The sequence below is a fragment of the Pseudomonas sp. McL0111 genome (assembly GCF_052567255.1).
In genome coordinates, this window is sequence record NZ_CP199585.1 from 4,806,083 (window position 1) to 4,921,425 (window position 115,343).

87 protein-coding genes, 1 tRNA gene and 2 pseudogenes (2 of these 90 running past the window's edge) are annotated in these 115,343 nt (G+C 57.8%); 45 read left to right on the forward strand and 45 right to left on the reverse strand.

The annotated features are described in order from the left end of the window. The 5 genes from ACTWLJ_RS21890 to ACTWLJ_RS21910 form a co-directional block, all read left to right on the forward strand. A protein-coding gene (locus ACTWLJ_RS21890) for a TonB-dependent siderophore receptor (protein ID WP_445178409.1) crosses the window boundary here: on the forward strand, positions 1-1,545 show its 3' portion. It extends 870 nt beyond the left edge of the window; 1,545 of the gene's 2,415 nt are visible here — the last part of the coding sequence; the start codon falls outside the window, past its left edge; it ends in the stop codon at positions 1,543-1,545. Positions 1,546-1,608: 63 nt separating this feature from the next. Beyond that, on the forward strand, positions 1,609-2,793 hold the full coding sequence (locus tag ACTWLJ_RS21895; RefSeq protein WP_445178410.1) for an ABC transporter substrate-binding protein: 1,185 nt from the start codon (positions 1,609-1,611) through the stop codon (positions 2,791-2,793). Continuing rightward, positions 2,790-3,851 carry a FecCD family ABC transporter permease gene (locus tag ACTWLJ_RS21900; RefSeq protein ID WP_401208362.1) on the forward strand — a complete coding sequence of 354 codons (1,062 nt, stop codon included), beginning with the start codon at positions 2,790-2,792 and terminating at the stop codon, positions 3,849-3,851. Before ACTWLJ_RS21895 ends, ACTWLJ_RS21900 begins: the two co-directional genes overlap by 4 nt. After that, positions 3,845-4,600, forward strand: coding sequence for an ABC transporter ATP-binding protein (locus tag ACTWLJ_RS21905; protein WP_445178411.1), 756 nt, complete (start codon positions 3,845-3,847; stop codon positions 4,598-4,600). The genes ACTWLJ_RS21900 and ACTWLJ_RS21905 overlap by 7 nt, the downstream gene beginning before the upstream one ends. 435 nt (positions 4,601-5,035) lie before the next feature. After that, entirely contained in the window at positions 5,036-5,629 is a 594-nt protein-coding gene (locus tag ACTWLJ_RS21910; RefSeq protein ID WP_445178412.1) for a hypothetical protein, read from the forward strand. Between the two features lie 7 nt (positions 5,630-5,636). On the opposite strand, the gene ACTWLJ_RS21915 is transcribed toward ACTWLJ_RS21910, so the two are convergent. Both ACTWLJ_RS21915 and ACTWLJ_RS21920 read right to left on the reverse strand, forming a co-directional pair. Then, positions 5,637-7,262 carry a mechanosensitive ion channel family protein gene (locus ACTWLJ_RS21915; protein WP_445178413.1) on the reverse strand — a complete coding sequence of 542 codons (1,626 nt, stop codon included), beginning with the start codon at positions 7,260-7,262 and terminating at the stop codon, positions 5,637-5,639. Positions 7,263-7,330: 68 nt separating this feature from the next. Further along, the gene (locus ACTWLJ_RS21920; protein ID WP_445178414.1) at positions 7,331-7,942 is read right to left on the reverse strand and encodes a TetR/AcrR family transcriptional regulator; all 612 of its coding nucleotides are present in this window, start codon (positions 7,940-7,942) and stop codon (positions 7,331-7,333) included. A gap of 158 nt (positions 7,943-8,100) precedes the next feature. Here ACTWLJ_RS21920 and ACTWLJ_RS21925 point away from each other — a divergent pair, with 158 nt between their 5' ends. Further along, entirely contained in the window at positions 8,101-9,483 is a 1,383-nt protein-coding gene (locus tag ACTWLJ_RS21925) for an aspartate aminotransferase family protein (RefSeq protein WP_445178415.1), read from the forward strand. 1,057 nt (positions 9,484-10,540) lie between these two features. After that, a pseudogene (locus tag ACTWLJ_RS21930) lies at positions 10,541-11,134 on the forward strand (OprD family outer membrane porin); the annotation flags it as partial. A gap of 71 nt (positions 11,135-11,205) precedes the next feature. On the opposite strand, the gene ACTWLJ_RS21935 reads toward ACTWLJ_RS21930, so the two are convergent. The 7 genes from ACTWLJ_RS21935 to fdnG all read right to left on the reverse strand — a co-directional run bounded on the left by ACTWLJ_RS21935 (position 11,206) and on the right by fdnG (position 20,275). Next, positions 11,206-11,301 (reverse strand) — tRNA-Sec (locus ACTWLJ_RS21935). Positions 11,302-11,307: 6 nt separating this feature from the next. Then, on the reverse strand, positions 11,308-13,227 hold the full coding sequence (gene selB / locus ACTWLJ_RS21940) for a selenocysteine-specific translation elongation factor (RefSeq protein WP_445181397.1): 1,920 nt from the start codon (positions 13,225-13,227) through the stop codon (positions 11,308-11,310). Further along, positions 13,224-14,630 (reverse strand): L-seryl-tRNA(Sec) selenium transferase, encoded by a 1,407-nt coding sequence (gene selA, locus ACTWLJ_RS21945; RefSeq protein ID WP_445178416.1) that lies wholly within the window; start codon positions 14,628-14,630, stop codon positions 13,224-13,226. Before selA ends, selB begins: the two co-directional genes overlap by 4 nt. A gap of 51 nt (positions 14,631-14,681) precedes the next feature. Continuing rightward, positions 14,682-15,608: a formate dehydrogenase accessory protein FdhE gene (fdhE, locus tag ACTWLJ_RS21950; protein WP_445178417.1), complete on the reverse strand. Its 927-nt coding sequence runs from the start codon at positions 15,606-15,608 to the stop codon at positions 14,682-14,684. A 3-nt stretch (positions 15,609-15,611) separates the two neighbouring features. Next, positions 15,612-16,277 (reverse strand): formate dehydrogenase subunit gamma, encoded by a 666-nt coding sequence (locus ACTWLJ_RS21955; protein ID WP_445178418.1) that lies wholly within the window; start codon positions 16,275-16,277, stop codon positions 15,612-15,614. After that, a complete protein-coding gene (fdxH, locus tag ACTWLJ_RS21960) occupies positions 16,274-17,209 on the reverse strand; it encodes a formate dehydrogenase subunit beta (RefSeq protein ID WP_401208401.1) in 936 nt (311 codons plus the stop codon). The genes ACTWLJ_RS21955 and fdxH overlap by 4 nt, the downstream gene beginning before the upstream one ends. Beyond that, entirely contained in the window at positions 17,210-20,275 is a 3,066-nt protein-coding gene (gene fdnG / locus ACTWLJ_RS21965) for a formate dehydrogenase-N subunit alpha (protein ID WP_445178419.1), read from the reverse strand. It lies immediately after the preceding gene. 309 nt (positions 20,276-20,584) lie between these two features. On the opposite strand from fdnG, the gene ACTWLJ_RS21970 reads away from it, so the two are divergent. Continuing rightward, positions 20,585-21,739, forward strand: a complete 1,155-nt coding sequence (locus ACTWLJ_RS21970) for a MalY/PatB family protein (RefSeq protein WP_445178420.1) — start codon at positions 20,585-20,587, stop codon at positions 21,737-21,739. Between the two features lie 207 nt (positions 21,740-21,946). Beyond that, on the forward strand, positions 21,947-22,804 hold the full coding sequence (locus ACTWLJ_RS21975; protein ID WP_445178421.1) for a glucose 1-dehydrogenase: 858 nt from the start codon (positions 21,947-21,949) through the stop codon (positions 22,802-22,804). A gap of 34 nt (positions 22,805-22,838) precedes the next feature. Here ACTWLJ_RS21975 and ACTWLJ_RS21980 read toward each other — a convergent pair whose 3' ends face one another. Beyond that, the gene (locus ACTWLJ_RS21980; protein ID WP_445178422.1) at positions 22,839-23,834 is read right to left on the reverse strand and encodes an IS110 family transposase; all 996 of its coding nucleotides are present in this window, start codon (positions 23,832-23,834) and stop codon (positions 22,839-22,841) included. Between the two features lie 477 nt (positions 23,835-24,311). Between ACTWLJ_RS21980 and ACTWLJ_RS21985 the strand changes: the two genes are divergently transcribed. After that, on the forward strand, positions 24,312-25,655 hold the full coding sequence (locus ACTWLJ_RS21985) for a cation:proton antiporter (protein WP_445178423.1): 1,344 nt from the start codon (positions 24,312-24,314) through the stop codon (positions 25,653-25,655). A 185-nt stretch (positions 25,656-25,840) separates the two neighbouring features. Then, positions 25,841-26,137 carry a hypothetical protein gene (locus ACTWLJ_RS21990; protein ID WP_445178424.1) on the forward strand — a complete coding sequence of 99 codons (297 nt, stop codon included), beginning with the start codon at positions 25,841-25,843 and terminating at the stop codon, positions 26,135-26,137. A gap of 52 nt (positions 26,138-26,189) precedes the next feature. Here the strand turns inward: ACTWLJ_RS21990 and ACTWLJ_RS21995 are convergent, their stop codons facing one another. From ACTWLJ_RS21995 to ACTWLJ_RS22010, 4 genes are all read right to left on the reverse strand, one after another. Next, a complete protein-coding gene (locus tag ACTWLJ_RS21995; RefSeq protein ID WP_401208417.1) occupies positions 26,190-26,726 on the reverse strand; it encodes a hypothetical protein in 537 nt (178 codons plus the stop codon). Between the two features lie 76 nt (positions 26,727-26,802). Next, positions 26,803-28,722 carry a PAS domain S-box protein gene (locus ACTWLJ_RS22000; protein ID WP_445178425.1) on the reverse strand — a complete coding sequence of 640 codons (1,920 nt, stop codon included), beginning with the start codon at positions 28,720-28,722 and terminating at the stop codon, positions 26,803-26,805. Between the two features lie 5 nt (positions 28,723-28,727). Continuing rightward, a complete protein-coding gene (locus ACTWLJ_RS22005) occupies positions 28,728-31,046 on the reverse strand; it encodes an ATP-dependent DNA helicase (RefSeq protein WP_445178426.1) in 2,319 nt (772 codons plus the stop codon). After that, complete coding sequence (locus ACTWLJ_RS22010) at positions 31,043-32,695, reverse strand: VRR-NUC domain-containing protein (protein ID WP_445178427.1); 1,653 nt, start codon at positions 32,693-32,695, stop codon at positions 31,043-31,045. Before ACTWLJ_RS22010 ends, ACTWLJ_RS22005 begins: the two co-directional genes overlap by 4 nt. A 205-nt stretch (positions 32,696-32,900) precedes the next feature. Here ACTWLJ_RS22010 and ACTWLJ_RS22015 point away from each other — a divergent pair, with 205 nt between their 5' ends. Continuing rightward, positions 32,901-33,125: a YgdI/YgdR family lipoprotein gene (locus ACTWLJ_RS22015; RefSeq protein WP_445178428.1), complete on the forward strand. Its 225-nt coding sequence runs from the start codon at positions 32,901-32,903 to the stop codon at positions 33,123-33,125. 116 nt (positions 33,126-33,241) lie between these two features. Here ACTWLJ_RS22015 and ACTWLJ_RS22020 read toward each other — a convergent pair whose 3' ends face one another. The 14 genes from ACTWLJ_RS22020 to ACTWLJ_RS22085 form a co-directional block, all read right to left on the reverse strand. Then, the gene (locus tag ACTWLJ_RS22020; RefSeq protein ID WP_401208433.1) at positions 33,242-33,616 is read right to left on the reverse strand and encodes a hypothetical protein; all 375 of its coding nucleotides are present in this window, start codon (positions 33,614-33,616) and stop codon (positions 33,242-33,244) included. 239 nt (positions 33,617-33,855) lie between these two features. Further along, complete coding sequence (locus tag ACTWLJ_RS22025; protein WP_445178429.1) at positions 33,856-35,709, reverse strand: polyurethane esterase; 1,854 nt, start codon at positions 35,707-35,709, stop codon at positions 33,856-33,858. A 226-nt stretch (positions 35,710-35,935) separates the two neighbouring features. Further along, positions 35,936-37,624 carry a polyurethane esterase gene (locus tag ACTWLJ_RS22030; RefSeq protein ID WP_445178430.1) on the reverse strand — a complete coding sequence of 563 codons (1,689 nt, stop codon included), beginning with the start codon at positions 37,622-37,624 and terminating at the stop codon, positions 35,936-35,938. A gap of 23 nt (positions 37,625-37,647) precedes the next feature. After that, positions 37,648-40,734 (reverse strand): autotransporter domain-containing protein, encoded by a 3,087-nt coding sequence (locus tag ACTWLJ_RS22035; protein WP_445178431.1) that lies wholly within the window; start codon positions 40,732-40,734, stop codon positions 37,648-37,650. A gap of 226 nt (positions 40,735-40,960) precedes the next feature. After that, positions 40,961-43,912 carry an autotransporter serine peptidase EprS gene (gene eprS, locus ACTWLJ_RS22040; protein ID WP_445178432.1) on the reverse strand — a complete coding sequence of 984 codons (2,952 nt, stop codon included), beginning with the start codon at positions 43,910-43,912 and terminating at the stop codon, positions 40,961-40,963. Positions 43,913-44,108: 196 nt separating this feature from the next. Next, positions 44,109-45,482 (reverse strand): TolC family outer membrane protein, encoded by a 1,374-nt coding sequence (locus tag ACTWLJ_RS22045; RefSeq protein ID WP_445178433.1) that lies wholly within the window; start codon positions 45,480-45,482, stop codon positions 44,109-44,111. 2 nt (positions 45,483-45,484) lie between these two features. Further along, complete coding sequence (locus ACTWLJ_RS22050; protein WP_445178434.1) at positions 45,485-46,834, reverse strand: HlyD family type I secretion periplasmic adaptor subunit; 1,350 nt, start codon at positions 46,832-46,834, stop codon at positions 45,485-45,487. Then, positions 46,831-48,606, reverse strand: coding sequence for a type I secretion system permease/ATPase (locus ACTWLJ_RS22055; protein ID WP_445178435.1), 1,776 nt, complete (start codon positions 48,604-48,606; stop codon positions 46,831-46,833). Before ACTWLJ_RS22055 ends, ACTWLJ_RS22050 begins: the two co-directional genes overlap by 4 nt. 205 nt (positions 48,607-48,811) lie before the next feature. Next, on the reverse strand, positions 48,812-49,234 hold the full coding sequence (locus ACTWLJ_RS22060; protein ID WP_445178436.1) for an AprI/Inh family metalloprotease inhibitor: 423 nt from the start codon (positions 49,232-49,234) through the stop codon (positions 48,812-48,814). Positions 49,235-49,327: 93 nt separating this feature from the next. Further along, complete coding sequence (locus ACTWLJ_RS22065) at positions 49,328-50,794, reverse strand: serralysin family metalloprotease (protein WP_445178437.1); 1,467 nt, start codon at positions 50,792-50,794, stop codon at positions 49,328-49,330. A gap of 448 nt (positions 50,795-51,242) precedes the next feature. Continuing rightward, on the reverse strand, positions 51,243-52,328 hold the full coding sequence (locus ACTWLJ_RS22070; RefSeq protein ID WP_445178438.1) for a polyamine ABC transporter substrate-binding protein: 1,086 nt from the start codon (positions 52,326-52,328) through the stop codon (positions 51,243-51,245). A gap of 57 nt (positions 52,329-52,385) precedes the next feature. Next, positions 52,386-52,730: a cupin domain-containing protein gene (locus ACTWLJ_RS22075; protein ID WP_445178439.1), complete on the reverse strand. Its 345-nt coding sequence runs from the start codon at positions 52,728-52,730 to the stop codon at positions 52,386-52,388. A gap of 30 nt (positions 52,731-52,760) precedes the next feature. Next, positions 52,761-54,167, reverse strand: a complete 1,407-nt coding sequence (locus tag ACTWLJ_RS22080; protein ID WP_401208465.1) for an NAD(P)/FAD-dependent oxidoreductase — start codon at positions 54,165-54,167, stop codon at positions 52,761-52,763. 52 nt (positions 54,168-54,219) lie between these two features. Further along, complete coding sequence (locus ACTWLJ_RS22085) at positions 54,220-55,035, reverse strand: helix-turn-helix domain-containing protein (protein ID WP_445178440.1); 816 nt, start codon at positions 55,033-55,035, stop codon at positions 54,220-54,222. 263 nt (positions 55,036-55,298) lie between these two features. Here ACTWLJ_RS22085 and ACTWLJ_RS22090 point away from each other — a divergent pair, with 263 nt between their 5' ends. Continuing rightward, a complete protein-coding gene (locus ACTWLJ_RS22090) occupies positions 55,299-55,571 on the forward strand; it encodes a DUF1652 domain-containing protein (RefSeq protein WP_445181398.1) in 273 nt (90 codons plus the stop codon). 57 nt (positions 55,572-55,628) lie between these two features. On the opposite strand, the gene ACTWLJ_RS22095 is transcribed toward ACTWLJ_RS22090, so the two are convergent. After that, positions 55,629-58,103: a UvrD-helicase domain-containing protein gene (locus tag ACTWLJ_RS22095; RefSeq protein ID WP_445178441.1), complete on the reverse strand. Its 2,475-nt coding sequence runs from the start codon at positions 58,101-58,103 to the stop codon at positions 55,629-55,631. Positions 58,104-58,382: 279 nt separating this feature from the next. Between ACTWLJ_RS22095 and ACTWLJ_RS22100 the strand changes: the two genes are divergently transcribed. Further along, a complete protein-coding gene (locus tag ACTWLJ_RS22100) occupies positions 58,383-59,078 on the forward strand; it encodes a pirin family protein (protein ID WP_401208472.1) in 696 nt (231 codons plus the stop codon). A gap of 69 nt (positions 59,079-59,147) precedes the next feature. On the opposite strand, the gene pgm is transcribed toward ACTWLJ_RS22100, so the two are convergent. From pgm to ACTWLJ_RS22120, 4 genes are all read right to left on the reverse strand, one after another. Continuing rightward, positions 59,148-60,794, reverse strand: a complete 1,647-nt coding sequence (gene pgm / locus ACTWLJ_RS22105) for a phosphoglucomutase (alpha-D-glucose-1,6-bisphosphate-dependent) (RefSeq protein WP_445178442.1) — start codon at positions 60,792-60,794, stop codon at positions 59,148-59,150. Positions 60,795-60,900: 106 nt separating this feature from the next. Then, the gene (locus ACTWLJ_RS22110; RefSeq protein ID WP_445178443.1) at positions 60,901-62,301 is read right to left on the reverse strand and encodes an aminotransferase-like domain-containing protein; all 1,401 of its coding nucleotides are present in this window, start codon (positions 62,299-62,301) and stop codon (positions 60,901-60,903) included. Between the two features lie 48 nt (positions 62,302-62,349). Further along, complete coding sequence (locus ACTWLJ_RS22115) at positions 62,350-63,816, reverse strand: hypothetical protein (protein WP_445181399.1); 1,467 nt, start codon at positions 63,814-63,816, stop codon at positions 62,350-62,352. Between the two features lie 543 nt (positions 63,817-64,359). Continuing rightward, the gene (locus tag ACTWLJ_RS22120) at positions 64,360-65,382 is read right to left on the reverse strand and encodes a zinc-dependent alcohol dehydrogenase family protein (protein WP_401208480.1); all 1,023 of its coding nucleotides are present in this window, start codon (positions 65,380-65,382) and stop codon (positions 64,360-64,362) included. A 269-nt stretch (positions 65,383-65,651) separates the two neighbouring features. Here ACTWLJ_RS22120 and ACTWLJ_RS22125 point away from each other — a divergent pair, with 269 nt between their 5' ends. Beyond that, a complete protein-coding gene (locus tag ACTWLJ_RS22125; RefSeq protein WP_401208482.1) occupies positions 65,652-66,566 on the forward strand; it encodes a LysR family transcriptional regulator in 915 nt (304 codons plus the stop codon). Between the two features lie 52 nt (positions 66,567-66,618). Here ACTWLJ_RS22125 and ACTWLJ_RS22130 read toward each other — a convergent pair whose 3' ends face one another. From ACTWLJ_RS22130 to ACTWLJ_RS22140, 3 genes are all read right to left on the reverse strand, one after another. After that, a complete protein-coding gene (locus ACTWLJ_RS22130) occupies positions 66,619-67,803 on the reverse strand; it encodes a sugar transporter (RefSeq protein WP_445178444.1) in 1,185 nt (394 codons plus the stop codon). 167 nt (positions 67,804-67,970) lie between these two features. Further along, positions 67,971-68,255, reverse strand: coding sequence for a hypothetical protein (locus tag ACTWLJ_RS22135; RefSeq protein ID WP_445178445.1), 285 nt, complete (start codon positions 68,253-68,255; stop codon positions 67,971-67,973). Positions 68,256-68,296: 41 nt separating this feature from the next. Next, positions 68,297-68,644 carry a hypothetical protein gene (locus ACTWLJ_RS22140; protein ID WP_445178446.1) on the reverse strand — a complete coding sequence of 116 codons (348 nt, stop codon included), beginning with the start codon at positions 68,642-68,644 and terminating at the stop codon, positions 68,297-68,299. A gap of 152 nt (positions 68,645-68,796) precedes the next feature. On the opposite strand from ACTWLJ_RS22140, the gene ACTWLJ_RS22145 reads away from it, so the two are divergent. The 7 genes from ACTWLJ_RS22145 (at position 68,797) to ACTWLJ_RS22175 (ending at position 80,396) form a co-directional block, all read left to right on the forward strand. Next, a complete protein-coding gene (locus ACTWLJ_RS22145) occupies positions 68,797-69,723 on the forward strand; it encodes an HTH-type transcriptional regulator ArgP (protein ID WP_445178447.1) in 927 nt (308 codons plus the stop codon). 219 nt (positions 69,724-69,942) lie between these two features. Then, the gene (gene mexE, locus ACTWLJ_RS22150) at positions 69,943-71,196 is read left to right on the forward strand and encodes a multidrug efflux RND transporter periplasmic adaptor subunit MexE (protein WP_401208501.1); all 1,254 of its coding nucleotides are present in this window, start codon (positions 69,943-69,945) and stop codon (positions 71,194-71,196) included. Positions 71,197-71,211: 15 nt separating this feature from the next. After that, entirely contained in the window at positions 71,212-74,403 is a 3,192-nt protein-coding gene (locus ACTWLJ_RS22155) for an efflux RND transporter permease subunit (RefSeq protein ID WP_445178448.1), read from the forward strand. Further along, complete coding sequence (locus tag ACTWLJ_RS22160; RefSeq protein WP_401208507.1) at positions 74,400-75,821, forward strand: efflux transporter outer membrane subunit; 1,422 nt, start codon at positions 74,400-74,402, stop codon at positions 75,819-75,821. Before ACTWLJ_RS22155 ends, ACTWLJ_RS22160 begins: the two co-directional genes overlap by 4 nt. 240 nt (positions 75,822-76,061) lie before the next feature. Further along, positions 76,062-77,117 (forward strand): tetratricopeptide repeat protein, encoded by a 1,056-nt coding sequence (locus ACTWLJ_RS22165; protein ID WP_445178449.1) that lies wholly within the window; start codon positions 76,062-76,064, stop codon positions 77,115-77,117. A 109-nt stretch (positions 77,118-77,226) separates the two neighbouring features. Next, the gene (locus ACTWLJ_RS22170) at positions 77,227-78,729 is read left to right on the forward strand and encodes an ATPase domain-containing protein (protein WP_445178450.1); all 1,503 of its coding nucleotides are present in this window, start codon (positions 77,227-77,229) and stop codon (positions 78,727-78,729) included. Further along, positions 78,726-80,396 carry an ATP-binding protein gene (locus ACTWLJ_RS22175; protein WP_445178451.1) on the forward strand — a complete coding sequence of 557 codons (1,671 nt, stop codon included), beginning with the start codon at positions 78,726-78,728 and terminating at the stop codon, positions 80,394-80,396. The genes ACTWLJ_RS22170 and ACTWLJ_RS22175 overlap by 4 nt, the downstream gene beginning before the upstream one ends. 121 nt (positions 80,397-80,517) lie before the next feature. Here ACTWLJ_RS22175 and ACTWLJ_RS22180 read toward each other — a convergent pair whose 3' ends face one another. The 5 genes from ACTWLJ_RS22180 to ACTWLJ_RS22200 are packed head-to-tail and all read right to left on the reverse strand — an operon-like array spanning position 80,518 to position 87,068. Further along, complete coding sequence (locus tag ACTWLJ_RS22180) at positions 80,518-80,895, reverse strand: response regulator (protein WP_401208517.1); 378 nt, start codon at positions 80,893-80,895, stop codon at positions 80,518-80,520. A 44-nt stretch (positions 80,896-80,939) separates the two neighbouring features. Further along, entirely contained in the window at positions 80,940-82,154 is a 1,215-nt protein-coding gene (locus ACTWLJ_RS22185) for a hybrid sensor histidine kinase/response regulator (protein ID WP_445178452.1), read from the reverse strand. Further along, positions 82,148-82,741: a chemotaxis protein CheB gene (locus ACTWLJ_RS22190; RefSeq protein ID WP_445178453.1), complete on the reverse strand. Its 594-nt coding sequence runs from the start codon at positions 82,739-82,741 to the stop codon at positions 82,148-82,150. The genes ACTWLJ_RS22185 and ACTWLJ_RS22190 overlap by 7 nt, the downstream gene beginning before the upstream one ends. Further along, positions 82,738-83,571: a CheR family methyltransferase gene (locus ACTWLJ_RS22195; RefSeq protein ID WP_445178454.1), complete on the reverse strand. Its 834-nt coding sequence runs from the start codon at positions 83,569-83,571 to the stop codon at positions 82,738-82,740. The genes ACTWLJ_RS22190 and ACTWLJ_RS22195 overlap by 4 nt, the downstream gene beginning before the upstream one ends. Continuing rightward, entirely contained in the window at positions 83,571-87,068 is a 3,498-nt protein-coding gene (locus ACTWLJ_RS22200; protein WP_445178455.1) for a response regulator, read from the reverse strand. The genes ACTWLJ_RS22195 and ACTWLJ_RS22200 overlap by 1 nt, the downstream gene beginning before the upstream one ends. Positions 87,069-87,330: 262 nt before the next feature. Here ACTWLJ_RS22200 and ACTWLJ_RS22205 point away from each other — a divergent pair, with 262 nt between their 5' ends. From ACTWLJ_RS22205 to ACTWLJ_RS22265, 13 genes are all read left to right on the forward strand, one after another. Beyond that, entirely contained in the window at positions 87,331-87,690 is a 360-nt protein-coding gene (locus ACTWLJ_RS22205; protein ID WP_445178456.1) for a response regulator, read from the forward strand. 146 nt (positions 87,691-87,836) lie between these two features. Further along, the gene (locus ACTWLJ_RS22210; protein ID WP_445178457.1) at positions 87,837-89,144 is read left to right on the forward strand and encodes a glycosyltransferase; all 1,308 of its coding nucleotides are present in this window, start codon (positions 87,837-87,839) and stop codon (positions 89,142-89,144) included. A gap of 130 nt (positions 89,145-89,274) precedes the next feature. Beyond that, the gene (locus ACTWLJ_RS22215) at positions 89,275-90,138 is read left to right on the forward strand and encodes a phospholipase (protein ID WP_445178458.1); all 864 of its coding nucleotides are present in this window, start codon (positions 89,275-89,277) and stop codon (positions 90,136-90,138) included. Between the two features lie 199 nt (positions 90,139-90,337). Next, a complete protein-coding gene (locus tag ACTWLJ_RS22220; RefSeq protein ID WP_445178459.1) occupies positions 90,338-91,216 on the forward strand; it encodes a phospholipase in 879 nt (292 codons plus the stop codon). Between the two features lie 79 nt (positions 91,217-91,295). Next, complete coding sequence (locus ACTWLJ_RS22225) at positions 91,296-92,201, forward strand: AraC family transcriptional regulator (RefSeq protein ID WP_445178460.1); 906 nt, start codon at positions 91,296-91,298, stop codon at positions 92,199-92,201. A 225-nt stretch (positions 92,202-92,426) separates the two neighbouring features. After that, complete coding sequence (locus tag ACTWLJ_RS22230) at positions 92,427-93,737, forward strand: ABC transporter substrate-binding protein (protein ID WP_445178461.1); 1,311 nt, start codon at positions 92,427-92,429, stop codon at positions 93,735-93,737. A 174-nt stretch (positions 93,738-93,911) separates the two neighbouring features. Further along, complete coding sequence (locus tag ACTWLJ_RS22235; protein ID WP_445178462.1) at positions 93,912-94,838, forward strand: carbohydrate ABC transporter permease; 927 nt, start codon at positions 93,912-93,914, stop codon at positions 94,836-94,838. An 8-nt stretch (positions 94,839-94,846) separates the two neighbouring features. After that, positions 94,847-95,677: a carbohydrate ABC transporter permease gene (locus ACTWLJ_RS22240; RefSeq protein ID WP_401208549.1), complete on the forward strand. Its 831-nt coding sequence runs from the start codon at positions 94,847-94,849 to the stop codon at positions 95,675-95,677. A 148-nt stretch (positions 95,678-95,825) separates the two neighbouring features. Next, a complete protein-coding gene (locus ACTWLJ_RS22245; RefSeq protein WP_401208552.1) occupies positions 95,826-96,929 on the forward strand; it encodes an ABC transporter ATP-binding protein in 1,104 nt (367 codons plus the stop codon). Between the two features lie 15 nt (positions 96,930-96,944). Further along, positions 96,945-98,417 (forward strand): mannitol dehydrogenase family protein, encoded by a 1,473-nt coding sequence (locus tag ACTWLJ_RS22250; protein WP_445178463.1) that lies wholly within the window; start codon positions 96,945-96,947, stop codon positions 98,415-98,417. Positions 98,418-98,546: 129 nt separating this feature from the next. Next, a complete protein-coding gene (gene xylB / locus ACTWLJ_RS22255; protein WP_445178464.1) occupies positions 98,547-100,043 on the forward strand; it encodes a xylulokinase in 1,497 nt (498 codons plus the stop codon). 13 nt (positions 100,044-100,056) lie between these two features. Further along, positions 100,057-100,995: a carbohydrate kinase family protein gene (locus tag ACTWLJ_RS22260; RefSeq protein ID WP_445178465.1), complete on the forward strand. Its 939-nt coding sequence runs from the start codon at positions 100,057-100,059 to the stop codon at positions 100,993-100,995. Positions 100,996-101,040: 45 nt separating this feature from the next. After that, entirely contained in the window at positions 101,041-101,661 is a 621-nt protein-coding gene (locus tag ACTWLJ_RS22265) for a transglycosylase SLT domain-containing protein (protein ID WP_401208562.1), read from the forward strand. Positions 101,662-101,800: 139 nt separating this feature from the next. Here the strand turns inward: ACTWLJ_RS22265 and ACTWLJ_RS22270 are convergent, their stop codons facing one another. Further along, positions 101,801-103,102 (reverse strand): OprD family porin, encoded by a 1,302-nt coding sequence (locus tag ACTWLJ_RS22270; RefSeq protein ID WP_445178466.1) that lies wholly within the window; start codon positions 103,100-103,102, stop codon positions 101,801-101,803. A 375-nt stretch (positions 103,103-103,477) separates the two neighbouring features. Here ACTWLJ_RS22270 and ACTWLJ_RS22275 point away from each other — a divergent pair, with 375 nt between their 5' ends. The 7 genes from ACTWLJ_RS22275 (at position 103,478) to ACTWLJ_RS22305 (ending at position 111,736) form a co-directional block, all read left to right on the forward strand. Further along, entirely contained in the window at positions 103,478-105,571 is a 2,094-nt protein-coding gene (locus tag ACTWLJ_RS22275; protein WP_445178467.1) for a type VI secretion system Vgr family protein, read from the forward strand. After that, complete coding sequence (locus ACTWLJ_RS22280) at positions 105,571-106,407, forward strand: DUF4123 domain-containing protein (RefSeq protein WP_445178468.1); 837 nt, start codon at positions 105,571-105,573, stop codon at positions 106,405-106,407. The genes ACTWLJ_RS22275 and ACTWLJ_RS22280 overlap by 1 nt, the downstream gene beginning before the upstream one ends. A gap of 92 nt (positions 106,408-106,499) precedes the next feature. Further along, complete coding sequence (locus tag ACTWLJ_RS22285; RefSeq protein WP_445178469.1) at positions 106,500-106,973, forward strand: DUF3304 domain-containing protein; 474 nt, start codon at positions 106,500-106,502, stop codon at positions 106,971-106,973. Positions 106,974-106,988: 15 nt separating this feature from the next. After that, positions 106,989-108,815 (forward strand): hypothetical protein, encoded by a 1,827-nt coding sequence (locus tag ACTWLJ_RS22290; protein WP_445178470.1) that lies wholly within the window; start codon positions 106,989-106,991, stop codon positions 108,813-108,815. A gap of 83 nt (positions 108,816-108,898) precedes the next feature. Beyond that, positions 108,899-109,891 (forward strand): tetratricopeptide repeat protein, encoded by a 993-nt coding sequence (locus tag ACTWLJ_RS22295; RefSeq protein ID WP_445178471.1) that lies wholly within the window; start codon positions 108,899-108,901, stop codon positions 109,889-109,891. Positions 109,892-109,995: 104 nt separating this feature from the next. Continuing rightward, entirely contained in the window at positions 109,996-110,865 is an 870-nt protein-coding gene (locus ACTWLJ_RS22300) for a tetratricopeptide repeat protein (RefSeq protein WP_445178472.1), read from the forward strand. A 328-nt stretch (positions 110,866-111,193) separates the two neighbouring features. Next, positions 111,194-111,736 (forward strand): hypothetical protein, encoded by a 543-nt coding sequence (locus tag ACTWLJ_RS22305; RefSeq protein WP_445178473.1) that lies wholly within the window; start codon positions 111,194-111,196, stop codon positions 111,734-111,736. Between the two features lie 97 nt (positions 111,737-111,833). Here the strand turns inward: ACTWLJ_RS22305 and ACTWLJ_RS22310 are convergent, their stop codons facing one another. Then, on the reverse strand, positions 111,834-112,130 hold the full coding sequence (locus ACTWLJ_RS22310) for a hypothetical protein (RefSeq protein ID WP_445178474.1): 297 nt from the start codon (positions 112,128-112,130) through the stop codon (positions 111,834-111,836). 333 nt (positions 112,131-112,463) lie between these two features. Here ACTWLJ_RS22310 and ACTWLJ_RS22315 point away from each other — a divergent pair, with 333 nt between their 5' ends. Continuing rightward, positions 112,464-112,733, forward strand: a complete 270-nt coding sequence (locus ACTWLJ_RS22315; RefSeq protein WP_445178475.1) for a DUF2790 domain-containing protein — start codon at positions 112,464-112,466, stop codon at positions 112,731-112,733. A 90-nt stretch (positions 112,734-112,823) separates the two neighbouring features. Further along, complete coding sequence (locus ACTWLJ_RS22320; RefSeq protein ID WP_445178476.1) at positions 112,824-113,234, forward strand: hypothetical protein; 411 nt, start codon at positions 112,824-112,826, stop codon at positions 113,232-113,234. Here the strand turns inward: ACTWLJ_RS22320 and ACTWLJ_RS22325 are convergent. Continuing rightward, a complete protein-coding gene (locus ACTWLJ_RS22325) occupies positions 113,231-113,500 on the reverse strand; it encodes a DUF1652 domain-containing protein (protein ID WP_445181400.1) in 270 nt (89 codons plus the stop codon). The two genes, ACTWLJ_RS22320 and ACTWLJ_RS22325, sit on opposite strands and share 4 nt — an antisense overlap. Positions 113,501-113,870: 370 nt before the next feature. Between ACTWLJ_RS22325 and eco the strand changes: the two genes are divergently transcribed. Beyond that, positions 113,871-114,356: a serine protease inhibitor ecotin gene (eco, locus tag ACTWLJ_RS22330; RefSeq protein ID WP_445178477.1), complete on the forward strand. Its 486-nt coding sequence runs from the start codon at positions 113,871-113,873 to the stop codon at positions 114,354-114,356. Between the two features lie 26 nt (positions 114,357-114,382). On the opposite strand, the pseudogene ilvA reads toward eco, so the two are convergent. Continuing rightward, a pseudogene (gene ilvA, locus ACTWLJ_RS22335) lies at positions 114,383-115,343 on the reverse strand (threonine ammonia-lyase, biosynthetic) (its annotated part continues 29 nt past the right edge of the window); the annotation flags it as partial.

The window sequence follows — 115,343 nt, forward strand, 5'->3', positions numbered from 1 at the left end:
AACACACAGCTCGGCGGCCACTTCGACCTCAGTCGGCGTTTTGGCCCTGAGCGTCGGTTCGGGGTGCGCATCAACGGCAGCACGCAACAGGGCAACACGGCCATTGACGAGCAATCGCGAAATGTCGATATCGGCGCCATCTCGTTCGACTATCAGGGTGACCGCTTGCGCACCACCCTGGATCTGCTCAGCCAGAAGGAAAAAATCGATGCCGCATCCCGACCGTTTCTGATCGCCAGCGGCGTCGACATTCCCTCGGCGGCCAATGGCCGTACCAACGTCAGCCAGGACTGGGGCTGGTCGAGGACCCGGGACAAATCGGCGTTGCTCGGTGGTGAATATGATCTGAACGACGACCTGACAATATTTGCTCACGCCGGTGCCGGCAGATCGAACGTCGCGCGCATGTCCGATCAGACGCCGACCATCATCAACGCGGCGGGTGATACCTCGTCGATCCCCGGTTACTACAAATTCGAAGTCGAGCGCTACACAATCGACGCCGGAGCACGGCTGCGCTTCGACACCGGACCGATCAGCCACAGCACCGCCCTTCAGGTCACGCGTTATCGCGATGAATTGTCCCGAGGGATTATTTCCGGGCCCGCCATCCTGTCGAACATCTACCACCCGATTGATCGTCCGAAACCTGATATCCCTACGCCGGACGCGTTGAAAGTCTCCGAAACCGAATTGTCCGGCGTGGCCGTCGCCGACACATTGTCGGTGCTGGATGAGCGTTTGAAAGTCACCGCTGGCCTGCGCAAGCAGAATATCAAGTCCGACAACTACAACCCGGCCGGCGTGGTCACCACCTCCTACGATGACGGCAAGACCACGCCACTGTTCGGCGCTGTGGTCAAACCCTGGGATCACGTTTCGTTCTACTACAACTACATCGAAGGCCTGAGCAAAGGCGATATCGCGCCCTCGACCGCATCGAATGCCGGCGAGATTTTTGCGCCTTACGTGTCCCGGCAACATGAAGTCGGGGTCAAGGTCGACTACGGCACCTTCACCTCGACTCTCGCGCTGTTCCAGATCAAGAAACCCAGCGGCGAACAGACCTCGGGGGTGTTCTCGGTACAGGGCGAACAGCGCAATCGCGGCGTGGAGCTGAACATGTTCGGCGAAGTCGCCAAAGGCACGCGCCTGCTGGGCGGCGTGACCCTGCTTGATGCCGAACTCACCAAAACCGGGGTTGCCGCCAATCGAGGCAACAAGCCGGTCGGCGTGCCTGAAGTCCAGGCCAACCTCTGGGCCGAATGGGACACCCCGCAAGTCGAAGGATTGACCCTGACTAGCGGCGCGATCTTCACCGGCAGCCAATACGTGAATCAGGCCAACACCCAGGAGCTGGATGCCTGGACCCGTTTTGATGTCGGCGCGCGGTACGCCACTCGCATCGCCGAGCGACCAACGACATTCCGCGCCACTGTGCAGAACGTATTCGATCGCGAGTATTGGTCTGGCGTGGCGTCGTACGGCGCGTTTTCTCAAGGTTCGCCACGCACATTGCTGCTGTCGGCCACTGTCGATTTCTAAACCACCGAGTCTTGGCGGCAGTGTTTGCCGTTACCTGATCCGGCTTCTGCAAAGGCATTAATCATGGTTACTATTTTTCGACGCAGCCACGCCTTCGCTGCACTGCTGCTGGCGATTTTGTCTGGCGTGGCGTTGTTATCCCTTGCACCTCGCAGCGCACAGGCAGCCGACGCTGATCCAGCACTGAGCACAGTGACTGACTTGCTCGGACGCAAGGTCAAAGTGCATCTGCCGGTCAGACGGGTGATCCTCGGTGAAGGTCGCCAGCTCTATCTGGTCGCCGCGCTGGACACGCAAAACCCCATCGAGCGCATCGTTGGCTGGCGCAAGGATCTGATCCAGTCTGACCCGGACACCTACGGCGCGTATCTGCGAAAGTTTCCCGACATCGCCAAGATCCCGACCTTTGGCGGCTTTGAGGACGGCACGTTCGACATCGAACAAGCGATCTCCCAGCGTCCCGACGTGATTATCCTCAACGTCGAGGCACAGCACGCCACTGAAGATGCGCGCTATATCGAGAAGCTTGATGCCCTCGGCATTCCGGTGGTCTACGTCGATTTTCGCAATAACCCGATGCAGAACACCGAGCCAACCATGCGCCTGTTCGGCCAGCTCTTCGGCAAAGAACAGCGCGCCGAAGCGTTCATCGATTTTCGCAACCAGCAGATCCGTCGCGTCACCGATGTGATCGAGGCCAATCACCCTGCCCGGCCCAACGTGTTCATCGAGCGCATTGGCGGCTACACCGACGATTGCTGCCTGAGCTTTGGCAATGAAAACTTTGGTCGTTTCGTTGAGATGGCCGGTGGCAACAACATCGCCAAACGCATCATTCCCACCACGTTCGGCCAGTTGAACCCCGAGCAAGTGATCGTCGCCAATCCAGACCATGTGGTTGTCACCACTGCCAACTGGGAAGCCTTTGCCCCCGGCGGCCACTGGGTTGGCGTCGGCCCGGGCGCGGACATGGCACAAGCCCGGAAAAAACTCGCGTGGTACACCCAGCGTGCGGCATACGCCGGCATCAAGGCGCAGGACGATCAAGCGTTCCATGCCATTTGGCATCAGTTCTACAACAGCCCCTATCAGTTCGTGGCGATCCAGCAATTGGCGAAGTGGTTTCACCCGACGCTGTTTGCCGATCTCGACCCCGACGCCTCGTTTCGCGAACTGCATGAGCGCTTCCTGCCTGTGCCCTATGAGCCCGGTTACTTTGTCAGCCTGAAACCCGAGGTCAAACCATGAGTTCGCTGAACGAAGCCATGGTCGTGCAGCGCGATACCTACCGCCGACTGGTGCTGCGCAAACGACTGATCCTCGGCGCACTGGTGTTGCTGCTGATGTGCAGCGTGCTGCTTGATCTGGCACTGGGGCCGGCGAGTTACAGCCTCAGCGAAGTGCTCGGCGCACTGTTTTCGCCGGACAGCGCTTCGCCGCAAGTGCGGGTGGTGATGTGGGAAATTCGCTTGCCGGTGGCACTGATGGCCGTCGCGGTCGGTGCCGCGTTGTCGCTGGCCGGTGCGCAGATGCAGACCATCCTCAACAATCCGCTGGCCAGCCCGTTCACCCTGGGCATTTCCGCTGCCGCCAGTTTCGGCGCGGCCATGGGCCTGGCATTTGGCGTCGCGCTGTTCCCGTTTGCGGCGCAATACATGGTGCCGGTGAACGCGTTCATCATGGCCATGCTGTCAGCGCTGCTGATTCACTTCTTGAGCATGCGCCGTGGCGTGACGGCCGAGACCATCGTGTTGCTCGGCATTGCGCTGGTATTCACCTTCAACGCGTTGCTGGCGTTGGTGCAGTTTTTTGCCACCGAACAAGCCGTGGCTGCCGTGGTGTTCTGGACCATGGGCAGCCTGACCAAAGCGACGTGGCCGAAACTTGGGGTGATTTGTCTGGTGATCCTCATCACCCTGCCGATTTTCGCCAAGCGCGCCTGGGCACTGACCGCTTTGCGCCTGGGCGATGACAAAGCCGCGAGTTTCGGCATCAATGTGCGCAGCCTGCGTTTTCAGACGCTGATCATGGTCAGCCTGCTCGCTTCGTTTCCGGTGGCGTTTGTCGGCACCATCGGCTTTATCGGATTAGTTGGCCCGCACATCGCCCGTATGCTCATCGGCGAAGACCAGCGATTCTTCCTGCCCGCTTCACTGCTCACTGGTTCGTTGATCCTGTCCGCCAGTTCGGTGGTTAGCAAAACCCTGATCCCGGGGGCGATTTTTCCCATCGGTGTGGTCACGTCACTGATCGGCGTGCCGTTCTTCATATCTCTGATTCTGGGCGGGAAGAAAAACTCATGGTGAAGATTCAGCTGGAGAATCTCGGCGCGCGTTACGGTCAACGCACGATCATCAGCGGCGTCAGCACAGGCACCTTTAGCGGCGGCCAGGTAGTCGCGGTGGTCGGCCCGAATGCGGCGGGCAAATCGACTCTGTTCAAACGCATGGCCGGGTTGATCGACGGCCCCGGCCAAGTGATTTTGCAGGACTCGAAAAAAGGCGCGCAGGGCATCAGCTACATGCCCCAGGGTCTGAACGCCAGTGCCCGACTGACCGTGTACGAGTCGGTCCTGCTGGCGCGCAAGCAATTGACGCCTGGCTGGGTCGTCCACAATGACGAATTGAAACTGGTCGACGACATCCTCGGCGCATTGGGCATCACCGAACTGTCCTTCCGCAATCTCGGCGAACTCAGCGGCGGTCAGCAACAATTGGTGTCGATTGCCCAGACACTGGTGCGCGAACCGGAAATCCTGTTGATGGACGAGCCGACCAGCGCACTCGACATGCATCGTCAGGTGCAGGTACTGAACTTCATGCGTGCACTGGCGCGCAAGCGCTCGGTCATCGTGTTTATCGCGATCCATGACCTGAATCAGGCGTTACGGTTTGCCGATCAAGTGCTGGTCATCGCCGATGGCACCGCGCAGGGCAGCGGGCCGAGTCATGAGGTAATCACCGAGTTGATGCTGCGTAACGTCTACAAGGTCGAGGCGCGAATCGAGCAATGCAGTCGCGGCCAGCATCACATCCTGATCGACGATATTGTTTGAGGTTGCTGCGTTGAGCCTTATGGCCCAATACACAGGCATATTTTAAGATTCGTCTTATGCTTGGCGCGCTCGCGTCTGCAATCAACAGAAAACCTGCGGTTGCCTGGAAACCTTGTGATGGCCCACGCACAAAAGTGTATCTGCCTTAGCAATTTCGACAGATCATTGTTTGTGCGTGTCCCCTCTGCGGACATGAGGCGATTCTGAAAAGTTACCCATCAGTGTTCCGACTGGCTTCCCCCTCCGAGCTACCATTGGCGATACCGATCACTTTGATTCTTCGAACCCACTCGTGATCCGGATGCAGTCGCACCAGATGCTCAAGCAACCAAAGCAAATCCTCAGAAGACAACTCAAATCGCACCAGTCTACCTCCTGATTTTTTATCAGCTAGCCTTGAACCGGATCACTGAAGGTCGTTCTCAAGGAGCTGTCATGTTCAAGTTCGTTAAAACCACGGTGATCGGCGGCCTGCTGTTCATTCTGCCGTTGGTGTTGATTTTCGTCCTGATAGAAAAAGCCATTCACCTGTTGCGCGGGCCGGTGGAAAAACTGCTGCCGATGTTTGCTGGCCACGACATTGCCGGCGTGACATTGGTAACGCTGGCGGCCCTGATTGGTTTGATCGTGCTGTGCTTTCTCGCCGGGCTGCTGGCAAAAACCTCGACGGCGGCTCGGGCGCTTCAGGCCAGCGAAGACAAAGTGCTGAGCAAATTGCCGGGTTATGAACTGATCAAGGACGCCACTGCCCGCCTCGCCGGGCTGGAAAATGCCGACGCTTCGAAGGTCGGCATGGTCGCCGAAGAACAAGGCTGGCGTCTGTGTCTGGTGCTGGAAAGCGTCGGTGACTGGTTGACCGTGTACATGCCCGACGGTGGGCCGGGTGGCGGCACGGCCGGCGAAGTGCGAATGCTGCGCGCAACCGATGTGATCATCACCGACCTGTCTTGGCTGGGACTGGCCGGTGGATTGCGCCGTGGCGGACGTGGCTTGTTGGAGCAGATGCAGCCATGGTTGCCGAAGGCCTGAACCGGGCCTACTGCGGCGGTTGCGGATCTTTCGGTTCTTGCGCAGGCGCGGTAAACCACTGGTCTTTCGGCACCCACTTCTGCTCTTTCGGATCACCCAGATAGTGCGGCGACATGATCTGCACGCCGTACTCGTTGAACACATCCTGAATGTTCGCGTGCAGCATGCTCAGCAGCACCGCCCGTGGCCGTGGCTGGCTCGGAATCGCCTGGGCCACCAGTCGATACTCGGGATAGAAATCTGACAAGGCAGTCTGGAACACCTGCGCCGCCGGGTCTTCGAGAATACCGGGGGTGCGTTTGGCGGCTTCCAGCAACATCGCCTCGACCTGCCGCCATGGTGTGTCGTAGCCGATGGTCACCACCGTGTCGACCACATAGCCCGGGCCTTGCACTGTGCGCGAATAGTTTTTGGTAACGGTGCCGGTGATCATCGAATTGGGCAGTGTCAGCACTTCGCCGAGGCCCGTGCGTATGCGCGTGGTGAACATGCCCAGCTCCGTCACGGTGCCTTCGTATTCGCCAATTTTCACGAACTCGCCCGGGCGCAAGGTGCGCGTGTAAGTGAGGATCAGCCCTGCCGCTGCTTGCCCGACCACGCTGGTCGCGCCCAGCGAAATCATCAGGCCGATCAACACCGACAAGCCTTTGAACGCATCGGTTCCGGCACCCGGCAAGTACGGATAGGCCATCGCCAGTGCAAACAACCAGATCGCCAGTGAAGTCAGGCGTTGGGTGGGTTGCAGGGTTTCGCTGTTCAGCCAACTGAACGTTCCCGGCGTCGCCATGCGTCGCAGCACCCGCCGACTGAACGCGGTGGCGCCACGGGCAATAAAGAAAATTGCCAGCGCCACACCGAGCCCGGGAATCGCCCCGACGATGCCTTGCAGCAAGTAACCGGCCACTTCCAGCAGATAGTTATTGAGACTTTCACCCCACGGCCGGGTGTAGGGAAACCGCGACAGGACAAATCCCAGCCACTCGTAAGTCAGCAGCAGGATGACCAACCAGCGCAGCAGCAACAGCAAACGGCTGGCCAATGGATACAGGTAGTTGGCATCGATCAGTTGCACCCGCCCGACTTTCAGCGCCTGAGTGTGACGTTCCATCAACTCGGGAAGTTTTGTCAGCAAGCGGCGGCGCAGATACGCCAGACACCAGAGCAATGAGAGGTAAATCAGCGTGGCCACGGCGGCCATCGCGAGGGATCTGAGGATCAGATGCAGGCTGCGCGCTTCCTGGGTTTCGGCGACAACCTGGCGCAGTTTCGCCGCAGCACCTTCGGCGGCTTGTTGCACCGAGGCGTATTCGAGTGCATCGACATCCTTGGGTGAAACGATGAATGCACGCTTGTCGCCCAGCAGCACCATGTAACTGTTCTGGATCGGATCGACCGTGACATTGAGATTGTCGGTTTCATCCAGCGCTTCGCTGATGACCACCTTCGCCCGTTTGACCCGCGATGCCGGCGCCTCGCCGAGAATCGTTGCGCGAAACAGCATGATGCTGCGATTGGCGATCTTCAGTTCCACCGCTTCATTCGCCGGTTTGTCCGTCTCATCGACAGCCCAGAGAAGCCCGGACCAGAGCATTGCGAACACCACCATCGATACCGCCAACAGCTTGCTGCGCATGCGCCTTTTTCCTTACGCCCGGTCAGTGAGGGATACGTAAGGCAGCGTAGTTCAGCGATGAGCGGTTGTCAGACCGGGTTCTCGAGCATTCCATGGCACAGCAGATTCAACACGCTACGCATGTGCAGGGCATGCGCTTGTCTATCCTGCGTGGTTTCGGTCGCGAGACGAATAAACGCCATGTTGGCGTACTGGTTGAACAGCGTCGCGGCGACGTCGATATCGATCGATTCACGCACTTTGCCTGCGCGCTGAAAATGCTCCAGCAGTGCCTTGGTCTCTTCGATTACCGCTGCATTCCACGGGCTCAATGCCTGAGCCAGTTCACCCGTTAGCAGAAATGGCGCCAGTTCCCGCCACAGCGATGCGGGCATGGCTTGCAGTTGGTAGTCGGTCATCAAGCCTTCGAATTCGCACAGCGCGTCGAGCGGATCGCTCTGCTCATCCAGATTGGCCCGGGCGTCGCGCATGGCCTGCTCGTCGGGTTGCTTGAGCAACGCCAGCAGAATTTCCTGCTTGCCGCCGAAGTAATTGACCACGGTCGGTGCCGACACACCGGCCTGATTGGCGATCTGTTCCAGGGTGGTCGCGCCAAAGCCATTGGCTCTGAACAACTCCAGCGCTGCTTGAGCGATGTCTTGCCTGCGCTGTTCTTTCTGTCGCTCTCTGAGTCCGCTCATCTTGCCTCTGCCGTGCCTTGCTTGATGGGTGACAGCTTAAGATTGTTCTTTTTAACAACAAATTATTTTCTTTACAAAAATATTTTAAGGTGACAAATATTAGCTCGTGCAGTGCAGACCCAATGCACCCACCCGCCCTGTTTTCCTGGAGATCAGCCATGTCTGTCGAACTCGATCCGACCCGTACCACTCGCGATTATCAGGCCGCCGACGCCGCTCACCATATCCACGCGTTCGTCGACCAGAAAGCCCTCAACGAAGAAGGCCCGCGAGTAATGGTCAGCGGTGATCGTCTGGCATTGTGGGACAACGACGGCAATCGCTATCTCGACGGCATGTCCGGCCTGTGGTGCACCAATCTCGGCTATGGCCGCAAGGATCTCGCCGCCGCTGCGACCGCGCAACTGGAACAACTGCCCTACTACAACATGTTCTTTCACACCACTCACCCGGCAGTGATCGAGCTGTCGGAGCTATTGTTCAGCCTGCTGCCGAAGCACTACAGCCACGCGATCTACACCAACTCGGGCTCCGAAGCCAACGAAGTGCTGATCCGCACCGTGCGCAAATTCTGGCAGGTGATGGGCCAGCCCGAGAAGAAAATCATGATCGGCCGCTGGAACGGCTACCACGGCTCGACCCTGGCCGCGACGGCGTTGGGCGGGATGAAGTTCATGCACGAAATGGGCGGCACCATTCCAGACGTCGCGCACATTGACGAACCGTACTGGTTCGCTCACGAAGGTGATTTGAGCCCCGAGGAATTCGGCCTGCGCGCCGCACGGCAACTGGAAGACAAGATTCTCGAACTTGGCGCCGACAAGGTCGCAGCGTTCGTCGCCGAACCGTTCCAGGGCGCTGGCGGCATGATCATCCCGCCAGCGACTTACTGGCCTGAAATCCAGCGCATCTGCCGCCAATATGATGTGTTGCTCTGTACCGATGAAGTGATCGGCGGTTTCGGCCGGACTGGCGAATGGTTTGCGCATCAGGCATTCGGTTTTGAACCGGATACTTTGTCTATCGCCAAGGGCCTGACCTCCGGCTACATCCCTATGGGCGGCCTGATTCTGTCGCGGCGCATGGCCGAGGCACTGGTGGAAAAAGGTGGCGTGTTTGCCCATGGCCTCACCTACTCCGGGCACCCGGTTGCGGCGGCGGTGGCGATTGCCAACCTCAAGGCGTTGCGTGATGAAGGTGTGGTTACCCGGGTGAAAACCGATACCGGCCCGTATCTGCAAAACTGCCTGCGCGAAGTGTTCGGCAATCACCCGCTAGTTGGGGAAATTCAGGGTCTAGGTCTAGTGGCGGCTTTGCAGTTTGCCGAGGACAAGGCCACCCGCAAGCGTTTTGCCAACGAAAACGACATCGCCTGGCGTTGCCGCACGATTGGCTTTGAAGAAGGCTTGATCATTCGCTCGACCCTGGGCCGGATGATCATGGCGCCGGCGCTGGTTGCCACGCGAGCAGAGCTGGATGAACTGGTCGACAAAACCCGCATCGCGGTAGATCGCACCGCACAGGAATACGGAATCCTGTAACGGGTTGAGAGGGAATCTGTCCTCTGTAACCACCACCAAGCCTTGTGGGAGCTGGCTTGCCAGCGATAGCGGTGGGTCAGACAAATCATTGTTGAATTTTCAGGCCTCTTCGCTGGCAAGCCAGCTCCCACAGTTTTTTGTGTGCTGCCATCATCGGTGGATACACCCTGAATTCCTGTGGGAGCTGGCTGCCAGCGATAGCGGAGGGTCAGACAAATCATTGTTGAATTTTCAGGCCTCTTCGCTGGCAAGCCAGCTCCCACAGTTTTTTGTGTGCTGCCCTCATCGGTGGGTACACCCTGAATCCCTGTGGGAGCTGGCTTGCCAGCGATAGCGGTGGGTCAGCCAAATCATTGTTGAATGTGCAGGCCTCTTCGCTGGCAAGCCAGCTCCCACAGTTTTTTGTGTGCTGCCATCATCGGTGGGCACACCCTGCCCCCTGTGGGAGTGGCTTGCCAGTGATGGCGGCGGGTCAGACAAATCATCGTTGAATGTGCAGGCCTCTTCGCTGGCAAGCCAGCTCCCACAGTTTTTGTGTGCTGCCATCATCGGTGGGCACACCCTGAACCCTGTGGGAGCTGGCTTGCCAGCGATAGCGGTGGGTCAGACAAATCATTGTTGAATGTGCAGGCCTCTTCGCTGGCAAGCCAGCTCCCACAGTTTTTTGTGTGCTGCCATCATCGGTGGGCACACCCTGCCCCCTGTGGGAGTGGCTTGCCAGTGATGGCGGCGGGTCAGACAAATCATCGTTGAATGTGCAGGCCTCTTCGCTGGCAAGCCAGCTCCCACAGTTTTTGTGTGCTGCCATCATCGGTGGGCACACCCTGAACCCTGTGGGAGCTGGCTTGCCAGCGATAGCGGTGGGTCAGACAAATCATTGTTGAATGTGCAGGCCTCTTCGCTGGCAAGCCAGCTCCCACAGTTTTTTGTGTGCTGCCATCATCGGTGGGCACACCCTGCCCCATGTGGGAGCTGGCCTGCCAGCGATAGCGTCAGCACATTCACCGCCTCATGACCTGACAACTGCAACAATGCAGCAATCAGCTCAATCACCATTCTGCATTTCAAACAGTCCGGCGTGCTGCTCGACGCCAATCTCTATCACACCCGCGACACCGGCCAAGCGCTGGCCGGCGCTATCGACAACACAGCGTTCAGCCTCTCGGGCAAATACACTTTCGGCCCGCACGCGGTGCTGCTGGGCTGGCAACGGATCATCGGCGACACGCCGTTCGACTTTGTCGGAGGCGACTCGATTTATCTGGCCAACTCGATCAAGTACGCCGACTTCAACGGCGCCAACGAACGCTCCTGGCAAGCTCGATACGATTTTGATCTGGGCGCCTTCGGCATTCCCGGCCTCAATTTCATGACCCGCTACGTCTCCGGCAGCCACATCGACGGCACTCACGCGCCAAAGGGTGGCGCCTACAATCCGTTCGATGCGCAAAGCGGCGAATACCAACCGCAACAAGGCGAAGGCGGCAAACATTGGGAGCGTGATATCGATTTGCGCTACATCGTCCAGTCCGGGTCAGCCAAAGATCTGTCGTTGCAGTTGTCACACGTGTCACACCGGGCCAACAGTGCCCAAGCGGGCGACGATATCGACCGGATTTACATGGTCATCCAGTACCCACTGAATTTCTAAGACCTGTGTGACTGCCTGCTTTCTGTAGGAGCTCACGAGTGAAACGAGGCAGCGATCTTTTGACTTTAAATTGGCGGAAGGCAGCCGGAGTCGAACCTGCCCGGGAACGGATGCCGTCCCCAACCGGGTTTGAAGCCCGGCCGCGCCACCGGGCGCGATTGCCTTCCTTGAAATCAGTTTGCGCCGCTGCTTGCCAGCGCATTGTCATGGCGGATCAGCCGGGACTCGCCCATGCGCCGGGTCAGGCCGATGCGGTCGAAGTATTCGAGAAACTGAATACAGCGTTTGCGTCCCAAGCCTAGCGCATCACGGAAGCTTGTCACCTGGATCTGCGGATTTTCCTCTGCCAGATGCAGCAGCACCGTCGCCATCCGCCGCAGTTGCGTGTCGCTGATAAAAAGATCGCGCACCACCTGATGCATCAAGCCGAGTCGCGCCAGTTTGCGCAGCAACAGACGCACGACGGCATCCTCCTGGCCCAAAACTTTCGCAACGTCGCGCACCCACGGCGGATCAAAACCGGCCAGTTCAAACAGCGGTTGCAGTTGCAACCAGAGTATTTCGTCTTCGGCATTCAAGCGTACCTGATGATCCGGCAGATGCAGCCACGGCCCGCTGGCGTCGATTGAACCGGCAGCGCGTAACTCATCCAGCAGACTGGCGAACGTCGAACGCTCCAGCGGCAACGCACTGAAACGCCGCAGACGATCACGGTCCGGACCCATTTGATCGGGCTCAAGCTCATGAAAGCGTGCAAGTTGCTCAAGCAGGGTGAATTTCAACCGAGCCCAACGCTGAGCGTTGAACAGCACCGGGCCTTGTCGCGTGTCGATCATGCGTACGTTTTGCGGTAATGACCAATCTGCGCGAGGGCGATTGAACTGGCGTTCCAGTCGTTGCGGATCAAGCCCGGCGACGCTGTGATTGAGCAATACCGGCAGGGTTTGTTCCAGGTTGTGGCTCTCGGCCAGGGCCTTCAATTGTGCCAACCGTTCGGGACTGCGCCGTTGTCGCGCCGGGGCAAACGGGTCCAGCACTCGCCCGCCGCCAAGCGTCCGTTGCGCACTCTGGTCGCGAATGATCAAGCGATCACCTTTCACCGCATGCACCGGCGCATTGGTCAGCAATTGCGCGAACATCCGCCCGCCCGGTTTCAGGCTGGCCCCTTCAAGCAACGCAACCCGGGCGATCACATCCTGCGTACCAAGATGCACATGCACCGGTTGAAAGTGTTCGAAGGTACGAGGCTCGTCAGCCAACAACTGCAACTCGATATCCAGCCGTTGCGTCGGCGCAAACAGCCATTCGGCCAGCAACCATTGGCCGCGATGAATCTGAGCGAGTTCCAGCCTCTCGCCGCTGAGGTTCAACGCTACCCGTTGTCCGGCGAAGGCCTGCTCGGAGGGCTGATTCTGCGCATGCAACCCGCGCACACGAACAGTCTTGCCGGATGGCCCGAGGATCAATTTGTCACCGACCGCCACCGAACCCGACAGCGCCGTCCCCGTCACCACAATCCCTGCCCCCGCCACACTGAACGCCCGATCAATCGCCAGACGAAAGCCGCCGATAACCCCGCGATCCTCGACATCGGCCTGCGCTCGTATCAGCGCATCACGCAAAGCCTCGACGCCGTCACCGGTCACGCTCGAAACGTCCAGCAGCGGCGCGTCGGCAAACGGCCCGGGCGCGAGTAAATCGCCAACCTGCCGCCGAACCTCCACCACCCTGCCCGCCTCGACCCGATCACACTTGGTGATCACCACCAACGCCCGGGGGATGCCCAGTAGTTCAACAATCGCCAGATGCTCGCGGGTCTGCGGCATCACGCCGTCATCCGCCGCGACCACCAGCAACACCAGATCAATGCCCTGCGCCCCGGCGAGCATGTTGTGAGTGAATTTCTCGTGCCCCGGCACGTCGATAAACCCGGTCAGCCCGGCACCGGGCGCCAGTTCGGCGTAGAGATAACCGAGGTCGATGGTCATGCCTCGCTCGCGCTCCTGCGGCCGGCGGTCACCGCTTTGCCCCGTCAACACTTGCAGCAGCGAAGTCTTGCCGTGGTCGATGTGCCCTGCGGTGCCGACGATCACGTTTTGAGCCGCCCGAGCTGCGCCAGCCACGCCGGCTCATCGTCGAGTTGCCGCAGATCCAGCCACAGCGCATCGTCGTCAATCCGCCCGAGTACCGGAATCGGCAGCGCCCGCAGTGCCGCTTCGAGATTGAGCAGACAACGCCCGCGCAAACGTTTCGACACTTGCGGACGCATGCACAACGCCGCACTCGGCAGACGCGCCACCGGTTGGCTGCCACTGCCGATCATGCCCAACGCCTGCACCGCGCTGACACTCCAGGTTTCGCCAAGCACCTCAGCCAGCAACGGTTGCAAGCGCAAGGCTTGAGCGAAAATCTCGGTTTGCGGGCGGGTCAGCAGACGCAGACTCGGCAAGCGCTCGGCCAGACGATCCGGATCGCGATACAGACCAAGCACCGCCTCCAGCGCGGCCAAGGTCAGCTTGTCCACGCGTAACGCACGCTTCAGCGGGTTCTTCTTGATCTTCGCGATCAGCTCTTTGCGCCCGACAATCAACCCCGCCTGCGGCCCGCCGAGCAATTTGTCACCGCTGAAAGTCACGATGTCAGCACCATCCAGCAGTGCCTGACGCACCGTCGGTTCCGCCGGCAAGCCCCAACGGGTCAAATCCAGCAGGCTCCCGCTGCCCAGATCCTCCAGCAATGGCAGGCCGTTGCGGTGCGCCAGTTCCGCCAATTCATCGGTAGGCACCCGCGCGGTAAAACCTTCGATGCTGTAGTTGCTCGCATGCACACGCATGATCAAACCGCTGCGTGGGCTGATCGCTGCCTCGTAATCCTTGGCGTGGGTGCGATTAGTGGTGCCGACCTCATGCAGCCGCACACCGGCGCGGGCCATGATGTCGGGAATGCGAAAGGCGCCGCCGATTTCGATCAGCTCGCCGCGAGAAATGATGCCTTCCTTGCGGGCGCCAAGGCTGTTGAGGGTCAGCAGCACGGCGGCGGCATTGTTGTTGACCACGGTGACGGCTTCGGCGCCGGTCAGTTCGCGGATCAAGCCTTCGATCAGATCATCGCGGTCACCACGCTTGCCGCTGGCCAGATCAAATTCGAGATTCAGCGGATAACGCGCTGCCATCTGCACCGCTTCGATGGCTTCATCGGGCAGCAAGGCGCGACCGAGATTGGTGTGCAGCACGGTGCCAGTGAGGTTGAACACGCGACGCACGTTGCTGCGTGCCTGCATCGACAGACGTTCGCCAACGCGACCGGCAAGCACTTCGGGGCTGATTTCGATGGCCGCCAATTGCCCGTTCAACACATCGGTGCGCAACTCATCGAGCAACTGCCGCAAGCATGTCAGCAAAGACTCGCGACCATAACGCTCGGCCAGCGGCAGGCAGGCCGGGTGACGCAACAACCCATCAATGGAAGGTAAACGCAGGGCAACACTCGACGACATCAGCCACTCCCCCGAAAACAAAAGACTGTTCGGCGAGTGTAGACGCTGTGGTCATTCGTCTCCCGGAGCCAGCAACAGATTCGGTGCCAGACGCTGATAACCGTCCTGCGCCAGACGCATATCCAGCAGCAAACTGGCGAGATCCCCCGACAACGCCTCGCCTTCAGCGTCGTTCTCCAGATACAGCAATTTCAGGTAACTGTTACAACTCGGGCAAATCTCGGCGCGCAGCGGAGCCTGATTCGCGGCATGCCGATCATCTTCAAGGCTCAGGTAATCAAGGCCTTTGCTCTGCTCGCAATACACGCATTTGACCCGCACCACATGCCATTCGCAGGCACACAGCGAACACACCAGGTAGCGCAAACCATTGTGCTTGGCGCGATGCCGAATGACCCCGGCCATGGCCGGCGATCCGCAGGCCGGGCATTGGCTGAGGCTGTCACCGGGTTTGAGTTGCAGGTTCGGTGTGCTCAGCAGCCAATGACTCCATGCCACTTGCAGCGCAGCACCAAGAAACGGCACCAACTGCGCCGGCACCATCGAATATTGACCGCTGACCAGCGCCACGCCCCAACTGCGTAACTGGCCGGAATCAGCGCCCCGCAATGTCGCCAAGGCGTCGATCACTGCTGGTTGTTCCGCAGGCACATAGCGTTGCAGCAAGGCGTCCAGATAAGCCTGCCATGCATCCTCACGGATCAACGTGTCAGCAGCGAACGGCGGCAAACCGTGCTGCTGACACGCTTCGATGCGCTGTGTATCGAATGGCGCGGGCAACGGCGGATCATCGAAAACCTGCTGTTGAGCCCGACACAGCCCGGCGATCAGCCGCAGGTATTCAGCCAGCGGATGCCCTTCGGCCAGGCGTTCGAGGCGTTGCGCGCGCAGCGTGAAAAGAGTCTGCGGTGGCAGGTGCAGAAACGGCGGCGAACTGGCCGCCGCTTCGATTTCCCCAGGTTCAAGAATGGTCGCCAAGTGTCAGCCCTTTTTGGTGATCGGTCGTTCCGGCAGCTCGTCCCGCGTTGCGTCGCCAGTGACGTCGCGATACCAGAGTTCGTGGTGTTTTTTCGCCCAGGCGCGGCTGACCCAACCATGCATCATTGCGCTGACAGAACCCTTGATCCAGATCCCGGCGTAGATGTGAATGATGATGCTCAGCACCAGCACAAACCCGGCCAGTGCGTGCAGCAACATCGCCCAGCGGATCAGCGTGATGCCGAAGTAGGCGCTGAAATACGCACGCCAGATCACCAGTCCGGTGAACAACAACCCGAGCATGCACAGCAGTAAAGTCCAGAACAGCATCTTCTGCCCGGCGTTGTACTTGCCAACGGCCGGCACACTTTCCTCATCGTTGACCAGCACCCGGTCGATGTGTCGCAGCCACTTCCAGTCGTTGCCGATGAAGAAGTTCGAGCGCCAGAAGCGCAACACCAGGCCCATAAACAACACGAACATCAGCACACCCATGAACGGATGCAGAATCCGCGTCCACGGCCCGCCGCCGAACAGATTGCTCAGCCAGAACAGCGCCGGGTGAAACAGCGCCAGCCCGGACAGCCCGGCCATGAAGAACAGAATCGCCACCAGCCAGTGATTGGTGCGCTGGTTGGCGGTGTAGCGCAGGATTGGTTTGTTGCTCATGGCCTGCCCTCCCCGCGAGGATCGAAGGTATGCACCGCTGGGTCGACTTGATGCACCGAAGTGTCTGGCGGACTCGGCTGATCATCTTCCTCGGTACGGTTCGGCCCGATCCGCACATAGTGGAAAAACCCGGCCAGCACTGCCGCACCCATGGCCAGCAGCGCCAAAGGTTTGCTCACGCCTTTCCACAGCCCGACCAAGGGGCTGATCGCCGGATCTTGCGGCAGGTTGGCGTAGATTGTCGGCGTGTCGGCGTGGTGCAGCACGTACATCACGTGAGTGCCGCCGACACCCGCCGGGTCATACAGACCGGCGTTCTCGAAACCACGGCTCTTGAGATCAACGATGCGTTCGGCGGCGTGTTCCTTCATGTCCTCTTTGGTGCCGAAAACGATGGCGCCGGTCGGACAGGTTTTCACGCACGCCGGTTCCAGTCCCACCGCGACCCGATCCGAACACAAGGTGCACTTGTAGGCCTTGTGATCCTTCTGCGAAATACGCGGAATGTTGAACGGGCAACCGGTGATGCAATAACCGCAGCCGATGCAGTGATCCTGATCGAAATCGACGATGCCGTTGGCGTGTTTGATGATCGCGCCGGGGCTCGGGCATGCCGCGAGGCAACCGGGCTCGGCGCAATGCATGCAGCCGTCCTTGCGGATCAGCCATTCGAGATTGCCGGCATCGGTTTCGTGCTCGGTAAAGCGCATCAACGTCCAGGTTTCTGCGCTCAAGTCCTGCGGATTGTCGTAGGTGCCGTGGTTGTGGCCGATGTCGTCGCGCAACTCGTTCCATTCCGAGCACGCGACCTGGCAGGCCTTGCAGCCGATGCATTTGGTGGTGTCGATCAGCTTGGCCACTTCTTCCTGATTGCGCACCGACGGTGGCACAGTCGTGGTGGCCGAGCGGGCAATGATGTCTTGGCTGGCCATCTATATTTTCTCCACGTTAACCAGGAATGACTTGGATTCCGGGGTCTGTGTATTGCCATCGCCGAGGAACGGCACCAGGGTGTTGGTCAGGTAACCGTGACGCGTCAGGCCGGTGAAACCCCAGTGCAGCGGGATGCCGACTTGATGCACGATCTGGCCGTTGACCTGCAGTGGCCGAATCCTTTTCGTCACCACGGCGACTGCCTCGATGAAGCCGCGTTTACAACTGACGCGCACCCGATCTCCGGCCGCAATGCCCTTCTCCTTCGCCAGCACTTCGCCGATCTCGACGAATTGCTCCGGTTGAGCAATCGCGTTCAACTTGCAATGCTTGCTCCAGAAGTGGAAATGCTCGGTCAATCGATAACTGGTGCCGGCGTACGGGAAGTCCTTGGCCTCGCCGAGGGATTCCCACACCGAATCGAAGATCCGCGCTGCCGGGTTGCTGGTGGCTTTCTTGTTTTGCGGATGCAACGGGTTGATGCCGATCGGCGTTTCGAACGGCTCGTAGTGCTCGGGGAATGGCCCTTCGTTCATCTTGTCGACGGCGAAGAACCGCGCCACGCCTTCGGGGTTCATGATGAACGGATTCATCCCCGCTTCCGGCGGCACGTCGGCCTTGTAGTCCGGCACATCGGTGCCGCCCCAGGTTTTGCCGTTCCACCACACCAGACGCTTTTTCGGGTCCCACGGTTTGCCCGAGACATCGGCCGAGGCGCGGTTGTAGAGAATCCGCCGGTTGGCCGGCCACGCCCAGGCCCAGCCCAGATGTTGATGCATGTTGTACGGGTCTGCGTTATCACGCCGGGCCATCTGGTTGCCGGCCTCGGTCCAGCTGCCGGCGAAAATCCAGCAACCGGACGCAGTGCTGCCGTCGTCCTTGAGCAGACCGAACCCCGCCAGTTGCGTCCCGCCCTTGACCGCTACGCCGGTGGCGTCGGTGAAATCGGTGATGGCGCAGCCGTTGATCTCTTTGGCGATTTCTTCCGGCGACGGCTCATCGGTGACTTTGTAGGGCCACGACAGTTTCAGCAGCGGATCAGGGAATTTGCCGCCCTCGGCCTGATAGCGCTTGCGCAGGCGCAGGAACAATTCGCTCATGATGCGGATGTCGGTCTGCGCTTCGCCCGGGCCATCCGCGCCTTTCCAGTGCCATTGCAGCCAGCGACTGCTATTGACCAGCGAGCCGTCCTCCTCGGCAAAACAGGTGGTTGGCAGGCGAATGACTTCGGTCTGAATCTCGGCGCTGTTCACATCGTTATACGGGCCGACGTTGTGCCAGAACTCCGAGGTTTCGGTGGCCAACGGGTCCATCACCACCAGCCATTTCAACTTGGCCAGTGCCGCCATCACCCGGTTTTTGTCGGGCAACGCGGCAATCGGATTAAACCCTTGGCAGATGTAGCCGTTGACCTTGCCCTGGCTCATCAGGTCGAACATCTTCAGGACGTCGTAGTTGGGGATGTCGAGTTTTGGCAGGTAGTCATAGACCCAGTTGTTCTCGGCCGTGGCGTTGGCGCCGTACCAGGATTTCATCAGGCTGACGTGGAACTTGCTGTAGTTCTGCCAGTAGGAAAGCTGTCCGGGGCGTAACGGTTTCTGCGTGCGTTTGTTGATGTAAGTGTTGTAGTCCTGCTCACCGTCGCTGCCCAGTGTCAGGTAACCCGGCAGCGAGTTGGATAGCAGGCCGAGGTCGGTCAACCCTTGAATGTTGGAGTGCCCGCGCAAGGCGTTGACGCCCCCGCCCGGCATGCCGACATTACCCAGCAGCAGTTGCACCATCGCCGCGCTGCGGATGATCTGCGCGCCAATCGAGTGCTGCGTCCAGCCCAGTGCGTAGAGAATCGTCATGGTCTTGCCCGGTACCGAGCAAGTGGCGATTTCGTCCCAGATTTTCTGCATGGCATCGACCGGCATGCCGCAGATCTGGCTCGCCAGATCGATGTTGTAGCGGCTGTAATGCTGCTTCATCAATTGATAGACGCAGCGCGGGTCTTGCAGGGTCGGGTCGACTTTGGCGAAGCCGTCGTCGCCTAGTTCGTAGCCCCAGCCGGACTTGTCGCTATAGGTGCGCTTGGCCGCGTCGTAGCCGCTGAAAATCCCGTCTTCGAAGCCATAACCGGCTTTGACGATGAACGACACGTCGGTGTAATTGCGCACGTATTCGTGCTGGATCTTGTCCTCGGTCAGCAGGTAATTGATCAACCCGCCCATGAAGGCGATGTCGGTGCCGGTACGGATCGGGGCGTAGTAATCGGCCACCGAAGCGGTACGGGTAAACCGTGGATCGACCACTATCAGCCGCGCCTTGTTGTGCGCCTTGGCCTCGGTCACCCACTTGAAGCCGCACGGATGCGCTTCTGCTGCGTTGCCACCCATTACCAGAACCAGATTCGCGTTGGCGATGTCGGTCCAGGTGTTGGTCATGGCTCCACGGCCGTACGTCGGGGCAAGACTTGCCACCGTCGGGCCGTGTCAGACACGCGCCTGGTTATCGAACCCCAGCATGCCGAGACTGCGAATCACCTTCTGAGTGATGTAACCGGCTTCGTTGGACGCCGCTGATGCCGCAAGAAACCCGGTAGTCAGCCAGCGGTTCACCGTCTGGCCTTTCTCGTTTTTCTCGATGAAGTTGGCATCGCGGTCGGCCTTCATCAGGTCGGCGACGCGGTCGAGCGCTTCCTCCCAACCGATGCGCGTCCATTCAGTGCTGCCGGGTTTGCGCACTTGCGGATACAGTAAGCGGCCCGGGCTGTGAATGAAGTCGAGCAGGCCGGCGCCTTTCGGGCACAGGGTGCCGCGATTGACCGGGTGGTCGGCGTCGCCTTCGATGTGGATGATACTTTGCGCGACATTCTTCGCGGCATCGCCCTGGCTGTACATGATCAGACCGCAACCGACCGAGCAATACGGGCAGGTGTTGCGGGTTTCATGGGTGTGGGTGAGCTTGAAGTGACGCACCTGCTCGGCGAAGGCCGGCGTCGGGGCCATGCCCAACGCGCCCAGGCTAGAGCCTGCAAGGCCGATACCGGCGACCTTGAAGAACTGACGACGGCTGAGATCCATCGTGCACTCCTGATCAGGTGGAACCCGGTACTGGTGCCGGGTTTGTTCTGGACAATCACGGTTGCGGCAGAGTCTGCCGACCCTTTGACTGTAGACAATGCCCACACGGTTTGTGTGAAAACCGACCGTCGGCCGTTTGTCGGAACTGATTCCACACCATTCCCAGTGGGAGCGAGCTTGCTCGCGAAAGCGGTGTGTCATTCAACGTATAGGCTATCTGACTGGATGCTTTCGCGAGCAAGCTCGCTCCCACAGGGGTTGGGGCTTATCATGTCGCCCACGTTCAACCCCGCCTTCACGAGACCGCGCATGACTTTCGATTTTGATCAGGTATTCGACCGCCACAATACCGGCAGCACCAAGTGGAGCCGTTACCCGGCTGACGTGTTGCCGATGTGGGTCGCTGATATGGACTTCGCCGCGCCGCCAGTAATCATCGAAGCACTCCAGCAGCGTCTGCTGCACCCGCTGGTGGGTTACAGCGTGGCTCAGGACAACCTGCGCGAAGCCATCGTCGCTGATCTGTGGGCCAAGTTCGCCTGGCGGGTCAAACCGCAAGAGCTGATCTTCCTGCCGGGCGTCGAGTCGGGTTTCAACATGGCGCTAAAGGCGCTGGTGCAACCCCAGCAGAACGTCGTGGTGCAAACCCCGAACTACCCGCCGCTGCGCCATGCGCCGGGGCATTGGGGTCTGAACAAGGTCGAGCTGGAATTCGTCGCGCAGGCCGATGGCACCTACGCCTCTCCGCTGGACAGCCTGCGTGAATCCCTGACCGGTGGCGGCGCACTGCTGCTGAGCAACCCGCACAACCCGATCGGCAAGGTGTTCGGCCGCGAAGAGCTGCAAGCCGTGGCCGATATCTGCGTGGCACAGGACGCGTGGATCATCTCCGACGAAATCCATGCCGAGCTGTGCTTCGACGGTCGCGTACACATTCCGACTGCATCCCTGAGCCCGGAAATCGCTCAGCGCACCATCACCCTGATGTCGGCGAGCAAGGCTTACAACATCGCAGGCCTGAAAACCTCGTTCATGATCATTCAGGATGCGGCGCTGCGTGAGCGGGTCAACCATGCGCGTTGCGGGATGGTCGACAGCGTCAATCCGCTGGGCATGGAGGCCACCCGCGTGGCTTACAGCGAAGGCGCGCCGTGGCTGAAGGAATTGAAAGAGTATCTGCAAGCCAACCGCGATTGGCTGGTCGATGCCGTTCGCACTCGCCTGCCGGACGTAAGCATCAACGTGCCGCAAGGCACGTACCTGGCGTGGCTCGATTGCTCGGCGCTGCAACTGGATAACCCGCAGCAGTTCTTCCTCGAACAGGCGAAAGTTGGCCTCAGCGCCGGCCTCGACTTCGGCGATCACAGTCAGCAATTCGTACGCCTGAACTTCGGCTGCCCGCGCTCGCTGCTCGAAGAAGGCATCGCCCGCGTGGAACGCGCCCTGAACACCCGCCCCCTCTGACCCACCACTGAAACTTGTGGGAGCTGGCTTGCCAGCGATATCGGTGTGACATTCACCTTGATATCGACTGATAGATTGCAATCGCTGGCAAGCCAGCTCCCACAGGTTCTGTGTACCCTCTGAAACAGTCAGGGTAAATCCGATCGAACTCAAGCCAGACGCTCCGGGTCAACCCGGAACACTTGTCTTGAAGCCAGGAGATCGGCGATGAATCACTATCCAAAACCACCCTTCCCCAAACAGGCACAACCGGTTCCCGGTTCCCAGCGCAAGATGGAGCCGTATCCCGATTGCGGCGAGCAAAGCTACGTCGGTTCTGGACGGCTGGCCGGCAAGATCGCGCTGATTACCGGCGCTGACAGCGGTATCGGTCGCGCGGTGGCCATCGCGTTCGCTCGTGAAGGCGCTGATGTGGCTGTGGCCTATTTGAATGAACACGAGGATGCCAAGGAGACCGCTCGCTGGGTCGAACAGGCCGGTCGTCAGTGTCTTTTACTGCCCGGCGATATCGCGCAAAAAGCCCACTGCCAGTCGCTGGTCGATCAAACCGTGGAGCGCTTCGGCCGCATCGATGTGCTGGTCAACAACGCCGCGTTCCAGATGACCCACAAAACCTTTGAAGAAATTCCCGATGACGAATGGCAGATGACCTTCGACGTCAACATCACTGCGATCTTCCGGCTCTGCCAGGCAGCGATCAAACACATGAATCGCGGCGCATCGATCATCAACACCAGTTCGATCAACTCGGACATGCCCAAGGCCACCCTGCTCGCCTACGCCACCACCAAAGGTGCCATCGCCAACTTTACCGGTGGTCTCGCGCAGATGCTTGGGCCCAAGGATATCCGGGTGAACTGCGTGGCGCCGGGGCCGATCTGGACACCGCTGATCGTCTCGACCATGCCCGACGACGAAGTGCAGAACTTCGGCGCGCAAACCCCGCTCGGTCGCCCCGGCCAACCGGTGGAAGTTGCACCCATCTACGTGCTGCTGGCCTCGGACGAAGCCAGCTACATCACCGGCCAGCGCTACGGCGTCACCGGCGGCAAACCCATCCTCTGACCCACCACACCCCCTGTAGATACTCTGTTCACGGTCAAGCTTTTGCGAGGTGTTTGTCGCTAAAAAGCTTGGCCGTATCAAAATCTTCACCCGCTTGCATGCAGGCCCACAGTCCGGTCAGGTACTTGCGCATGACCGCGACGATGGCCTGCATCTTTCTTTTTCCTCGCCCGATCAGCGCCTCGTAAAACGCCTTCACGTTACTGTCGCAACGTATGGCGCTCAGTGCAGGCATGTACATCGCCGAGCGTAGGTAGGCGTTTCCTCCCTTACTTATCCGTCCAGGTTTATCGATGCTGGTACCTGATTGCGTCAGTCGAACATCGAGTCCCGCATGTCGGCTGACTTGTGCGGACTTAAGCGTCACAGGCAAGGTCGTCAATTCCGCCAGTGCCGAAAATACTGAAATTTCGCCCATGCCCGGCGCGGCGATCATGTGTCCGAACTGAGCGCTTAGTGTCGGGCAGTTGTCGATCAGCGCCCGACCTGCGAGCCTGAAACGCTCAATTCGTTTGTCAAACGCGGCGATCGCTTCTTCTTCGTCTTCAATCAACATTGTGAGCGTTGTTTGAGTAGCCTTCAGCGCATGCAACTCGTTCTTGGCGCGGGTGCGGTGACACGTCAAACGATTGATATGCCTTCCGATAGCCCGCAACTCCAACTGTATGGCAGTGGGTGGCGTCCACAATCTTGGGCTCATGCGTTCGCCGTATTCGGCCAGTAACTGGGCATCGATTGCATCGGTTTTACTGTTTTTAAGCATCAGTTTGGCAAAGTTATGAAAGCTCTTGGGGTTGATCACCGAAACGGGCAAACCCGCAGCAGCGAGCTCCATGGCCAAATCCAGGTAATAGATGCCGGTGGCTTCCATCACCACGGATAAAGGCTTGAGCTGGAGCAACTTGTTGACCGCTGCCTTGCGCCCGGCGGGCGTTTGGTCGATGTTGCATGCACCTGCAAAACGACCGTCGTTGCGCCAGCCCATGGCCGTTGTGCGAGATCCCACATCCAAACCGACATGCATGCTCATGCTTTCAACTCCGAGTGAACTGGGTTAAAAATGCTTCCTGGTTCCCCTGACCTCGAACTTCATGCCACTGCAACCTTGTAATGCGAAGTCCGACTTGTCGGCTTCTCGATACTCTTCGTGGTGGGCAATGAGGCGGGGGGACCTCTCTACAGACAAGGTCAGGAGCAAGTCCTGCCTTCAGGAGCGATCGGTCTCCCCCAGAAACACATCTTCGTATGTCCGCACCAGCGAGCTTAGACTCACTCGACTGGTGTGGGAGCAACATACAAGGAGCTGCGGCACGCTGCGATCTTTTGATCTTGGTTTTAAAAAGATCAAAAGATCGCAGCGTGCCGCAGCTCCCACAAGATCAAAAAAATTGAACGCAGCGACAGGACGTCTCTCAATACTTTTATATCCATTACGGCCATTCCCGATCAGGAGGTCGTCATGATCGAGATCCGCCACGAAGAAGTCGTTGCCCGGGGTTGTTGAACCATGAGTTTTATCGTCTGGGTCGCGGTGCTCGGCGGCGTGCTGCTTGCGCTTGCATTGACCTCCTCCTACTTGCGCTGGATGCCGGTGACGACCTCAGCGGTGTGTTTGTTGCTGGGGATCGGCATCGGGCCAAGCGGTTTCGGCTTGCTCAAGCTTTCACTGGAAGACGCCTCGCTGTGGATGGGCCATCTGACGGAAGTCGCGGTGCTGTTTTCGCTGTTCGTCTGTGGCCTGAAATTACGGTTGCCGTTGCGCGACAAGCGCTGGCGGATTGCCTTCGGGCTCGCCGGACCGGTGATGTTGCTGACCATAGCCGGAGTTTGCCTGTTGCTGCATTGGGGTCTGCAACTGCCGTGGGGGCCTTCGCTGTTGATCGGCGCAATTCTGGCACCCACCGACCCGGTGCTGGCGGCGCTGGTACAGGTCAATGATTCGCGAGATGTCGATAGCGTTCGCTTCGGGCTGTCCGGCGAAGCTGGTCTGAACGATGGGATTGCCTTTCCGTTTGTGCTGCTCGGTCTGTTGCTGCTGGGTGGCAGCGGCCATTCCGGCGAGTGGCCGGATTGGGTGCTGCGCAGTCTGTTGTGGGCGGTTCCCGCCGGATTGTTGAGTGGCTACTGGATGGGCCGCGGCATCGGTCGCGTGACGCTGTTGCTGCGTATTCATAACGACGACAGCACGCTCAGCCCCAACGATTATCTGGCATTGGCGTTGATTGCCCTGGCCTATGTGCTGGCCGAGGCTATTGGCGGATACGGGTTCCTGGCGGTATTCGCCGCAGGCCTCGGTTTGCGTCAGGAAGAAGTGAAATCCACCGGAATCAGTGAGCCGCCGGCCGAGCATCTGGTGCAGCCAGTGGTCGGTCACCTGAACATCGAACCTGAAAAAGCCGTGCATGGTGATACCGGACAGCTAGCGGAAAGCCAGGTCGCCGCCGGGATCATGATGGGCGACATGCTGTCCTTCGGCGGTCTGGTCGAACGGGCAATGGAAGTGTTTCTGGTGACGCTGCTCGGCATGGTGTTGATCGCGCATTGGGACTGGCGGGCGCTGTGGGTCGGCGGCGTGTTGTTCTGCGTAATCCGCCCGCTTTGCGTGGCGTTGATGCCATGGGGCTTGTTACTGGATCGCCGGCAGCGCTCGCTGATCGGCTGGTTCGGCATTCGCGGGATCGGCAGCCTGTTCTATCTGTTCTACGCCTTGAACCATGGGCTGAGTGATTCGCTCGCCGCGCTATGTACCAACCTGACGCTGTCAGTGGTGGCTCTGAGCATTCTGCTGCACGGCGTCAGCACGCAACCGATACTCGCCCGCTACGAACAGCATAAAAATCAAAAAAACTGATTTTTGTTTGCAGATTCAAGCTGCGAACCATCAAATTTTTTTCTAGAAAAAAATGGATACCGACGCAATTGCCGACAGTCACAAGCATAACCCCTCGCTGGATACGTTCAGCGGGGCCCGGCAGGTTCGGTTCCCCTGCGGCATTGCGCCTATGAAAAGGAATCTCGGAAAATAAGGTTACGGTCATGAAAGAATGCTCGACTCCCGCGCAAATCAAGGCTTGCAGGGCTATGGCTCTGGAGCGTAATCGTCAACTGTTCGAAGAAGCACAAGCGCTCAATCGAGCGGCGCATGAGTTGCTGGAAGGTCACGATCTGGATATCGAAGAGTTCGAACATTATCGGGCGATGCGTAAAAAAGCTGATTTGCTGTTTGCGCAGGCGATTGAGCATTTGTGCGTGCTAAATGAGGATTTCCCGCCGATCCCGATGTCTGCGCACAATTCGCAGGTGTTGCGCAGGCAGCTTGAAAGCAGTTCGTAATCGAGCAAAGTAAAGCCCGGCATTGTCAGCCGGGCTTTTCTTTGTCTGTCGATCAGGCTCCCGGATTGGTCACCTGGATGAACACGGCATAACTGCCCAACATGATCCAGAAAATCGCAAAAATCCACGGCGTGCGCACCGAGAACAGCAACGACTTGCGATATCCCTTGTGGCTCGATTCCATCTCGCTGAACAGCGGCGATTCGTCATACGCCAGTCCCATAAGCGGTTCGCTGAGCAGCAGATGACTTTGCTTAAAATGCCAGTGATCGATGATGTCATACGCCGCCCGGATTCCGGGCCAGGCGTTAAGCGAGCTGAGCAGTCCGAGTAACGCCAGAAATGGCGGCACCACCAAGGTGAACAACTTGCCCCATTCAGGATTGAGGTTGGCCATGCACGAGGCGAAGGCAATCACTAGAAACGATTGTGCCGCCAGGTAGGCATCGGTGCGGTTGGCCAGAATACTGGTTTCGTACTGGATTTCCCGACGGTAGAAATCGAGTCTTTCCTTGGGTGAACCGAACATCTTGGCGTCGTGTTCGGTCAGGGTTTCTTCGGCTGTGGGCTGAGTCAGTATGCGCGGCAACGTTGGCGCCCTCGGGTCTGGAAACCATTTTGAGGGCTTCCTCCGTGGACAAGTTCAGCCTGATTGCCGGCCAGGCTCACTTGATCGACAGCGCAATGATCTCCACCAGATTCAGTTGGGTAAACGGCTTGGCCAGCCTCGGCAGTTGCGCGGCAAACCCTTCCAGCCGCTCGGCGTAACCGGTTGCGAGAATGATCGGCAGATCTGGTTTGAGCACGCGGATGGCGTGCGCCAGTTCGGCGCCGCTCATGTGTGGCATGGCCATGTCGGTGATGATCAGGTCAACGACTTCACCCTGATCGATCAGTGCCAGCGCCTGCGCACCGGACGCTGCCGTGATGACCCGATGGCCCAAGTCTTCAAGTAGCAGGCTGGTACTGGTCAGCACCAGACTGTCGTCATCCACCACCAGCACACTGAGTCGCGGCACCCGCGAGGTTTCCGCAGGCTGCTCCAACGGCTCAATCCTGGCGTCGGCACTGGCGACCGGCAGCCAGAGATCGGCCCGGGTACCCTCGCCTTTTGTACTCTTGAGGATGAAGCGACCGCCCAACTGCTCGATGAATCCGTGAACCATCGACAGTCCCAGCCCGGTGCCCTTGCCGAGGCCTTTGGTGGTGAAAAACGGGTCCATCGCCGAGCTCAAGGTAGCCTCGTCCATGCCTTCCCCGGTGTCGCTGACACTCAGGCACACATAACGTCCAGGCTTGACCAATGAATGGTTCTGTTCAAGCACGATTTCCGGTTGCGCACTGAGAGTCACGCTGCCGCCTTCGGGCATGGCGTCACGGGCATTGGTCGCCAGATTGAGCACTGCCAGTTCCAGTTGGTTGGAATCGGCAAGCACCGCTTCGAGATCCGCGGGGAATCGAGTTTCGATGTTGACGGTCGGCCCAAGGGAGCTGCGCAGCAGCCCGGTGATGCCTTGCACCAGTTGCGGAATATCAACCGGTTCGGTCTTGAGTTCCTGACGTCGGGCGAATGCCAGCATGCGCTGGGTCAGGGACACACCGCGCAGCGCTCCTTGGGTGGCGTTTTCCAGCAGTCGGCTGATCTTCGGGTCTTCGCCGATGCGTTTGCGTACGATCTCCAGATTGCCGAGGATCACCGTCAGCAGATTATTGAAATCGTGGGCGATGCCGCCGCTCAGTTGCCCGATGGCCTGCATCTTTTGCGCCTGGAACAACGCTTCGCGAGTCGTTTCCAGTGCCTGTTGTGCTTCATGGGCTTCGGTCACGTCGCGGGTGATCTTGGCAAAACCGAGCAAAGTGCCGGTTTCGCCGCGAATCGCATCGACTACCACATGCGCCAGAAACCGCGTGCCGTCCTTGCGCATCCGCCAGCTCTCGTTTTCGAAGCGCCCCACGCGAGTGGCGATCTCCAGCGCCCGTTGTGGCTCGCCGAGTTCACGATCCTCCGGGGTATAGAAAATTGAAAAATGCTGACCGATGATTTCTTCCGGCCGGTAGCCCTTGATCCGCTGCGCGCCCTGGTTCCAGTTGCTGACGCGACCTTCGGGGCTGAGCATATAGATCGCGTAGTCGGTGACACCTTGTACCAGCAGGCGGAACTGCTGCTCGCTTTGCTTGAGGGTTTCCTCGGCCATCTTGCGATCAGTAAGGTCGCGAGTGATCTTGGCAAAACCGAGCAATTGCCCGGCGGGGCTGAACACAGGGTCGATTACCACATGGCACCAGAAATGCGTGCCGTCCTTGCGCACCCGCCAGCCCTCGCCTTCGAAACGGCCCTCGCCAATAGCGGTGTCGAGGGCACGTCGCGGCATGCCGGCCGCTCGGTCTTCGTCGGTGTAGAACCGCGAGAAGTGCTGACCGAGGATTTCTGCTTCCTCGTAACCCTTGAAGCGCCGGGCGCCTGAGTTCCAGCTGATGATCACGCCTTCAGGGTCGATCATGTAAATCGCGTAGTCGACCACTGCGTCGATCAACAGTCGGAAACGCATTTCCTCAATCGACGTGGTCTTGTTGTTTTCGCTCATCACACTCACCGAACATTGTTATGCGTTGGAGTATGCGTCAATCCAGCCAATTGGGAAGCTGGTAGCTCACTATTGATTGCCCACCAACCCGGTAAAAGTTGCTGAATCCGCTGCTCGGCAAAACGGTCATCGATCAGCATTACCACGCCGCGATCCTCGCGGGTGCGGATTACCCGTCCGGCAGCCTGCACTACTTTCTGCATGCCGGGATACAGATAGGTGTAGTCGTAACCGGCACCAAAAATCGCTGCCATGCGCCGTTTCATTTGTTCGTTGACCGGGTTCAGTTGTGCCAGCCCCAGCGTGGCAATGAATGCGCCGATCAGGCGTGCGCCGGGCAAATCGATCCCCTCACCGAACGCCCCGCCCAGCACGGCAAACCCCACTCCCTTGCTGTGCGCGGTGAACTGGTCGAGAAATTCCTGCCTCTGTGCTTCCGCCATGCCCCGCGACTGCTGCCAGAGGGGAATGTGCGGGTGTCGCTCGGCCAGCAACTGCGAGACCTGTTGCAGGTAATCGAAGCTGCTGAAGAACGCCAGATAGTTGCCCGGGCGTTCGCTGAACTGGCGGGCAATCAGCTCGACAATCGGCTCCAGAGAGGCCTGGCGATGGGTGAATCGGGTCGATATCTGGCTGACGATATGAACCTGCAACTGATCAGCACTGAACGGTGACTCAACGTCGATCCACACGGTGTTTTCCGCTGTACCGAGCAGGTCGGCGTAATAGTTGCGCGGGCTCAGGGTCGCCGAAAACATCACGGTGCTGCGCGCGGCAGTTAGCCGTGGACGGATGAACTGCGCCGGCACCACGTTGCGCAGGCACAGTTGCGACAGCGGCCGTTTGCGATCCAGATCGCGTTTATTGATATCGAACAGATAGTGCTCGTCGAACAGCTCGGCGACCCGGCCAAATTGCAGCATCTCGAAGTAGAAGTTCTGCAATCCGCTGTCGAGCCCTTGCGGATGATCGTTGAGGTAATCACCGATGCTCGCCGTGCACAGAGACAGCGCATGCAAAAGCTTTTCCGGCGCCTTGTCATAGGCCTGATACGGCGCGATCTGGCCGTTATGCAGCGCATTCCATTCGCGGTTGAGCCGTTGCAGCGAACTATTCAGTGGTTGCGGCGCGCTCTTGCGCACGCTGGTCAGCGTCGCCTGATCAAGATTGGCGCTGTACATCTGTCGCCCGCGCTCCACCAGGTTATGCGCCTCGTCGACCAATACAGCGACTTTCCACTGATTGAGCTGGGCCAGACCGAACAGCAGCGCGCTGAAATCGAAGTAATAGTTGTAGTCGGCGACCACCACGTCAGCCCAACGCGCCATTTCCTGGCTGAGGTAATACGGACAGACGTCATGTTGGCGGGCGACTTCACGCATCGCCGCTTGATCGAGCAGGCTGACGTGGCTGGCGGCTTCACGGGCGGCGGGCAGACGATCATAGAAGCCTTGGGCCAACGGGCAGGATTCACCGTGGCAGGCTTTGTCCGGGTGTTCGCAAGCCTTGTCGCGGGCGACCATTTCCAGCACCCGCAAGGGCAGCGTTTCGTTACGGTCGAGCAAAACCTGGGCTGCATCCAGCGCCAGTTTGCGCCCCGGGGTCTTGGCGGTGAGGAAAAACACCTTGTCCAGTTGCTGCGGCGCCATGGCCTTGAGCATCGGGAATATCGTGCCGAGGGTCTTGCCGATCCCGGTGGGCGCCTGCGCCATCAGGCAGCGGCCGGTGCTGACGGCTTTGAACACTGACTCCGCCAGATGCCGTTGGCCGGGACGGAAATCGGCGTGGGGAAAACTCAACTGCTGCGCGGCCTGGTTGCGCGCTTCGCGGTGAGCCATTTCCTGTTCGGCCCATTGCAGAAACAGCTGGCACTGCTGCTCGAAAAACGCCTGTAAAACTTCGGCGTTGAATGCCTCGACGAGACAGGTTTCCTTCTCGCTGACGATATCGAAATACACCAGCGCGACATTGATCTGCTCCAGCCCGAGCTTGCGGCACATCAGCCAGCCGTAGACCTTGGCCTGCGCCCAATGCAACTGGCGGTGATTGGCTGGTTGCTTGCTCAGATCGCCGCGATAGGTCTTGACCTCTTCAAGGCAGTTTTGCGCCGGGTCGTAGCCATCCGCCCTGCCCTTGACCTTCAATTGCAGGAAATCACCTTCGAGCGCCACTTCGCTTTGATAGCTGTCGCTGCGCCGGGAAGCCACGGTGCGGTGGCCGGCGATGCCCTCGAGCGCAGTCGGCGACGGCGTAAAGCGCAAGTCGAGATCACCGGTCTTGGCGGTGAACTCGCACAGCGCCCGCACTGCAACGCTGTAGCTCAAGCCTCTTGCTCCGCCCATTGCACGTAACACACCGCGACCGGCATCTGGTGTTCGTGACAGAACTCCAGCCAGCGCATCTGGTTATCCTGCAAGCGGTCACCGGGACCTTTGACCTCGATCATCCGGTAGGTCTTGTCTTGCGGCCAGAACTGGATCAGGTCCGGCATGCCGGCGCGATTGGCCTTGATATCCAGCAACAAGCGGTTGAACCAGTGTTTGAGATGCTGCGCCGGTAAACAGATCAAGGCTTGTTCCAGCAGTTGCTCATTCAGCGCGCCCCAGAATACGAAGGGAGATTGCACACCCCATTTGGCGAGAAACCGTGCACGAATGGTTTCGGCATAACGGCCATCATCGAGTTCTTCGAGACAGGCCTGGAACAGTTCGGCGCGGCGTTCCATAAAGTCTTCACTGAGCAGATCCACCGGCCCACGCTGGAACGGATTAAAGAACGCCCCCGGCAGCGGCGCGAAAATCGCCGGCCAGCAGAGCAAACCAAACAACGAGTTGATCAGGCTGTTTTCCACGTAATGCACTGGCCCGGTGTCCTGATGCAGGTGCGCCTGCACATGGAGTTCCACCGACAATGCCGGATTAACGCGGGGCAAATGCAGATCGAGCCGCTCCACTTCCCGCGCCTTGGCACGTTTGAGTGGCGGCCCGCCGAGCTTGCGTTGCAGCCGAGGCACGATGCGTTGCAGGCCTTGCTGCTCGGCGGCACTTTCCGGCGCCTGGCTGGCGAGCGTGCCGAGTTCCAGCGCCACGGCGTATTCGCCGCAGCGTTCCAGCACGCGGATCATCCGCAAGCGTGCGCCGGGGTAGGCGCAATCACGGTAAATACTCAGGGCCAGGGCGAACTCGCTGATGCGCTCGCAATACTGCGCGATCTGAAACAACACCTTGCCACGCCGCCGTTGCAGCCACGGGTTGTCGAAATGCAACGCGCTGACCTGCTCGACGATGGGCTCCAGCGGCTCACCAGCCTCGAAACGCAATTGGCAATCGTGCAGGAACAGGCAGGCGTCCACGTCAGCGCGGCTGCGCAGACCTCGGGAATCGGCGCAGAACTCGACTTTTTCGTAGGTAAAGATGCCAAGGTCGGCAAGCACGAATTCCGACCAGTCCTGATACAGGTTGCCGAAGAACATCAGGCGCAGACGGTCGCACAGATTCATGATGGTCAGGCTGAACAACCGGTCGTGCAGCGCCGGGGCCCAGTCGCGCAAGGTGCGTGGATCGGCAAACTGCTCGGCCAGTACGATCAGCCAGTCGTCCTTGCGTCCCTTGGGTTGTGCGATAGATGCGCCGAACGCCTGAAGGATCTCGGCTTTGAGCAATACATCGAACAGTTCCACCATCGCCAGCGATGCATGCTCATCGAGCCAGCCACGATCCAGCAACGGTTGCGCCGCCAGGGCGATGTCGCCGATTTCCGCATAGCTGAGCTTGCCGGCCCGAAAATGCACGCCCTTGCGCATCACCATCCGCACCAACAGCCCCTGCGAAGCCTGAGGCAGCGCTTTGAAGTCGCGGATAAACCCGTGCTCGGTTTCACTCATTACATCGGCGTAACGAAGCTCAAGCCAATCAAGCACTTGCCGGAAGTTGTTGAGGTAATAGAACGGATCGTCGAGGGGATTGGCGGTCACGGGAATTATGGGCCATGGCGAGCGAATACTGGTTATGCGTACAGATAACAGTTCTGCCCCGCCGGACGCAAACGGAAAAGGATCAATGGCAGCGGCCAGCGGTTTTTTTAACCGATTGATCGAACTTTTCTCGATGCGATGGCACCAACCGCGTTAGAAGGCCGACAATAGTCAGCTTGAACGGCATGAGGAATTTGAGGTGGGTATGAAAATCAAGACTCTGGGCTTGCCCCTGGCAGTAGCGGCCCTGTTGGCACTGGGCGGTTGCTCGACCCCGACCGTGGTGACGTTGCAGAACGGCACCCAGTATTTGACCAAGGACATGCCGAAAACCAAGAGCAAGGATGGTTTTTACGAGTTCGAGGATATTTCCGGTGCCACTGTGAAAGTACGGGCTGATGAAGTGGCCACCGTCCGCAAGGAGGACTGAAAACTGCAGGAGCTGCGGCACGCTCGGGCCGCGATCGGACGATCTTTTGACTTTAGGTTTTGAAAAACAAGATCAAAAGATCGCAGCGTGCCGCAGCTCCTACCAGGATTTTGGTGTTATCGCGTTGGGAGTTGACCGGGGATGCTGTTGTCGCAGGTCACGAATTGATCGCCGCGTCGGCGCAGTTCGTCCTGCAGTCGTCGGCAACGTTCAAAGTCCAGCTGCGTCATATGGTCGATACTTGGATTACCGGTCATTTCCAGCGGCGCGCCCTCGCTCAGGCGGACGTTCACCAATGGCTGTTCGGGCTGGATCTGGAAGCGGCTTTTCTCTTCGACGGGTTCAACGATCTCGGACTTTGCCGGTGCAGGCAATTGATCGGTGCTGATGCCGTAGCGGCTGAGAATCGAGCTTTGAGGCAGATCGGCCCAGACATTGGCCGACAACAGCGCCAGTCCCAGAACCCCGATATAGCCTTTGTAACCTTTCACGTTTGAATCTCCTGTACTCAATGGCAGCCTCTACATGACGTATGCGCATGTGTTGGCTTTAGTGCCGATTCCTGTTGGTGCAGGTGTTTGAGTCAGGTAGTGGCCAATGAGTCACTTCATAAACCGAATTGCTTTTAATCGCTAGCAGGCTAGCTCCCACAGGGGATCTTCAGAGCTCATAGATCCCCTGTGGGAGCTAGCCTGCTAGCGATGGCGCCCTTATCGACACCACATCAACATCAGGCGATCACTACGCCATCGCTGCTCAGGCTACTCAGCGACACCCCGACCAGCGTCACCGAATCCCCGCCAAACTTCAGCACCGTATCCTGCCCCACCGACGTGGCATGGGCGCGGAAGTCGTCGTTCGGCAACACGCCCTGCACGCCGAGGAACACCAGTTTGTCGTTGGCCGTGAAGCCGATCACCCGGTCCTGACCAAACGCGCCGTTGAACAGGAACGTATCCGCCCCGCCGCCCGACTCCATCAGGTCATTGCCGGCGCCGCCGACAAACACGTCATTGCCCGCCCCGCCGATCAGGTGATCGTTGCCGTCCAGACCGAACAGCCAGTCACCGCTCGCGTGCGCCTTGAGCGTATCGACGCCGCTGGTGCCTTTGACACTGGACTCGTACTGCGTGAGGTTGTTGCCGACCTTCAAACCGCTGGCCGTCACGCTGTGGGTCACATCGTCCTTGAACAGCCCCCAGAGAAATCCCGGCTTTTTGGTGACGATGCTGCTGATGTCGCGGGTGATGCTGATCCCGCCGTTGGCATCGCGGATGTACAGGTTACCGGCGCCGTCATTGGCAAAATCGAACTTGCTCACCGACTGCTGCAAGTCGAGGGTGTTGTTGCCCGCGCCGCCGAGCAGGATGTTGTAGCCGCCGCTGTCGCGGAAGGTGTCGTTGCCGGCACGACCTTCGAGGTAGTCGTTGCCGCTACCGCCCTGAATCAGATCGTTGCCGTCGCTGCCGATGATGAAGGTGCTGCCCTTGTGGGTTTCGGCATTGCGGTTGAGGTCCTGTACCCAAGTGTTGGCCCGCGCAGGGTCCGAGAGGTTGGCGACGATGATGGTCGAGTCGCGGCTGGTGAGGTCATAGAATTTCGAGTCCAGCACCCGGGTCATGCCATCGCCGTAACCGGTCGGCAGGTGCGAGATCCAGGTCGGGATGTTTACGATCGAGAACGGCAGCAGATTCCACGCGGTCGAGGCGTAGTGATCGTTGAAGCTGACGATGTTGTCGGTGGTCGAGGCATGCGGTGCGTCGTGGACGCCGACCGATGCGCCGGTGAAGGTCGAGCCATCGAGCGCGCGGAACACCGGGTCGTTTTCGTAGCCGACGTTGAGCACTTTGTCGGTGGCGCTTTGAGTTGGCGAGGCGTAGGCGATGTAGTTGGATTCGCTGAAAAAGCCGCCCCACTTGCCGCTACTCAAGTCCGCCATGCTGTTGACTGCCAGTCCGCCGAGGCTGTGGCCGCTGACCAGAATGTCTTTGCCGGTAAGGCCGTTGGCCTTGGCGAAAGCCACCACATCGCTGAGCAGATTGTTGAATGCTTCGCCGACGTAATTCTTCGCGTAGTCCTTGGGTCCGAACGCTGCCAGAAGGTCGTTGATTACGTCGCCGATGGAGTCACCGATAAGAATTTCACGCGGGCCGCTGGTGCCGCGAAAGGCGATGCCCATTTCAGTCAGATGGCCCTGGGCGTCGTACTTGCCGAGGATTTCCACTTGGGCGCTGGTGTAACCGGCCTTTTCGCCGAAGAAGGTTCCGCGAACGTCGGTCTTGCCGTCATAGCCCAGTTGCGCGGCAGTGATCGGCGTCCAGCCCGCCTGTTTTACTGCGTCGAGCGCAAGTTTTTCCGAATCGGGGTTCCACGGAATACCGGGGATTACCCCTTGCGAGTCAGTGCCACCGATCAGTGCGGTGACCAATGTGGCCGGCAGGCCGAGGCCGAAGCCGTTGTGCTGATAACCGGTGGCAAAGCCGTTATCGAGGTTGTGATAGGAATACAGCGTGATGGCCATGGCGTCGCTGAACAGCGCCTTGGAATCTGCTGTGCCGAAGTTCTTGTAGTCATACACACCCATTGCTATTGCCTCTCTCTTTGTTGGAATTGTTCAGAGATAGCTCACAGCCAGGGCGCCCCTCGCGGGACGCCCCGGAGCATTTCAGTACTACTTTTTCATGTGAAAACTGACCTCGTGGCGAGAGGGTTTATCCCCGCTCGGCTGCGCAGCAGTCGCGAACCAGCGGGGCCGCTACGCGACCCAACGGGGATAAATCCCCTCACCACAGAGTTCATTTCTACAGGTTTCAGGCGAAGACGAAGTTGGAGTCCGACAGGTTAGTCACTCCTACCCCTACCAGTGTCACGGCATAGTCGCCAATCTTCAGCACGGTATCGGCGCCGGTCTGCGAAGCGTGTTGCTTGTAGTCGTAGCCCTGCCCCGCGCCTTCGACGCCCATGAACACCAGTTTGTCGTTGCCCTGATAACCATTGATCGCATCGAAACCGAACGCGCCGCTGAACAGGAAGGTGTTGTTGCCACCCACCGCCGTCAGCACGTCATTGCCCGCGCCGCCAACGAAGGTCACATGTCCCTTGTCGCTGATCAGCTTGTCGTCGCCAGCCAGACCGAACAACCAGTCACCGTCAGCGCTGGCGTGCAGCGTGTTGCCGTATGCATCGCCGTTGAGCGAATGGTTGTATTGAGTCAGTTCGCTGCCGTTGGTCAAACCCTTGGCCGACACACCCCAGGTGATTTCCTTGCTGCTCCACCACGACCCCGACTCCTTGCTCACCAGCGCGCCGATGTCACGGGTCATGCTGATGCCGCTGTAGGCGTCGCGCACATACAGCGTGCCGTCGCCGTCGTTGGCGAAGCTGAAATTCTGCAGCGGTTTTTGCAGCTCAAAGGTGTTGTGGCCCTTGCCGCCGAGCAGGATGTTGAAGCCGCCGTCATCACGGAAGCGGTCATCACCGTTGCGGCCTTCGAGGAAGTCGTTGCCCGCCCCGCCCTTGAGCAAGTCATTGCTGTCGGTGCCGATGATGAACGTGGTGCCGGTGTGCGGCTCGCCACTGCGGCCCAGATCCTCGACCCAGGTCTTGCTGCGCGACGACTCTTCCAGATTGGAGACGATGATGGTCGAGTCCTTGCTGGTGAGGTTGTAGAAGCGCGAGTCGATCACCCGGTTCAAGCCATCGGCATAACCCAGCGAGCCATGAGCCGACCAGTTCAGCGGATTGATGATGCTGAACGGCACCAGGTTCTGCGCGGTGGACGCGTAATGGTCGTTGAAGTTGACGATATTGTCGGTGGTCGAATCATGCGGCTTGTCGTGCTTGCCCATCGAACTGCTGCTGAACGTGGTGCCGTCGAGCACGCGGAACACCGGATCGTTCTCGTAGCCGATGTTCAGCACGTTGTTGCCGGTGTTGCTCTGGGTCGGCGAGGCGAACGCAATGTAGTTGGCATCCTTGAAGAAACCACCCCAGTTGCTGCCGCTCAACTCCGCCACGCTGTTGACCCCGAGACCGCCGAGGCTATGGCCGCTGAACAGCACGTCCTTGGCCGCGATACCGTTGGCGATGGCGAACGCCGCAACTGCCTTGAGCAGGTTGTCGAAGGCGTTTTTCGCGTAAGTGCTCGCGTAATCCGATGGCCCGACGGCGGCCAGCAGGTTGTTTTTCATATCGCCGAAGGTGTCGCTGTAACCCAGTCCGCCGGTGCCACGGAAGGCCACGCCGATACCGATCAGCTTGCCCGCCGCGTCGTACTTGCCGAGCACTTCGGCCTCGGCGTTGGTGAAGCCGTCCTTCTCGCCGAAGAACGTGCCTTGCGCACCGACCTTGCCTTGATAACCCAGCGCCTTGGCGTTGACCGGCGCCCAACCGGTGGCTGGCAATGCCTGGCCGGTCGGTGTGTAGGCATATAACGTCAGCGCGATGGCATCGCTGTACAGCGCTTTGCCATCGGCATTTTTATAATCGAACAATCCCATGTCGTACTCTCTCTTCCCTAAAGTCAGAACTGCCAGTCGAGGGTCAGACCCACGCCGTGGTCCTTCTCGTTCGAACCGATCAGTCCGTTGTAATCCAGGTTGACCCGGATATCACGACTCAATGCCAGCCCGGCGCGTACGCCGACTGCCGCGGCATCGCGGTCCATCGACACGCTCTGAACATTGAACGCGCTGTTGCCATTGGCAAACGCCAAGTGACTGTCAGCATCGACACTGCTCAGATTGTGCTGCCAGCCCAGGCTTGCGCCCAGTTCCAGCTGATGCTTGTCCGACAGCGCAAACGAGCGCTTGGCCCGTACGCCCAAGGTAGACAGAACCACATCGCGATTGTCTTCGCCACCCTTGAGTGCCGCCGCATCACCCTTCTCGGTGAAGCTGTCGGTGTTCAGGTGCACATAAGCCAGATTGGCGAACGGTTCCAGGTTCATCGGTTGCAGGCGCAGATCGTAAGCGGCTTCTGTGAACAATTGCGTAGTGCTCGCATCACGCTTGGTTTTCTGTTTGCCGCTGACATCGCCGAACTGCAATTCGCGCTTGGCGTCGATGCGGTGCCAGCTATAGGCGCCGCCAACGCTCAGACGCAGTGCATCGATCTGATGTCCCAGGTAGGCACCCAAGTGGTAGCTGTCGACCGAGGCCGACGAATGCGTGCCGCTGCCCATGTTCAAAGAACTGTCGCTATAACCGGTAACGAAACCCAGACGCGTATCTTCAGCAATCAAGCCATCGACACCGGCCAGCAAGCCACCGATGGAGCTGGTGCTGTCAGCATTTTTGTTGCCGCCATCGCTCTTGCCCCACGAACCCAAGACCTTGACCCAGGCATTGCTGCGGTCGTCGGTTGGTGCGCTGGAGTCGAGCACATCGCGCTCACGCAGACGTTCGCCGACTGCTTCGCGCAGGTAGCGGCTGTCGTTGATCAGCAGCGTGCCGATTGCCGGGTGAATCTCGCCGGACAACTGCTGGAACGCCTGCTGCGCCGAAGCGGCATTTGGCGACAGCAGCAGCGTTTCGAACAACGCATTGCCCGCGCCCAGACGCTCGGCAGCCGCACCGACTGCACGCTGGTTCGGCGTCAGACCGACACTGGCGAACGAAGCGCCGTTGCGACCCACGTCCAGTTGCACGCCACCCGCCGAGTAATCGAGGGTACCGCCGAGGAACGCATAATCCGGCAGCACCTGGCCGAATGTCCCTTGAATGCCACCGGCCGCTTGCAGGATGTTGAACTGAGCGCCGAGCAGGCTTTTCACTTCAGTCGTGGTCAACAGCGTCGGGCTGTTTTCCAGCGACATGGTCACTGTTGCGCCGTCAATGATTGCTTTGCCACCGGCGACAATCTTGTCGCTGCTGGTTGGCGAGACTTCTACCGCGTAGGTCGAACCCGGTTCGAAGGTCACGTCGCCGGCCACGTTCATGGTGCCGATGGAGTTGCCCGGCGCCACGGTACCGCCGCTTTTGACCGACAGTGCGCCGATATGGCCATTACCGCCGAGGATGCCGCTGTCATTCACGGTCACCGCCGAGGCCAGCGAACCGTTGATTGCCAGGCGTCCCTGATTGACCAGCGTCGGGCCGCTGTAGGTGTTGGCGCCGGTCATCACCAGCGTACCGAGACCTTGCTTGGTCAGGCCGCCGTGACCGGAAATGTCGTTGCGCCAGGTATCGAGACCGCAAGTAATGTCGTTACACACGCGCTCGGTGGATTTGCCCTTGTCGATAATTGCGCCGATCCCCGGCAGATCCGCTACGAACTGCCCTGAACCATAGGCGCCGGCAATGCGGAATTCCTCTGGAATATCCTTCTCGGTGACCAACATGGCCGGGCCATCGATGCCTTTGCGCAGGTTGATCATGCCCCAGCCGAACAAGGCGTCGACGCCCGGTGCGCCAAGGTCGGTGGCCGTGGTACGCAACACGCTGGCGACTTGATCGCCGGTCATGTATGGGAAGCGCTCCATCAGCACTGCAATCGAACCGGCCACGTGCGGCGCGGCCATCGAGGTGCCGTTGTAGTTGGCGTAACCGGTGCTGAGGTTATCGGCGTTGGTGCCGCTGATGATCGCGCTGTAGATTTTCGTTCCCGGTGCCGACACGCAGAAACTCGCGGTGTAGCCGCAGCGTGAGGAGAAGGTACTCATGGTGTACGGATCGGCGCTGGTCAGATCCGGATTCTTCTGCAATGCGGCAACGGTGATCCAGTTCGGCGCGATTTCCGGGACGAAATAGCCGAGGCCGGCGATAGCGTCCGGGTTGTTCAGGTTGTAGTCGTTACCGGCAGCAAAAATCGTCACGATGCCACTGCGTGCGGCGGCAATCGCGCCGTCATACGCGCCACCGGGTTTGGTGCCGAGCAGCGTGCGGATTTCGTTGAACTGCAATTGCGCGTCGTTGACGGTGAAGTGTGGATACGCCGGGTTGCGACCGCCGAGGTCGAAACGGTCAGTGATACCGATGCCCCAACTGTTGTTGATGATCCGCGCACCGCTGGCGATCAGCGCATCCCAACCGGCCTTGTACACCGCGCCGTCGTTGCCGCGGATAATGCCGTCTTCCGGGCCCGGGTCACCGTTGTCAGCGCTGTAGATCTGCGCGCCGAACGCGACACCGTGCATCGGTCCGCCGTCGCGGCTACCGGCCGCGATGCCACCGACGTGGGTGCCGTGGGCACCGAGTTTGCCGTCGGAACCGATCGAGGGCGAACCGTCATAACGGAACGCGTCCCCGGCTTTCACCGGGATGTACGGGTCGGTGTATTCGCGGATACCGCTGGTGACCAGAGTGATGACTTTGTTGCTGCCGGAAAACTCCGGATGCGGGGCGTAAACCGGCTGATCGAAGATCCCCAGTTTCACGCCTTTGCCGCTGTAGCCAGCGGCGTAGGCATAATCGGCGCCAATCGCGCCCAGCCCCCAATCGGCCTGAAATTCCTTGCTGCGCCAACTGGCGGGATCGCCCGTACGACCGTTTTCCACATAGGGTGCGGCGTGCGCCGAGCCCCAGGAAGTCAACGCGCACAGGACCGCGCAGTGCAGGGTTTTCAAGGCAAAACGGCCACCCGTTTGCGCGGGGGTATTGTTGTTATTCATCCAGCGACCTTCCTTAGTGATGTTGCGAAAAAATCCGTTTCAAAAAATTGGCTGTAGCCCCTGTGGCGAGGGGATTTATCCCCGTTGGGTCGCGAAGCGCCCCCTGCATTCCTCCAACTGAACCGAGCTGTATGCATTGCGACTGCTGCGCAGCCGAACGGGGATAAATCCCCTCACCACAGGAAAGTGATCAGCCACAAAAATGTGCTGGAGCCATTGAGAAGACTCAGAACTGCCAGTTCAGGCTCAGCCCCACGCCATGGCTCTTCTCGCGACTAGCCAACTGCCCGCTGTAATCGAGGTTGACCCGAACATCGCGCGTCAATGCCAGACTCGTCTGCACCCCGACCAGCGCGGCATCGCGCACCAATGCCGAGCTTTCAACCGAATACGGCGTGCTGCCGCTGGCAAAACGCAAATGCTGTTCCGATTCGATGTCGCTCAGGCTGTGCTGCCAGCCGAGATGGCCGCTCAAGTCCAGTTGCTGTTGCGCCGACAGATTGATCGTCTTGATCGCCCGAAGGCCGAGGGTGCTGAGCACCGCGTCGCGTTGATCGCCGCTACTTTTCAGCGCCGCTGCGTCACCTTTCTCGGTGAAACCATCAGTGTCGAGATGCACGTAGGCCAGGTTGGCGAAAGGTTCCAGCTCCACCGGTTGCAGCTTCAGTCGATACGCCGCTTCACCGAACACTTGAGTCGTCGCGGCATCAACCTTGGCCTTCTGTTTGGCGCTGACGTCGCCGTATTGCAGATCGCGCTTCACATCAGCGCGATGCCAGCTGTAAGCCGCGCCTGTGCTCAAACGCCATGCGCCGATGTCGTGACCGGCGTAAGCGCCGAGGTGATAGCTGTCGACCTTGGCCGATGAATGCGTGCCCGAGCCCATGCTCAATGAACTGTCGCTGTAACCGGTGACCAGACCGATACGCGTCTGCTCGTCCAGCGCGCCATCGACACCCGCCAGCAAGCCGCCAATCGAGGTGCTGTAACCCGCAGTGTCATGACTCGAATCGGTGGTACCCCAAGCGCCGAGTGCCTTGATCCAGCCATTGTTTTGCTTCGCTGAAGCATCGTGCAGACGCTCGCCGACCGCGTCGCGCAATTGGCGGCTGTCGTTGATCAATACCGAACCAAGCGCCGGGTAGATTTCCCCGCTCAGTTGCTGGAACGCCTGTTGCGCCGAGGCTGCCGATTCCGACAGCAGCAGGCTTTCGTACACCGAATTGCCTGCGCCCAAGTCTTCAACCGCTGCACCCACTGATCGCTGGTTCGGGGTCTGGCCGACGCTGGCGAACGCTGTGGCATTGCGTTCAATGTTGAGCTGAATGCCGTTGCCGGCGTAATCGAGGCTGCCGCCGATGAACAAGTAATTCGGCACCACGGCGCCGAACTGACCTTGAACGCCGCCCGCCGCTTGCAGGATGTCGTACTGATACCCGAGCAGACTTTTTGCCTCGGTGGCGCTGAGCAGTGTCGGGCTGTTTTCCAGTGACAGACTGACCGTTGCGCCACTGACCGTAGCAGTACCGCCGGCAACGATTCGGTCGCTGCTGGTGGGCGACAACTCCACGGCATAGGTCGAACCCGGGGCGAATGTCACGTCGCCGGCGACGTTCAAAGTGCCAATCGAATTGCCCGGCGCCACGCGACCGCCACTGTTGGCGGTCAGGGAGGCGACTCGCCCGGAGCCGCCGAGGGTGCCGCTGTCATTCACGGTAACCGCTGAAGTCAGCGAGCCGTTGACGCTGAGCAAGCCGCCATTGACCGTGGTCGCGCCACGGAAAGTGTTGTCGCCGGTCAGGATCAGGCGCCCTGCTCCGGACTTGATCAGGCTGCCCTGATAAACCCGATTTGCCGCAGCAGCATCGCGAGCCATGCCCACTGCGTAATCGGTCTGATCCTGTTGGCTGGCACCACTCGGCACGCCGCTCTGCCAGCCTTTGTCTTGCAGGGTCTGCTGCCAGGCGCTGTGTTCGGCGAGGTCTTCGCTCTGGCGCTGGATCAACGCCTTGTCGGAGATCGCATTGCTCCAGACATCACTCTGCCCGGCCGCCAGATTCGCATCGAAAGCACCCAGCAATTGCCCCGGTCCGCGCATCGCCCGGTTCAGGTTGGCCACGCCCCAGCCGACTCGCTCGGTCGGCGCATCGGTGACCGAACCGTCGAGTTGCGTGGCGGTGGTCAGCAGCACTTCGAGTGCCTGCTGATTGTTCATGTAGGGATAGCGTTCCATCACCAGTGCCAGCGCGCCCGTCGCATGTGGCGCGGACATCGAGGTGCCGGACTTGATCGCATAACCGCCACCGGGAATGGTGCTGTCGATCTTCGCCCCCGGTGTGGTGATGCACCAGTATTTGGCGAGGCCGCACTGGTTGTATTTCTGCTGATTGCTTTGATCCAGCCCCGACACTGCGAGCCAGTGGCCTTCGAGGTCTGGCTGAAAGTACGGCAGCGCCGAGCGCACGCTGGCATTCGGGTAACCGCTGTTGCCGGCGCTGAACACGTTGATCACCCCGCGACGTGAGACGTCGGCGGCGGCATCGATCCACGTGCCTTTGTTCCAGTGCTGGGCGTAGGCGGCGTGCAGATCAGCCATTGTGCGATAGCTGACATCCGGTGGCTGACTGCCCCAACTGTTGTTGATCGCGCGCACGCCGGCATCGGCCAGAGAGTCGTAGACCGCTTTGAAATAGCGTGGATCGGGATTGGGTCCGAACAGGAAACTGTCGTTGTTGTTGGTGTTGCCGACGTAGATTTGCGCGTTGTAGGCAACGCCATGAGTACCGGTGCCATCGCGGCTGGCGCCCATGGTGCCAACGACGTGGGTGCCGTGGGAGTCATTGTTCGGATTGAGGGTACCATCGACGTTGAACAGCGAGCCGTCGACGTAGCTGCCGCTGGCCGTGACCGGGTGGTAACGCGCGGAGGCGAATTCCGGGTGGCTGGCATCGAAGCCTGAGTCCAGCGCGCCGATTTTCACGCCTTTGCCGGTGATACCGGCGGCGTACGCTTGGTCGGCCTGCATCCGCTCAAGTCCCCAATCGCGCAGGAATTCGGCGCTGCGCCAACTGGCCGGATCACCGGGTTTGCCTGACTCCAGGTATTGCGCCTGAGCCTGCGCAATAGAAACTGCGAGCAAAAGGGTACCGACCGCTGCCGGCTTGATGCGTACGTCCATGTTTACCACTCACTTTTCTTATGTTTTTAGAGTTGTTTGCCAAGGGAAACACCGCTTCCCTGTGGCGAGGGGATTTATCCCCGTTCGACTGCGCAGCAGTCGCTATCCCAGCCGAATCGTTCTGCCTGAATAGCTACAGGGCCGCTTCGCGGCCCAACGGGGATAAATCCCCTCGCCACAGGTCAGTACAAAACCATCAACGCGGATTGCTTTTGGGTCCTTGGCCGAACGCCTCATCCACCCGAGCCAGATCCTGCTCGCTCAAAGTGCCCGCGTAGTAATGCAACTTGGTCCACGCCATCAAATAGTCGTAACGCGCCTGGGCCAGATCGCGGCGGGTGGTAAACAGTTGTTGTTCGGCGTTCAGCGCGTCCAGATTGGTCCGCTCACCACCGAGAATGCTTTGCTTGGTCGAAACCACCAGCGCTTCAGCCGAACTGAGTGCCTTCTGGTACGCACGCAACTTGTTGACCCCGGACAGACAGGCGCTGAACTGGCGTCGCAATTCGATCAGCGTCTCGCGGGTCTTGCCGTCCAGTTCGTACTCGGCCTGCTCCATGGTGCGGCTGGCCTGACGCGTCGATGCCGACACGCCGCCACCGGCATACAGCGGCACGTTCACTTCAAAACCGATGGTGTTGGTTTCGTAGCGCTGGTTGTAGGTGTTACCGCTTTCCGATTCGTTCTGACGCATCGAGGCGTAGGCGCTGACTTTCGGCAAGTGCCCGGCGCGATTGCGCTCCACTTCATAACGCGCGACTTCCACCGCTTGACGCTGAGACGCCAGGTTCGGGTTGTTGCTGATCGCCAGTTCATGCCAGGTGTCGTAGTTTGCCGGCATCAGCGCGAACGTCTGGAAGTTCTGATCCAGCGGCGCGAGGTCGCTGATGTCTACGGCCGGCACGCCGACCAGCGCACCGAGTTCACGTAACGCGGCGTCCTGTTCATTGCGCGCCTCGATCTCTTCCGCCGTCGCCAGTTCATAGCGCGATTCAGCTTCAAGAATGTCGGTGCGCGTGCCCTCGCCCTGCTTGAACATGTGCTCGTTCTGCTGGAACTGTTGCTCGTAGGCCTTTTTCTTCGCCTGGGCGATGTCGATCTGATCCTGAGCAAACAGTGCCTTGGTGTAGTTGTCGAGCACCCGCACCAACAGTTCCTGACTCTTGCCGCGAAAGTTTTCGTCGGCGAACAGCGACTGCGCCACGCCTTTGCGATACGCAGCGTAGGCTTCGTAGTCGAGCAACGGCTGTTGCAGGGTCAAGGTCGAGCCATAGCTGTTGTAGCTGCGGTCATCGGTTTTATTGCGAGCCCGCTCGTCCAGCGAAGTGGCCTTCGAGGTGTTGTGGCCCTTGTTGTAGTTGTACCCAAGCCGAGGCAGCAACCCGGCGCGGCCAATGGCACGATTCTCAAGTCCCGCGTCACGCTCCTTGATCGCACCGAGGAACACCGGATCATTGCGCAACGCCTGTTCGTAGATATCGAACGGCCCCATGGCCGCCCATGCACTGTTGCCCGCGAGCAGCGCAAGCGCCGCCCCCAGCATCGAAAGCTTATTCATACAACCGAACATCCTTATTCTTCGTTCAACGCAGAGTTGGTCCGGTCGAGCAGCGGTTTGAACAGATAGTTGAGGAGCGAGCGCTCACCCGTGCGCACAAACATTTCTGCCGGCATACCGGGTTTGATCACCAGTCCGTTGAGTTTTTCCATGGCCTGGTCGCTGACGCTGCTGCGCAATACGTAGTACGGCACGCCGGTTTTCTCGTCGACCATCTGGTCGGCGGAAATCAGGCTGACTTCGCCCGGTACACGCGGGGTTTTGCTCTGGTTGAACGCGGTAAACAGGATTTCTACCGGCAAGTGCGAGCCGACCTTGTCGATCAGGTTGATCGGCAAATGCCCTTCAACTTCCAGGGTGGTTCCTTGCGGGACGATTTCCAGCAGGGTTTCGCCCTGACGCACCACGGCGCCTTCGGTATGTACGCCGAGATTGACTGCCACGCCATCGGCCGTCGCGAGGATCTCGCTGTGCTGCAAATCGAAACCGGCCGAGGTCAGTTGTTCGGAGAGCGTGACGCTTTTCAGCTGCGCGTCGGCCAGTTGGGTGCGGACTTCCTTCTGGTATTCCTCGCCGTGCTGTTGCAGCTTCAGGCGCGATTCGAGGATGCCCTGCTCGACACGGCCACTTTCACCGGTGTTTTCTGCCAGTTGCTGCTGCACTTGCGACAGCTGACGCTGATATTCCATCAAGCGGTTGCGCGGAATGTAGCCGTTGTCCGCCAGCGGTTGCAGGTTGCTCAACTGCTGCTGCAGAGAGTCTGCCTGGGCATTCATGTCGGTACGTGCCCGACGCATGCCGGCCAGTTGCGAGGTGGCGCCTTCGATACTGGCGCGCAACCCGGCCTGCTCACGATAAAACGCTTCACGGCGGCTGCTGAACAACTGTCGCTGACCTTCAAGCACCATCGCCAGACGCGGGTCGGGGTCGTTGCTCAGCTCCGCAGGAAAGGTCACTTGTTTGAGATTGTCGCGCTCGGCCTGCCAGCGTGCGAGGCTGGCCCAGGCCATGCGGTACTGGGCTTGCAGCGATTGCACATCGGCGGCGACCTGAGTCTGGTCGAGGCGGAACAGCGGCTGGCCCTGCTTCACGATTTCTCCTTCGCGCACCAGAATCCGGCTGACCACGCCGCTGCTCATCGATTGCACGGCTTTGCGCTTGCCCGACACCACCACCGTGCCTTGCACCGGAATCCCTTGATCGAGCGGCGCCAATGCCGCCCAGGTGAAGAAACTGCCGGCGCCGACAATTGCCAGAATCCAGCCCATACGCGCGAAGAATTTCGCATCGCGCTCAGGGCGCTCGGCGACGTAAGCGTGCTCCATACTTGCTTCGTTTTCAGTGTTCATGCTCGCGCTGCTCATACACCCGAATTCCTTGTCGTGGGCTGATACTGCCGGCTCATGCTGAGCCCGCCCGGTGCTTGCGCAGGTTTTTCCCGTTGTTGTTCCTGGGCGCCTGAGAGTGCCTTGAGCACGTCATGGCTTGGGCCGAAGGCCTGCAAACGACCATCGTTGAGCACCAGCAATTTGTCGGCCTGGGCCAACACCGAAGAACGATGCGTGACCAAAATCACCGTGGTGCCCTGCGCCTTCAATTGCACGATGGCGCTGGACAGTGCGGCTTCGCCGACGGTGTCGAGGTTGGAGTTCGGTTCGTCCAGAACCACCACGCTCGGGTTGCCGTAAAGGGCTCGCGCCAGGGCAACACGTTGCTTTTGGCCGCCGGACAGACCGCTGCCGTCCTCGCCCAGTTGAGTGTCGTAGCCTTGCGGCATGCGCAGAATCATTTCGTGCACGCCAGCCTGCTGCGCGGCAGCGACAATCTTTTGTGGATCGGGATCACTGAAACGCGAGATGTTCTCGGCGATGCTGCCGCTGAACAGTTCGATGTCTTGCGGCAGGTAACCGATATAAGGGCCGAGATCGTCGCGGTTCCAGCGATGAATATCGGCGCCGTCCAGACGCACAGTGCCGCCGAGGGTTGGCCACACGCCGACCAACACCCGCGCCAGGGTCGATTTGCCGGAACCGGAAGCGCCGAGCACACCCATCACTTCACCGGCACCCAGATTGAAATTGACCATGTGCAACGTCGCGGCGCGCTGGCCCGGAGGCCCGGCACTCACCTGTTCAAAGGTGATCTGGCCTTTCGGCGGAGGCAACGCCATGGCTTCATCGCTTGGCGGATAGGCTTGCAGCAACGCATCGAGACGACGGTACGCAAGTTTCGCCCCGCTCCACTGCTTCCAAACCGCAATCAATTGATCGATAGGGCTGAGCACGCGTCCCATCAGAATCGAACCGGCAATCATCATCCCGGCAGTCATGTCGCCTTTGATCACCAGCAGCGCACCAAGCCCCAGCACCAGCGATTGCAGGCACAGACGCAGGGTTTTACTGACCGAGCTGATTACTGCACCGGTATCACTGGCCTGGTTTTGCAGGCCAAGAAAACGCGAGTGCACGCCAAACCAGCGTTTGCGCAGTGCACCGAGCATTCCCATCGCCTGAATGGTTTCGGCGTTATGCAGATGGCTGGTGGCCAACTGGCTGGACTTTTGCGAGTAGCCGGCGGCTTCACCCAGCGGCTTCTTGGTCATGTATTCATTGAGGCACGCCAACGCGATCAGCAGTAGCGCACCCGCCGTGGCGAGCACGCCGAGCCAGACGTTGAACAGGTAAATCACAAACAGGTAGACCGGGAACCACGGCGCATCGAAAAACGCGAACAGCGCGGGACCGGTGACGAATTGACGAATGTGGGTCAGATCGCCCAGCGATTGCCCGGCGTTGCCCTCGCCCTTGAACAGGTTGCGCTCGAATGCAGCCTGATAAACGCGCAGATTGAAGCGGCGCTCCAACTGGCTGCCGATGCGGATCACGATAAAGCTGCGCACCACTTCCAGCATGCCAATGAAGACGAAGAACCCGACCACCATCAGCGACAGCATCGCCAGAGTGGTTTCGTTCTGTGAAGACAGCACTCGGTCATAGACCTGCAGCATATAAATCGACGGCACCAGCATCAGCACGTTTATCAGTGCGGTAAAGCATCCGACGCTGATCAGAATGCTTTTATAGTCACCCAGTGCCTTGAATAAGGGAGCGGTGGCTGGGGCCTGCGCCATCTTCATTGGTTATTCCCTGAAAGATATTCCCGCCACTCTTTGGCGAGGCTTCATTAATTATCCACGCGACGCCTGGACATACATTGCAACTACCCGCTTACACTTTAATAACAACTTTCAGCCATCAGTACAGCCGACATGCACCGAAGCGCTGCTTATGACCACGGCGCGATTCTTTATATACGGTCTGTTACGGCATATCGAGTTTGGGCTATGGCGTAACTCGCTCAAGCTTGATGTTCAACCCCGACTTCAAATTCGCCAGATATAACCCGTCACGTTGTCGACTGAAGAACTGGATTCTTGAACCTTCCTTGCCGGTGATCGAGATCCCGTCCGGATCGGGAAACCAGCCGATCGGCGCTTCTTCCAGCCAGGCGCCCAGGCAATCGCTGCCCTCGCCCAGAGTCTGATTGGACTTCAGCTCAATGGTGCAGGTATTCGATGGCTTGTCTTGCAGTGCCTGAGTTTCGGGCGCTTCATTGCGAACGTTCAGCGTTGCCAGCCAGCGCCCGGCAAATACCGAGGGTTCTTCGAGTCTGAGGCTGCTTGCCATGGTTGTCTCTCCAGAAATCATCATCAGCGCCGCCATCAGCCACGCCGTCGTTGTGCAGGTAAAAGCGCTTCGGATCATAGGAAATTTCGCTCCGGCCCGTAGCCTTGTTTACAGGACATTCCGCTGCAAGCAAAGAAAGCGGCGCATGACGCGCCGCTTTCCTGTGTTACATCAAGCTACGATATCGCTGGTCGCTGCCTGGCCAACGGTGCTGACCTGGAAGTCCGCAACGCCGTGCCCGGAGAAATCCACCGACAGCAGGCTGTTACCGCCCGACGAGGTCAGAACCGCATCGCCCGCAGCGCCGGTGAAGGAGCTGACGAAGTGCAGGCCTGCGCCATTGGTGATACCGGTCAGGTCGATTTTGTCCAGACCGCTGACAAAGTCGAGAATCTGATCGATCGCACCCGGTTTGGAGTCGGAACTGGCCGCGAACACAAAAGTGTCCGAACCTGCGCCGCCCCACAGTTTGTCCGCACCGCCAGCCCCGTAGAGGATGTCGTTGCCGGCACCGCCCTTCAGTTCGTTGGACACCGAGTTGCCGATCAGCAGGTCGTTACCCGAACCGCCGATGGCGTTCTCGATGATTGCGCCCTTGGCGATGGAAATGTTACCCACCAGGCCGCCAACGTCGGAGAACGAGGCTTCATTGAGGTTGATCTTCTGGTTCTGAGTGAAACCCGAAAAATCCAGAGTGTCCTTGCCGCTCGCATCCCAAACCGAGAACACCAGCTTGTCGCTCGACGACGAGGCGCTGAGGAAATCGCGACCGGCGTTGGAGTTGAAGCCGTAGGTGGTGTCACCGGTACGGGTGGTGGTGTTGGCACCGTAAAGTTTCTGGATTGCAGCGATATCGTCCATCAACGGGCCGGACGAGTAGGCTTCGACGCCACCCTTGCTGAAGTTCTGGCTGGTATTGCTTTCGCTCCAGTAACTCATGACGCTGTAGCCGCGGGTGTCTTGCCCGTAGGTTGCGTCGTTGTAAGTCGGATTCCCGTTACCGGCGTTATAGTCGCCAGGGTGCGCGAGGCCCAGGGTATGGCCGATTTCGTGAGTCAGCGTCTGACGACCGTAGTTGTTCAGATCAGGCGTCTTGTTCGGCGTATAGCTACTGTTGGTCAGGTACCACGAGGTGCCGTCATAGCCGGCGCCAGTGCCTGGCAGGTAAGCGAACGCTGCCGCACCATCCTGACCGCCGCTGTAGTTACCGAAAGTCATATGACCGTCACCGCCGGTGGCTTTCTCGGTAAAGGTGACGTTGGCGACATCGGCCCAGGATTGCATGGCGAGCTTGGCCTGGGCTTGCTGTTGGGTATTGAACTGACTGAACCCGGTGATCCCGTGCTTGTTCATCGTGCTGGACGATGCCGAAGTCAGGAACGTGTAAGTGAGTTCGATCTTGCCGCTGCCATCCTTGTCCTGGTAGGCAGCGCCGTCGCGTAGCAGCTGGGTAGCGGCCTGGTCGACGGAAAAGGAGGGTTTGCCATTGACCGTGAGGTTGCCGCCACGATCATATTGATGGCTGAAGCTATTGATCTGGTTATACGCCGTGCTGGCTGCGGCCAGTGGTTGTGGCGCTGCGAACAGCTGGAAAGCCTGCTCGGCGGTATCAATAGCATTAGCTTTTACTTTCGACATAAACACACTTCCTTGTTTAGCAATGGAACAGTTTTTGTCCGATAGCGACAATCTCTGGCGAGATCGTCCTATCACTCGCCCAATGAAGGCATCAGAAACCTGACACAATTTGAAATGAGACGTCTAGCGTTTTTTTGAGATCCAATTGCGCTGTTCCGGCAAGTGCCCGTAAACAATGCCCGTGCAGTCGAAAGAAGTTTGTAAGTTAGGTCAAATCGCCTAATTGTCTGACGATTTCTTATTTAAATATTAAATATCGGTAAGTTGTATTTTGTCGGGTGCGTCTCACTTTTCTGCACTTTATTAGTGCGATGCCAGTGTATTGATATCAAGGTTTTAAGCGCATAAAAGCAGGAGCTGCCGAAGACTGCGATCTTTTGATTTTGCTTTCAAACAAGATCAAAAGATCGCAGCCTTCGGCAGTTCCTACAGGGGGTTTGGGGCTTGATTAGCTACCGGTACGGATCTTGTTCCAGACGCGGGTGCGAATCCGGTCGATGTTCAGCGGCATCGCTTCCAGTGCGAACAGCTTGCCCATCATTTCCGGGCTCGGGTAGACCTTGGTGTCGTTCTTGATTTCCGGGTCGATCAGGCTGTCGGCCTGCTCGTTGCCATTGGCGTAATGCACCGAGTTACTGATGTCGGCCATCACATCCGGGCGCAGCAAGTAGTTCATGAACGCGTAACCGGCCTTCTCGTCCGGGGCATCGGCGGGCATGGCGACCATGTCGAACCAGATCGCTGCACCCTCCTTTGGAATCGCGTAGCCGATTTCGATGCCATTCTTGGCTTCTTTGGCGCGGCTTTCGGCTTGCAGGATGTCGCCGGAGAACCCGACCGCCACGCAGATATCACCGTTGGCCAGATCGCTGGTGTACTTCGAGGAATGGAAGTAGCTGACGTAAGGGCGAACCTTCATCAGCAAGGCTTCGGCCTTCTTGTAATCCTCGGGATTCTTGCTGTGGTGTGGCAGCCCCAAGTAGTTGAGCGCCGCTGGCAGCAGCTCCGGGCCGTTATCAAGGATCGCCACGCCGCACTTCTGCAGCTTTGCCATGTACTCAGGCTTGAAGATCAGGTCCCAGGAATCCACCGGCGCGTCATCGCCCAGCACTTCTTTGATCTTCGCCACGTTGTAGCCAATACCGGTGCTGCCCCACAGGTACGGGAAACCGTGCTCGTTACCCGGATCGTTGGTCTGCAAGGCCTTGAGCAATACCGGGTTGAGGTTTTTCCAGTTGGGTAACTGGCTCTTGTCGAGTTTCTTCAACGCCCCGCCCTGAATCTGCCGCGCCATGAAGTGGTTGGACGGAAACACCACGTCGTAACCGGAGTTGCCGGTCATCAACTTGCCATCGAGGGTTTCGTTGCTGTCGTACACGTCGTAGGTGACGCCGATGCCGGTTTCTTTCTGAAAATTCTTGGTGGTATCCGGCGCAATGTAGCTGGACCAGTTGTAAACCTTGACCGTTTCGGCGGCGTGGCTGATCGAGGCGACCAGCAGCAGCGGCGCCAAAGTGAGTACTTTCTGGATCATGGGTCGATTCCTGTAATGGCTATTGTTGTTGGCAGGCAATCAAAAAGGATCAAACAATCAGAAAATCAGCACGTAGGTCTTGCGCACGGTTTCCTGGATGTCCCAGATCCCGAGCGAGTTGGCGGACAACATCAGTGCGTCGCCCCCTTGTATGTGCAGGGTTTCGCCGCCGTCATCCGGGGTGAACGTGCAGCGACCGGAAATAAAATGGCAGAACTCCTGAGCGACGATCTGCCGGCGCCAGCGGCCCGGGGTGCATTCCCAGACGCCGGTTTCAACACCGTCGTCGCGCTCGACGCGGGTGGTCGAAGCAATGGCAACTGGCGTGCCGAGGGGCACCGCCACCGGGTTGGACTCATCGAGTTGCAGGCTGGCGGTGTTTTTGAACTGCGTGATGCTCATGGCGTTACCTGTTTTGGAAATAAACGACGTTTAGTGCATGAAACCTTCCATGAATCCGGCCACTTTGCTGGCGAGCTTGCGCCGCCAAGGTGCAGTGGCCGGATTGGCCAGGGTCTGGTCTTCATGGACGAAGCTTTTGATGATCGCGTTGTAACCGAGCCAGCGGCACGGCTCCGGCTCCCAGGCGCGCAGCGCGTGAATCCCGCCATCCGGTAGCACCCATGGCTGATGCACCAATTCGCTGTCACGCTCCAGAATCAGATCAGCCAGGGTGCGGCCACCGAGATTGCTCGCGCCGACACCCTCCCCGCCATATCCGCCGGACAATGCGATGCCGTTGGCGCGATCACAGAGCATGTGCGGTTTGAAGTGCCGCGACATGCCAAGATTGCCGCCCCAGGCGTGGGTGATCTGTACGTTTTTCAGTTGCGGAAACAGTTCGCCGAACAGATAGCGGCGCAGTTGCACTTCATCCTTGGTCAGGTCGAAGTTGTGGCGCAGTTGACCGGCAAACTGATAACCGCCCCGCGCGCCGAACACCAGACGGTTATCGGCACTGCGCTGGCCATAGGTGACCTGCCGGCTGAACTCACTGAAGGCCTGTCCGCGATTGAGGCCGATTTCGTCCCAGGTTGCTGCCGACAAAGGCTCGGTGGCGACAATCAGGCTCTGCACCGGCAATTGATAACGCCCCAGCGGCGGCAGCGTTACCGAATAACCTTCGACGGCCGGAACGATCCAGCGACTGCGCACGCTGGCCTTGGCGGTGCGCAAACTGCCCGACTGCCAGTGCGTGACCGGGCTGTTTTCGTAGATTTTCACGCCCATGCTCTGCACGGTACGCGCCAGACCCCGGACCAGTTTCGCCGGATGAATCGTCGCCACGTGCGGCGCATAGATACCGCCATAAGGCTTGGCCACGCGAATCTGCTGCGCCAGTTGCTCGGGACTGAGCCAACGGTAATCGTTGTCGGTCAGGCCTTGGGCATGTAATTGATCGAGGTACTCGCGCAGGCTGGCTTCCTGCTCCGGATAACGTGCGGCGCAATACAGCACGCCGCCCTTGCGGTAGTCGCAGTCAATGCCTTCGCGCTCGAGCACCACTTCAACTTCATCGGGAATGCTGTGCAGCAGATCGAACGAGGCCCGGCGCTGCTGCGGCGACAGCCCGGCCAACAGCCGATCTTCGCCGAGCAGATTGCCCATCAGCCAGCCGCCATTACGCCCGGACGCGCCGAAACCCGCGGTTTGCGCTTCGACGATGGCGATGTCCAGGCCGGGGGCGAGTTTCTTCAGGTAATACGCGGTCCAGAGCCCGGTGTAACCGGCGCCGATGATTGCCACATCGACGTCCAGATCCTGCTCCAGCGCCGGGCGCGCGGTGAGCGGCTCGTCGAGTTGATCCATCCACAAACTGATATTGCGCCACGCCGGCATGCAAGACTCCGCCACTGAAAACCTTCGATGGCGTCGATCCTAGTGCGTGGACTCAGGAGATGTCTTGCGCGCGTGTCCGCAAAGAAATTTGTTTCGCGTAAGCCTTGGGCGATTGGCCGGTGTGCTGGCGGAAACAGCTGTAAAACGCCGATAGCGAGTTGAATCCGGCAGCAAACGCCAGCTCATCGATGCGCAGTGGCGGCACGGCATTGTCGAGGGTTCTGAGCAAATGTTGCAGACGCGCCTGATTGACGTAGCGATAGAAGCTCTGCCCCAGCACCTGATTCAACAGGTAGGAAATCTGATTGCGGCTGTACCCGCACTCCTTCGCCACGCGTTGCAGGTCGAGTTCGGGATCGAGGTACGGCTGCTGTCGCTGGAAATACTGCTGCAAGTCCTCCGCCATGAAGCTTAACTGACGCGGCGACAATCCCAGTCGACTGACCGCCGGACGCTGACTGGGGGCTGCCGCGCCGCTGGTTTGTGCGCGAACCAGCGAGGCATATTCATTGACGCGCCAGATTTGCCCGTCCTTGACCGTGATCGCTTCGCTGGAACGGAACGACACCAGACCATCGCCGCCGCGCAAGGTCACTTCGTATTGAATGAAGGCGGTGTTGCCATCAATGCGGATTCGGTCGCAATGCTCGAGCGCTTCGTCGGATTCACGCGGCATGCTGACGCGCACGTACTCGCGTAATTCGTCGAGGCCGAGCACGCGGTTCTGGAAAAAATCGTTGTACTGGATGTCCGGGTGATACAGCGCCATGACGCTGTCCAGATCCCGGTGTTTCCAGCTCAGGTGGTAGCGCATGACCGTTTCAGCCGTGGCCCGGGTCTGTTCCGGTCCGTCGTCATCGGCGTGCATAGGTGGCTCGGTGCAAAAGAACCGAGCTTGCCGAAGTTCGCCACAGGCAGCAATGGTTAATCGATAGTGGCCTTTTGGCGATGAGGCGCCGAACGTGACTTACATCAAAAAATCCGCAGCAATCGCCAAATGAACTGAAAAATCTCACGGAAAATTCACATCCGGATGCTACTTTTAATGTCAGTCACCGGTTGAGCCATTGAAGGCTCTTCCCACCTAACATGAGCAAAAGGAAGCGCTCGATGATGAAGGCGGGCAACACAATGAATAAAGGGTCAAGCAAAGTCACGTTCCCCAATGCTTGCCAGCTGATGCGCTGGCATTTTCATCCCATGGGTTTCGAGGCGACGATGGATGCGCCGGGCAGCATGATTGCCCGTCTGTTTGATCGCGTCAGCGGCGAGACGTTGATCGCCATCGCCGGTATCCCTTGCGCCACCGTGATGAATGCGGCGGATGTCGAGCGGATTATCGAAGCCGTGGAAGATGAACTTGAGGCTTTCATACCTCCAGAATCGCTTAGAAGTTACGCATAACGTTTTGATTTACATAAAAAAGCCCGCTTATTGCGGGCTTTTTTGTGGGCGTCGATTTTAGGCGCTTTGCTTGTCCGGGCGATGATCGACGAAAAATGGTTTGCCCTTGGCAATCCGCTCGGAAGCACGTGGCATGTTCACCGCTTGAGCATCTTGCGGCTCAACGTACCAATAGCAATGGCTGACCGCCCGCGTGATCCCGACGTAGGCCAGGCGCAGGATTTCGTCCTTTTGCGCGCTGTCATACGGCTCGCTGTCACCGGACTTGCCCAAACCGGCCATGCGATAGACCTGATTCTTGTACGGCGAACTGGTCAGGTGCTGACAGTCACCGAGCAGGAACACCGCGTCGGCCTGCAAGCCCTTGGCACTGTGATAGGTCAGTTGTTTCAGTCTTCTGGCTTCGTAAGGTAAGCTCGAATCAACATTAACTACTGACTGAATATGCTCTTCAATCAATGACTTATCGCTACTTTTTCGATAAAGCATCAAGATTGAATCGCCGCGCCGATAGTGTTCAGCCAAGCGCTGCCCCAGCGCTTGATCATCACGCTCCAGCACGTTGACCGGTTGCAGCGCCTTGGGCTCACCACTGGCCTTGGCCTTCTTGCCGGGAATCGCTGGCGCAGCGCGAACGATGTGCTCGGCCGCATCGATGATGTGCTGATGGCTACGGTAATTGTCGCTAAGCATCACCCGCGTCGTACTTGGCGACGGGAATTCCTTGTTGAATTCCATGAAGTAGCTCGGCGAACTGCCGCGCCAGCCATAGATCGATTGCCAGTCATCGCCAACGCAAAGCAACGATGAGCGTTGCGCCCCGCGCCCGACGTGCATGGCCGGGCCACGGCTGCGGATTTCCGCAAGACTGGCGCGAATCCACGAGACGATTTGCGGCGATACGTCCTGAAACTCGTCGATCATCAGGTGTGACATTGGCCTTAGCAACTCATCACTGAGCAGTTTCAGGTTCTCTGGCGAATGCTCGCTGAACAGCGCGAACATCCGGTTGTAAGTCATGATTGGTGGTTTCTGGTCGAGCAGATGATCCTCAAGCGCTCGCCAGAACAGGCTTAGCGCTTCGAAGAAAAACCGGTCAGGGTCGTCTTTGGCGAAGCTCATGCGACCGACAGCGTCAGGCACATCCAGCCCCAGGTTCTCGATGAAGCCGGCGGCGGCGACAAAACAATCAAGCAATGGCGCGGACGACAGTTCGCCTTTGACCTTGTAATCGAAGCCCGGGCCAGCGCTGGCATCGCCTGCCAGCGTCGCCAAAACGCGCTTAGATGACTCGTAACTATCTATCCATATCAATGGCTTACGACAGAAAGCTTGAAACAGGGTGCGCTTTACTGCCCATTCCGCACGCACTGTCAGTTTGGCGTTTGGTCGGCAGACTTGCGGGTTTTCCTTTGGGTCGAAACCAAGCACCACCCATGCATCGAGACTCGGGATGTAGCCGTGGCAATGAAAAGTCGAGCCGTTGATTTCGAAGGTCTGGCGGTTGGGTTCGATACCCTTGATCGGCCAGGCACCGGCGCGGAGCCACAGATCTTCGATGACATCGCACAACTCTTCGTCGCGTTTGGCTGCCAATTCAGTCACAGCCATGCGTTTTTGCACATCCGGGTGATCGCGCTCCAGCTCCTTGAGCTGCAAGGCATGCCGGGACAACGGCTGGATCAATTGACGAAAACGCTCATCTTCGCTGAACAAGCGGTGGTAGCAGGCGTTGAGTTGCTGGCGCTGCGCGTCGTTGATTCGCAAGTCGAACGGATTGCTGTCGACTTCATCATCCGCGCCTTGTACGCGATGGCTGAGGTTCTCGAACGCCCGCAAACGCTCGAAGCCCGGCAGACTGCGGACCATCGGCAGAATGCGCGAGTGGAAAGTGCGCACCAGCTCACGGGCCTGCTTCTGGCTCAATGCTTTACCCCACAGGGCAAACAGTTCGATTAGTTTGTTGATGAAATCCTTGCGCGACTCGCGGGTGAAGGTCACCACGGTCATCGAATCAAGTTCAAAGCCAAGATAGTGCGTCAGCAGCAGGATGCGCAGCACCAGCGTGGTCGATTTACCCGCTCCGGCGCCGGCAACCACCGACGTTGACGGGGTATCGCTGAAGATCATTTTCCATTGCGCGGCGCTAGGCTGGGCATGATCCGGCAGCAGGCGTGCGACGTCGGCTTTCATGCGTTTCTTCAGTTCGGCGCTGAGCGGCAGACGCCAGTCATCGAACAGGTGATTGTCGACACTCGGCGGGCGATGTTCGGTGTTGCGACTGTCACGAATCAGCAATACCTGCCGCCCCTCTTCCAACCCTTCGAGTTTGCCTTCGTTATAGCCGTACTCGACGCCTGCCGTATGGCCACTGCGGAAACCATCGGCCTGACCATGCAACCACGAAGCACGGTGCTGGGCGCGCAGGCGGGTCAAGCCATGCCCGAAGAAACGAGCGGCCAGACGTTTGAACCATGGCATCTCGGCCATAGGACGAAGATCGGGAGGAAGATCGGGGGTGTGTTGCGCCACGCTGACGGACTCCAGGGGGTGAGGCTGATGAGGGCTATGGTGTCTTTATTTGCCTTTCAGTTCTAGCGAAATGCTTTCAGGTCATTGGTTTAGGCGATGAATTGAAAGTGGGGTGATAGTGTTTAGAGCTTTATTCATATCAATCGATTCGATGGGAATACGGCAATTTTTACGCTTTTTATCGATTATTAGCTGATGGATGATGCGGCCCATAAACCAACGGTCTCGCTTCGTGGCTCAGGCATCGTGCCCCATGACGAACCTTTTGAGGAGACGATCATGCTTGAACTCAGACCTTTCAACTCGCTTGGCGGCGCCCATCACGGCTGGTTGGATGCCCATCACCACTTTTCGTTCGCCGAGTACTACGATCCGCAGCGCATGAACTGGGGCAATCTGCGGGTATGGAATGACGACGTGATTGCCGCAGGCACGGGGTTTCCGCAGCACCCGCACCGCGACATGGAAATCATCACTTACGTGCGTGAAGGTGCGATTACTCACCAGGACAATCTTGGCAACAAGGGCCGCACCGAAGCAGGCGACGTTCAGGTAATGAGCGCCGGCACCGGCATCGCCCACAGCGAATACAACCTGGAAGCGACTGAAACCCGGATCTTTCAGATCTGGATTCTGCCGACGGAAACTGGCGCACCGCCATCGTGGGGCGCCAAGCCGTTTCCAAAAGGTTTGCGCGAAGGGTTCGTGACCCTCGCCAGCGGTAAGGAAGGCGATGATCAGAGCTTGCACATCCGCGCTGATGCCCGCTTGGTTGCGGCCAATCTGAAAGCCGGGGAAACGGCGGAATATCGTCTGGATGAAGGACGCCGGGCGTATCTGGTGCCGGCCACTGGCGTGATTGAAGTCAATGGCTTGCGTGCACAAGCTCGGGACGGTGTGGCCGTTGCTCAAGAGCAAGTGCTGACCGTGACGGCGATTGAAGACAGCGAGATTGTGCTGGTGGATCTGGCTTGATCGGCTGAATCGCGGACGAAAAAAGGGGCGGCCGTCATGGTCGCCCCTTTTTTAACTACAGTCCCGCAATCACTTGGTGGAAATCGCGCCATCCACCAAGGTTTGTGCTTCAGCCACCAATTGCTTCAGGTGATCATCACCAATGAAGCTCTCGGCGTAGATCTTGTAGATGTCTTCGGTGCCCGACGGGCGTGCAGCGAACCAGCCGTTTTCGGTCATCACTTTCAAGCCGCCAATTGCCTGATCGTTGCCCGGTGCATGACTGAGAATGCTCTGGATTTTCTCGCCTGCCAGCTCGGTCGACTTGACCTGATCCGGCGACAGCTTGCTCAGCAGTGCCTTCTGCTCAGGGTTGGCCTTGGCATCGACACGAACCGAAAATGGCTCGCCCAGCTCATCAGTCAGCGCGCGATAAGCCTGGCTTGGGTCGCGCCCGGTACGAGCGGTCATTTCTGCGGCCAACAGGGCCGGAATCAGACCGTCCTTGTCAGTGCTCCAGACGCCGCCGTCCTTGCGCAGGAACGACGCACCTGCGCTCTCCTCCCCGCCAAAACCGAGCGAGCCTTCGAACAGGCCATCTGCAAACCACTTGAAGCCAACCGGCACTTCGTACAGGCGACGATCCAGACGCCTGGCAACGCGATCGATCAGACCGCTGCTGACCACGGTCTTACCGACACCAGCATCGGCGCGCCATTGCGGGCGGTTCTGGAACAGGTAATCGATAGACACTGCCAGATAGCTGTTCGGAGCCAACAGACCGCCGGACGGCGTAACGATACCGTGGCGGTCGTGATCCGGATCGCAGGCAAACGCCACATCGAAGCGTTCCTTGAGACCGATCAAACCTTGCATGGCGTGGCTGGACGATGGGTCCATACGGATCTGACCATCCCAATCGACGGTCATGAAACGGAATGTGGAATCGACCTGTTTATTAACCACCTCCAGGTCCAGACGGTAATGCTCGGCGATGGCCGACCAGTAACGCACGCCCGCGCCGCCCAGTGGATCGACACCCAGATGCAGCTTGGCATCACGAATGGCGTCGAAATCAATCACGTTGATCAGGTCGGCGACGTAGGTGTTGAGGTAATCGTGGCGGTGCGTGGTGCTGGCCTTGAGTGCCTGCTCGTAGCTGATGCGTTTAACACCGGCCAGTTTGTTGAGCAGCAGCTCGTTGGCCTTGGCTTCGATCCACTTGGTGATGTGGGTATCGGCCGGGCCACCATTGGTAGGGTTGTACTTGTAACCGCCGCTTTGTGGCGGGTTGTGCGACGGCGTAATGACGATGCCGTCGGCCAGCCCCGAAGTGCGACCACGGTTGTAGCAGAGAATCGCATGGGAAATCGCCGGGGTCGGCGTGTATTCGTCGCCTGCGGCGATCATCACGGTCACGCCATTGGCTGCCAGCACTTCCAGAGCGCTGGCGCCGGCCGGGGTCGACAAAGCATGGGTGTCGATGCCGACGAACAAGGGACCGGTAATGCCTTGGGCTTCGCGATACAGGCAGATGGCCTGGCTGATCGCCAGAACGTGCCATTCATTGAAACTCAGGTCGAAAGAGCTGCCCCGGTGTCCGGATGTGCCGAACGCCACACGCTGGGTAGAGATCGAAGCGTCAGGCTGGCCGGTGTAATAGGCCGTCACCAGTCGCGGGATATCGACCAACAGTTCTGCCGGTGCCGGTTTGCCCGCAAAAGGACTGAGTGTCATGCAAAACCTCTGAAATAGAGTGGTTCAGGAAATACAGCGCAGTTTACTGACAGTTGGACCGCAGCGCGACGGGATCTATCCGGCAATAGCTGGATGTTATGAATTGTCACTCCAGCGGTGCGAGACGCAATGCATCGCCAAGCAGACCGATGGCTCCCGCCAGATCGTGTTCGCCGTGACCCAGCAGATTCAGGCGCAAGTGACGATTGTGCAGACCTTGCAAGCTGAATAGCTCGCCCGGGGCGATCACCACCTGATGTTTGAGCATGCGTTGAAACACATCGCGCATGTCAACCGGGCGCAAAGCCTGCACCCAGACGGTCGCGCCTCCTTGTGGTTCTACCACATGCAATGCATCCCCCAAGCGCTCACGCAGCAAATGGATCATCGGCGTGCGCCGCTCTTTGAGCAGGCGTCGAAGCACCTGCAGATGCTGGTCGATTCGACCGTTACCATACAGACGCGCAATAGCTTTCTGCCGAATCGGAGACAGACGAAATGATCGCAGCAGAAAATGCCTTTGCAACTCGCCCTTCCATTGACGCGACAGCACATAGCCGTAAGGAGCTTCAATGCCAATGAATTTCTCGAAGCTTGAGAAGGCCAGCAGGCGCTCAGGATTCAGCAAGTCACGCAAACGCGCGCCATCGGCTGCGTCGGCAAGCTCGCTGTAGCAGTCGTTTTCCAGCACCCAGGTGCCATGCTCGTCGAGTAATCGTGCGATGGCGTGCCGGTTATCTGTCGGCGCCTGAGTGCCGCGCGGCATACTCAACCCGGAGGACAGCAGCATAAGGCGCACATTTTCGGTGCTGAGGAGCGCTGCCAGACGTTGCGGCTCCAGCCCACCGCAAGCTTGCAACGGCAACTCGATAACGCGTACCTCGGCAGCCTGCAGCAAGCGCAATATCACCCAGTCACACGGCGACTCGACCAGAATGGTCGCATGCTTGAGTTCGAGCACGGCGATCAGTATCTCCAGCATCCCGCGTAAATCGGCACCGATATAAACATCCTCTGCGTGCCAGCAATACGTGGGGGACGTGGTGTAACGCGCCGCCAGCGCCGTACGGAGTTCTATCTCGCCGCAAGGCTGATCGAGCAATTGTGGTTGCCGGGGGTATTGGCGCAGTAACTCACGCTCAAGCAAAAGCAACGGACGATCCAGCGATTGCACTGAAACCGGGTCTTCGGCACTGAGCACCTGCATCCCCGGATGCCTCGCGTTGACATAGACCGTTTCGAGCAAGTCGCTACCATTGCCCGTAAGCACCGTGCATGACGCTGGTCGAGCGTAATACCCGGACTTGGCCACGGAATAGATGCGCCCTTCCTTCTCCAGCAGTGAATAAGCGTACTGAATTGTGGAAATCGACACATTCAGCCGGTTTGCCAACTGACGCAGCGAAGGCAGTCGGGTGTGGCCGCTATCGCTGGAATCAGCCATCAGTTGCATCAGGTAGCGGTAAACAGCCTGATATGCGAAGCCGGTTTCCCGTACTGCCGTCATGTGACGGATCTCAGTGATACCGCCGCAGGGAAAGTCAGACCTCTCACGTCAACCTTCCGCTGACCGGTCACCCGGGGCAGCGTCGTGTCCGACGTGATCGAGCACGATTTCAGATGTTGTTAACGACGCTTCGCCGACTTGCAGCGGGCTCATTGCATAGAGATGGCCAACCAGTCTGACGGATAATCCGCTGACATCAGTCATCCATTGCATCACCTGCTCCGGGGCGTGCAGCCCTTGCATGGCGCGATGCAGATCCGGCATTGCCACCAGCATGCCGGGATGACAGGTACGCAGGAAGCGCTCCAGACCGGCGCCGTGCTCGATGAAAGGCGCGAACAACAAACACACCAGTTGCGCCTCGCTCAGACCGAAAGTCTTGTGCAGCGAAGTCGTTGCCTGCTGACGAAGGTCGTCAAGGTCTGACAGATGACCAAGTCCTGAGATCAACTGTTCGCAGACAGGCTCCGGCACCTGCGTGCGGCGCATGATCTCCAGGTCTTTATGGACATGCTCCGTAAAGCCCTCGTTATACGATCGACCTTCGATGTACTCGGCTTCCAGGCCTCGAAAATGAGCCTCAACCAGAGGATCAGCGTGCTCGCCCTCGCTCTGATGCAGTGCCCATTGCACTGCCTGAAACCCAAGAAACTCACTGAGTAGCGGCCAACGATCTTCAAGCTTGCCAACCACCATGTCGTGGATGTCGAGATATGTCGCTCGACGACAGGACTCGAACTCGCCCTCGGGACGCCAGCCGATGCGTTCGGCCTCCGTATAAAAACCGCGGTAAAGATCCCCTCCCAACCCGTCGAGTACGGCAAACAGCCCTTCACAGCCCGACAAGCCTGACGGCAACACCCCCATTCCGGCTTTGCGCACGGCACGGCCGAGGGTGTCCATGAATTGCATTTGACGTCGCGGCGGCTCGCTGGAAACCAGTGCATCGACCCCGTTGTTCCAGCGCGCGACCTGCCCATAGAACTCGGCCGTGGCCAGACAGGTGTCGTCCCACAGTTCAAGTGCCTCATCCCGGTTACGACGATGGCCCATCATCAGCAGGTTTCTGCGATTGGCATCCGCTCCATCATCACTGAGCGCAGCCAGATGATTGAAAGGCCGCACTTCACGATGATCCACCATCAGCAACTCGACGCGTGGATCGTCATACAGAAACAGCGCGCTGAAACTGCGATGCATGTTGTCCAGCGCCACTTCTCCCGTTCCGTTCCAGCGCAACGTGGCAACACGCAATTGAAAAGTGGCCGGAGCGCGACCCGCAAGACTCAACTGCGCGGCACGCATCAATGCCAGTGCATAGGAACTATCGCGCCCTCCTGTCGGCGTCACCAACACCTTGTATTCACCGATGCGCTCGAAGCCACCTGCTGCAACCACCAGCCGTTGAATCAATAACTGCAAGGCCGTGCGCTCGGCTCGAGAAAAGAAACTCAGCAGGCGTTGCAATACTTGCTGATAGACATGGTTCATTGCCTGATCGTGGATCGTGCTCATCAGTACTTTACCCGGCGTAAAAAATTCCATACCGCGCACCGAAAGAGTCTGGCGCGCAATAAATCATCAATAAGTAATAGACGCTTGAATACTAACACTTACGTTTTTGTAGTTATTTGAAACACTTGAGCACCCCAGATACCACGCGCAGTCGAAGGCGCGACGTAATGCTCTGTATTTAAAGTGTTTTTTTGAATATAAAAATATCCTAGGAAACGTCTTACATCATCCTTCGGATATTGAGCACAAGAAAAAAAGAAGGGGAGTAGGCAACGCCCTACAGCTATTAAACAGAAATTGACATATCGCCATCCGTTAACAACTTTAAACGTGCCGAAATAAATAGAATGCACAGCCATGGCTCATTCCTTGAGATGAAAGTAATCATTCAATTATCAGGGCTTATATGGCGAATAGAAGATACAGATCAGGAGCAAAAACCGGTTCAGATGCGAAACCGCCGCAGCATGGGGCGCGGGAATATTCGGATTTTCAGGGGGCTACACAAGAGTCCGTGGGGCCACGGACTCTGAGAGGGGGAAATTACGCAGGTTCGACCTGAAGGGCGACCCGTTCGCGGCATGGGCATTCGTCCATGTAGCGATGTGCTTCGACAAACTCGTTGAACGGGAACACTCGAGTCTTGAGTGGCAACAGCACGCGGTCGGCGGTCAACTGATTGATGTCACGCAGGGCACGTTGAACCGCGACATGATCCTGGGTGATGCCCAGTTCCGGCTTGCCGGTGAAGTTGCCGATGCAGTGCACAAAGAACTGGATGTTCTTCTGGAACGCGGCACAGGCCGGGAACGGCGTCTGATTACCACCTTGCAGGCCGTACAACACGAGGCTGCCGCGTGGCGCAAGCACATCGCCAAGCAGCGACATCTGCGGGCCACCGAGACCGTCAAAGACCACATCGACGCCACGGTTGTCAGTGATCTTGTTGATCCGCATCAACAGGTCTTCTTCTTCGGTAACAATGACTTTTTCGGCGCCGAGAGACAGCAGATACTCACGCTCTTCTTCGGTTTTGGTCGCCGCAATCACCCGGATGCCCAAAGCTTTGCCCAATTGAACGAAGGACGGCCCGGCGCAATGGCTGGCGTCAGTCACCAGCGCAAACTGACCAGGCTTGACCCGCGCCAGATCGGCGTAGGCAAAATAGGCGATCAACAGCGGTGTGTAATGCACGCTGGCTTCGATTGGGCTGAGCACATCGGGGTAACGGGTCAGCGCAGTGCGTGGCAGCACGATCTGCTCACCGTACACCGGGTAGTCGTTCGGGCTTTCTGCCGGAAAACTGGCAACCTTGTCGCCAACCGACAGGTCATCGACGCCATCACCGACCGCCGTCACCACGCCAGCCATTTCATGGCCAAGGCCGGAAGGCAGGCGTGCCTGGGACGAGGCCAGATTCTGCCGCCAGAGAATGTCGTACCAGCTGATGCCGATCGCTTCGACACGCACCTGCACTTCGCCAGGACCTGGCTGAGCAGCCGCATGCTCTTCGCATTTGAGCACCTCGGCTGGACCAAACTTGTGAAAACGGATCGTGCGGGACATCGCAAACCTCGTCAAAGTAACCTCTAATGCCCTGAACTCTATCTGGGCTTTTAACCCAAGACTATCAGTGGCTATTAATAGTCGACATGCCTGTCATTGATTCCGCAGTATGGGCGGCATTGGCAAAATCCATGAAAAACTGTTGCCATCGTTTCAGTAAAGCTGAATTTTCCGGTGCAGAGTACCAGCCTTTCCCCGTAAGATTCATGCCGGCCATTGTTCTCATATGGCCGCCCTCGTCAAGCTTGATGACTCTGCCAGGACTCCAGATGAATCGTAATGACCTGCGTCGTGTCGACCTGAACCTGTTGATCGTATTCGAAACATTGATGCACGAACGCAGTGTGACCCGGGCAGCGGAGAAGCTGTTTCTCGGTCAACCCGCGATCAGTGCGGCGCTTTCGCGCCTGCGTAGCCTGTTCGATGACCCCCTGTTTGTGCGTACCGGGCGCAGCATGGAACCGTCCGCCCGTGCGGTGGAAATCTTCGCTCTGCTCTCCCCGGCTCTCGACTCCATCTCCACTGCTGTGAGCCGTGCGTCGGAGTTCGACCCGGCCACCAGCACCTCGGTGTTCCGCATCGGTTTGTCGGACGACGTCGAATTCGCCCTGCTGCCCATGCTGCTCAAACGCCTGCGCGCCGAATCCCCCGGGATCGTGCTGGTGGTGCGTCGCGTCAATTACATCCTGATGCCGAGCCTGCTGGCCTCCGGCGAAATCTCGATTGGCGTCAGCTACACCACCGACCTGCCGGCCAACGCCAAACGCAAAGTGCTACGTCGCAGCCAGCCAAAACTGCTGCGCGCCGACACCGTGCCCGGCCCGTTGAGCCTGGACGACTACTGCGCCCGCCCGCATGCGCTGGTGTCGTTTGCTGGCGACCTCAGTGGCTTTATTGATGAAGAACTGGAGAAACTCGGACGCAAGCGGCACGTGGTGCTGGCTGTGCCGCAATTCAACGGGTTGAGTACGTTGCTGGCGGGGACCGATATTGTTGCGACCGTGCCGGATTACACGGCTGATGCGCTGACGGCTGCGGGTGGGGTTCGGGCGGAAGATCCGCCATTGCCGACGCGTACGTTTGAGCTGCACATGGCTTGGCGTGGGTCGCAGGATAATGATCCGGGTGAGCGTTGGTTAAGGTCGCGGATTCAGATGTTTTTTGGTGATCCGGATAGCCTCTGATGAGGCTCACCGAATACTCCTAAGTCCTTGCTCAATCAAACGGCCCACAAGCTCATGCAGAAGCCCCGGGCCGATTCAACCGAACGACGGACAAACAGTAAAACCCCAACGCCATCGCCGCCAACACCCCGCCAACCACGCCAGTAAACGCAAAGCCGAACTGGCTGCCCACCCAACTCCCCAACAGCGCACCGCCGCCAATGCCGATGTTATAAATCCCGGAAAACAGCGCCATCGCCACATCGGTCGCGTCCGGAGCCAGCACCAGAACCCGGGACTGCAACGCCAGGCCGAATCCCATGATCGCCATCCCCCAGAACAGACTCAACGCGCCGAGGTACGAGACCTTGCCGCTCAACGGCAACATCAGCGCCAGGCACAGGGCGAGCAACGACACACACACGATCAGAAAGCGTTGCGGGCTATAGCGGTGCAGCCAGCTGAACAGCAGCGAACCGAAAATACCCGCTCCGCCGAATAACAACAGGATCAGGGTCACCACATCACCGCTCATGCCTGCGACTTCCTGGACGAAGGGCTCGATGTAGCTGTAGGCGGTGAAATGCGCCGTCACGACGACCGCGGTGAGGATATACAGCGCGACCAGCGCGGGGCGCTTCAACAACACCGGCAAACTTCTGAGCGAGCCCGAGTTCTGGCTGGGTAACAACGGCAGCACTTTTGCCAGACAGAACACCAGCGCCGTGGCCATCACCGCAATGACAATGAACGTGGTGCGCCAACCCATGGCCTCGCCCAATAGGCGGCCAAGGGGAATGCCCAGCACCATCGCCAGAGACGTACCGGTTGCCAGCAAGCCCAAGGCCTGAACCTGTTTGCCCGGTGGCGCCAGGCGCACGGCCAGCGAGGCGGTGATCGACCAGAACAACGCATGCGCCAACGCCACGCCGATCCGGCTCACCAGCAAAAGACCAAAACTGTTCGCCAGACTCGACAGGATGTGGCTGACGATGAACATGCCGAACAGCACGATCAACAACTTGCGCCGCTCGACGTTACGCGTCATCAGCATGACCGGCAGCGACGTCAGGGACACCACCCACGCATAGATGGTCAACATCAAACCGACCTGCGCCGTCGACATGTCGAAGCTGCTGCCGATCGAACTCAGCAGACCGACAGGCACAAACTCGGTGGTGTTGAACACAAACGCAGCCAGGGCCAGCGCAATGACCGGGTACCAACTGCCATTGGTTGTAGCCGTAGGATTGCTCATTTAAAAGTCGTATTACTCAGTCGTCGGTTTTTTGTACATCCATTGCCAAAAGTCTTCAGACGACCGTTGGCTCGATGGCGACTTTACTATAAAGAAATGGTGACCTGTCCAGCAGGATCACGGCGTCAGGCGCGCACTTAAGTGCCGAGTGACTCAATCCGCGATGCTCATTGACCAGCGTAGCCTTTCAGGCGCATGCAATCGTTCGTCAGATCGATCTGTTTTTCCGCAATGACGATGCCATCCCCCACTGCGCTTCCCATGCCGTGGGTCTTGTCGTCTGCCGCCGGTGTCGAGTGGTAACTCGCAGTGGCAGCTTTGGCCTGATATTGGCATTGCGCTTGATCATGCTGGATTTCGGAGGCACTTGCGCCTGACTTCGACCAGTCATGAACAGAGGTTACACAGGCGCTCAACAGCGTCGCGAGTACCGCAATAATTAATAACTTCATGGTTTACACCGCCTATAAATTAAGGGACGTCATGTTGCAGATCACTTGCAACCGAACGTCACGTTGACCACTTCTTTTGCCGAATCCAGTGGCAAGCGTGATTGCACATCAAATACATCGACTTGTTTACCAAGCGATGCGCACTTCCTGTTCGCATTGTTCAGGGCCAACTGCCGTGCCCCCTCATGCGTGTGTCTCGACAGCAATGAGTCTGCCGACGCCTGATATTCGTAGGGACCCAGCTTCAAGTCGTGGGATTGCCAGGCATAGTTGCAGACCAATGCGACAGCGCTCACGGCAATAATCATGTTGAGTTTCATGGCAAGTATCGGACGCTGGATATTTGATTCTTCATAACGTTCACCCTGCGGGGTCAATAACGCAGTCATCCAGAATTTCGATGACGCCGGAGCGGCGCATTGCGCGGGTCAAAGCCGCTCAATGTCGCCGTCAGGCAATGATTGAGCAGTTCGCTTTGGAGATGAAGAAAAACGAAGTATCTTTCAGTATCGATTAGAAATACTTAACGAGTGTGACGACCATGCAGCTCGATGCAAAGCAGATGCAAGCCTTCCTGGCCGTGGTCGACAGCGGCAGTTTCGAGAAAGCCGCAGAACGTCTCAACGTCACGCCGTCAGCGGTTTCGCAACGGATACACGCGCTGGAAGTTCGTCTGGGGTGTTCAGTGGTCGTTCGCGGCCGGCCATGCGAACCGACGCAGGCGGGAAGAAAATTGATGCTCTATCTGCGCCGTGCGACGGTACTCGAAGACGAACTGCTCAACGAGCTGACCGGCGACGAGCAGGATCACCTGCGCGTGGTCATTGCGGTCAATGGCGACACGCTGGCGACGTGGTTCTTTCCGGCGCTGGCCGAGATATTCGTCAGTGAGAAGATTCTGCTCGACGTCGTGGTCGACGATCAGGATCACACCTACGCACTGCTGGAAAGTGGCCAGGTGATCGGCTGTATCGGCACGCGTTCACAGCCAATGCGTGGATGCTTTGCAGAGTTGCTGGGCTCGATGCGTTATCAACTGGTGGCATCGCCAGACTTTCAGCAACGCTGGTTTGCCAAAGGACTGAATCGCTCCGCTGCGCGCAAGGCACCGGTATTTGCCTATTCTCGCAAGGACACATTGCAGTCTGATTTCATGCAATCACGTTTCGGCCTGCACGCAGACGCCTATCCCACTCACTACTTGTCACTTCCAGAGGCACGCCTGAAAGCCATCCGTCGTGGCCTCGGTTACGGCATGGTGCCGTATATGCAGGTCAGCGATTTGCTGAAAAGTCGGGATCTGGTGGATGTGGCCCCAGGACACTTCACCGATATCGAGCTTTATTGGCATGCCTGGGAACTGCAATCGCCACGCATGGAGGCGCTTTCCGAGCGCGCGGTCCATGCCGCGCGGCGTATCTTGAGCAGCAAGGGCCCGGTAAAGCGCTCCACCATGCCGAAGAAGTAGAGCAGCGGCAAAGTGCTCCAGAGTCAGACCTTTGCACGCACCGCAACACAGATTTGTCATCAATCAGATTGATAGCACCCTAACGAAAGGTGCATGCTAGAGGGCTTGCCCGGGTCTTATATCATTCCGAATGATAGTTACCTTTGCCTCATTCGATTCGTGCCATCACACCTCGCCGAGCATCATCCGCCCATCTTCAATACATTGGCGGATGCATCCATGGAACAGTCACTCAAACATTTGCGCTTCCCGTTGGCCTTGTTGGCCGTGCTGGTGATGAGCGCTTGCGGCAAGACTCCGGAGACTGCCGCCACCATGCCCGCTGCCAAAGTCAGCGTGGCCAAGGTGCTGGAACAACCGGTCAACGAGTGGGACGAATTCACCGGGCGCCTCGAAGCGCCGGAAACCGTTGAAATCCGTCCACGGGTCTCCGGCCAGATCGACGATGTCGCCTTCACCGAGGGTGCTCTGGTCAAGAAAGGTGACCTGCTGTTCCAGATCGATCCACGCCCATTCCAGGCCGAGGTGCGCCGCCTCGAAGCCCTGGTCGCCCAATCCCGAGCCAACGCCACCCGCAGTGAAAACGAAGCCGGACGCGGTGAACGCCTGCGTGCCAGCAACGCCATCTCCGCTGAACTGGCGGACTCGCGCACCAGCGCCGCACAAGAAGCCCGCGCCGCTGTCGGCGCACTGCAAGCGCAACTGGATCTGGCCAAGCTGAACCTGAGTTTCACCCGCGTTACCTCGCCGATCAGTGGCCGCGTCAGCCGTGCCGAGATCACCGCCGGTAACCTGGTGACCGCCGACACCACTCCCCTGACCAGCGTGGTTTCCACCGACAAGGTCTACGCCTACTTCGACGCCGACGAACGTGTATTCCTCAAATACACCCAACTCGCCCGTCAGGGTCAGCGCGGCGCGACCACTCCGGTGTACATGGGCCTGTCCAACGAGGACGGCAACCCGCACCTCGGCCAGATGAACTTCGTCGACAACCAGGTCAACCCGAAAACCGGCACCATCCGTGGTCGCGCGGTGTTCGACAACAGCGATGGCACCTATACCCCGGGTCTGTATGCACGTCTGAAACTGGTCGGCAGCGGCACCTACAACGCCATGTTGATCAATGACGAAGCGGTCGGCACCGACCTCGGCAAGAAGTTCGTGCTGGTGATGGATGCCGATAACAAGACTGCCTACCGCTCTGTCGAGCTGGGTCCGAAGATCGAAGGTCTGCGCATCGTGCGCACCGGCCTGAACAAGGACGACACGATCATCGTCAAGGGTCTGCAACGGGTACGTCCGGGTTCGCCGGTAACACCTGAAGTGATCCCGATGGCCAGCGAGCAAACCATTGCTGCTCTGGCTCAACAACGACAAGCGCTGGAAGCCAGCAACCTGCCCAAAGTCGCACCTGCCAAAGGCGCGTCGGGATCGGTTGTGAAGCTGGCTGCTACGACCCCACGCGGTTAAGGGACGACAAATCCGATGAATTTTTCCCAATTCTTCATTTCACGGCCGATCTTCGCAGCGGTGCTATCGCTGTTGATCCTGATCGCCGGTGCGATCTCGCTGTTCCAGCTACCGATCAGCGAATACCCGGAAGTCGTGCCGCCAACCGTGGTGGTACGTGCCAACTTCCCGGGCGCCAACCCTAAAGTCATCGGTGAAACCGTGGCCGCTCCGCTGGAGCAAGCCATCACCGGCGTCGAGAACATGCTTTATATGTCCTCGCAGTCCACCGCTGACGGCAAGATCACCCTGACCATCACCTTCGCCCTGGGCACCGACCTGGACAACGCGCAGGTGCAGGTGCAAAACCGGGTGACCCGTACCGAGCCGAAACTTCCTGAAGAAGTGACGCGCATCGGTATCACCGTCGACAAGGCTTCGCCCGACCTGACCATGGTTGTGCACTTGACCTCGCCGGACAAACGCTACGACATGCTCTACCTGTCCAACTACGCCATCCTCAACATCAAGGATGAGCTGGCGCGACTCGGTGGTGTGGGTGACGTGCAACTGTTCGGTATGGGCGACTACTCGCTTCGCGTTTGGCTCGACCCGAACAAGACGGCTTCGCGCAATCTGACGGCGACCGATGTGGTGACCGCGATTCGTGAACAGAACCGTCAGGTCGCTGCCGGTCAACTGGGCGCGCCCCCTGCCCCGAATGCCCAGAGCTTCCAGCTGTCGGTCAACACTCAGGGCCGTCTGGTGACTGAGGAAGAGTTCGAAAACATCATTATTCGCGCAGGTGATAACGGTGAAATCACTCGCCTCAAAGACATCGCTCGCGTCGAACTCGGCTCCAGCCAGTACGCTCTGCGTTCGTTGCTGAACAACCAGCCAGCCGTAGCCATCCCGATCTTCCAGCGCCCGGGTTCCAACGCCATCGAGATCTCGAACGAAGTTCGCGGCAAGATGGAAGAGCTGAAGAAAGGTTTCCCGCAAGGCATGGATTACAGCATCGTCTATGACCCGACCATCTTCGTGCGCGGCTCGATCGAAGCGGTGGTTCACACCCTCTTCGAAGCACTGATTCTTGTGGTTCTGGTGGTGATTCTGTTCCTGCAAACCTGGCGCGCCTCGATCATTCCGTTGGTGGCGGTGCCGGTATCGTTGATCGGTACGTTTGCGGTGATGCACCTTTTCGGCTTCTCGCTTAACGCGCTGTCACTGTTCGGATTGGTATTGGCCATCGGTATCGTTGTCGACGACGCCATCGTGGTGGTGGAGAACGTCGAGCGGAACATCGAACTCGGACTCACGCCGGTCGAAGCGACCAAGCGTGCGATGCGTGAAGTGACTGGCCCGATTGTCGCCACGGCACTGGTGCTGTGTGCGGTGTTCATCCCGGCGGCGTTCATCTCCGGCCTCACCGGTCAGTTCTACAAGCAGTTTGCTTTGACCATTGCGATCTCGACAGTGATCTCGGCGTTCAACTCGCTGACCCTGTCGCCAGCATTGGCTGCGGTGTTGCTCAAGAGCCACGACGCGCCGAAAGACCGCTTCTCCAAAGTGCTCGACAAGATCTTCGGTGCCTGGCTGTTCCGTCCGTTCAACCGCTTCTTTGATCGTGCCAGCCATGGTTATGTCGGCACCGTGCGCCGGGTAATCCGCAGCAGCGGCATCGCTTTGCTGTTGTATGCAGGCCTGATGGTGTTGACGTTCTTCGGCTTCGCCCATACCCCTACCGGTTTCGTACCCGGCCAGGACAAGCAATACCTGGTGGCCTTCGCGCAATTGCCGGACGCTTCGAGCCTGGATCGAACCGAAGACGTGATCAAGCGTATGTCCGACCTAGCGCTGAAACAGCCGGGCGTGGAAAGCGCCGTAGCGTTCCCGGGCCTGTCGATCAACGGCTTCACCAACAGCCCGAACGCCGGCATCGTGTTTGTGACCCTGAAACCGTTCGACGAACGTAAAGACCCAAGCATGTCTGCCGGTGCAATTGCCGGTGCCTTGAACGGCCAATTCGCGAACATTCAGGAAGCGTACATGGCGATCTTCCCGCCACCGCCGGTACAAGGTCTGGGCACCATTGGTGGTTTCCGTCTGCAAATCGAAGACCGGGGCAACCTGGGCTACGACGAGCTGTACAAAGAAACCATGAACATCATCAACAAGAGCCACAGCGTGCCGGAACTGGCTGGCCTGTTCACCAGTTACACGGTGAACGTGCCGCAGGTCGATGCTGCTATCGACCGGGAAAAAGCCAAGACCCACGGCGTGGCCGTCAGCGACATCTTTGACACCCTGCAGATTTACCTGGGTTCGCTGTACGCCAACGACTTCAACCGTTTCGGGCGCACCTATCAGGTCAACGTTCAGGCCGAGCAACAGTTCCGCCTCGAATCCGATCAGATCGGTCAGCTGAAAGTGCGTAACAACAAGGGCGAAATGATCCCGCTGGCGACCTTCATCAAGGTCAGCGACACCTCGGGCCCGGATCGCGTGATGCACTACAACGGCTTCATCACCGCGGAAATCAACGGTGCAGCAGCTCCGGGTTACAGCTCCGGCCAGGCAGAAAAAGCCATCGAGAAACTGCTCAAGGATGAACTTCCGAACGGCATGACCTACGAATGGACCGACCTGACCTACCAGCAGATTCTGTCCGGCAACACCGCGTTGTTCGTGTTCCCGCTCTGCGTATTGCTGGCGTTCCTGGTACTCGCGGCGCAGTACGAAAGCTGGAGCCTGCCGCTGGCGGTGATCCTGATCGTACCGATGACCCTGCTGTCGGCCATTACCGGGGTGATTGCCTCGGGTGGCGACAACAACATCTTCACCCAGATCGGCCTGATCGTACTGGTGGGCCTGGCGTGCAAGAACGCGATTCTGATTGTCGAGTTCGCCAAGGATAAACAGCAGGAAGGTCTCGATCCCCTGGCTGCGGTTCTCGAAGCTTGCCGTCTGCGTCTGCGGCCGATCCTGATGACTTCGTTCGCGTTCATCATGGGTGTGGTGCCACTGGTGTTCTCCAGCGGTGCCGGTGCCGAGATGCGTCACGCCATGGGTGTGGCGGTGTTCTCCGGGATGCTCGGGGTGACCTTCTTCGGTCTGTTGCTGACGCCAGTGTTCTACGTACTGATCCGTAACTTTGTCGAACGCGGCGAAGCTCGCAAAGCGGCCAAAGCGCACAATCTTCAAAAGCCACTGGAGGCGCAACAATGAGACTGAAAGTCTTCCTGCCGAGCCTGCTGGTACTGGCCCTGAGCGCCTGCGCCGTCGGCCCCGACTACAAGACCCCGGCAACGGAGGCGGCCAACATCACCACCGCCACCGACGGCGCTGCCGGTCAGAAGAACTTTGACCGCTCGAAATTCGAAGGCATCTGGTGGCAGCAATTCGACGATCCGACCCTCAACCAGTTGGTGACTCAATCGCTGCAAGGCAACCGCCAGTTGCGCGTGGCTTTCGCGCGCTGGAAAGCCGCCCGGGCGATTCGCGATGACGTCAGTAATGACGCCATGCCGACCATCACCAGCCGGGCCAGCAGCGATCTGGCCAAGGGACAAATCCCCGGCCAGACCACCAAACGGGTGAATAGCGAGCGCTATGACCTCGGGCTGGACATGGCTTGGGAGATCGATCTGTTTGGCCGCATCCAGCGCAATCTGGAATCGGCCGACGCCGAGCAGCAAGCAGTCGAGGCTGATCTGTACGAACTGCAAGTCACCATGATTGCCGAACTGGTGGACGCCTACGGTCAACTGCGTGGCGCGCAGCTGCGGGAAAAGATCGCCGTGGCCAACCTGCAGAACCAGCAGGAATCGCGCAAGATCACCATCAGCCTGCGTGATGCCGGCGTCGGTGATCAGCTCGATGTCGAGCGTGCCGATGCGCGTCTGGCGGCGGTAGAAGCCAGCGTGCCGCAGTTGCAAGCGGAACAGGTTCGGCAGAAAAACCGCATCGCTACCCTGCTGGGTGAGCGTCCGGACAAGCTGACCGTCGACCTGAGCCCGAAAGACCTGCCAGCGATTGCCAAGGCTTTGCCGATCGGTGATCCGGGCGAACTGCTGCAACGGCGTCCAGACATCCTCAGCGCTGAACGCAAACTGGCTTCGGCCACGGCGCGTATCGGCGTGGCCAAGGCTGATCTGTTCCCTCGGGTCAGCCTCAGCGGTTTCCTCGGCTGGACGGCCGGGCGTGGTTCGCAGATCGGTTCTGCCGCCGCCAACTCCTGGGCGCTGGGCCCGAGCATCACTTGGGCAGCGTTTGACCTTGGCAGCGTACGGGCCCGTTTGCGCGGCGCCGATGCGGATGCCGAAGGCGCGTTGGCGACCTACGAGCAACAAGTCCTGCTGGCGCTGGAAGAGTCGGAAAACGCTTTCAGCGATTACGGCAAACGTCAGCAACGTCTGATCTCGCTGATTCGTCAGAGCGAATCGAGCCGCAAGGCTGCCGACCTCGCCGAGATTCGCTACCGCGAAGGGACCACTGACTTCCTGGTGCTGCTCGACGCTCAGCGTGAGCGCCTGAACGCCGAAGACAGTCAGGCCCAGGCCGAAGTCGATCTGTATCGCGGCATCGTCGCGATCTACAAAGCCTTGGGTGGCGGCTGGCAACCGGAGACTGTCGCCAGCAAGTAACAGATTTTTGTGAGCTCCTTTGGTTGGCCGCAACCAACCAATTCCTTTGCCCCGCGTATCATTCGGTCGCGGGGCTTTTTTGTGCCCACCAACAAAGGCAAGATCAACAGATCGCAGCGTGCCGCAGCTCCTGCATGGGCGGCGAGTAATGGGTGGCGATCTTAAGCAGGGTTTGACTCACAGCCCTTGCTGACCGAAGCTTGCCCTTCCGCTCCAGAACGACAGCTCCCGGAAACCTGCATGTCTCAGTCCCGCCGCTACCTGTTCATCAGCCTCGGCCTCGTGCTTGTCATCATTGTTGGCTGGCTGGCCCTGCGCAGTACCACGCCAGTGGTGCCCGAGGCGATCCGCCATGGCTACAGCGAAGCACTGGATGCCGCACGAAAAGGCCAGCCGGGTGCCGCACGCCAGTTGTATCAGCAGCTTGGGCGCCCGGATCTGTCGGTCAAACGTCGAGTCTGGTTGCACGCCGAATTGGCCAATTACCCAAGTCCACAAGCCTTGAAACTGGCGGACGCCGACCTGCAAAACGAAGCCCCCGAAGTGCGTTTGGCCGCCATCAAGAGCGTGGTGGGTCTGGTGCCCGGCGGACAACGCAGCCTGTTGCTCGGGCCGATACTCGAAGATCAGGATCAAACCGTGCGTTTCGCTGCGATCAACGCCCTGCTCGGCCTGTCGCCAGATGAACTCGGTCTTTATTTCGCACCGTTGCAGCAGGCAATCGATGGCTGGGAGCAAGTGCTCAAAGGACAACCGGAAAGCGCCGAAACCTACGCACAACTGGCGCGACTGCATCTGCACAATGCCGAACTGAAACAGGCACAGGAAGCGCTGGAAAACTCCCTGCGTCTGGAACCGGGTAACCTGCCGGCGCTGGTGATGCAGATCGACGTTCTCGACCGCCAGGGCCAGGTCGACGCAGCAAGGCAGTTATTGGCTCAGCAGCTCAAGGCCCAACCCGATTCCGCTTATTTGCAACACGCTCTCGGGCTGTGGTTGCTGCACCATGACCAGCAGGAATTCGCCCTGCTCGGCCTGTCCAAAGCCGTCGAGCTGGAACCGGACAACAAAGAGTATCGCTACGACCTCGCCACGACCCTGCACAAAGCCGAGGAGCTTGAAGCTGCGCAAAAGCAATTGCAGGAAATCGTCCAGCGCCACCCGGCTGACCGCAAGGCGCGGGTCTTGCTGATCAACTACTGGCAAGAAACCGGCCAACTGCAAAATGTGCAGGTTTTGCTGGCTCAACTGGAGCAGATGAATCCGGATGATCCGGCGTTGCAGCAAGGGCTCTGAGGGATTTTCAGCGATACTTCGGAACTGCCATCACGGCCAGGGGTCAAGTAATTCAGGCGATCGGTTTCAATAAACCGCCTCGACTCCCCTAGTCATGAGAGGGCATTTTTTGTCTACATCTAACGCGTTGATCAGTGAAAAAGCCGCTACCGGCATCGTGGGTCTGGATGACATCCTGGCCGGTGGTTTGTCTCGTGGGCATGTGTTTTTGCTCGAAGGTGAACCCGGAACCGGCAAAACCACGGTCGCTCTGCATTTCCTCCGAGCCGGTGCGATGGCGGGCGAACGCTCGTTGTACATCACACTCTCGGAAACCGAGCGCGAACTGCGCCAGGGTGCGTTGTCCCACGGCTGGGAGCTCGACGACAACATCGAAATCTTCGAGCTGACGCCTCCGGAAAGCCTGCTGAATGCCGAGCACCAGCAAAGTCTGCTGTACTCCTCCGACCTCGAATTGGGCGAAGCTACCAAGCAGATTTTCGAAGTGGTAGAACGCTTCAAACCAACGCGAGTGGTCCTCGACAGCCTGTCGGAGATTCGCTTGCTGGCGCAAAGCTCATTGCGCTATCGCCGGCAGATTCTGGCAATCAAACACTACTTCGTGCGCTACGACGCCACGGTGGTGTTGCTCGATGACCTGACCACCGAGTCCCTCGACAAAACCGTGCACAGCGTCGCCCACGGGGTGATTCGTCTGGAAGAACTGACCCCTAATTATGGCGCCGAACGTCGGCGCATCCGGGTGGTCAAGTATCGCGGGCAAAAATACCGCGGCGGCTTCCATGACTTCACCATCATGGGCGACGGCATACATGTGTTTCCTCGGCTGGTGGCCGCTGAACACCGTGGCGACTACCCACGACTGCAATTGACCAGCGGCATCAAGGAGATGGACGCATTGCTCGGCGGCGGTATCGAAACCGGCTCCAGCACCTTGATTCTCGGCCCGGCCGGTACCGGCAAATCGCTGATCTCGATGATCTTCGCTGCGTCGGCCGTGGCGCGTGGGGAAAAAGCGGCGCTGTTTATCTTCGATGAAGAGCTGGGTTTGCTGTTTGAACGCATGAGAAACCTGGGCATCGACCTCAAGGCCCTGCAAGCCACCGGCAATTTGCTGATCGAACAGGTCGATGCTGCCGAGTTGTCGCCCGGCGAGTTCTCGCACCGCGTGCGCCGTTGTGTCGACGAACTCGACATCAAAACCGTGGTGATCGACAGCATCAACGGTTACCAGGCTGCGATGCCGGAAGAAAATGCGCTGGTGCTGCACATGCATGAATTGCTGTTGTACCTGAACCGCAAAGGCGCCGCGACGTTCATGACCGTCGCCCAACACGGTCTGGTCGGCGACATGCAGGCGCCGGTCGACATCACCTATCTGGCTGACACGGTGATTCTGCTGCGTTACTTCGAGGCGCTGGGCAAAGTGCGTCGGGCGATCTCGATCATCAAGAAACGTACCGGCAGCCATGAATCGACCATTCGTGAATACCGCATTTCTGCGCAGGGCATGACCATTGGAGAACCGCTGGAAACCTTCCAGGGCGTGTTGCGCGGCGTGCCGACTTACCTTGGGGCGAGCAATCCGCTGCTGCGGGAGGATAACTTGTGACAGTCAGCGAATCGCTGCCGGAACGGGCGCTGATCCTCGCGCCAATGGGCCGGGACAGTCAGATTGCGCTGATGATCCTCAACGAGGCGGGTTACGGCGGTTTGATCACCCCGGACCTCGCCACGTTGTGCGCCGAGCTTGAGCCCGGCGCCGGTTTACTGCTGATTGCCGTAGAAGCCTTGGGTGGGCCGGAGCTGGAATCACTGCTGTTGTATCTGGAGCAACAACCGGCCTGGTCGGATATGCCGATTGTGCTCTTGACGCATCACGGCGGCCCGGAACAGGCGCCCTCCTCGCGCCTCAGCGATCTGCTGGGCAATGTCACGTTCCTTGAGCGGCCGTTTCATCCGGCGACCTTGGTCAGCCTGGTGTCGACCGCCCTGCGCGGTCGACGACGACAGTACGAAGCACGCGACCGGCTGATCGATCTCAGTGAAAGCGAACGGCGCCTGCAATCGACTCTGGAAACCCTCGAGCAACAGGTCGAAGAACGCACCGCACAACTTCGCCACAATGAAGAAGCGCTGCGCCAGTCACAGAAGATGGAAGCGGTCGGCCAACTCACGGGCGGCATCGCCCATGACTTCAACAATATGCTCACCGGGATCATCGGCAGCCTGGAACTTCTGCGTCGGCGTCTGGCACGCGGGCGCACCGATGACCTCGACAGCCTGATCGATCTTGGCGTGACTTCAGCCAATCGCGCCGCAGGCCTGACCCACCGTCTACTGGCGTTTTCCCGTCGGCAATCGCTCGACCCCAAAGCCGTGCAGATGAACACGCTGGTGCTGTCGATGGGTGAACTGCTGCAACGCAGCCTCAACGAAAGCATCCAGTTGGACATGCGTCTGAGCGAGCAATTGTGGGTCGCGGAAGCCGACCCCAATCAGTTGGAAAGCGCCCTGCTGAACCTGGTGATCAACGCCCGCGACGCCATGCCCGAGGGTGGCAAGCTTGTGGTCGAAACCAGCAATCAGGTGCTTGGTCGCGAACTCACCGAGACCTACAGCAACCTTGAGCCCGGCGAATACGTAATGCTCAGCGTCACCGACAACGGCAGCGGCATGCCGCAAAGTGTGATCAGTCGGGCGTTCGATCCGTTTTTCACCACCAAGCCGATTGGCCAAGGCACCGGGCTGGGGCTGTCGATGATTTACGGTTTCAGCAAGCAGTCTGGCGGCCATGTCTCCATCGACAGCGAAATCGACCAAGGCACCACGGTCAAACTCTATCTGCCGCGTTTCCGTGGCGAAGAACTTGAGCAGCCCACTTCCATTGTCCAGCAACCCCCGGATGCCCTCGACGGCGAAACCGTGCTGATCGTCGAAGACGACCCGGCCGTGCGCGTGCTGGTCAGCGCGGTATTGAGTGAATTGGGATATGCCTTCGTTGAAGCCGGCGACGCTGATGGCGCGGTGCCGATTCTGGATTCGCCGCAGCGTATTGATCTGCTGATCAGCGATGTCGGGCTGCCGGGCATGAACGGCCGGCAACTGGCGGAAATCGGCCGGCAATTCCGGCCTGGGCTCAAGGTTCTGTTTATTACCGGTTATGCCGAGCACGCTGCGGTGCGTGGTGGATTTCTTGATTCGGGAATGCAGATGATCACTAAGCCCTTCACTTTTGATCTGCTGACGGCAAAAGTCCGCGAGATGATCAAAAGCTAAAGCTCTGCCGCAGAGCTGCGATCTTTTAGGGGAAAGATCAAAAGATCGCAGCGTGCCGCAGCTCCTACAGAGATCGGGCCAACCATTCCAATTGGGATCGGGTCAGCCGTTTCAACAAGTATCAGGCCAGCAGTTCCTGAATCTTTTCCTGCAATACGTCCAGGTCGAACGGCTTTTCGAGGATCGGCGCCTTGCGGGTGATCGGGCTGCCGGTCTCGCGAATTTCCTGCGGATAGCCGCTGATGAAAATCACCTTGAGTTCCGGTCGCAGTTTTACCGCAGGTTCAGCGATTTGTACCCCGGAGATTCCACCGGGCAGGCGGAAGTCGGTAATCAACATGTCCAGATGCGGTTTGCTCGCGAGAATCTCGAACGCCTGCTCGCCGTTTTCGGCCTGTAACACTCGATAGCCGAGGCCCGACAGATAGTCCGTCAGCACCATCAAGATAACCGGTTCGTCCTCGACGATGAGTACTACATCTTGTGCATCTACGCTCATGGGAAGCCTTTGTTCGGTCAATAGCTGCTGATACGACCGTGCGGTCAATCAGAGGTTGCGTCGGATTTGCCGTTTTCCTCGATCGGCAGACAAACGCGAAACAGGGCGCCCTCGTTGATTTCACTCTCGACGACGATTGAGCCGCCATGGGCGGCGACGATCTGCTCGGAAATAAACAGACCCAGCCCGAGACCAGCCACTACCGTCTTGGCGGAAACTCGCTCGAACTGTTGAAAAATACGCTTCTGATTCTCCTCACTGATGCCGATGCCGTGGTCCTGGACTTCAACCCGGGCCTCATTGCTTTCGCGATAGACCCGCACCTGCACCGGGTTTCTGCCGCCGTAGCGCAAGGCGTTAGTCAGGAGATTGGTGACCACTTGCTCGATACGGAATTCGTCCCAATTCCCTTCCACTGGCTCAGGTGCAGTAAAGGAAACTTCGGTTTCCGCCGCTTCCATCTGCTGCGCAAAATTCTGCAGCAAGGTGCTCACCAGCTTCACCAGATCGAAGCGATTCGGCCGGATCGACAGTTTGCCGGTGCGAATGCGCGACACATCGAGCATGTCTTCGATCAGCCGGATCAGGCTTTTGATCTGGCGTTCGTCGCGATCAACCATCGCGTGCATCTTGTCGAGGGTGAACGCCGCAGCGTTGTCCCGCGCCAGGTGCATCTTGCGCAACTGGGTTTCGAGTATCAGCCCGTTAAGTGGCGTGCGCACCTCATGGGCGACGATTGACATGAAGTCGTCACGCATACGCACCGCTTGCTCAAGCTCCAATTGCGTACTCTGCAATTGCTCAAGCAACGCTTCCTGTTCGCGGCGGCTCTGTTCCAGTGCTTCGACCTGTTGCTTCATCGCCTTGCTCTGGCGGTACAGGTCAACGAAGACATTGACCTTGCTCTTCACCGCATGGATATCCAGCGGTTTGTGCAGGAAGTCCACCGCCCCGCTCTCGTAACCTTTGAACGCGTAATTCAGTTCACGGCCGGCGGCGCTGACGAAGATGATCGGGATGTTCTTGGTTTTTTCGGTGCCACGCATCAACTCGGCAAGTTCGAAGCCGTTCATGCCCGGCATCTGCACATCGAGGATGGCCATGGCGAATTCGTGCTGCAACAGCAGCGACAGCGCTTCGTCCGCCGACAGGGCCTTGTAGACCGTGCGGTCTTCCCGTTTGATCAACGCCTCAAGTGCCAGCAGGTTCTCCGGCAAATCGTCGACGATCAGCAATTTGGCTTGAATATTACTCAGCATGCGATTCGTTCCAGCTCGACAAGCATTCGGCCGATGCCGTTAATGTTAAGGACATGATCCGGCTGCTGAATGTTCAATGCAGCTTGGGGCATGGTTGCGACTTGCGCCTCTTCAGGGTCCTGCACGATGGTCAAACCACCGTGCCGCTTGACCTGCGCCAGACCGCGCGCGCCATCGTGATTGGCGCCGGTCAACAGCACGGCAGCCAGTGTTTTGCCGTAGACGTCGGCGGCGGACTCAAACAGGTAGTCGATCGAAGGCCGCGAGTAATGCAGGCGGTCTTCAAGGCTCAACGACAGGCTGCGATCCTGCTCCACCGACAAGTGATAACCGGGCGAAGCGAAATACACGGTGCCGGCCTCGATGTGCTGTTTGTCGTTGGCCTCTTTCGCCGGCAGGTTCAGGCGCCGGGCAAATACTTCGGCCAACAGACTGCGCCGCTCTTCAGGCAGATGCAGCACGATAATGATCGGCAGCACAAAACCGGAGCGCAGTGGCTCCAGCAGCTTGATTAACGCTTCGACGCCACCGGCCGAAGCGCCGATGACGATGGCCTCGACCCGAGGCAAGTCCACAACACCATTCATAATTTGCGGTAGATCCGTTCTTGCTTGACCAATGGCTCGAACTGGTTCGCATAACTGGAAAAATCCAGCGTTTCCTTGCTACCGAGCACCAGAAAGCCGCGATGAGACAGCGACTCCTGAAACAGACCAAAGGCACGGTCCTGAAGTTTCTTGTTGAAGTAAATCAGTACATTTCGGCAGGAAATCAGCTGTGTTTCGGAGAACACACTGTCGGTCGCCAGGCTGTGGTCGGCGAAGGTCACGTTCTCGCACAGGCTCTTGTCGAAAATCGCGTAGCCATAAGCTGCGGTGTAGTATTCGGCAAACGAGCGCTGGCCGCCGGCCTGCTGGTAATTGGCGGTGTAGGCACGCACGTTCTCCATCGAGAAGATGCCCTGCTTGGCCTTTTCCAGCGAACGCGGATTGATATCGGTGGCGTAAATGATCGTGCGATCAAGCAAGCCCTCTTCGCGCAGCAGGATCGCCATCGAGTAGACCTCCTCGCCCGTGCTGCACCCGGCGATCCAGATCTTCAGCGACGGATAGGTGCGCAGCAACGGCACCACTTCCTTGCGGATAGCGAGGAAGTGCGACGGGTCGCGGAACATCTCGCTGACCGGGATCGTCAGCAATTGCAGCAACTGCATGAACGCCGTCGGATCGTGCAGGACCTTTTCCTGCAACGCCGAGATCGTCGCGCACTCGAACTGGCTCAACGCGTGTTGCACCCGGCGCTTGATCGAAGCGCCGGAGTAATCGCGAAAATCGTAGCTGTACTTGAGGTAAATCGCCTCGATCAGCAACCGCAGTTCGATTTCGCTGTTTCGATCAGTTGGGTGACTGCCTTCCACTAAATGCGTTCCATCTTCGGTAACCACACGCGAATCAACGAGAACAGGCGATCCAGATCGATGGGTTTGGCCAGGTAATCATTGGCGCCCGCTTGCAGGCAGCGCTCCTGATCGTCCTTCATGGCCTTGGCCGTTACCGCGATGATTGGCAGCTTGCGCCAGCGCGGGTCCTTACGGATCTCGATGGTGGCTTCGAAACCATCCATCTCCGGCATCATCACGTCCATCAACACCAGATCGATGTCCTCGACTTCATTCAACCTTTCAATCGCTTCACGGCCATTTCGACCAATCACCACGACTGCGCCTTTGTGCTCCAGCGCGCTGGTCAGGGCGAAGATGTTGCGCACATCGTCGTCCACCAGCAGCACTTTTCGACCCTCGAAGACCTTGTCGCGGCTGCGCGCAGTCTTGAGCATCTTCTGCCGTTCATGGGACAACTGCGATTCGACTTTGTGCAGAAACAGTGTGACCTCGTCCAGCAAACGCTCCGGCGAGCGTGCGCCTTTAATGATGATCGAGCGCGAATACTTGCGTAGTTCGGCCTCTTCATCACGGGTCAGGTTGCGCCCGGTGTAGACGATCACCGGCGGGAACGAGCAGATATCTTCGGTGGACATGCGCTTGAGCAAGTCATTACCGAGCATGTCCGGCAGTTTCAGGTCGATCACCATGCAGTCGTAGATCGTGGTGCGCAGTTTATCCAGCGCCTCCTGTGCCAGACCGACGGCGGTGATTTCGATGTCGTCATCGCCGATCAGGCGGGCGATGCTTTCACGCTGCAAGTCATCATCTTCGACCAGCAGCACGCGTTTGACCTTTTGGGTCAGCTTGGCTTCGAGACGTGCGAACACGTCCTTGAGTTCTTCGCGGGTGGTCGGTTTGACCGCATAACCGATGGCGCCCATGTGCATCGCGGCTTCGACCCGATCCTCGACCGAAATCACATGCACCGGGATGTGCCGTGTTTCGGCGTGTTCCTTGAGGCGTTGCAGTACGGTCAGCCCGGAATGATCCGGCAGGCGCATGTCGAGCAGGATCGCGTCCGGCAAGAACTCGCGCGCCAGGTCATAACCTTCGTCCGCGCCATGGGCGACCAGGCACTGGTAACCGAGTTCGTGAGCGAGGTCGTAGAGGATGTGGGCGAAGTTCGGTTCGTCCTCCACCACAAGAATGCAGCGGGTGGCGAACGGTGCATTGCCACGGTCGTCAGCAAAACGCGGAATGTTGACCGGTGCCATCGGCGAAACCGCGACCGGCACCGTCGTAACCGGAGCCGAAGTTTGGGGCGGCGGTGTAAAGGTCAGCGGCTCACGTGGCGATTCGCCGGGTTCGAGGTACTGCTGCGGCAGCACCAGCGTAAACACACTGCCCTGCCCCGGCGCACTGCTGACGCTGATCGAGCCGCCAAGCAGGAAGGCCAGATCGCGGGAAATCGACAGCCCGAGCCCGGTACCGCCGTACTTGCGGTTGGTGGTGCCATCGGCCTGGCGGAACGCTTCGAAAATGCTTTCCTGCTGATCCGCTGCGATGCCGATCCCGGAATCTCGCACGATGAAGGCAATGCGGTCATCAGGCTGGCCGGTGATGGTCAGGCTTACAGTGCCTTGCTCGGTGAACTTGACGGCATTGGACAGGAGGTTCTTCAGTACTTGTTCCAGACGCTGACGGTCGGTGTACAGCATGATCGGCGCGTCCGGTTGCAGATCGACGCTGAACGCCAGTTTGCGATCTTTGGCCAGCGGCTCGAATACGCCACGCAAGCCATCGGCCAAACGCGCGACGCTGGTGTTTTCGGCAATCACTTCGAGCTTGCCGGCTTCGACCTTGGAGATGTCGAGGATGTCGTTGATCAGATTCAGCAGGTCATTGCCGGCGGAGTAGATCGACTCGGCAAACTTGACCTGCTCGGCGCTGAGGTTGTCCTGCGGGTTCTCGGCCAGCAGCTTGGCGAGAATCAGCGAACTGTTCAGCGGCGTGCGCAGTTCGTGGGACATGTTGGCGAGGAATTCGGATTTGTACTTGCTGGAGCGCTGCAACTCTTCGGCGCGCTCTTCAAGCTGCACCTGAACCTGATTCAGTTCGGTGTTTTTCAGATCCATCGCGTCGCGTTGCTCGCCGAGAATCTGCGCCTGTTCGGCAAGCTGTTCGTTAGTCTGTTCCAGCTCGACCTGCTGGGTTTCCAGATGCGCCTGGGATTCCTTGAGAATCCGCGACTGTTCTTCCAGCTCTTCGTTGGCGGTCTTGAGTTCTTCCTGCTGCACCTGCAACTCTTCGTTGAGTTGCTGGGTTTCGGCCAATACTTCCTGCAAGCGCTGGCGATAACGCGCCGCTTCGATGGACGTGCCGATGTTGCCGGCAATCAGCTCCAGCAATTCCACATCTTGCTCGGTCAGAGGGCGCAGAAAGCCTAACTCGACCACGCCGTTGACTCGGTCATCGTCACTGGTTGGCACCACCAGCACGCTGTGCGGCAGGCCTTCGCCCAGACCCGAACTGACCTTGAAGTAGTCCGTCGGCACCGAATCCAGACGAATCAAATGACCCTGCTGGGCAACCTGGCCAACGATGCCTTCACCGCTGTAAATCAATTGGTCCTGCTCTTCCTGCTCGCGGGAAAAGCCGTAGGACGCCACGCGTTTCAGTCCGCCGTGTTCTTCGCGGACATACAGCGCCGCCACAGCCGTGCCGAGATATTGCGCGCAGAATTGCAGAATGTTGCGGCCCAACAGATTCAGCGTCAGTTGCCCCAGCACCTGCTCTGCCAGCTCGGTCTGACCGCTGCGCATCCAAGCCTGACGCTCCAGACGCTGGGCGCTGGCCTGTTGCGCTGCGAGGTTGGCGCTGTAGCTTTCCGACAGGCTGACCAGATCACGCCGGCCGATATACGCCAGCAAACCGCTGATACCGGCAATAAACAGCAGATAAAGGGTGATGCTCCAGATCGTCGTACGGCGCACTTCTTCGTTACGCGTGGTGCGCAACTGCTGCTCCATGTCGATCACGTCTTCGAACTGATTGCGGATTTCATCCGTCAGGCGCTTGCCGCGTCCGGCCTTGACCGCTGCTTTGTAATCGCCGCTGGATCGCTGCAGATCGATCATCGATTGCGCGTAGGTGCTCCACTCGGTTTGCAACGCTTGCAAACGACGCAGACGGTCGGTTTGCACCGGGTTGTCGGCGGTCAGTTCGAGCAAGGTGTTGAGCGCCACGTTGATCCGCGGCTTGGCGGTTTCGTACGGGTCGAGGAAGTGCTCGTCGCCGCTGAGCAGGAAACCGCGCATGCCGGTTTCCAGATCAACCGTGAGCTTCACAGCTTCATTGGCGTTATTGATCACCCGGTCGGTATGCTCGACCCACTGGATCACCGACAGCAAATAGGTAATCAGCGAGACGAAAAAAATCGCACTGATAGCGCCGACGCCCAGTGGCAGAGCAATGTTGCGGGTCAGAAGCTTACGAAACCGGCGTTCATCAACCGAAGACGGAGAGGACATGGGGCAGCCTTGTCGAACTGTTGAAACGTGGGAGTTTGCCCCAAAACGGTACGATCGATCCAATTTTCTGACGGATTCGGCAGCAATTTCCTACATTTGCCAGAGCCTGCGAAGGTATCAACGGTTATCCTTGGCCGCTGGGAGCGCCTATTCTTTTTATAGCGAATGGGGAACTTGTGGCCTAGCGCCACTTACTCATGCAAGAGGCCGGCAGTTTCGATCGGCCTACACCCCCTGAATTCCACTCTTGAGAGCCTTCATTATGTCCACCCCAGCCTCCACCATCCTTGTAGTAGAAGACGATGACATCGTGCGTATGCTGATCGTCGATGTACTCGAGGAGTTGGAATTTAGTGTGCTGGAGGCGGATGGCAGCGAGCAGGCGCTGGAGTTTCTCAGTGATGGTGCCAAGCAGATCGATCTGATGATGACCGATGTCGGTCTGCCGGGCATGGATGGCCGCGAATTGGCCGGCGAAGCCCGTAAACTTCGTCCTGCCCTGCCGATCCTGTTCGCCAGCGGCTATGCCGAAAACATTGAGGTCCCGGCGGATATGCATGTGATCGGCAAGCCGTTTTCGATTGAGCAGTTGCGTGACAAGGTCAAAGGCATTCTGGACTGAGCGACATCAGATTCCCTGGCAGCATCGACGTGCCGTCGCTGGTGAGCTTTTTGTGAGTTCCTGATCCTGTATTTTGGGCGAGATTGCAGGGCTGTGCTTTAATTGCGCCCCGTTTTTGCTCCGTCTGCCTCAAGGTCAACCCGCTTATGAAACTGCCCCTCACCACCAAAGTCCTGGTCATCGGCTATGTCTGGCCGGAACCACGCTCTTCCGCCGCGAGTGGGCATGTGATGCAAATCCTTGAAACCTTTCTCGAGCAAGGCTGGGACATTACATTCAGCAGCCCTGCCGGCCACGGTGAGCACAAGGCGGATCTGGCGGGATTGGGTATCCGCGAAGTCCCCATCGAACTCAACAACGGTAGTTTCGACATCTTCGTGACTGAGCTTGCTCCGGATATTGTGTTATTCGACCAATTCATGATGGAGGAGCAGTTTGGTTGGCGTGTCGAAAAATGCTGTCCAGATGCTCTGCGCGTTCTTGAGACTTCCGATTTGCAGAGCCTGCGACATGCCCGTCATCAGCGACTCAAGGATTGCCTGAAAAGCGCCCCGGACCTTCAGGATTTCAGCTCGTTGTACGCACCGGCGCTGCTCGAAGAATTCGAGCTGATGTCAGACAGTGATATTGCCAAACGGGAGATCGCTGCTTTGTATCGTTGCGATCTGAATCTGATGATTTCAGAAGTTGAAATTGATTTGCTGGTCGAACAGTTCGGATTGCCACGTTCGCTGCTCCATTGGTGCCCGTTAATGATTGATTTGCCAGTAGGCGAGCATCGCTCATTCGGGGATCGGGCGCACTTCCTGAGCATCGGTAACTTCCGTCACGCACCTAACTGGGATGCCGTGCTTTGGATGAAGACCACAATCTGGCCATTGATCCGCGCACAACTGCCACAGGCGCAGTTGCACATATACGGCGCCTACACGCCGCCCAAAGCCACCGCCCTGCATAATCCCGCGCAAGGATTTCATGTGATGAACTGGGCTGAAGATGCCTTGCAAGTCATGTCAGCCGCACGGGTGTGTCTGGCTCCTCTGCGGTTTGGAGCCGGTATCAAAGGTAAAATCGTTGACGCGATGCTCTGCGGCACACCATCGATTACCACGCCCATCGGCGCTGAAGCCATGCACGGTGACCAACCCTGGCCAGGGGCAATTGCCTGCACCGCGCAGGATTTTGCCGATCGCGCCGTTCATATCTACCGTGATCAAGCACTTTGGAATGAAGCCAGTCAGGCAGGTGACGCTCTGTTAGCGCACCGCTACCAGCGAACAGTGCATGGCCCGGCCCTGATCGAAAAACTTCACGCTTGCCTGAAAAACATAAAGCAACTTAGAAAACTCAATTTTACCGGCAGCATGTTGCGTCACCACCATCATAAAAGCACCCAGTACATGTCGCAGTGGATTGAGGCAAAAAACCAGAACACTCTACCAACAACAGAATAACGCTACAGACAACATACACCCGGTATCAATCGATGTATTGCACGCCTGCCTCCTTTAGCTCTAACTATAAGCAAGTCACCATTCTCCACGAGTGGTGAATTACTTACTGACCCTCTATAAGGATGCATGAATGAACAACACACTCAGCGACTATGCACTTAACAACTGGATGGCAGTCACGCCGACCATTGACAAACTGTCAATCAATCAACTGGCACTACCCGGAACACACAATGCAGGTTGCGACTGGCAAGCCTCATACGCGCTGATTCCTGGTGTTCACTGGCTGGCCTGCCAGCACAAATCCTTTTACGATCAGTTGATCAATGGCGCAAGAGCATTGGATTTAAGGCTTGTCAACAACCAGAAAGGTGAAGGGCTCGGGAAGTTTCGCTTTCAGCACAATGGTTTTTTGTCCTCTCGGGTCTTGGGCCACTTGATAACAGACGTAAATAACTTTTTATCGGAAAACCCGGACGAATTCATTGTCCTGGATTTCCACGAGCTCAACAAAAATGCCTATACATTTGATTATGTCTGGTTCAACAAAGTACTCTTGAAGTTCCTGAATGACAGAATCATTCCATTCAGAAATCATCATCTCAACCTGGGTCAATTGAAGAGCATAAGCCGCAAGCAAAGAATTTTTGTTCACGCGGACTCATACCCGGAACTTGACGGTACCTGGTTCAATCACAAGGTGCAGCACGAATGGATTGGAACCCAAACTCCGAGCGCCAGTGATATTTACAACTTCATTGCCAACGTCATGGCGTCACCACCATCGGCCTATCAAGTCTGGTCGCTTTCGGCTACCAGTTACGGGGCGTTGGGCGGCCCGGTAGACATCCATACTGATCTGGATCGATGGTTCAACCCTGCCACTAGCGACTGGCTTCTCAAATGCAATATTGTCAATGTCGACTTTATCGAAGAGTCCAGACTTGTATCATTTTGCCGTACAGCGAACATGATCAAGGCGCAAGGACTCTGACCACTGCAGACGTGTGCCATACATTGGCTATTTTTTAGCAAATATTGCCGAGCCTAGTAATGCCGGTGCATATTTGTATGCTGTAGACGCTGTTCTCCGACAATCGGTGGACCAGGCAGATGCCCCTCGAGCGTCGCCTGCCAGCTCAACAGCTTCGCCTCATGGATGGGGTGAAGTAGCTCAACAAGGAGTCTTCAACATGAGCAAAGTGACAACAACACTCGACAAGCAGAAATGGATGAGCAAAGTTCTGGACATCGATCAACTCAAATTGACCGACATCGTTTGGCCCGGAGCGCATAACAGCGGTATGGATAAAAAGGCGTCCAATTACGATGTCTTGAGCGGGAACTGGACGACCTGCCAAAACGATTCGTTCGCGTGGCAACTCGAAAATGGTGCGCGTGCATTTGATATTCGCTTGGGGTTTACCCCGGGACTGGAGCGACCGACCTTCTACTTTCACCACAACGGCTATCAGTCTCACCGCACGCTCGACGAACTGGTTGAAGCGGTTTCCGCTTTCCTGGATCGTAATCCCGACGAGTTCATCGTTCTGGACTTTCACCAACTGGGGGACGGGAACAAGCCCTTCGACCGCAAGTTACTGAGTGAGCTTTTGCTCGTTCGACTGGGCTCTCGACTAATCCCCTTTTCGCATTCAACGAGTACGATAGCGGAGCTTAAGGGCTCCAGCTCAAAACGCCGCATCATCATGGCCGCAGGCTATTCATCGGAACAGGACAACAACTACTTCTGGCCGCAGATTACGCACAAATGGAACCGTAAAGTCTTTACCGACACCATCACCCTCGAACGACATATCCAGGCCACTCTGGAAGACGCGCCGTATGACACGTTCATCTGGTCACTGCCAGCGACCTGCTATTCACTGCTCGGAGGACCAGCAGACATCAAGCGCTACATCAATGCCTGGTTCCACTCTTCTCGTGACTGGGTAACGCGCTGCAGCATCATCAGCACCGATTTTTTTGACGAGTCCGAGATCGTCCATTACTGCTGGGTAGCCTGCAGCATGAAGGCGGTTTACGGACGTGCATTACACGAGTCTGACTAAACAGTATTTCTCGTGCACTGGCGCGGTAGATGCAGAAAGGGGCATGATCGGTCAGCAATAACAAAAAAAGCGTACTGACATGACCCGAACAGCCCGCGTGACCGACCCTTCTTACGAGTTGATGGATGACCATAACGGGTTGTCCATCATCTACCGCCAGCATGGTTTCCCGTGCCCGCTGGTGCGCTGGCATTTCCACAAGGAATACGAGTTGCACCTGATCGTCGCCAGTTCCGGCAAAGTATTTATTGGCGACTATATCGGCAACTTCTATCCGCAGACACTGTTCCTCACCGGCCCCAATCTGCCGCATAACTGGATCAGTCAGGTCGCCGAAGATGAAGTAGTGCCCAAACGCGACATGCTGGTCAACTTCACCGATGAGCTGTTCGAAAGCGGTCATCAGGTGTTTGCCGAACTCAAGACCCTCGCCCCATTACTGGAGCGTGCCCAGTACGGCATCGAGTTTCGCAACCCGCAGACCATTCGCCAGGCCATGACGCTGATGCAGCGAATCGCCGATACCCAGGGCATCACGCGCCTCGGGCATTTTCTTATCCTGATGGAGCTGCTGGCGGCGAGCGACGATTATCAATTGCTCTCCGGCGCGACCAATACGCAACTGGCCGATGAGCACAACATCGACCGCACCAACCGCGCAGTCGATTACATCTTTGCCCACTACGCCCGGGAGCTGACGCTGGAGGAAGTGGCCGAGCATCTGGGCATGAAACCGACCTATTTCAGCCGCGTGTTCAAGCAGGCCACCGGGCGAACCTTCATCGAGTTCGTCAATCGCCTGCGCATCAGCAAGTCATGCGAATTGCTGGCTGACGGTGACAAACCAGTGACTGACGTGTGTTTTGAGTCCGGATTTAACAACATTTCCAATTTCAACCGGCGCTTTCAACAGCTCAAGGGCATGACCCCTTCGCATTATCGGCGGTTGGCGGTACAGCGGCTGACTGAACAAAATCACGCATGAAAGCAGGATCAAAAGATCGCAGTCTTCGACAGTTCCTGTAGGGAACTGCCGACGCTGCGATTTTTGCTTTATGTCCAGTGCAAAAAAGTATTGGTTTAAGTGCGACGGATGAGTTGTCAGTCCTGCGATTGAAGGCTGTAATCAGTGCACATTCTTCCTGCCAAGGAAGACACAAAAACAATAACTGTCCTTCTGTCACCCACGGGTGCAGAAAAGGAGTGCACGATGCAACCCACTGCAAAAGCTCTGCTTGCTCTCACCTGCATGACCCTCAGCAGCGTCAGCCTTGGCGCCCAGACCCTGACCATCGCCACCGTCAACAATAGCGACATGATCCGCATGCAGAAACTCTCGAAAACCTTCGAGACCGAGCATCCGGACATCAAGCTCAATTGGGTGGTGCTGGAAGAAAACGTGCTGCGCCAACGCCTGACTACCGACATCGCCACTCAGGGCGGTCAGTTCGATGTGTTGACCATCGGCATGTACGAAGCCGCACTCTGGGGCGCCAAGGGCTGGCTGGAACCGATGAAGGATCTGCCGGCCAGTTACGCCCTCGACGATGTGTTCCCGTCGGTGCGTGAAGGCCTGTCGGTAAAAGGTTCGCTTTACGCCCTGCCGTTCTACGCCGAAAGCTCGATCACCTACTACCGCACCGACCTGTTCAAGGATGCCGGTCTGACCATGCCTGAGCGTCCAACCTGGGAACAGATCGCCGGGTTCGCCGAAAAACTTACCAACAAAGACAAAGAACAGTACGGCATCTGCCTGCGCGGCAAGGCCGGCTGGGGCGAAAACATGGCGCTGATCACCACCGTGGCCAACGCCTATGGAGCGCGCTGGTTCGATGAAAAATGGCAGCCTGAATTCACCGGTCCCGAATGGAAAAACGCGCTGAATTTCTATGTCGACACCATGAAGAAATCCGGCCCGCCGGGTGCTTCAAGCAACGGTTTCAACGAAAACCTTGCACTGTTCAACAGCGGTAAGTGCGCGATCTGGGTCGATGCCAGCGTTGCCGGCTCGTTCGTCACCGACAAGACTCAAAGCAAGGTCGCCGATCATGTCGGCTTCACCTTCGCCCCGCACCAAGTCACCGACAAAGGCTCGGCGTGGCTGTATTCGTGGGCGCTGGCGATTCCGACCAGCTCAAAAGCGAAGGACGCCGCTAAAGAATTCAGTGCCTGGGCGACTTCCAAGGAATACGGCGAGCTGGTGGCCAAGACCGACGGCATCGCCAACGTGCCGCCAGGCACCCGCGCTTCGACCTACAGCGAGGCGTACATGAAAGCCGCGCCGTTCGCCAAGGTCACGCTGGAATCGCTGAAGGCTGTTGACCCGAGCAAACCGACGCTCAAACCGGTGCCGTACATCGGCATTCAACTAGTGACCATTCCTGAATTCCAGGGGATTGGCACTCAGGTCGGCAAGTCGTTCTCGGCGGCGCTGATCGGCCAGACCACAGTGGATCAGGCGCTGGCCGCGGCGCAACAAACCACTGAACGCGAGATGAAGCGCGCCGGTTATCCCAAGTAACCCGCCACTAAACCTGTGGGAGCGGGCTTGCCCGCGATGAGGCCGGCACATCCAGTATTGGTGTCGGCTGATACACCGCCATCGCGGGCAAGCCCGCTCCCACAGGGTCCGCGTCGATGTCAGGAATGTTGTCTGTCCTGAACATGTATCTGCACCCAATCGGTTCTGATCGCCATGAATACTTCAACTGCCAAAGCCCACATCGACCTGTCCCAGCCGCAGCGCAAAAGCCGCGTGGCCAATCCTGGCTGGTTTCTGGTCAGTCCATCGGTGGCCCTGTTGCTGCTGTGGATGATCGTGCCGCTGGGCATGACCATCTACTTTTCGATGATCCGCTACAACCTGCTCAACCCCGGAGAAAACGAGTTCGTCGGGCTGGAAAACTTCACCTACTTCCTGACTGATTCCGGCTTCCTGCCCGGCGCCACCAATACTCTGTTGCTGGTTGGCAGCGTATTGCTGATCAGCGTAGTGCTCGGCGTTTTGATCAGTGCCTTGCTTGAGGCCAGCGAGTTCCTCGGTCGCGGGATCGTGCGGGTGATGCTGATCTCGCCGTTCTTCATCATGCCCACGGTCGGCGCGCTGATCTGGAAAAACCTGATATTCCATCCGGTCTCGGGAATCCTCGCCTACGTCTGGCGGCTGTTCGGCGCCGAACCGGTGGACTGGCTGGCGCACTACCCGCTGCTGTCGATCATCATCATTGTCTCGTGGCAATGGCTGCCGTTCGCCATCCTGATTCTGATGACCGCCATGCAGTCGCTGGATCAGGAACAGAAAGAAGCCGCTCGCCTCGACGGCGCCGGCCCGGTCTCGATCTTCTGGCACCTGACCCTGCCGCATCTGGCCCGCCCGATTGCCGTGGTGGTGATGATTGAAACGATCTTCCTGCTGTCGGTGTTCGCCGAAATCTTCACCACCACCAACGGCGGTCCCGGTTACGCCTCGACCAACCTTGCGTACCTGATCTACAACCAGGCACTGGTGCAGTTCGACGTCGGCATGGCGTCGGCGGGCGGCTTGATTGCCGTGGTCATCGCCAACATCGCCGCAATCATTCTGGTGCGGATGATCGGCAAAAACCTGACCGACAAAGCCTGAGGCCTGCCATGACTCTTCAACAATCCCGTCGTCTGCAAAGCCTGTTTCTCGGCACGTTGGCCTGGGCCATCGCCATCGTGATTTTCTTCCCGATTTTCTGGATGGTGCTGACCAGTTTCAAGACCGAAATCGACGCCTTTGCCACACCGCCGCAGTTCATCTTCACGCCGACGCTGGAGAACTATCTGCACATCAATGAGCGCAGTGATTACTTCAGTTTCGCCTGGAACTCGGTGGTGATTTCCTTCAGCGCCACTGCCCTGTGCTTGTTGATCGCGGTGCCAGCCGCCTACTCGATGGCGTTCTACGAAACCCAGCGCACCAAAGGCACGTTGCTGTGGATGCTCTCGACCAAGATGCTGCCGCCGGTGGGCGTGCTGATGCCGATCTACCTGCTGGCCAAGACCTTTGGCCTGCTCGATACGCGCATCTCGCTGATCGTGATCTACACGTTGATCAACCTGCCGATTGTGGTCTGGATGGTTTACACCTACTTCAAAGACATCCCCAAAGACATCCTCGAAGCCGCCCGCCTCGACGGCGCCACCCTGTGGCAGGAAATGGTCCGCGTGCTGCTGCCAATCGCCAAGGGCGGACTGGCCTCGACCGTGTTGCTGTCGCTGATCCTGTGCTGGAACGAGGCGTTCTGGTCGCTGAACCTGACCTCTTCGAAAGCCGCGCCACTGACCGCGCTGATTGCCTCGTACTCAAGCCCCGAAGGATTGTTCTGGGCCAAGTTGTCGGCCGTCTCGACCCTGGCGTGCGCGCCAATCCTGATCTTCGGCTGGATCAGCCAAAAACAACTGGTGCGCGGCCTGTCATTCGGCGCGGTGAAATAAAGATTTCTGTAGGAGCGAGCCTGCTCGCGATGGCGGCGTGTCATTCAACGAAAGTGTCGATTGATGCTGCCTCATCGCGAGCAGGCTCGCTCCCACAATAAAAACCTGCCCGGTTCAACTGAATAAAAACAAGCGGAGGCCCATCATCATGGCCAACCTGAAAATCAAGAATCTGCAAAAAGGCTTCGAAGGTTTCTCGATCATCAAGGGCATCGACCTTGAAGTGAACGACAAGGAATTCGTGGTATTCGTCGGCCCGTCGGGGTGCGGTAAGTCAACCCTGCTGCGGCTGATCGCCGGTCTTGAAGAAGTCAGCGGCGGCACCATCGAACTCGATGGCCGCGACATCACCGAAGTCAGCCCGGCCAAGCGCGATCTGGCGATGGTGTTCCAGACCTACGCCCTGTATCCGCACATGACCGTGAAAAAGAACATGTCGTTTGCCCTCGATCTGGCCGGCGTACCGAAAGCCGAAGTCGAGAAAAAAGTCGGCGAAGCGGCGCGTATTCTCGAACTTGGCCCGATGCTCGAACGCAAACCGAAACAGCTTTCCGGCGGTCAGCGCCAGCGCGTCGCCATCGGTCGCGCCATTGTGCGCAACCCGAAAATCTTCCTGTTCGACGAACCACTGTCCAACCTCGACGCCGCGCTGCGGGTGCAAATGCGCCTTGAGTTGCTGCGCCTGCACAAAGACCTGCAAGCGACGATGATCTACGTGACCCACGACCAGGTTGAAGCAATGACCATGGCCGACAAGGTCGTGGTACTCAATGGCGGCAAGATCGAACAAGTCGGCTCGCCGCTGGATCTCTATCACCAGCCTGCCAACCTGTTTGTCGCCGGGTTCCTCGGCACGCCGAAAATGGGTTTCCTCAAGGGCAAGATCGCCCGGGTCGACGGCCAGAGCTGCGAAGTCTCGCTGGACGCCGGCACGCGCATCACCCTGCCATTGAACGCCACCAATCTGAGTGTCGGCAGCGCCGTGACCCTCGGCATTCGCCCGGAACATCTGGAGCTGGCGCAATCCGGCGACTGCACCCTTCAAGTCACCGCCGACGTCAGCGAACGCCTGGGCAGCGACACCTTTTGCCACGTCGTGACCAACGTCGGCGAGGCCCTGACCATGCGCGTACGCGGTGATCTGGCCAGCCGTTACGGCGAAAAACTCAATCTGCATCTGGACGCCAGCCACTGCCACTTGTTCGACGCCGACGGCGTGGCGCTGACCCGCCCGCTGCGTGCTGCGGCCTGATTTCGGGACTCTCTGATGAAGCTCAACAAACAAAACCTTAACCGCCTCGCGCCTGAGGTGAAACTGCCGGCCTACAGCCTTGACGAAACCCGTCAGGGCATTGCGCATATCGGCGTCGGTGGCTTTCACCGTGCGCATCAGGCGTATTACACCGATGCCTTGATGAACACTGGCGAAGCGCTGGACTGGGCAATCTGCGGCGTCGGCTTGCGCGCCGAAGACCGCCGCGCCCGCGACGATCTCAAGGAGCAGGATTACCTGTTCACCCTGTTCGAACTCGGCGACAGCGATGACACCGAAGTTCGCGTTATCGGCGCAATCCGCGACATGCTGCTGGCCGAGGATGGCGCGCAAGCGTTGATCGACAAACTCGCCGATCCGCAGATCCGCATTGTCTCGCTGACCATCACCGAGGGTGGTTATTGCATCGACGACAGCAACGGCGAATTCATGGCGCATCTGCCGCAGATCCAGCACGATCTGGCGCATCCGCAGGCACCGAAAACCGTGTTCGGTTTTCTCTGCGCTGCGCTGGAGAAACGTCGCGGCGCAGGCACTCCGGCGTTCACTTTGATGTCTTGCGATAACCTGCCGCACAACGGCGCGGTGACTCGTAAAGCACTGCTCGCATTCGCCACTTTGCGCGACGCTGGGCTACGCGACTGGATCGAGCAAAACGTCAGCTTCCCTAACGCCATGGTCGACCGCATCACGCCGATGACCAGCACCGCGCATCGCCTGCAACTGGCCGATCAGCACGGAGTCGACGATGCCTGGCCGGTGGTTTGCGAGCCTTTCGTGCAATGGGTGCTGGAAGACAAATTCGTCAACGGTCGCCCGGCCTGGGAAAAGGTTGGCGTGCAGTTCACCGACGACGTCTCGCCGTATGAAGAGATGAAAATCAAACTGCTCAACGGCAGCCATCTGGCGCTAACTTATCTGGGGTTTTTGAAGGGCTACCGCTTCGTTCACGAAACCATGAACGACCCGCTGTTTGTGCGCTACATGCGCGCTTACATGGACCTCGACGTCACCCCGCAACTGGCGCCGGTGCCGGGTATTGATCTGACTGAGTACAAGAACACGCTGGTAGCGCGTTTCTCCAATCAGGCGATTGCCGATCAACTGGAGCGAGTGTGTTCCGATGGTTCGTCGAAGTTTCCCAAGTTCACCATCCCGACTCTCAATCGGTTGATCGCCGATGGCCGCGAGACCAAGCGAGCGGCACTGGTGGTGGCGGCCTGGGCGCTGTATTTGAAGGGTGTCGACGAGAATGGCGATGCCTATTCGATTCCTGATCCGCGGGCGGCGTTTTGTCAGGCGCTGGTGGCGGATGATGCGTTGATCACTCAGCGGTTGCTGGCGGTCGAGGAGATTTTCGGCACGGCGATTCCGCAATCGGCGGAGTTTGTTGCGGCGTTCGAGTGGTGCTGTAACAGCTTGCGTGAAGAGGGTGTGACGCGGACGCTGGAGCGGATGCTGAGCTAAGTTCGGCGGTGACACTACCGGCGTCTTCGCGAGCAAGCTCGCTCCCACAGGTACAGCGCAACTCCTGTGGGAGCGAGCTTGCTCGCGAAAGGCTTCACTAGAACTGAGCTGACACCCTTAGGATCACCTATGACAATCCGACAACTCTTCCTCGGCATCGACTGTGGCACCCAAGGCACTAAAGCGATCATCCTCGACGCCAGCAGCGGTCAAGTCCTCGGGCAAGGCGCCGCCACGCACACGATGATCAGCGGCGCCAATGGCCGTCGCGAACAAGACACTCAGCAATGGCTGGACGCCTTCGCGCTCGCTACCCGTCGCGCCCTGCTCGCGGCACAGGTCGATGGAAAGGACATCCTCGGCATCGGCGTATCGGGCCAGCAACACGGTCTGGTTCTGCTCGACGACCAAGGCCAGGTACTACGCCCGGCCAAACTCTGGTGCGACACCGAAACCGCGGCTGAAAACGACCGTCTGCTCACTTATCTGGGCGGTGAGAAAGGCTCGTTGGAACGCCTCGGAGTAGTCATCGCACCCGGCTACACCGTTTCGAAACTGCTGTGGACCAAAGAACAACATCCCGCCGTGTTCTCGCGCATCGCACGCGTTCTGCTGCCCCACGATTATCTGAATTTCTGGCTGACCGGTCGCGCCTGCAGCGAGTACGGCGACGCCTCCGGCACCGGCTATTTCAACGTGCGCAGCCGCCAGTGGGACTTGCAACTGCTACGCGACATCGACGCCAGCGGACGTCTGCAAGCGGCGCTGCCGGAACTGATCGACGCGCATCAAGCGGTCGGCACGATTTTGCCGTCGATTGCCGAACAACTTGGCCTCAACCCCGACGCCATCGTCTCCAGTGGCGGCGGCGACAACATGATGGGCGCCATCGGCACCGGCAATATTCAGCCCGGCGCGATCACCATGAGCCTCGGTTCCTCCGGCACGGTTTACGCTTATTCCGATGCGCCGAAAGTCAGCCCGGATGCTTCGGTCGCGACGTTCTGCTCCTCCAGCGGCGGCTGGCTGCCGCTGATCTGCACCATGAACCTGACCAATGCGACCGGCGCGATTCGTGATTTGTTCAAGCTCGACTTGCAGCAGTTCAACGATCTAGTAGCCCAAGCCCCCATCGGCGCCGAGGGCGTGAGTATGCTGCCGTTCCTCAACGGCGAACGCGTCCCCGCCCTGCCCCACGCCACCGGGAGCCTGCACGGTTTGACCATCGACAACCTGACCCAGGCCAATCTGTGCCGCGCGGTGGTCGAAGGTACTACTTTCGGTTTGCGTTACGGACTGGATCTGTTGCGCCACAATGGTTTACAAAGCCGCAGTATTTGTCTGATTGGCGGCGGCTCGAAAAGCGCGGTGTGGCGACAGATCGTTGCCGACATCATGAACACCCCGGTGATCTGCACCGAACAAAGCGAAGCCGCCGCCCTTGGGGCGGCGATTCAGGCCGCTTGGTGCAAGTCATGGTCGAACGGTCACGAGGACACGCTGGCGGATCTGTGCCAGCGCTGCGTCAAACTCGATCTGCAAAGTGAAACCCTGCCGGTCGCCGCCAATGTCGCGGCGTTTCAGCAGGCTTATGAACGCTATCAACAGCATGTCGCAACCTTATAAAGAGCAAACAACTATGTACCTGGTGTGTGGCGAAGCCCTGTTTGATTTCTTCAGCGAAGACGATGCCAGCGGTCTGGCGTCGAAAGTGAATTTCAAGGCGATTGCCGGCGGCTCGCCGTTCAACGTTGCGGTGGGATTGCGCCGTTTGGGTGTGGACTCGGCGCTGTTCGCCGGGCTGTCGACCGACTACCTCGGCCGACGTTTGCAGCAAGTGCTGCAAGACGAAGGCGTAAGGCCTGACTATCTGGTGGATTTCGCCGCGCCGACCACATTGGCAATGGTCGCGGTCGGTGCCAATGGCTCGCCGCACTACAGCTTTCGTGGCGAGGGCTGCGCGGATCGGCAATTGAGCGTGGCGCACATGCCATCGTTGGGGCCGGAGGTTCGTGGCTTGCACATCGGCTCGTTTTCGCTGGTGGTGCAGCCGATTGCCGATGCACTGCTGACACTGGTGCAGCGTGAAAGCGGCAAGCGTTTGATCACCCTCGACCCTAACGTGCGCCTCAATCCTGAGCCGAATATCGACCTGTGGCGTTCGCGAATCGCCACGCTGGTAGAACTGGCGGACTTGATCAAAGTCAGCGATGAAGACTTGAGCCTGCTGTATCCCGAGCAGGATCCACAGCGAGTAATCGAAGGCTGGCTGAAGCATCGTTGCCAAGTGGTGTTCCTCACCCGTGGCGGCGAGGGTGCAACGGTCTTCAGCCGCGCACACGGTTCATGGTCGGTGCCGGCATGCTCGGTGAAGATTGCCGATACCGTGGGTGCCGGCGATACCTTCCAGGCAGCGCTGATTACCTGGCTGACCGAGCAAGGGCTGGATTCGGTGGAGGGTGTGCAGCAACTCAATCGCGAGCAGATCGACGCCATGCTCAAGTTTGCTGTGCAGGCCGCTGCCATGACTTGCAGCAAGACCGGTCCGGATTTGCCTTATCGTCATCAACTGTCCTGAACGCGTAGACTGTCGCCCTTTTTGCGCACCACGGGATAAAGGCTTTTGAACTCAGGGCAGACAGTTGGACTACTGGTACTCGCGGCACTCTTGACCGGGTGCGGCACATCACCGCCGCGCTCGCCCGAGAATATCTGCGAGATCTTCCGGGAAAAAAGCGACTGGTACGACGCCGCGCAAGTAACGCAAAAGCGATGGGGGGTGCCGATTCAGGTGCCCTTCGCGATCATGTATCAGGAGTCCGGCTATCGCTACGACGCCAAGACCCCACGCAAATATCTGCTTTGGGTGATTCCGTGGGGCCGGGTGTCGACCGCCAAGGGTTATGCGCAGGCCAAGGATGAAGTCTGGTCCGACTACCAGAAAAGCACCGGCCGAAACTGGGCCGACCGTGGCGACTTCGATGACGCCATCGACTTCGTCGGCTGGTACATGGACAAGACCACCTCGATCAACGGTGTCTACAAATACGACGCTTACGGCCAGTACCTCAACTACCACGAAGGCTGGGGCGGCTACCGGCAGAAAACCTACGCCAGCAAGGCGTGGCTGATGACTACTGCCGGCAAGGTGCAGACGCGTTCGAATATGTATGGCCAGCAATATGCGGCGTGCAAGGATGATTTGAATCGCGGCTTCTGGAGCCGGTTCTGGCACTGGCTCTAAATATCTTCAAGGACGCCATCGCGGGCAAGCCCGCTCCCACAAGGTTTTCCAGTGAACACAGTCGCTGTGAACACCAGAGAAAACTGTGGGAGCGGGCTTGCCCGCGATGACGGTCGATCAGACGCTAAAAGCCTCGAACCTACAGCACTGAAAAGTTGTAGCTCACAATCAACCGGGTCTCATCGACATCCCGGGCGAATTTCTCGTAGTTCGTCCGGTAGGTCGCGTTGCGCAAACGCAAGCTCACGTCCTTGAACGTACCGCTCTGAATCACATACTTCAGCTCGCTGTCGCGTTCCCACTCCTTACCTTCCTGATCACTGCCCAACACCTTGATGTGGTCACCGTTGACGTAACGGGTCAGGAAACTCAGGCCATTGATGCCGATGGCTTTGAAGTCATAGTCATAACGCAACTGCCACGAACGCTCCTGGGCAGCGGCGAAGTCGTTGACTTGCACATAGTTGACCAGATACGGGTTGGTGCCATCGAGGTACGGCATCGAGTTGTCGCCGTTCATGCGCTGCCAGCCGGCGCTGAACGTATGGCCGGTGATCGCATACGAAAGCATGCCGCTCAAGGCGCGGTTATCGATTGAGCCTGCGCGTTGCGCACCGCTGTCGGCACTCTTGAGTACGCGCAGGTCAGCCTTCAACACACCTTCGCCCAACGGCTGATTACCCAGCAGACCGATGAAGTGCTGCCGATAGATATCTTCCAGCTCAGCGTAGTGATACTGCGCGGTCAGCCGGTCGTTGATCTTGTAGTCGAAGCCGTACATGTCGAAATGATCGGCAGTGATGTTGCAGGCATAACGTTTGTTCTTGCAGTGCACGCGAATGTCTTGCGAATCAGTCGAGTCACGCGCGGTGTACTTGTCCAGACGCGCCGCCATGAAAGTCAGATCCTTGACCTCTTTGGAAGTCAGCATCGCGCCGTTGAACATGGTCGGCAGCAGGCGCCCGTCGTTGTACTTGAGCAGCGGCAAGTCCGACATCAGCGCACCGTATTTCAACACTGTGTCGGAAACGCGAACCTTGGCGGTCAGGCCCATTTTCGCGTATTGGCCTTTCGAGCCGCGCGGGTTGTCGCCGCTGGACGGCAGCAAACCGCTGTTACTGCGATCAGGGCTGGAATCGAGCTGAAAACCGAGCATGCCCAGCGCATCGATACCAAAACCGACGGTGCCCTCGGTGTAGCCCGATTGCAGGTTGAGAATGAAACCCTGCGCCGACTCTTCACGCTTGGACGCGCCCTGCTCGTTGCTGGTGTGCCCATCACGGAAATCGCGGTTGAAATACACCGTGCGCGACTCGATCTTCGCCGTGGTGTCTTCCAGAAAACCGCTGGCCTGAACCTGCGCGGTAAAACCTGCGCACAGCACAAAGGCTCCGAAGCCAAACGACTGGCGCGGGGTGATGAGGGGAAATGGGGGACGCATGAAAAACTCCAACAGTGCAGCGTTTGCGCACAAGCGCAATAAGCCAGAAAAATAGCTCCCGCCCCGGATCAATTCAGAGCCAGGAGAAAGTGAAATGCAGGTGGGTAAGCGGCAATGGTGGCAGATGGCTTTTACGGGTTAAAGGCGACTTTAGTCTGAAACTGACTGATTGTTCTCGGCTGACAGATGATCGCAACGCGGTAAATTGCTTTCTGATCGGAGGCAAAAAACGCCGGTTTTATTGGTCCAAACGTTATGTCTAAGGGAATCCCCTAGGCTTGTTTAGGACGATTCCTACGGCATTTGCGCCTTGAACGGTGCAGGCTAATCCTGCAACATCCCCCCTCTGCTTATCCAAAGGACGGAAACTAAGGCATGCTGGACGCCAATGCAACTCACATCACCCTCACGATCGAAGGCGCGTCCGTCGATCTGCAAGTGCTCAGTTTCACTGGCCGCGAAGCACTCAACCAGCCTTTCCGTTTCGACCTCGAACTGGTCAGCGGCCGCCCCGACCTGAAACTCGAAGAGCTGCTGCACAAACCAGCCTGCCTGACGTTCGGCGCCACCGGCGAAGGCAAGATCCATGGTCTGGTGTACCGCATCGAGCAAGGTGATTCCGGCAAGACCCTGACCCGCTACAGCATCAGTCTGGTGCCGCAACTGGCCTATCTGCGGCACAACCATGATCAGCAGATTTTCCAGCATCTGACCGTGCCAAAGATTATCGCCCAAGTGCTGGAGGATCGCGGGATTCTTGCTGACGCCTACAAATTCCAGCTTGGCGCCGAGTATCCGGAACGCGATTACTGCGTGCAGTACGACGAATCCGACCTGCATTTCATTCAGCGTCTGTGCGAAGAAGAAGGCATTCACTTCCACTTCCAGCACAGCAGCAGCGGGCACAAACTGGTGTTTGGCGATGACCAGACGGTGTTTCGCAAACTCAAGCCAGTGATCTACCAGCAAGACTCCGGTATGGCTGCGGACAAACCGGTGATCAAGCGTTTCAATCTGCGCCTGGAAACCCGTACCACTCGCGTTAGCCGCCGCGACTACGACTTCGAAAAACCGAAGATCCTGCCCGAAAGCGCGGTCAAGTCCGCATTCATGCCGGATCTGGAAGACTACGACTACCCAGGACGTTTCACCACGGGCGAGCGCGGCAAACTGCTCTCGACCCGCGCCCTTGAGCGCCATCGCAGCGACTACAAACTGGTCGAAGGCAAAGGTGACGAACCAACGCTGACCAGCGGCCACTTCATGACCCTGGCCGAGCATCCCCGCGCCGAGTGGAATGATCTGTGGCTGCTGCTGGAAGTCCTCCACGAAGGCAAACAGCCGCAAGTGCTCGGTGAAAACGTCACCAGCGACGTGACCGACAACAAAAGCGATTTCCACCAGGGCTACCGCAACAGCTTTCTCGCGACCCCGTGGGAAGCGCACTTCCGCCCTGCCCTCGAACACCCGAAACCGAAAGTCCTCGGCAGCCAGACCGCCATCGTCACTGGCCCGCCCGGTGAAGAAATCCACTGCGACCAGTACGGCCGGATCAAGGTGCAATTCCACTGGGACCGCGATGGTCAGTCCAACGACCAGACCACCTGCTGGATGCGCGTCGCCAGCGGTTGGGCGGGCGCAGCCTACGGTGGCATTGCCATCCCGCGCGTAGGCATGGAAGTCTTGGTGACTTTCCTTGAGGGCGATCCCGATCAACCGCTGGTGACTGGCTGCCTGTACCACAAGGAAAACGTCGTCCCCTACGACCTGCCGGCAAACAAAACCCGCAGCACCTTCAAGACCCTCAGTTCCCCGGGCGGCAAGGGCTACAACGAATTCCGCATCGAAGACAAAAAGGGCGTAGAGCAGATCTACATCCACGCCCAGCGCGACTGGGACGAAAACATCGAGCACGACCAGAAAATCCGCGTTGGTAATGAACGGCATGACACCGTCGAAGCCAACACCCTGAGCGAATTCAAGGTCGAAGAACACCGCATCACTTACCTGGATCGCGTCAGTGAAATGCGCGCGGATGATCACCTGACGGTTGGCGTGACTCGACATTTGAAAGTTGGGAACGGACAGTTTGTTGAAGCCGGGAGCGAGATCCACTACTACGCCGGGGAAAAGGTAGTCGTCGAAGGCGGCATGGAACTGACGGCCAAGGCTGGCGGCAGTTTTGTGAAGGTTGATGCCGGTGGGGTGACGATCAGCGGGGCCGAGGTGAAAGTTAATACCGGGGGTGCGCCGGGGGTTGGCACCGGGATTCAGATACTCGCACCATTCATTCCAGGTCTCGCTGCCCTCGATAACGCCGGTCGCTTGCTGCAAACCCGTGTAAACAAAATGATGGACGCTGAATCCTTAGCAGTAACGCCAAAGCTGAAAGCGCCGAAAGGTATCTGTGTTGAATGTTTGAAGAAGGCCATGCGTGAAAAACTGGCTCTGCAGTCAGGGGCTAATTGATGATGAGCGACGCAGCGAGAGCCTGGATCGAAGCGCAAAAAAAAACACAATCACTATTCGCCATTGTTGAAACAGGCCTGCTATCTGAACCTGCTCGGCAGCAATTCCTTCAGTCCGACCCCTCCCGACGACCATTAATGCTACAACCGGAGTTCGCCGAATTGCGCAACTACGGCCCTTGGCTAGTAGACGTCAGCCATATGACGTTAGAGGCCTTTCTCGCCCACGAGTACTTCACCGGTTGCACCGCAATGACGAGTTGGATACGTACCGACTGTCCAGCCGAGAAGCTTGCAGCGCATTTAAGTGATGCATTACTGGCAAAAAATGAAGCGGGCGAAGTCCTGATGATCCGCAGTTATGCACCCGAAGTGCTGCCGATGCTCTACGCCCGCGCAGATCTGTCATGGCATGCCTGGCTATTTGGTCCACTAGAGGAATGGTGGATTCCTTCCGCCGATGCTAAGTGGCAGTGCTTTAAGGGACTCAACCTTGCCCAACCGGGTAAGTATCAGCCTATTTTTCTGGACGCCAAGCTATGGACGGCCATGGAGATCGACCCCCTGCCCTACAGCCTCACTACTGAACTGGAAAAGGAAGCGCCAGAGGTGTTCACGAGCACCTGCCACGGTGATCGATTGAATCAGGTCAAAGTCGCACTGGAGGCTGGGCGCGACCAGGGTTTGACCGAGTCAGAAGATGTCAGCCTGTTTGCCAGCCTGCTATTGATGGATCGTGAGTTTCCAGCGAATTGGCCGATGTGGGAAAAGGCCAAAGAGCGCACTGTTGGTGAAAAGCTACCGCTAGGAGTTGTGATGCGGGAGTTGTCGGAATGATTTTCGGGCTGGACGTAAAATCAATTTTCCAAGTTTGAATCCGCAATCATTCGACTGTTTAAGAAATATCGCAGGATAAGGAAATTACAAGAATGACCTTGATAATGAACACGAAACGGCAAAGCATTTGGCGCCGCCGCAACTTAGTCATCGGAATATTTGTTTTGCTGATGCCGTTTATTGGGTCGTTTCTTTACAATCAATTTCGTACCCCGGGCGCGATGTTGACGTCTGAAAATCATATGGATAGGCCGATCTTTAGTTTTTGGGCCAATGGTTTCTGGGGCGGAAACCTCATGGCAAAGGGAGGCGGAGGCATCATGTGCTGCTCACGATTCGAGGGAGAGACTATAAAGATCAAGTGGACCCTAGATATGACTCGCCAACAACAATTGCAAGGCGCAGTAGAAGAGCATCATGAAATTGAGCTTCCACTCCCAAAGCGCGGACCAAACGACCAATACTTGCACGTCAGATTCGACCCTGGAAACACCGTAAGACTGGGTTGGAGTCCCGACTTATATAGTCCGTTCGAATCGCGCCCCCAAGAAAAAAGCAAGCCTTGAACAAGGACGTAACCTATGAGTACCACTACAAACTTCAATCGCGCAGAAGCCATAAGCACCAAATCCAACATTTTTAGAGGTGACGCAAAAACACCTGTATTACCTTGCGATTCTACGTTGCACCTTGGGTTCTTTTTTGATGGTTTTGGCCGAAGTCTGAAAGAAGACCTTCCAGCAGACCGGCTGAGTAATGTAGCGCGGCTTTTTATGGCTTACCCAGACGCAGAACTTTCGGAGACATCTGAATCACTAGTGCAGAGCAAACGCTTTTATATATCCGGATTGGCTACCGAATTTGATCCGACGCTCGGCGGTGCAGACGCAGCGAGCGGATCTGGGCTTGATGGTGCCAAAAGCAAAGCCAAAGACAGCATCATGAAGTCCCCCGAAGATACTATCTCCAAGAGCCACCTAGATGCGGCTAAAGATGTTCTTACCGGAAAGAAATGGTGGGAAAGCTTACTTAACAACCTTAAGATTGGCAACATTATTACTTCAGCTATAAAAGCTGCGGCCCCAGCAACACTGGATATTTTCGGTTTCACTCGTGACAATCCAATCACAACAACATTTTTTAAAACTGGTGTAGATACTCGCTTGGAAGCCACTTTCAATGCGATGGAAAATACGCTCACGAAAGCAAATGAGCAAAATACAGCACCCGTGAAAAAGATCTCGGTTTCTATTTTTGGGTTCGACTACGGAGCCACTCTTGCTCGTGCTTTTTCGCACAAGATACTCGAAGAGTGTGACCCGGCCACAACAGTATTCAAGGGGGCAAACCTTGAAATTATATTCGTAGGACTCTTTGACGCAGTCGATCGCAGTGCAGAAGACTCCATCATCCTTGAGTATCTAGTGCCTTTTGTGAATAAAGTTGACGATGGAGAGTGTCTTCCAGGCCCAGTGAAATCGGCTTTACACTTGATTGCTGTACATGAATGTCAAGACGCTCGAAGGTCACGACTAATCGGTACTGGGTTATCAACTCCTCGCTGGGAAGAAAGACTTATCCCTGGTACTAGCTCTGACGTGGGTGGAGGATTACCAAAAAGTGATGTGCCACATAGCCGGGAACTTCACTTAGCTAGTTTGCATCAAATGTACAACGCAGCATACCGAGCAGGTGTGCCGTTTTTTTCCATGGAAATCCTCCCAGAGAAAGCGGTGTTGGTTTCGAAGTACTTTCAATTAAATGACCACATCAATGGTATCAGTGCGATTGAAGCAAGCAAAAGATATATGAGTAAAGCAGGAAATCAAAAACCAACTGCAGAAGCCTTCCTCGCCCACCGACGATTGTATATTCAACGTTTGCGTGGTCTGTGGGAACTCTATCGCGGACAACACACAGCCTATGATGACGAAGAAGAGCGGCTACAGCGTCCTATTCTAGGTAAAGAAGGCTCAATTGCACGAGCGTTAGGAATGAGCGGTGAGAGCGACGCTCAAGCAGCTAAACGTAATCAAGCCCTAAAACAAACACAGCAAAGCAAGGCCGCGTTACGCGCAGACCTTGGTTGGCTCGAAGACGTTGACCGCGAAGCATGGAGGTTGCAAACCAGTTTCCCCTCAGCGCCTATTAAGGCCTTGTTAGACGAGTGGTACAGCCCAGTACCAAAAAGTCTTAGTTTTGACCTAGAAGATATGCTGGAGTTTTACGTTAACGATCAATACATGATTCAACAAATTCCGCAGAGTTCGGCCACCCCGATACCTAAGTATTTCCGAGTTCGGGAGTTCGACATGCCAAGCCTGAATAAAACGAAAGGCATGTCACCCGATTACTTGGAGCAAACAACACGAAAACCATCAGCACCTCCAACACAACCATCGACTTAAAGCAAACAGAAACAGACAGTAGGACTGGCGGCGAAGTAGTTACTGACCAAAGCTGTCCGTTAAGTTTTTAGCTCCGAGAGCTGATGAAATTGAACACCACAAAGATATTGAAATTTTTTTATTACATATTTTTTATCTTAATCTGCCAAACCGCGAATGCCGCGCTTACGCAACATCAAGAAGAAGCCAAAAATAAAGGCATCGAACTTTACAACCAATACAAAGCCATATCTGCAATTGAGTTTTTGAAAATCGCCGCCGACGCTGGAGATGATGAAGCGCAATACTATCTGGGAGAATCGATAAGAAAAAATAATAGGTATATCACTCAAGAGGCACTAAAGGCATACGAGGAGTCCGCAAAAAAAGGCAACATCTACTCTATGATTCGACTCGGAGGAGCAAATGATGATTTGTGTGTAACTATGAAAAACTGTTCTCCTTCTGAACTATCGGCCGTAGAGTGGATGGAAAAAGCTAAAAATCTAGCGATTGAACAAGCATCCCAAGGAAACGCTGAATCGATGTACCTGTTATGGGAAATAACAGGGAACGATGACTGGCTAGAAAAATCTGCAGAAAGCAATTTCGCTTTGGCGCAGTTTCGTTTAGCCACTAAATATCAAGAGGGAGGCGGGATATTTTTACTGCCATCCAAAAGGTTAGATGCAATTGAAAAGTGGATGAAGGCTTCTGCAGAGAATGGATATCCTCCTGCCATGATGGGGTTAGCAGCAGCCAGAATAAACAAATCAGATTTTTCGGGTTTTAGAATTTGGAATGAGAACGCTGCGGCGTTAGGCTATGTATCAGCAGTTTTTGGTTATGCTTCATATATTGGCGAAGGCGAACCAAAATATGGATTCGTATCAGATCCGGTAACATCCTATGCCTTACTATACAATCTTTTGGAGCTTGATGGTGGTGGGAACGTGATAAACAATGTGAAAGATGTACTGCCAGAAGTTGAAAAAAATATGTCAAAAGAACAAATAACAGAAGCAAAAAAGCTCGCAAAAAACTGGAAGGCAACTCACCCTCCGCTCTCATTTTTTCCTGACAAACTAGGATATTAACACCATTGAGGGTATACAGATATTTTCTAGTAGCAACAATATCATTCCTCGCCCCACCTATTGTTGCGTCGGAGCTCGCGCGCCAAGCAACTCCAGGCACCGTCTTGTACAATCAGTTAAAATTTGATATTGCCATCCCCAGATTAGAACAAGAAGCGAACACGGGCAAAGCAGAATCACAATATTATCTAGCTGAGGCCCTGCGAAAGAAAAACCGCTATATGACTCCAGAAGCACAACATTGGTACGAATCGGCAGCAGACCAAAACTATTTATATGCGATGATTCAACTTGGTCACACAAAAAACGATCTCTGCAAAAAAATGGGGAACTGCCCCTCAGATAAAAAACCCCAAGCAGAATGGATCGCTTCAGCCCAAAGGCTAGTTCTGCCAAGGGCAAATGAAGGTGATCCTGAATCTCTATATTTAATGTATGAAATAACTTTTGATCGCACTTGGCTAGAAAAATCTGCGAATGCTGGCTACCCTCTTGCACAATATTGGATGGCCATTGGAGATCGACAAGGCGAGGGCTTTTTCCTTATTCCAGGAAAGAGAGAAGAGGCTGTCAGGAAATGGTTGAAAGAGGCATCTGAAGGCGGCAATACGAAAGCAATGATGGACTACATTGAAATCTTATATAAGGAAGGCGACCTTGAAGGTGTTCGCCATTGGCTTCAAACAGCAGCTGAAGCAGGTGATCAAAAAGCCATCAGCAGTTATGGTTCTTACCTCGCGCATACGCCCAATCAAGTTGGCTATCCTTTAGACTTGATAAAAGGCTACGCATTGATCTCGTTGCTCAAAGAGCTGGATGGAGGCGGCGCAATTCAAGATTTCGTCGAAGACACTCTCAACGAGATTGGAAGCAAGATGACCTCCGAACAAATTGAAAGTTCTAAAGCGGTGGCTAAAGAATGGAAAGACACTCACCCACCGCTTTCATTTTTCCCTGAAAAGCCAGGCCGCTAATTCATACGAACAGGCATAGCGCCTAGCTGTGTCACTTGTTAACTTTAGTTCACTAATCGACTTAGTTGGAGTCATGCGCACCAGCAAAGACAAAATCATATAACCATTTAAATATTTGAGCAAACTTCCGAACATTAGAATTATGTAGCACATTACATTTGCATCAGTAAAATGCAAAAGATGTAATCTATGACTGATACTGCAGCACCTCAAGGAGCTCAATCTTAAACAACCAGGTAAATACAGGGAGATTTTTCCGAACGCCACACTATGGGCGCCGTATAGATTATTCCCTCTACAGTCTGAACACTTAACTTCGAATTTTGGGTTGAATGCAGAAATCGATCCTGCATATGTAACCAAGCCATTCGACTGTTTAAGCAATATGGCAAGGCAAGAAGATAACGAAATGTCCGAAGCTATGAATATGAAACGGCAAAGAAACTGGCGCCGCCGCAACTTAGTCATTGGAATATTTATTTTGCTGATGCCGTTGATTGGGGCCTATCTTTATAATCAATTTCGTACCCCGGGCGCGATGTTGACGTCTGAAAACCACATGGACAGACCAATTTTTGGCTTCTGGGCCAATGGTTTCTGGGGCGGAAACCTCATGGCAAAGGGAGGCGGAGGCATCATGTGCTGCTCACGATTCGAGGGAGACACTATAAAGATCAAGTGGACCCTGGATATGACTCGCCAACAGCAGTTGCAAGGTGCAGTAGAAGAGCATCATGAAATTGATCTTCCGCTCCCAAAGCGTGGCCCTAACGACCAATACTTACACGTTAGGTTCGACCCTGGGAACACCGTAAGACTGGGTTGGAGTCCCGACTTATACAGTCCGTTTGAATCGCGGCCCGACAAGTAAGAGAATCCCGAACAGGGACTTCTCGGAGGAGTTCGCAATCGAAAAAACACAAACAGGGGCGCTCTCAGCCCATTACTGTCCAACCACAAGTAAATCTTCACCCCTGCGCCGTCCACCCCACCATCCGCTGCTGCGCCACCTGCAACAAATCATTGCCATCCTGCGCCAACAAATACAGCGCATGGGTAAGGTGCGGAATATCCTGCACATCCGCATGCTTGAAGCACAAACAATGCAACGTTTCGAGCAAATCACTGCAAGCGCGGATACGTTGAACGGCGGCTTCCAGAATATCTTTCGGATCAGCTTCCGTGTCGATGACCAGCGGGGCGCTTTCCGTGACGCCGGAGTTGAGTGGGTGATAACGGTTTGGTAATGGATTGAGAATCGGCATACGGATTACTCACGCTGGAATTGTAATTAATGTGCGGTTTTGATTTGTGCTGGCCAAGCCTGGCCGCTGATCTACAGCGGTGGTGAACAATAGTCGCCACGCACCGGGTGGCGAAAGTCGATAAGGCATCTGTGCTTGTAGGAATACGGCCTGTATTTCTCGGAAATTTGCCATCCGCCCAGACAGCCGGCGTTCAGCTGGCTTAACCATCGCTTAACGCCGTAGTCAAAGACTCTACTGAACCGCACGCCCTCAGACTCTTTCTGACGCCAGGTGCGGCAGGTCCGGCTTGCACCATGCCGGGCTTTCTTTCCGTCGCTCGGGAGTCTCACCATGAACATTCGTCCGATTCTGCTCGCTACCGCCCTCGCCTGCACCGCTTTTGCCGGACTGGCTCAGGCTGCTGACACTTCAACTACGTCGAAAGCGGTTCCGTACCAGTACGGGATGCCGTTGAACGTGAACAAAGTGATCTCGATGACCGAGCCGCAGACGCAGAATTGCAAGGTCATTACCGCTGACATGAAGTACATCGATAACGCAGGCAAGCCTGAGGAGATCACCTACAGGAAGCTGTCTGACGCCTGTAGTTTCCAGAACTGACAGAAATTTCTGATTTGCCGGTTTGCGGTAGGCGGACCCGGGCTCCTGACGGTATGCTCGGGGCCCTCCTAACTGCCGCAAGGATTGGCCATGCAGTTGTCGTTTCGCACGTTGTCAGGCATTACTTCTTCGTTGTGTTTTCTGCTCGCGCTGGTGTGGGGCCTGATGCCAGATGGCTTGCTGGCGATCTGGAGCATTGAATCCTCACCCGCAGCAGGTCCCGCAGCAGGTTTCGTTGCACGGCGCAGTGCGGTGCTGTTCGCAGCAATCGGAGTGATGTTTTATCTGGCACGCAATGCGCCGCCGTCAGTGGCGCGCAACGCACTGAGCAACGGATTTATGGTCGGTTGTTTTGCCTTGGCTGTGCTGGGTTTCGGCGAATGGCTGAATGGCCACGCCGGCCCGGCGATTCTGTTGGCGGTGCTGGTCGAGCTCGCGCTGGGCCTTGGCTTCTTGCAGGCCCGGCGCGTGACGGTCGAACTGAGTGAAACGCTGGGTTAAACAGCTCGGGATCGCGGACTGTAGTGCTGGATCTCAGCTTGTTTGCTCAGATCCGAGCGCAACCCTGCAATCAATTCGTTGATCTCACGACAGCCATTGAGATGGCTGGCATCAATGCCGCTGACCGACAACTCGACCTGATCGGTGCGGTGATCGCCAAACACTTTTACCGTCATCGACAAATCCGGCGACAGCGTGCATTGGCAGCGTTTCGGCAGAAAACTGCTTTCAATGATATTGCGAAGTTCCAGGGCAGATAGAAACATGGCTAACACTCTCCTTTTTGTGAGACCACCAATCAAGTATTCACGTTGACCTTCTGCTGCCCCTACACGAGTGTATCCCCCGCTGTTTCCTTGGGTGCGACATAAGGCGGTACTGCGAAATACCTGTTGGAGTGTAGGCGCCCGAACCCGGTGCGCCGCACCAAATAGACGCATAAAGCATGCCTTTCATCGGTTGGTTTTCACCCTCCAAAAATCAAGCACTTGGCGATGTGGCCAGCATATTGCTATTTGCAAAATGCAAGAAAGCCTCTCTTGAGCCCTGCAATTTGCAATTGTTCAGCGGTTTGCATTCATCGGCCGTGAGGGTAAGAATGCTCGCCATCCACACTACGCCCGCAAGGAGGCTTTCATGGGTTCTTTACGTGTTTATGCGACCACCGGGCTGATCATCGCCAGCCTGTCCACCTTCGCCCACGCGGCAAAACTCGAAGACGTCGCGCCATACCCAAAGGCCGAGGCCGGTTTTAGCCGTCAGGTTATTTATCTGCCGAAACAGGATCAGGAAGACAACTTCCAGGTCGAAGTGCTGGCCGGCAAGACTCTTGAAGTGGACTGCAACCGACAACGTCTGGGTGGCGTTCTCGACGAGAAAAATCTCGAAGGCTGGGGTTACTCCTACTACCGACTTGAAAAAGTCATTGGCCCGATGAGCACGCTGATGGGCTGCCCTGAAGGTTTCAAGAAAAAACGCGCGTTCGTGCCTGTTGTGGGTGACGGCTTCATGCTGCGCTACAACAGCAAACTACCGTTGGTGATCTACGCACCGAAAGACGTCGAAGTGCGCTATCGCATCTGGTCAGCTTCGGACAAGGTCGGAACGGCCATTCAGGAATAGTCCGAAACCGGGGCGCCGCATACAGCGGCGCGTTCGGCCACATGCCGCAAGCTGTCGAAGTTGATATTGGCGCCTGAGTCGATAGCGATCAGGACCTGATCGCGCACGCCGCTGCGCGCCACGTATTGCTTGATGCCAGCGACTGCCAGTGCGCCGGAGGGCTCGGTGATCGAGCGGGTATCGTCGTAGATATTCTTGATCGCGGCGCACAACTCGTCATTGCTGACGGTGATTACCTTGTCCACACAGAAGCGGCAAACGGCGAAGCCGTATTCGCCGATCTGCGCTACCGCCACGCCATCGGCGAATGTGCCGACATCGGGTAGCACCACCCGCTGCCCCGCGTGCATTGCTGCTTTCAGGCAAGCCGAGTGCTCGGATTCGACACCGATGATCCGCACTTCCGGGCGCAGGTATTTGACGTACGCCGCGATGCCGGCGATCAGGCCGCCACCACCTACGGGAACGAAGATCGCATCGAGTGCGCCTTGATGCTGACGCAGAATCTCCATGGCCACGGTGCCCTGCCCGGCGATCACGTCCGGGTCATCGAACGGTGACACGAAAGTGCGTCCGGTCTGCTCCGCCAGTTGCAGCGCGTGAGCCAGTGCAAAGGGGAAACTCTCACCGTGCAGAAGCGCTTCTCCGCCACGACTGCGCACGCCAAGCACCTTGAGTTCGGGCGTGGTGGATGGCATGACGATGGTCGCCGAGATGCCCAGTTCACGCGCAGCCAGCGCCACACCTTGGGCGTGATTGCCGGCCGAAGCCGTGATCACCCCGCGTGACTTTTGCTCGTCGCTTAGCTGCACGAGCTTGTTATAGGCGCCGCGGATCTTGAAGGAAAACGTCGGCTGCAAGTCTTCGCGCTTGAGCAGAATCCGGTTGCCCAAGGCTTCGGACAACGCCGGTGCGTCCTGCAATGGCGTGCGCACCGCCAGGTCGTAAACCGGCGCAGCCAGGATCTTTTTCACGTACAGCTCAAGC

Bases quoted from the DNA above. Each gene is read 5' to 3' on its own strand.
- ACTWLJ_RS22065 (WP_445178437.1), bottom strand. From the start codon at position 50,794: ATGTCGAAAGTAAAAGCTAATGCTATTGATACCGCCGAGCAGGCTTTC.
- ACTWLJ_RS22025 (WP_445178429.1), bottom strand. From the start codon at position 35,709: ATGGGTGTGTATGACTACAAGAACTTCGGCACAGCAGATTCCAAGGCG.
- ACTWLJ_RS22090 (WP_445181398.1), top strand. From the start codon at position 55,299: ATGAATAAAGGGTCAAGCAAAGTCACGTTCCCCAATGCTTGCCAGCTG.
- ACTWLJ_RS22290 (WP_445178470.1), top strand. From the start codon at position 106,989: ATGAGTACCACTACAAACTTCAATCGCGCAGAAGCCATAAGCACCAAA.
- ACTWLJ_RS21975 (WP_445178421.1), top strand. From the start codon at position 21,947: ATGAATCACTATCCAAAACCACCCTTCCCCAAACAGGCACAACCGGTT.
- ACTWLJ_RS22200 (WP_445178455.1), bottom strand. From the start codon at position 87,068: ATGTCCTCTCCGTCTTCGGTTGATGAACGCCGGTTTCGTAAGCTTCTG.
- ACTWLJ_RS21980 (WP_445178422.1), bottom strand. From the start codon at position 23,834: ATGAGCATGCATGTCGGTTTGGATGTGGGATCTCGCACAACGGCCATG.
- ACTWLJ_RS21955 (WP_445178418.1), bottom strand. From the start codon at position 16,277: ATGAGCAACAAACCAATCCTGCGCTACACCGCCAACCAGCGCACCAAT.
- ACTWLJ_RS22015 (WP_445178428.1), top strand. From the start codon at position 32,901: ATGAAAATCAAGACTCTGGGCTTGCCCCTGGCAGTAGCGGCCCTGTTG.
- ACTWLJ_RS22270 (WP_445178466.1), bottom strand. From the start codon at position 103,102: ATGCGTCCCCCATTTCCCCTCATCACCCCGCGCCAGTCGTTTGGCTTC.
- ACTWLJ_RS22295 (WP_445178471.1), top strand. From the start codon at position 108,899: ATGAAATTGAACACCACAAAGATATTGAAATTTTTTTATTACATATTT.
- ACTWLJ_RS22135 (WP_445178445.1), bottom strand. From the start codon at position 68,255: ATGAAGTTATTAATTATTGCGGTACTCGCGACGCTGTTGAGCGCCTGT.
- ACTWLJ_RS22110 (WP_445178443.1), bottom strand. From the start codon at position 62,301: ATGACGGCAGTACGGGAAACCGGCTTCGCATATCAGGCTGTTTACCGC.
- fdxH (WP_401208401.1), bottom strand. From the start codon at position 17,209: ATGGCCAGCCAAGACATCATTGCCCGCTCGGCCACCACGACTGTGCCA.
- ACTWLJ_RS22060 (WP_445178436.1), bottom strand. From the start codon at position 49,234: ATGATCCGAAGCGCTTTTACCTGCACAACGACGGCGTGGCTGATGGCG.
- ACTWLJ_RS22085 (WP_445178440.1), bottom strand. From the start codon at position 55,035: ATGCACGCCGATGACGACGGACCGGAACAGACCCGGGCCACGGCTGAA.
- ACTWLJ_RS22280 (WP_445178468.1), top strand. From the start codon at position 105,571: ATGATGAGCGACGCAGCGAGAGCCTGGATCGAAGCGCAAAAAAAAACA.
- ACTWLJ_RS22070 (WP_445178438.1), bottom strand. From the start codon at position 52,328: ATGATCCAGAAAGTACTCACTTTGGCGCCGCTGCTGCTGGTCGCCTCG.
- ACTWLJ_RS22215 (WP_445178458.1), top strand. From the start codon at position 89,275: ATGAACAACACACTCAGCGACTATGCACTTAACAACTGGATGGCAGTC.
- eprS (WP_445178432.1), bottom strand. From the start codon at position 43,912: ATGGACGTACGCATCAAGCCGGCAGCGGTCGGTACCCTTTTGCTCGCA.
- ACTWLJ_RS22285 (WP_445178469.1), top strand. From the start codon at position 106,500: ATGACCTTGATAATGAACACGAAACGGCAAAGCATTTGGCGCCGCCGC.
- selA (WP_445178416.1), bottom strand. From the start codon at position 14,630: ATGTCGTCGAGTGTTGCCCTGCGTTTACCTTCCATTGATGGGTTGTTG.
- ACTWLJ_RS21970 (WP_445178420.1), top strand. From the start codon at position 20,585: ATGACTTTCGATTTTGATCAGGTATTCGACCGCCACAATACCGGCAGC.
- ACTWLJ_RS22220 (WP_445178459.1), top strand. From the start codon at position 90,338: ATGAGCAAAGTGACAACAACACTCGACAAGCAGAAATGGATGAGCAAA.
- ACTWLJ_RS22165 (WP_445178449.1), top strand. From the start codon at position 76,062: ATGTCTCAGTCCCGCCGCTACCTGTTCATCAGCCTCGGCCTCGTGCTT.
- ACTWLJ_RS22240 (WP_401208549.1), top strand. From the start codon at position 94,847: ATGACTCTTCAACAATCCCGTCGTCTGCAAAGCCTGTTTCTCGGCACG.
- ACTWLJ_RS22155 (WP_445178448.1), top strand. From the start codon at position 71,212: ATGAATTTTTCCCAATTCTTCATTTCACGGCCGATCTTCGCAGCGGTG.
- ACTWLJ_RS22000 (WP_445178425.1), bottom strand. From the start codon at position 28,722: ATGAGCGAAAACAACAAGACCACGTCGATTGAGGAAATGCGTTTCCGA.
- ACTWLJ_RS22120 (WP_401208480.1), bottom strand. From the start codon at position 65,382: ATGTCCCGCACGATCCGTTTTCACAAGTTTGGTCCAGCCGAGGTGCTC.
- ACTWLJ_RS21905 (WP_445178411.1), top strand. From the start codon at position 3,845: ATGGTGAAGATTCAGCTGGAGAATCTCGGCGCGCGTTACGGTCAACGC.
- ACTWLJ_RS21910 (WP_445178412.1), top strand. From the start codon at position 5,036: ATGTTCAAGTTCGTTAAAACCACGGTGATCGGCGGCCTGCTGTTCATT.
- ACTWLJ_RS22115 (WP_445181399.1), bottom strand. From the start codon at position 63,816: ATGAGCACGATCCACGATCAGGCAATGAACCATGTCTATCAGCAAGTA.
- ACTWLJ_RS22100 (WP_401208472.1), top strand. From the start codon at position 58,383: ATGCTTGAACTCAGACCTTTCAACTCGCTTGGCGGCGCCCATCACGGC.
- ACTWLJ_RS21990 (WP_445178424.1), top strand. From the start codon at position 25,841: ATGAAAGAATGCTCGACTCCCGCGCAAATCAAGGCTTGCAGGGCTATG.
- ACTWLJ_RS22045 (WP_445178433.1), bottom strand. From the start codon at position 45,482: ATGTTCGGTTGTATGAATAAGCTTTCGATGCTGGGGGCGGCGCTTGCG.
- ACTWLJ_RS22075 (WP_445178439.1), bottom strand. From the start codon at position 52,730: ATGAGCATCACGCAGTTCAAAAACACCGCCAGCCTGCAACTCGATGAG.
- ACTWLJ_RS22250 (WP_445178463.1), top strand. From the start codon at position 96,945: ATGAAGCTCAACAAACAAAACCTTAACCGCCTCGCGCCTGAGGTGAAA.
- ACTWLJ_RS22125 (WP_401208482.1), top strand. From the start codon at position 65,652: ATGAATCGTAATGACCTGCGTCGTGTCGACCTGAACCTGTTGATCGTA.
- ACTWLJ_RS22030 (WP_445178430.1), bottom strand. From the start codon at position 37,624: ATGGGATTGTTCGATTATAAAAATGCCGATGGCAAAGCGCTGTACAGC.
- ACTWLJ_RS22180 (WP_401208517.1), bottom strand. From the start codon at position 80,895: ATGAGCGTAGATGCACAAGATGTAGTACTCATCGTCGAGGACGAACCG.
- ACTWLJ_RS22310 (WP_445178474.1), bottom strand. From the start codon at position 112,130: ATGCCGATTCTCAATCCATTACCAAACCGTTATCACCCACTCAACTCC.
- pgm (WP_445178442.1), bottom strand. From the start codon at position 60,794: ATGACACTCAGTCCTTTTGCGGGCAAACCGGCACCGGCAGAACTGTTG.
- ACTWLJ_RS22230 (WP_445178461.1), top strand. From the start codon at position 92,427: ATGCAACCCACTGCAAAAGCTCTGCTTGCTCTCACCTGCATGACCCTC.
- ACTWLJ_RS22275 (WP_445178467.1), top strand. From the start codon at position 103,478: ATGCTGGACGCCAATGCAACTCACATCACCCTCACGATCGAAGGCGCG.
- ACTWLJ_RS21920 (WP_445178414.1), bottom strand. From the start codon at position 7,942: ATGAGCGGACTCAGAGAGCGACAGAAAGAACAGCGCAGGCAAGACATC.
- ACTWLJ_RS22035 (WP_445178431.1), bottom strand. From the start codon at position 40,734: ATGAATAACAACAATACCCCCGCGCAAACGGGTGGCCGTTTTGCCTTG.
- ACTWLJ_RS21985 (WP_445178423.1), top strand. From the start codon at position 24,312: ATGAGTTTTATCGTCTGGGTCGCGGTGCTCGGCGGCGTGCTGCTTGCG.
- ACTWLJ_RS22235 (WP_445178462.1), top strand. From the start codon at position 93,912: ATGAATACTTCAACTGCCAAAGCCCACATCGACCTGTCCCAGCCGCAG.
- eco (WP_445178477.1), top strand. From the start codon at position 113,871: ATGGGTTCTTTACGTGTTTATGCGACCACCGGGCTGATCATCGCCAGC.
- ACTWLJ_RS22055 (WP_445178435.1), bottom strand. From the start codon at position 48,606: ATGAAGATGGCGCAGGCCCCAGCCACCGCTCCCTTATTCAAGGCACTG.
- ACTWLJ_RS22160 (WP_401208507.1), top strand. From the start codon at position 74,400: ATGAGACTGAAAGTCTTCCTGCCGAGCCTGCTGGTACTGGCCCTGAGC.
- xylB (WP_445178464.1), top strand. From the start codon at position 98,547: ATGACAATCCGACAACTCTTCCTCGGCATCGACTGTGGCACCCAAGGC.
- ACTWLJ_RS22210 (WP_445178457.1), top strand. From the start codon at position 87,837: ATGAAACTGCCCCTCACCACCAAAGTCCTGGTCATCGGCTATGTCTGG.
- ACTWLJ_RS21900 (WP_401208362.1), top strand. From the start codon at position 2,790: ATGAGTTCGCTGAACGAAGCCATGGTCGTGCAGCGCGATACCTACCGC.
- ACTWLJ_RS21895 (WP_445178410.1), top strand. From the start codon at position 1,609: ATGGTTACTATTTTTCGACGCAGCCACGCCTTCGCTGCACTGCTGCTG.
- ACTWLJ_RS22225 (WP_445178460.1), top strand. From the start codon at position 91,296: ATGACCCGAACAGCCCGCGTGACCGACCCTTCTTACGAGTTGATGGAT.
- ACTWLJ_RS22245 (WP_401208552.1), top strand. From the start codon at position 95,826: ATGGCCAACCTGAAAATCAAGAATCTGCAAAAAGGCTTCGAAGGTTTC.
- ACTWLJ_RS22080 (WP_401208465.1), bottom strand. From the start codon at position 54,167: ATGCCGGCGTGGCGCAATATCAGTTTGTGGATGGATCAACTCGACGAG.
- ACTWLJ_RS22185 (WP_445178452.1), bottom strand. From the start codon at position 82,154: ATGCTGAGTAATATTCAAGCCAAATTGCTGATCGTCGACGATTTGCCG.
- ACTWLJ_RS22190 (WP_445178453.1), bottom strand. From the start codon at position 82,741: ATGAATGGTGTTGTGGACTTGCCTCGGGTCGAGGCCATCGTCATCGGC.
- ACTWLJ_RS22315 (WP_445178475.1), top strand. From the start codon at position 112,464: ATGAACATTCGTCCGATTCTGCTCGCTACCGCCCTCGCCTGCACCGCT.
- ACTWLJ_RS22320 (WP_445178476.1), top strand. From the start codon at position 112,824: ATGCAGTTGTCGTTTCGCACGTTGTCAGGCATTACTTCTTCGTTGTGT.
- ACTWLJ_RS22325 (WP_445181400.1), bottom strand. From the start codon at position 113,500: ATGTTTCTATCTGCCCTGGAACTTCGCAATATCATTGAAAGCAGTTTT.
- ACTWLJ_RS22205 (WP_445178456.1), top strand. From the start codon at position 87,331: ATGTCCACCCCAGCCTCCACCATCCTTGTAGTAGAAGACGATGACATC.
- ACTWLJ_RS22145 (WP_445178447.1), top strand. From the start codon at position 68,797: ATGCAGCTCGATGCAAAGCAGATGCAAGCCTTCCTGGCCGTGGTCGAC.
- mexE (WP_401208501.1), top strand. From the start codon at position 69,943: ATGGAACAGTCACTCAAACATTTGCGCTTCCCGTTGGCCTTGTTGGCC.
- ACTWLJ_RS22140 (WP_445178446.1), bottom strand. From the start codon at position 68,644: ATGACTGCGTTATTGACCCCGCAGGGTGAACGTTATGAAGAATCAAAT.
- ACTWLJ_RS22260 (WP_445178465.1), top strand. From the start codon at position 100,057: ATGTACCTGGTGTGTGGCGAAGCCCTGTTTGATTTCTTCAGCGAAGAC.
- ACTWLJ_RS22050 (WP_445178434.1), bottom strand. From the start codon at position 46,834: ATGAGCAGCGCGAGCATGAACACTGAAAACGAAGCAAGTATGGAGCAC.
- ACTWLJ_RS22130 (WP_445178444.1), bottom strand. From the start codon at position 67,803: ATGAGCAATCCTACGGCTACAACCAATGGCAGTTGGTACCCGGTCATT.
- ACTWLJ_RS21925 (WP_445178415.1), top strand. From the start codon at position 8,101: ATGTCTGTCGAACTCGATCCGACCCGTACCACTCGCGATTATCAGGCC.
- ACTWLJ_RS21915 (WP_445178413.1), bottom strand. From the start codon at position 7,262: ATGCGCAGCAAGCTGTTGGCGGTATCGATGGTGGTGTTCGCAATGCTC.